Origin of the sequence: Pseudomonas palleroniana (assembly GCF_022836895.1) — a bacterium.
Classification (GTDB): Bacteria; Pseudomonadota; Gammaproteobacteria; order Pseudomonadales; family Pseudomonadaceae; genus Aquipseudomonas; species Aquipseudomonas palleroniana.
In genome coordinates this window covers 1,858,492-1,970,397 of sequence record NZ_CP092411.1, presented here as the reverse complement: position 1 = coordinate 1,970,397, position 111,906 = coordinate 1,858,492, and the positions used below count along the sequence as shown (strand labels likewise).

General features: G+C 60.3%; 114 protein-coding genes and 2 pseudogenes. 54 read left to right on the top strand and 62 right to left on the bottom strand.

The features are described 5' to 3' along the window. The first annotated feature begins 88 nt into the window (after positions 1–88). From argH to MJP36_RS08960, 9 genes are all read left to right on the top strand, one after another. Positions 89–1,516 (top strand): argininosuccinate lyase, encoded by a 1,428-nt coding sequence (gene argH / locus MJP36_RS09000; RefSeq protein ID WP_244385206.1) that lies wholly within the window; start codon positions 89–91, stop codon positions 1,514–1,516. A 228-nt stretch (positions 1,517–1,744) separates the two neighbouring features. Further along, entirely contained in the window at positions 1,745–2,623 is an 879-nt protein-coding gene (locus MJP36_RS08995) for an amino acid ABC transporter permease (RefSeq protein ID WP_060757244.1), read from the top strand. A 22-nt stretch (positions 2,624–2,645) separates the two neighbouring features. After that, positions 2,646–3,410, top strand: coding sequence for an amino acid ABC transporter ATP-binding protein (locus tag MJP36_RS08990; protein WP_060757243.1), 765 nt, complete (start codon positions 2,646–2,648; stop codon positions 3,408–3,410). Positions 3,411–3,435: 25 nt separating this feature from the next. Continuing rightward, positions 3,436–4,257: an ABC transporter substrate-binding protein gene (locus tag MJP36_RS08985; protein ID WP_090369036.1), complete on the top strand. Its 822-nt coding sequence runs from the start codon at positions 3,436–3,438 to the stop codon at positions 4,255–4,257. A gap of 103 nt (positions 4,258–4,360) precedes the next feature. Further along, positions 4,361–5,530, top strand: coding sequence for an MFS transporter (locus MJP36_RS08980; RefSeq protein ID WP_244385205.1), 1,170 nt, complete (start codon positions 4,361–4,363; stop codon positions 5,528–5,530). Positions 5,531–5,584: 54 nt separating this feature from the next. Further along, positions 5,585–6,532 (top strand): hypothetical protein, encoded by a 948-nt coding sequence (locus tag MJP36_RS08975; RefSeq protein ID WP_104994617.1) that lies wholly within the window; start codon positions 5,585–5,587, stop codon positions 6,530–6,532. Between the two features lie 93 nt (positions 6,533–6,625). Further along, a complete protein-coding gene (locus MJP36_RS08970; RefSeq protein WP_244385204.1) occupies positions 6,626–6,946 on the top strand; it encodes a helix-turn-helix transcriptional regulator in 321 nt (106 codons plus the stop codon). Between the two features lie 104 nt (positions 6,947–7,050). After that, positions 7,051–7,356, top strand: a complete 306-nt coding sequence (locus MJP36_RS08965; protein ID WP_218580571.1) for a type II toxin-antitoxin system RelE/ParE family toxin — start codon at positions 7,051–7,053, stop codon at positions 7,354–7,356. Then, on the top strand, positions 7,331–7,669 hold the full coding sequence (locus MJP36_RS08960; protein WP_161549316.1) for a helix-turn-helix domain-containing protein: 339 nt from the start codon (positions 7,331–7,333) through the stop codon (positions 7,667–7,669). Before MJP36_RS08965 ends, MJP36_RS08960 begins: the two co-directional genes overlap by 26 nt. Here MJP36_RS08960 and MJP36_RS08955 read toward each other — a convergent pair. From MJP36_RS08955 to MJP36_RS08940, 4 genes are all read right to left on the bottom strand, one after another. Then, a complete protein-coding gene (locus MJP36_RS08955; RefSeq protein ID WP_060757236.1) occupies positions 7,639–8,220 on the bottom strand; it encodes an AAA family ATPase in 582 nt (193 codons plus the stop codon). The genes MJP36_RS08960 and MJP36_RS08955 overlap by 31 nt on opposite strands. Before the next feature lie 153 nt (positions 8,221–8,373). Further along, a complete protein-coding gene (locus MJP36_RS08950) occupies positions 8,374–9,891 on the bottom strand; it encodes an amidase family protein (RefSeq protein ID WP_244385203.1) in 1,518 nt (505 codons plus the stop codon). 114 nt (positions 9,892–10,005) lie between these two features. Continuing rightward, positions 10,006–10,596, bottom strand: a complete 591-nt coding sequence (locus MJP36_RS08945) for a hypothetical protein (RefSeq protein WP_244385202.1) — start codon at positions 10,594–10,596, stop codon at positions 10,006–10,008. 287 nt (positions 10,597–10,883) lie between these two features. Then, positions 10,884–11,942: an MBL fold metallo-hydrolase gene (locus MJP36_RS08940; protein ID WP_060757233.1), complete on the bottom strand. Its 1,059-nt coding sequence runs from the start codon at positions 11,940–11,942 to the stop codon at positions 10,884–10,886. 142 nt (positions 11,943–12,084) lie between these two features. On the opposite strand from MJP36_RS08940, the gene MJP36_RS08935 reads away from it, so the two are divergent. The 5 genes and pseudogenes from MJP36_RS08935 (at position 12,085) to MJP36_RS08920 (ending at position 16,145) form a co-directional block, all read left to right on the top strand. After that, positions 12,085–12,717 carry a TetR/AcrR family transcriptional regulator gene (locus MJP36_RS08935; RefSeq protein ID WP_090369025.1) on the top strand — a complete coding sequence of 211 codons (633 nt, stop codon included), beginning with the start codon at positions 12,085–12,087 and terminating at the stop codon, positions 12,715–12,717. A gap of 189 nt (positions 12,718–12,906) precedes the next feature. Next, entirely contained in the window at positions 12,907–13,965 is a 1,059-nt protein-coding gene (locus tag MJP36_RS08930) for a diguanylate cyclase (protein ID WP_060757231.1), read from the top strand. Between the two features lie 224 nt (positions 13,966–14,189). Further along, a pseudogene (locus tag MJP36_RS28085) lies at positions 14,190–14,945 on the top strand (PAS domain-containing protein); the annotation flags it as partial. A 126-nt stretch (positions 14,946–15,071) separates the two neighbouring features. Further along, complete coding sequence (locus tag MJP36_RS28080) at positions 15,072–15,551, top strand: methyl-accepting chemotaxis protein (protein WP_425226340.1); 480 nt, start codon at positions 15,072–15,074, stop codon at positions 15,549–15,551. 75 nt (positions 15,552–15,626) lie between these two features. After that, positions 15,627–16,145 carry a DUF1003 domain-containing protein gene (locus MJP36_RS08920; RefSeq protein WP_060757230.1) on the top strand — a complete coding sequence of 173 codons (519 nt, stop codon included), beginning with the start codon at positions 15,627–15,629 and terminating at the stop codon, positions 16,143–16,145. Here the strand turns inward: MJP36_RS08920 and MJP36_RS08915 are convergent. Further along, positions 16,142–17,026 carry a LysR family transcriptional regulator gene (locus MJP36_RS08915; protein ID WP_104994620.1) on the bottom strand — a complete coding sequence of 295 codons (885 nt, stop codon included), beginning with the start codon at positions 17,024–17,026 and terminating at the stop codon, positions 16,142–16,144. The two genes, MJP36_RS08920 and MJP36_RS08915, sit on opposite strands and share 4 nt — an antisense overlap. Before the next feature lie 80 nt (positions 17,027–17,106). On the opposite strand from MJP36_RS08915, the gene MJP36_RS08910 reads away from it, so the two are divergent. Together MJP36_RS08910 and MJP36_RS08905 are read left to right on the top strand one after the other, a co-directional pair. After that, positions 17,107–17,814, top strand: a complete 708-nt coding sequence (locus tag MJP36_RS08910) for a CTP synthase C-terminal region-related (seleno)protein (RefSeq protein ID WP_244385201.1) — start codon at positions 17,107–17,109, stop codon at positions 17,812–17,814. Continuing rightward, positions 17,811–18,134, top strand: a complete 324-nt coding sequence (locus tag MJP36_RS08905) for an antibiotic biosynthesis monooxygenase family protein (protein ID WP_060757227.1) — start codon at positions 17,811–17,813, stop codon at positions 18,132–18,134. Before MJP36_RS08910 ends, MJP36_RS08905 begins: the two co-directional genes overlap by 4 nt. Here MJP36_RS08905 and MJP36_RS08900 read toward each other — a convergent pair. Beyond that, positions 18,131–18,454, bottom strand: coding sequence for a DUF2025 family protein (locus MJP36_RS08900; protein WP_244385200.1), 324 nt, complete (start codon positions 18,452–18,454; stop codon positions 18,131–18,133). The two genes, MJP36_RS08905 and MJP36_RS08900, sit on opposite strands and share 4 nt — an antisense overlap. Positions 18,455–18,686: 232 nt before the next feature. Here MJP36_RS08900 and MJP36_RS08895 point away from each other — a divergent pair, with 232 nt between their 5' ends. The 3 genes from MJP36_RS08895 (at position 18,687) to MJP36_RS08885 (ending at position 21,621) form a co-directional block, all read left to right on the top strand. Beyond that, positions 18,687–19,838 carry a glycerophosphodiester phosphodiesterase gene (locus MJP36_RS08895; RefSeq protein ID WP_244385199.1) on the top strand — a complete coding sequence of 384 codons (1,152 nt, stop codon included), beginning with the start codon at positions 18,687–18,689 and terminating at the stop codon, positions 19,836–19,838. A 122-nt stretch (positions 19,839–19,960) separates the two neighbouring features. Further along, entirely contained in the window at positions 19,961–20,266 is a 306-nt protein-coding gene (locus MJP36_RS08890; RefSeq protein WP_104994623.1) for a PepSY domain-containing protein, read from the top strand. 182 nt (positions 20,267–20,448) lie between these two features. Next, complete coding sequence (locus MJP36_RS08885) at positions 20,449–21,621, top strand: sensor histidine kinase (protein WP_244385198.1); 1,173 nt, start codon at positions 20,449–20,451, stop codon at positions 21,619–21,621. Here MJP36_RS08885 and MJP36_RS28075 read toward each other — a convergent pair whose 3' ends face one another. Continuing rightward, positions 21,622–22,230 (bottom strand): methyl-accepting chemotaxis protein, encoded by a 609-nt coding sequence (locus MJP36_RS28075; RefSeq protein WP_413037845.1) that lies wholly within the window; start codon positions 22,228–22,230, stop codon positions 21,622–21,624. Between the two features lie 1,283 nt (positions 22,231–23,513). Between MJP36_RS28075 and MJP36_RS08875 the strand changes: the two genes are divergently transcribed. Next, positions 23,514–24,536: a transporter gene (locus tag MJP36_RS08875; protein WP_244385196.1), complete on the top strand. Its 1,023-nt coding sequence runs from the start codon at positions 23,514–23,516 to the stop codon at positions 24,534–24,536. A gap of 328 nt (positions 24,537–24,864) precedes the next feature. Then, on the top strand, positions 24,865–26,481 hold the full coding sequence (locus MJP36_RS08870) for an inorganic phosphate transporter (RefSeq protein ID WP_060757221.1): 1,617 nt from the start codon (positions 24,865–24,867) through the stop codon (positions 26,479–26,481). 139 nt (positions 26,482–26,620) lie between these two features. Here the strand turns inward: MJP36_RS08870 and MJP36_RS08865 are convergent, their stop codons facing one another. Genes MJP36_RS08865 through MJP36_RS08855 form a run of 3 tightly spaced genes read right to left on the bottom strand, consistent with a single transcriptional unit; the run spans position 26,621 to position 29,286 of the window. Beyond that, positions 26,621–27,595 carry a 5-oxoprolinase subunit C family protein gene (locus tag MJP36_RS08865; protein ID WP_060757220.1) on the bottom strand — a complete coding sequence of 325 codons (975 nt, stop codon included), beginning with the start codon at positions 27,593–27,595 and terminating at the stop codon, positions 26,621–26,623. Further along, a complete protein-coding gene (locus MJP36_RS08860; RefSeq protein WP_244385195.1) occupies positions 27,592–28,470 on the bottom strand; it encodes a 5-oxoprolinase subunit B family protein in 879 nt (292 codons plus the stop codon). Before MJP36_RS08860 ends, MJP36_RS08865 begins: the two co-directional genes overlap by 4 nt. Before the next feature lie 57 nt (positions 28,471–28,527). After that, on the bottom strand, positions 28,528–29,286 hold the full coding sequence (locus MJP36_RS08855; RefSeq protein ID WP_198760702.1) for a 5-oxoprolinase subunit PxpA: 759 nt from the start codon (positions 29,284–29,286) through the stop codon (positions 28,528–28,530). 121 nt (positions 29,287–29,407) lie between these two features. On the opposite strand from MJP36_RS08855, the gene MJP36_RS08850 reads away from it, so the two are divergent. Beyond that, positions 29,408–30,325, top strand: a complete 918-nt coding sequence (locus MJP36_RS08850) for a LysR family transcriptional regulator (RefSeq protein WP_060757217.1) — start codon at positions 29,408–29,410, stop codon at positions 30,323–30,325. Here the strand turns inward: MJP36_RS08850 and MJP36_RS08845 are convergent. After that, positions 30,322–31,218: a LysR family transcriptional regulator gene (locus tag MJP36_RS08845; RefSeq protein WP_244385194.1), complete on the bottom strand. Its 897-nt coding sequence runs from the start codon at positions 31,216–31,218 to the stop codon at positions 30,322–30,324. The two genes, MJP36_RS08850 and MJP36_RS08845, sit on opposite strands and share 4 nt — an antisense overlap. 106 nt (positions 31,219–31,324) lie before the next feature. Between MJP36_RS08845 and MJP36_RS08840 the strand changes: the two genes are divergently transcribed. After that, positions 31,325–32,083: an SDR family NAD(P)-dependent oxidoreductase gene (locus MJP36_RS08840; protein ID WP_161549332.1), complete on the top strand. Its 759-nt coding sequence runs from the start codon at positions 31,325–31,327 to the stop codon at positions 32,081–32,083. 3 nt (positions 32,084–32,086) lie between these two features. Here MJP36_RS08840 and MJP36_RS08835 read toward each other — a convergent pair whose 3' ends face one another. After that, entirely contained in the window at positions 32,087–32,938 is an 852-nt protein-coding gene (locus MJP36_RS08835) for an NmrA family NAD(P)-binding protein (protein WP_161549333.1), read from the bottom strand. 112 nt (positions 32,939–33,050) lie between these two features. Between MJP36_RS08835 and MJP36_RS08830 the strand changes: the two genes are divergently transcribed. Next, entirely contained in the window at positions 33,051–33,956 is a 906-nt protein-coding gene (locus MJP36_RS08830; RefSeq protein WP_090369003.1) for a LysR family transcriptional regulator, read from the top strand. A gap of 111 nt (positions 33,957–34,067) precedes the next feature. Here the strand turns inward: MJP36_RS08830 and MJP36_RS08825 are convergent, their stop codons facing one another. Further along, on the bottom strand, positions 34,068–34,511 hold the full coding sequence (locus MJP36_RS08825; RefSeq protein ID WP_060757212.1) for a multidrug/biocide efflux PACE transporter: 444 nt from the start codon (positions 34,509–34,511) through the stop codon (positions 34,068–34,070). An 89-nt stretch (positions 34,512–34,600) separates the two neighbouring features. Here MJP36_RS08825 and MJP36_RS08820 point away from each other — a divergent pair, with 89 nt between their 5' ends. Then, the gene (locus MJP36_RS08820) at positions 34,601–35,455 is read left to right on the top strand and encodes a LysR family transcriptional regulator (protein WP_060757211.1); all 855 of its coding nucleotides are present in this window, start codon (positions 34,601–34,603) and stop codon (positions 35,453–35,455) included. A gap of 119 nt (positions 35,456–35,574) precedes the next feature. Here MJP36_RS08820 and MJP36_RS08815 read toward each other — a convergent pair. The 4 genes and pseudogenes from MJP36_RS08815 to MJP36_RS08800 form a co-directional block, all read right to left on the bottom strand. Continuing rightward, positions 35,575–36,799: pseudogene (locus MJP36_RS08815) on the bottom strand (RNA polymerase sigma factor). Next, positions 36,796–37,269: an SRPBCC family protein gene (locus MJP36_RS08810; RefSeq protein WP_161549336.1), complete on the bottom strand. Its 474-nt coding sequence runs from the start codon at positions 37,267–37,269 to the stop codon at positions 36,796–36,798. The pseudogene MJP36_RS08815 and the gene MJP36_RS08810 overlap by 4 nt, the downstream one beginning before the upstream one ends. 34 nt (positions 37,270–37,303) lie before the next feature. Beyond that, positions 37,304–37,648: a YciI family protein gene (locus MJP36_RS08805; protein ID WP_060754082.1), complete on the bottom strand. Its 345-nt coding sequence runs from the start codon at positions 37,646–37,648 to the stop codon at positions 37,304–37,306. 38 nt (positions 37,649–37,686) lie between these two features. After that, on the bottom strand, positions 37,687–38,106 hold the full coding sequence (locus MJP36_RS08800) for a YybH family protein (RefSeq protein ID WP_244385193.1): 420 nt from the start codon (positions 38,104–38,106) through the stop codon (positions 37,687–37,689). 161 nt (positions 38,107–38,267) lie between these two features. On the opposite strand from MJP36_RS08800, the gene MJP36_RS08795 reads away from it, so the two are divergent. Then, complete coding sequence (locus tag MJP36_RS08795; protein ID WP_244385192.1) at positions 38,268–38,768, top strand: GNAT family N-acetyltransferase; 501 nt, start codon at positions 38,268–38,270, stop codon at positions 38,766–38,768. A gap of 59 nt (positions 38,769–38,827) precedes the next feature. On the opposite strand, the gene MJP36_RS08790 is transcribed toward MJP36_RS08795, so the two are convergent. Continuing rightward, positions 38,828–39,310, bottom strand: a complete 483-nt coding sequence (locus tag MJP36_RS08790; protein ID WP_090368994.1) for a GyrI-like domain-containing protein — start codon at positions 39,308–39,310, stop codon at positions 38,828–38,830. A gap of 195 nt (positions 39,311–39,505) precedes the next feature. On the opposite strand from MJP36_RS08790, the gene alaC reads away from it, so the two are divergent. Continuing rightward, positions 39,506–40,723 (top strand): alanine transaminase, encoded by a 1,218-nt coding sequence (gene alaC / locus MJP36_RS08785; RefSeq protein WP_104994636.1) that lies wholly within the window; start codon positions 39,506–39,508, stop codon positions 40,721–40,723. Between the two features lie 86 nt (positions 40,724–40,809). Here alaC and MJP36_RS08780 read toward each other — a convergent pair whose 3' ends face one another. Both MJP36_RS08780 and MJP36_RS08775 read right to left on the bottom strand, forming a co-directional pair. Next, on the bottom strand, positions 40,810–42,162 hold the full coding sequence (locus MJP36_RS08780) for a GntP family permease (RefSeq protein WP_060754087.1): 1,353 nt from the start codon (positions 42,160–42,162) through the stop codon (positions 40,810–40,812). An 84-nt stretch (positions 42,163–42,246) separates the two neighbouring features. Then, positions 42,247–42,780 (bottom strand): gluconokinase, encoded by a 534-nt coding sequence (locus MJP36_RS08775; protein ID WP_060754088.1) that lies wholly within the window; start codon positions 42,778–42,780, stop codon positions 42,247–42,249. 213 nt (positions 42,781–42,993) lie between these two features. On the opposite strand from MJP36_RS08775, the gene gntR reads away from it, so the two are divergent. The 4 genes from gntR (at position 42,994) to MJP36_RS08755 (ending at position 46,891) form a co-directional block, all read left to right on the top strand. Further along, complete coding sequence (gene gntR, locus MJP36_RS08770) at positions 42,994–44,025, top strand: HTH-type transcriptional regulator GntR (protein ID WP_199777943.1); 1,032 nt, start codon at positions 42,994–42,996, stop codon at positions 44,023–44,025. 314 nt (positions 44,026–44,339) lie between these two features. After that, on the top strand, positions 44,340–44,579 hold the full coding sequence (locus tag MJP36_RS08765) for a DUF6124 family protein (RefSeq protein ID WP_060754090.1): 240 nt from the start codon (positions 44,340–44,342) through the stop codon (positions 44,577–44,579). 237 nt (positions 44,580–44,816) lie between these two features. After that, positions 44,817–45,449: a glutathione S-transferase family protein gene (locus tag MJP36_RS08760; RefSeq protein ID WP_244385191.1), complete on the top strand. Its 633-nt coding sequence runs from the start codon at positions 44,817–44,819 to the stop codon at positions 45,447–45,449. 32 nt (positions 45,450–45,481) lie between these two features. Beyond that, positions 45,482–46,891 (top strand): MFS transporter, encoded by a 1,410-nt coding sequence (locus MJP36_RS08755; RefSeq protein ID WP_060754092.1) that lies wholly within the window; start codon positions 45,482–45,484, stop codon positions 46,889–46,891. Here the strand turns inward: MJP36_RS08755 and MJP36_RS08750 are convergent, their stop codons facing one another. Further along, positions 46,892–47,320, bottom strand: a complete 429-nt coding sequence (locus tag MJP36_RS08750) for a hypothetical protein (protein WP_104994640.1) — start codon at positions 47,318–47,320, stop codon at positions 46,892–46,894. It lies immediately after the preceding gene. A gap of 257 nt (positions 47,321–47,577) precedes the next feature. On the opposite strand from MJP36_RS08750, the gene MJP36_RS08745 reads away from it, so the two are divergent. Further along, positions 47,578–48,090 carry a hypothetical protein gene (locus tag MJP36_RS08745; protein WP_104994641.1) on the top strand — a complete coding sequence of 171 codons (513 nt, stop codon included), beginning with the start codon at positions 47,578–47,580 and terminating at the stop codon, positions 48,088–48,090. 66 nt (positions 48,091–48,156) lie between these two features. Here MJP36_RS08745 and MJP36_RS08740 read toward each other — a convergent pair whose 3' ends face one another. After that, positions 48,157–49,026: a LysR family transcriptional regulator gene (locus MJP36_RS08740; RefSeq protein ID WP_244385190.1), complete on the bottom strand. Its 870-nt coding sequence runs from the start codon at positions 49,024–49,026 to the stop codon at positions 48,157–48,159. A 96-nt stretch (positions 49,027–49,122) separates the two neighbouring features. Between MJP36_RS08740 and gstA the strand changes: the two genes are divergently transcribed. Then, positions 49,123–49,719 carry a glutathione transferase GstA gene (gene gstA, locus MJP36_RS08735; protein ID WP_244385189.1) on the top strand — a complete coding sequence of 199 codons (597 nt, stop codon included), beginning with the start codon at positions 49,123–49,125 and terminating at the stop codon, positions 49,717–49,719. On the opposite strand, the gene MJP36_RS08730 is transcribed toward gstA, so the two are convergent. The 9 genes from MJP36_RS08730 to MJP36_RS08690 all read right to left on the bottom strand — a co-directional run bounded on the left by MJP36_RS08730 (position 49,674) and on the right by MJP36_RS08690 (position 60,263). Beyond that, positions 49,674–51,089, bottom strand: coding sequence for an aromatic amino acid lyase (locus MJP36_RS08730; protein WP_244385188.1), 1,416 nt, complete (start codon positions 51,087–51,089; stop codon positions 49,674–49,676). The genes gstA and MJP36_RS08730 overlap by 46 nt on opposite strands. Then, the gene (locus MJP36_RS08725) at positions 51,086–52,090 is read right to left on the bottom strand and encodes an ornithine cyclodeaminase family protein (RefSeq protein WP_244385187.1); all 1,005 of its coding nucleotides are present in this window, start codon (positions 52,088–52,090) and stop codon (positions 51,086–51,088) included. The genes MJP36_RS08730 and MJP36_RS08725 overlap by 4 nt, the downstream gene beginning before the upstream one ends. A gap of 2 nt (positions 52,091–52,092) precedes the next feature. Then, positions 52,093–53,019: an aliphatic sulfonate ABC transporter substrate-binding protein gene (locus MJP36_RS08720; protein WP_060754097.1), complete on the bottom strand. Its 927-nt coding sequence runs from the start codon at positions 53,017–53,019 to the stop codon at positions 52,093–52,095. Next, positions 53,019–54,032 carry an ABC transporter substrate-binding protein gene (locus MJP36_RS08715; protein ID WP_060754098.1) on the bottom strand — a complete coding sequence of 338 codons (1,014 nt, stop codon included), beginning with the start codon at positions 54,030–54,032 and terminating at the stop codon, positions 53,019–53,021. Before MJP36_RS08715 ends, MJP36_RS08720 begins: the two co-directional genes overlap by 1 nt. A gap of 63 nt (positions 54,033–54,095) precedes the next feature. Further along, positions 54,096–56,732, bottom strand: coding sequence for a TonB-dependent receptor (locus tag MJP36_RS08710; protein ID WP_198760684.1), 2,637 nt, complete (start codon positions 56,730–56,732; stop codon positions 54,096–54,098). A 241-nt stretch (positions 56,733–56,973) separates the two neighbouring features. Then, on the bottom strand, positions 56,974–57,918 hold the full coding sequence (locus MJP36_RS08705) for a FecR domain-containing protein (RefSeq protein ID WP_244385186.1): 945 nt from the start codon (positions 57,916–57,918) through the stop codon (positions 56,974–56,976). Then, positions 57,915–58,424, bottom strand: a complete 510-nt coding sequence (locus MJP36_RS08700) for a sigma-70 family RNA polymerase sigma factor (RefSeq protein ID WP_060754101.1) — start codon at positions 58,422–58,424, stop codon at positions 57,915–57,917. Before MJP36_RS08700 ends, MJP36_RS08705 begins: the two co-directional genes overlap by 4 nt. A gap of 108 nt (positions 58,425–58,532) precedes the next feature. Next, positions 58,533–59,324 (bottom strand): phosphate/phosphite/phosphonate ABC transporter substrate-binding protein, encoded by a 792-nt coding sequence (locus tag MJP36_RS08695; protein ID WP_060754102.1) that lies wholly within the window; start codon positions 59,322–59,324, stop codon positions 58,533–58,535. Between the two features lie 9 nt (positions 59,325–59,333). Continuing rightward, entirely contained in the window at positions 59,334–60,263 is a 930-nt protein-coding gene (locus tag MJP36_RS08690; RefSeq protein WP_244385185.1) for a fatty acid desaturase, read from the bottom strand. Between the two features lie 133 nt (positions 60,264–60,396). On the opposite strand from MJP36_RS08690, the gene MJP36_RS08685 reads away from it, so the two are divergent. Then, positions 60,397–60,801 (top strand): GNAT family N-acetyltransferase, encoded by a 405-nt coding sequence (locus MJP36_RS08685; RefSeq protein ID WP_060754104.1) that lies wholly within the window; start codon positions 60,397–60,399, stop codon positions 60,799–60,801. Positions 60,802–60,838: 37 nt separating this feature from the next. On the opposite strand, the gene def is transcribed toward MJP36_RS08685, so the two are convergent. The 3 genes from def to MJP36_RS08670 form a co-directional block, all read right to left on the bottom strand. Beyond that, positions 60,839–61,378, bottom strand: a complete 540-nt coding sequence (def, locus tag MJP36_RS08680) for a peptide deformylase (protein ID WP_060754105.1) — start codon at positions 61,376–61,378, stop codon at positions 60,839–60,841. Between the two features lie 3 nt (positions 61,379–61,381). Beyond that, on the bottom strand, positions 61,382–62,332 hold the full coding sequence (locus MJP36_RS08675; RefSeq protein ID WP_060754106.1) for a YihY/virulence factor BrkB family protein: 951 nt from the start codon (positions 62,330–62,332) through the stop codon (positions 61,382–61,384). A 180-nt stretch (positions 62,333–62,512) separates the two neighbouring features. Continuing rightward, positions 62,513–62,698 (bottom strand): CsbD family protein, encoded by a 186-nt coding sequence (locus tag MJP36_RS08670; protein WP_060754107.1) that lies wholly within the window; start codon positions 62,696–62,698, stop codon positions 62,513–62,515. A gap of 200 nt (positions 62,699–62,898) precedes the next feature. Between MJP36_RS08670 and MJP36_RS08665 the strand changes: the two genes are divergently transcribed. After that, the gene (locus MJP36_RS08665; protein WP_060754108.1) at positions 62,899–63,276 is read left to right on the top strand and encodes a hypothetical protein; all 378 of its coding nucleotides are present in this window, start codon (positions 62,899–62,901) and stop codon (positions 63,274–63,276) included. 151 nt (positions 63,277–63,427) lie between these two features. Beyond that, on the top strand, positions 63,428–64,144 hold the full coding sequence (locus MJP36_RS08660) for an autoinducer binding domain-containing protein (RefSeq protein ID WP_081086994.1): 717 nt from the start codon (positions 63,428–63,430) through the stop codon (positions 64,142–64,144). Positions 64,145–64,189: 45 nt separating this feature from the next. On the opposite strand, the gene MJP36_RS08655 is transcribed toward MJP36_RS08660, so the two are convergent. From MJP36_RS08655 to fadD2, 10 genes are all read right to left on the bottom strand, one after another. Continuing rightward, entirely contained in the window at positions 64,190–65,458 is a 1,269-nt protein-coding gene (locus MJP36_RS08655; RefSeq protein ID WP_158510686.1) for a cupin-like domain-containing protein, read from the bottom strand. A 12-nt stretch (positions 65,459–65,470) separates the two neighbouring features. Beyond that, positions 65,471–66,790, bottom strand: a complete 1,320-nt coding sequence (locus MJP36_RS08650) for an MFS transporter (protein WP_060754110.1) — start codon at positions 66,788–66,790, stop codon at positions 65,471–65,473. Then, complete coding sequence (locus tag MJP36_RS08645) at positions 66,787–67,950, bottom strand: ThiF family adenylyltransferase (RefSeq protein WP_244385184.1); 1,164 nt, start codon at positions 67,948–67,950, stop codon at positions 66,787–66,789. Before MJP36_RS08645 ends, MJP36_RS08650 begins: the two co-directional genes overlap by 4 nt. Position 67,951: 1 nt before the next feature. After that, positions 67,952–68,227 carry a MoaD/ThiS family protein gene (locus MJP36_RS08640; RefSeq protein ID WP_060754112.1) on the bottom strand — a complete coding sequence of 92 codons (276 nt, stop codon included), beginning with the start codon at positions 68,225–68,227 and terminating at the stop codon, positions 67,952–67,954. Beyond that, positions 68,188–68,994 carry an aKG-HExxH-type peptide beta-hydroxylase gene (locus tag MJP36_RS08635; RefSeq protein ID WP_244385183.1) on the bottom strand — a complete coding sequence of 269 codons (807 nt, stop codon included), beginning with the start codon at positions 68,992–68,994 and terminating at the stop codon, positions 68,188–68,190. Before MJP36_RS08635 ends, MJP36_RS08640 begins: the two co-directional genes overlap by 40 nt. Before the next feature lie 6 nt (positions 68,995–69,000). Next, the gene (locus MJP36_RS08630) at positions 69,001–69,666 is read right to left on the bottom strand and encodes a TfuA-like protein (RefSeq protein WP_158510687.1); all 666 of its coding nucleotides are present in this window, start codon (positions 69,664–69,666) and stop codon (positions 69,001–69,003) included. A 13-nt stretch (positions 69,667–69,679) separates the two neighbouring features. Continuing rightward, the gene (locus MJP36_RS08625; RefSeq protein ID WP_199777928.1) at positions 69,680–70,879 is read right to left on the bottom strand and encodes a YcaO-like family protein; all 1,200 of its coding nucleotides are present in this window, start codon (positions 70,877–70,879) and stop codon (positions 69,680–69,682) included. Between the two features lie 77 nt (positions 70,880–70,956). Beyond that, entirely contained in the window at positions 70,957–71,112 is a 156-nt protein-coding gene (locus MJP36_RS08620; RefSeq protein ID WP_158510688.1) for a hypothetical protein, read from the bottom strand. 387 nt (positions 71,113–71,499) lie between these two features. Further along, entirely contained in the window at positions 71,500–73,191 is a 1,692-nt protein-coding gene (gene fadD1 / locus MJP36_RS08615) for a long-chain-fatty-acid--CoA ligase FadD1 (protein ID WP_090368953.1), read from the bottom strand. A gap of 418 nt (positions 73,192–73,609) precedes the next feature. Then, positions 73,610–75,298, bottom strand: coding sequence for a long-chain-fatty-acid--CoA ligase FadD2 (gene fadD2 / locus MJP36_RS08610; protein WP_244385182.1), 1,689 nt, complete (start codon positions 75,296–75,298; stop codon positions 73,610–73,612). A 234-nt stretch (positions 75,299–75,532) separates the two neighbouring features. On the opposite strand from fadD2, the gene MJP36_RS08605 reads away from it, so the two are divergent. Both MJP36_RS08605 and MJP36_RS08600 read left to right on the top strand, forming a co-directional pair. Continuing rightward, positions 75,533–76,477: an alpha/beta hydrolase gene (locus MJP36_RS08605; protein ID WP_244385181.1), complete on the top strand. Its 945-nt coding sequence runs from the start codon at positions 75,533–75,535 to the stop codon at positions 76,475–76,477. A gap of 65 nt (positions 76,478–76,542) precedes the next feature. After that, a complete protein-coding gene (locus MJP36_RS08600; protein WP_060754119.1) occupies positions 76,543–77,013 on the top strand; it encodes a MaoC family dehydratase in 471 nt (156 codons plus the stop codon). A 102-nt stretch (positions 77,014–77,115) separates the two neighbouring features. Here MJP36_RS08600 and MJP36_RS08595 read toward each other — a convergent pair whose 3' ends face one another. Further along, positions 77,116–77,583: a ferritin-like domain-containing protein gene (locus tag MJP36_RS08595; RefSeq protein WP_060754120.1), complete on the bottom strand. Its 468-nt coding sequence runs from the start codon at positions 77,581–77,583 to the stop codon at positions 77,116–77,118. A gap of 218 nt (positions 77,584–77,801) precedes the next feature. On the opposite strand from MJP36_RS08595, the gene MJP36_RS08590 reads away from it, so the two are divergent. Continuing rightward, positions 77,802–78,038 (top strand): DUF3820 family protein, encoded by a 237-nt coding sequence (locus MJP36_RS08590; protein ID WP_060754121.1) that lies wholly within the window; start codon positions 77,802–77,804, stop codon positions 78,036–78,038. A gap of 9 nt (positions 78,039–78,047) precedes the next feature. After that, entirely contained in the window at positions 78,048–79,223 is a 1,176-nt protein-coding gene (locus MJP36_RS08585; protein WP_244385180.1) for an aminotransferase class V-fold PLP-dependent enzyme, read from the top strand. Positions 79,224–79,331: 108 nt separating this feature from the next. Here the strand turns inward: MJP36_RS08585 and MJP36_RS08580 are convergent, their stop codons facing one another. From MJP36_RS08580 to zwf, 3 genes are read right to left on the bottom strand one after another with little or no spacing between them, the layout of a single operon-like run. After that, positions 79,332–79,997: a bifunctional 4-hydroxy-2-oxoglutarate aldolase/2-dehydro-3-deoxy-phosphogluconate aldolase gene (locus tag MJP36_RS08580; protein WP_060754123.1), complete on the bottom strand. Its 666-nt coding sequence runs from the start codon at positions 79,995–79,997 to the stop codon at positions 79,332–79,334. A gap of 17 nt (positions 79,998–80,014) precedes the next feature. After that, entirely contained in the window at positions 80,015–80,728 is a 714-nt protein-coding gene (pgl, locus tag MJP36_RS08575) for a 6-phosphogluconolactonase (protein WP_060754124.1), read from the bottom strand. Then, positions 80,715–82,181, bottom strand: a complete 1,467-nt coding sequence (gene zwf, locus MJP36_RS08570; RefSeq protein WP_161549357.1) for a glucose-6-phosphate dehydrogenase — start codon at positions 82,179–82,181, stop codon at positions 80,715–80,717. The genes pgl and zwf overlap by 14 nt, the downstream gene beginning before the upstream one ends. A 221-nt stretch (positions 82,182–82,402) precedes the next feature. Here zwf and MJP36_RS08565 point away from each other — a divergent pair, with 221 nt between their 5' ends. Continuing rightward, positions 82,403–83,263 carry a MurR/RpiR family transcriptional regulator gene (locus MJP36_RS08565; RefSeq protein ID WP_174554056.1) on the top strand — a complete coding sequence of 287 codons (861 nt, stop codon included), beginning with the start codon at positions 82,403–82,405 and terminating at the stop codon, positions 83,261–83,263. A 1,063-nt stretch (positions 83,264–84,326) separates the two neighbouring features. On the opposite strand, the gene MJP36_RS08560 is transcribed toward MJP36_RS08565, so the two are convergent. The 10 genes from MJP36_RS08560 to MJP36_RS08515 all read right to left on the bottom strand — a co-directional run bounded on the left by MJP36_RS08560 (position 84,327) and on the right by MJP36_RS08515 (position 95,415). Then, the gene (locus tag MJP36_RS08560; protein WP_060754127.1) at positions 84,327–85,172 is read right to left on the bottom strand and encodes a D-hexose-6-phosphate mutarotase; all 846 of its coding nucleotides are present in this window, start codon (positions 85,170–85,172) and stop codon (positions 84,327–84,329) included. Between the two features lie 102 nt (positions 85,173–85,274). After that, a complete protein-coding gene (locus MJP36_RS08555) occupies positions 85,275–86,621 on the bottom strand; it encodes a carbohydrate porin (protein ID WP_090368943.1) in 1,347 nt (448 codons plus the stop codon). Positions 86,622–86,706: 85 nt separating this feature from the next. Then, a complete protein-coding gene (locus tag MJP36_RS08550; RefSeq protein ID WP_090368940.1) occupies positions 86,707–87,867 on the bottom strand; it encodes an ABC transporter ATP-binding protein in 1,161 nt (386 codons plus the stop codon). A 2-nt stretch (positions 87,868–87,869) separates the two neighbouring features. Beyond that, complete coding sequence (locus tag MJP36_RS08545) at positions 87,870–88,715, bottom strand: carbohydrate ABC transporter permease (protein ID WP_060754130.1); 846 nt, start codon at positions 88,713–88,715, stop codon at positions 87,870–87,872. Beyond that, positions 88,708–89,616: a carbohydrate ABC transporter permease gene (locus MJP36_RS08540; RefSeq protein ID WP_060754131.1), complete on the bottom strand. Its 909-nt coding sequence runs from the start codon at positions 89,614–89,616 to the stop codon at positions 88,708–88,710. The genes MJP36_RS08545 and MJP36_RS08540 overlap by 8 nt, the downstream gene beginning before the upstream one ends. A 92-nt stretch (positions 89,617–89,708) precedes the next feature. Then, positions 89,709–90,995 (bottom strand): ABC transporter substrate-binding protein, encoded by a 1,287-nt coding sequence (locus MJP36_RS08535; protein WP_090368938.1) that lies wholly within the window; start codon positions 90,993–90,995, stop codon positions 89,709–89,711. A 104-nt stretch (positions 90,996–91,099) separates the two neighbouring features. Further along, positions 91,100–92,359, bottom strand: a complete 1,260-nt coding sequence (locus tag MJP36_RS08530) for a D-mannose isomerase (RefSeq protein ID WP_090368936.1) — start codon at positions 92,357–92,359, stop codon at positions 91,100–91,102. 112 nt (positions 92,360–92,471) lie between these two features. Continuing rightward, positions 92,472–93,296 (bottom strand): coiled-coil domain-containing protein, encoded by an 825-nt coding sequence (locus MJP36_RS08525; protein ID WP_161549362.1) that lies wholly within the window; start codon positions 93,294–93,296, stop codon positions 92,472–92,474. Between the two features lie 127 nt (positions 93,297–93,423). After that, entirely contained in the window at positions 93,424–94,422 is a 999-nt protein-coding gene (locus MJP36_RS08520) for an NAD-dependent epimerase/dehydratase family protein (protein ID WP_090368932.1), read from the bottom strand. Between the two features lie 96 nt (positions 94,423–94,518). Continuing rightward, positions 94,519–95,415 (bottom strand): LysR family transcriptional regulator ArgP, encoded by an 897-nt coding sequence (locus MJP36_RS08515; RefSeq protein ID WP_060754136.1) that lies wholly within the window; start codon positions 95,413–95,415, stop codon positions 94,519–94,521. A gap of 116 nt (positions 95,416–95,531) precedes the next feature. Between MJP36_RS08515 and MJP36_RS08510 the strand changes: the two genes are divergently transcribed. The 7 genes from MJP36_RS08510 to MJP36_RS08480 all read left to right on the top strand — a co-directional run bounded on the left by MJP36_RS08510 (position 95,532) and on the right by MJP36_RS08480 (position 103,023). After that, complete coding sequence (locus tag MJP36_RS08510; protein WP_244385179.1) at positions 95,532–95,933, top strand: ACT domain-containing protein; 402 nt, start codon at positions 95,532–95,534, stop codon at positions 95,931–95,933. 5 nt (positions 95,934–95,938) lie between these two features. After that, positions 95,939–96,538: a LysE/ArgO family amino acid transporter gene (locus MJP36_RS08505; RefSeq protein WP_104994665.1), complete on the top strand. Its 600-nt coding sequence runs from the start codon at positions 95,939–95,941 to the stop codon at positions 96,536–96,538. Between the two features lie 178 nt (positions 96,539–96,716). Then, a complete protein-coding gene (locus MJP36_RS08500) occupies positions 96,717–97,313 on the top strand; it encodes a superoxide dismutase (protein ID WP_003212997.1) in 597 nt (198 codons plus the stop codon). Between the two features lie 128 nt (positions 97,314–97,441). After that, positions 97,442–97,645, top strand: a complete 204-nt coding sequence (locus tag MJP36_RS08495) for a hypothetical protein (protein ID WP_104994666.1) — start codon at positions 97,442–97,444, stop codon at positions 97,643–97,645. Positions 97,646–97,804: 159 nt separating this feature from the next. Then, positions 97,805–99,856 (top strand): putative bifunctional diguanylate cyclase/phosphodiesterase, encoded by a 2,052-nt coding sequence (locus MJP36_RS08490; protein ID WP_104994667.1) that lies wholly within the window; start codon positions 97,805–97,807, stop codon positions 99,854–99,856. 126 nt (positions 99,857–99,982) lie between these two features. After that, positions 99,983–101,320 (top strand): imelysin family protein, encoded by a 1,338-nt coding sequence (locus MJP36_RS08485; RefSeq protein ID WP_060754141.1) that lies wholly within the window; start codon positions 99,983–99,985, stop codon positions 101,318–101,320. Between the two features lie 248 nt (positions 101,321–101,568). Further along, positions 101,569–103,023, top strand: coding sequence for a TrkH family potassium uptake protein (locus tag MJP36_RS08480; RefSeq protein WP_060754142.1), 1,455 nt, complete (start codon positions 101,569–101,571; stop codon positions 103,021–103,023). Here MJP36_RS08480 and MJP36_RS08475 read toward each other — a convergent pair. Then, positions 102,980–104,038: an AraC family transcriptional regulator gene (locus MJP36_RS08475; protein ID WP_161549363.1), complete on the bottom strand. Its 1,059-nt coding sequence runs from the start codon at positions 104,036–104,038 to the stop codon at positions 102,980–102,982. The two genes, MJP36_RS08480 and MJP36_RS08475, sit on opposite strands and share 44 nt — an antisense overlap. Before the next feature lie 161 nt (positions 104,039–104,199). Between MJP36_RS08475 and MJP36_RS08470 the strand changes: the two genes are divergently transcribed. The 3 genes from MJP36_RS08470 to MJP36_RS08460 all read left to right on the top strand — a co-directional run bounded on the left by MJP36_RS08470 (position 104,200) and on the right by MJP36_RS08460 (position 106,344). After that, complete coding sequence (locus MJP36_RS08470) at positions 104,200–104,511, top strand: Mpo1-like protein (RefSeq protein WP_060754144.1); 312 nt, start codon at positions 104,200–104,202, stop codon at positions 104,509–104,511. 349 nt (positions 104,512–104,860) lie between these two features. Continuing rightward, complete coding sequence (locus MJP36_RS08465) at positions 104,861–105,043, top strand: hypothetical protein (protein ID WP_090368921.1); 183 nt, start codon at positions 104,861–104,863, stop codon at positions 105,041–105,043. Positions 105,044–105,147: 104 nt separating this feature from the next. Beyond that, positions 105,148–106,344: an MFS transporter gene (locus tag MJP36_RS08460; RefSeq protein ID WP_060754146.1), complete on the top strand. Its 1,197-nt coding sequence runs from the start codon at positions 105,148–105,150 to the stop codon at positions 106,342–106,344. Here the strand turns inward: MJP36_RS08460 and arfB are convergent. Continuing rightward, positions 106,341–106,754 (bottom strand): alternative ribosome rescue aminoacyl-tRNA hydrolase ArfB, encoded by a 414-nt coding sequence (gene arfB / locus MJP36_RS08455; RefSeq protein WP_244385178.1) that lies wholly within the window; start codon positions 106,752–106,754, stop codon positions 106,341–106,343. The genes MJP36_RS08460 and arfB overlap by 4 nt on opposite strands. A gap of 266 nt (positions 106,755–107,020) precedes the next feature. On the opposite strand from arfB, the gene MJP36_RS08450 reads away from it, so the two are divergent. Continuing rightward, a complete protein-coding gene (locus MJP36_RS08450; protein ID WP_161549365.1) occupies positions 107,021–107,551 on the top strand; it encodes a GNAT family N-acetyltransferase in 531 nt (176 codons plus the stop codon). A gap of 76 nt (positions 107,552–107,627) precedes the next feature. Here the strand turns inward: MJP36_RS08450 and MJP36_RS08445 are convergent, their stop codons facing one another. Next, positions 107,628–108,515: a LysR family transcriptional regulator gene (locus MJP36_RS08445; protein ID WP_244385177.1), complete on the bottom strand. Its 888-nt coding sequence runs from the start codon at positions 108,513–108,515 to the stop codon at positions 107,628–107,630. A gap of 137 nt (positions 108,516–108,652) precedes the next feature. Between MJP36_RS08445 and MJP36_RS08440 the strand changes: the two genes are divergently transcribed. Both MJP36_RS08440 and MJP36_RS08435 read left to right on the top strand, forming a co-directional pair. Continuing rightward, a complete protein-coding gene (locus MJP36_RS08440) occupies positions 108,653–109,639 on the top strand; it encodes a zinc-binding dehydrogenase (protein WP_244385176.1) in 987 nt (328 codons plus the stop codon). A 17-nt stretch (positions 109,640–109,656) separates the two neighbouring features. After that, complete coding sequence (locus MJP36_RS08435) at positions 109,657–110,142, top strand: YybH family protein (protein WP_104994671.1); 486 nt, start codon at positions 109,657–109,659, stop codon at positions 110,140–110,142. 80 nt (positions 110,143–110,222) lie between these two features. Here MJP36_RS08435 and MJP36_RS08430 read toward each other — a convergent pair whose 3' ends face one another. Beyond that, positions 110,223–111,650 carry an amino acid permease gene (locus tag MJP36_RS08430; RefSeq protein WP_060754149.1) on the bottom strand — a complete coding sequence of 476 codons (1,428 nt, stop codon included), beginning with the start codon at positions 111,648–111,650 and terminating at the stop codon, positions 110,223–110,225. Positions 111,651–111,906: the final 256 nt, after the last annotated feature.

Genomic DNA, 111,906 nt, shown 5'->3' with positions numbered 1-111,906 from the left:
ATACGGCGCGTCAGACGCCGGTTCTACGCCGTTATAAATTTATTTTTACTGCCTCCGACTCTTCTAAAAACAAGCGTGAGGAACCTCCATGTCCCAGCCCACCGACCGCCTTTGGGGCGCTCGTTTCAAGACCGGTCCGTCTGCAGCATTGGCCGCGTTGTCGCGTTGCCCTGAGCGCTATTTTCGCCTCACGCCCTATGACCTGGCCGGCTCCCGTGCCCATGCCCGTGAGTTGCAGCGCGCCGGTTTGCTGGATGAGTCGGAAACCTTGCGTACCCTGCAAGCCTTGGACGGCATCGGCGCAGATTTCGCCGCCGGCAACCTGCATCCGACCCTGGATGACGAGGACGTGCACACCTTCATCGAACGCGTACTGACCGAGCGCCTCGGCGCCCTGGGCGGCAAGCTGCGTGCCGGGCGCTCGCGTAACGATCAGACGGCCAATGATCTGCGCCTTTTCCTGCGCGACCATGTGCGCACCATCGCCACTCAAGTGCTGGCTTTGCAGCAGGCGCTGGTGCAACAGGCCGAGCAGCATGTTGAGAGCATCTGCCCGGGCTTCACGCACTTGCAGCAGGCGCAACCGATTGTGTTCGCCCATCACTTGTTGGCCCACGCCCAGTCAATGCTGCGCGATGTGCAACGGTTGATCGATTGGGATGCGCGTACGGCGTTGTCGCCCCTCGGCGCAGCGGCCATGGCCGGTTCGGCGATTGCGCGTCAGCCGGAGCAATCGGCCAAGGAAATGGGCTACACCGGGCCGTGCGAAAACTCTATCGACGCCGTAGCAAGCCGTGACCATGTGGCGGAGTTTCTGTTTGTGGCGGGCATGCTCGGGGTGAATATTTCGCGGCTGTCGGAGGAGTTTTGCCTGTGGTCTTCGCGCCAGTTCCGCTGGGTGGTCTTGGATGATGCCTACGCCACTGGCAGCTCGATCATGCCGCAGAAAAAGAACCCGGACATTGCCGAATTGGCGCGGGGCAAGGCCGGACGATTGATTGGCAACCTGACCGGGTTGATGTCGACGCTCAAATCCTTGCCGCTGTCCTACAACCGCGATTTGAGTGAAGACAAACACAGTGTGCTCGACAGCGTCGACACCCTGCTGCTGGTGCTGCCGGCGCTGGCCGGTATGGTCGCGACCATGCAGGTGCAGGTGCAAGAGCTGCGGCGGCAGGCGCCGATGGGTTTCACCCTGGCGACGGAGGTGGCGGATTGGTTGGCCACGCGGGGTGTGCCGTTCAAGGAGGCGCATGAGATTACCGGCGCGTTGGTACAAGCCTGTGAGAAGCATGAGATTGAGTTATGGGAAGCCTCGCCGGCGCTGCTGGCTGAGGTGGATGCGCGGTTGACGCCGCAGGTGCGCGACTGCCTGACACTGGAAGCGGCGATTGCGGCGCGCAGTGGGTGGGGCGGGACGGCGCCGGAACAGGTTAAAGAGCAGATTGAGCGGTTGAAGGTATCGTTGGCCGCTCAACAAAAATGGGCTGACAGCTACACCGGATTTCGAATTTAACTCACACCTGTGACGATCATTCCCATGCTCTGCGTGGGAATGCCGCCCCGGACGCTCTGCGTCCCGTTCGTGCGCAAGGGTGACGCGGAGCGTCACAGGATGCATTCCCACGCAGAGCGTGGGAACGATCAATCTGCGGTGTGTGGGCTAGCGCCTTCGCAGGCAAGCCAGCTCCCACATTTGGACCGAGTACAGCCGTTAGAGCGTTGTTAGTTTTGGAGTAACACCATGAACCAAACCCCGGCAGAGCGCTTGGAAGCCGAGCGCAAGTTGTCCGAAAACCAGTTCGATATCACGCAGTACGAACACGTGCCGCGTCGCTATTACGGACGGATGTTTTTTGCCACGTTGATCGTGATTGTGCTGGTCGCGTTGTTGCGCGCCTTCGCCAATGGCCAGATCGAATGGTCCTACATCGGCCAGTTCCTCACGTCCGAGGCGATTCTGTGGGGCCTGGTGAATACCATCGTCATGTCGATCCTGGCGATGGCGCTGGGCGTGGTGATCGGGGTCATCACGGCGATCATGCGCATGTCGGCCAACCCGATCCTGCGCTACGTGGCCATCACTTACACCTGGTTGTTCCGGGGTACGCCGCTGATTCTGCAACTGTTGCTGTGGTTCAACCTGGCGTTGATTTTCCCGGTGATCGCGATTCCCGGCCTGTTCAGCATCGACACCGTCGACCTGATGACGCCCTTTGTGGCCGCCCTGCTCGGCCTCAGCATCAACCAGGGGGCCTATACCGCCGAGGTAGTGCGTGCCGGTTTGCTGTCGGTCGACACGGGCCAGTACGAAGCGGCCAAGTCCATCGGCATGCCGAGCTTGCAGGCTCTGCGTAGGGTGATTCTGCCGCAGGCCATGCGCGTGATCATTCCGCCTGTAGGCAACGAGTTCATCAGCATGGTGAAAATGACCAGCCTGGCCAGCGTCATCCAATACTCGGAGCTGCTGCACAACGCGCAAAACATCTATTACGCCAACGCGCGGGTCATGGAGCTGCTGATGGTTGCCGGCATCTGGTACCTGGCGGTGGTGACTGTTCTTTCATTTGGTCAAAGCCGCCTCGAGCGTCGTTTTGCCCGCGGCGCCGGCAAGCGTTCGTAAGCCTGTTGAGGAGATTTGCCCCATGAGAAGCATCGTCAAGGCCGTCAACCTGAACAAGTATTACGACCAGTATCACGCGCTGCGTGACATCAATATCGAGGTCGAGCAAGGCGAGGTCATGTGCATCATCGGCCCATCGGGCTCGGGTAAAAGTACCCTGCTGCGCTGCGTCAACCAGCTGGAAAAAATCGACAAGGGCGGCCTGTGGGTCGACGGCGAGCTGGTCGGTTACCGGGTGGTCGGCAACAAGCTGCATGAGATGAATGAAGCGCAGATCGCCCGCCAACGCCTGGCGACGGGCATGGTGTTCCAGCGCTTCAATTTGTTCCCGCATATGACCGTGCTACAGAACATCATCGAAGGCCCGTGCCAGGTCCTCAAGCGTTCGCCCAAGGAAGCCACCGAAGATGCGCTGGAGTTACTCGCGCGCGTGGGCCTGGCGGACAAACGCAATGCCTACCCGGTGGAGTTATCCGGCGGCCAGCAACAGCGTGTGGCGATTGCTCGTGCGCTGGCGATGCGCCCCAAGCTGATGTTGTTTGATGAACCCACATCAGCTCTCGACCCGGAGTTGGTCGGTGAAGTGCTGTCGGTGATGCGCGACCTGGCGACCACCGGCATGACCATGATCGTGGTCACCCATGAGTTGGGCTTTGCCCGCGAAGTCTCCAACCGCATGGTGTTTATGGACGCCGGCCAGATTGTGGAAGCCGGCAGCCCCGAAGACATTCTAATAAGCCCACAAAACCCGCGTACCCAAAGCTTTATTTCTGCCGTTCGCACTTAACTAGAAAACTAACGAGAACGCCTCCATGAAAAAATTGTTTATCCCCACCTTGCTCGCGGGCCTGATGGCCTCCACTGCAGTTTTCGCGGCATTGCCGGCGGCAATCAAGGAGAAAGGCGAGATCAGCGCGGCCATCGTGCCGAACTACCCGCCAATGGATTTCAAGGACCCGGCCACCAACAAGATCACCGGCCTGGACTTTGACCTGGGCAACGCCCTGGGCGAACGCCTGGGCGTGAAGATCAAATGGCAGGAAACCGCCTTCGAGCAAATGCTCAGCGGCCTGACCACCAAACGCGTGGACATCGTGCTGTCGGGCATGAGCGATACCGCCGAACGCCAGAAGTCAGTGACCTTTATCGACTACTTCACCAGCGGCCCGCAGCTGTACACCCTGGCCAAGCGTGAAGACCTCAAGGAATTGACTGACCTGTGCGGTAAAAAAGTCGGCACTAGCCGCCGTACCACCTGGCCGTCGGAAATTGCCGCGTGGAGCAAGCAAAACTGCGAAGCGGCGGGTAAGCCGGCAATCGTGGTGATCGGCACCGAAGGCTCGGCGGATGCACGGGCGCAGTTGCAGCAGAACCGCCTGGATGCGGCCATGCAGGGCAGCGAGACGATTCCTTATCTGATGTCGTTGGATAAAGGTAAATACAAGCCGGTGGGGCTGGCGATTTCCAAGCAGTTCACCGGGCTGGGCATCGAGAAGAGCAATACCGAGCTGGTCAGCGCGATCAGTGCAGCGCTGCAGGGCATGATCGATGACGGGACCTACGGCAAGATCCTGAAGAAGTGGGACCTGGAGCAAGGTGCGGTAGAAAAAATCAGCATCAACGCCGGGCAGTAACCCGGCCTGACTGTGGGAGCGGGCTTGCTCGCTCCCACAGGCGGTCTGTTTTCCCATTCGACCGGTGTTGTCTCAAAGCAATAACAAGGACGCTCGCCCCACCGTGCCCACCTACTCTTTGGTAATCCGTCGCCTGATGATTTGCTCGGTGACCATCGTGGTCAGCCGTGCCATGACCAGCCCGTTGCTGGCGCTGCTGTTGAGCACCCGGCTGGGCCTCAACCAGCAAGACATCGGCCTGCTGATGGGCATTGCCGTGTTTACCGCCACGTTGCTCGGCCTGTACGGCGGCTACATCATCGACCGCCTGGAAAAGCGCAAGCTGTTGATCCTGGCCATGCTGTCCAGCTCCATCGGTTTTCTGTTGCTGACCTTTGCCAGCAATCTCTACCTCACCACCTTGACACTTGTGATCACCGAGGCGGCGTCGGCGCTGTTCCTGATCGGCTCCAAAGCCATCATCAGCGAGAACCTGCCGGTGGCGGAGCGCGCCAAGGTATTTTCGCTGCGCTACACCCTGACCAACGTTGGCTACGCCACGGGCCCGATGCTTGGTGTGGTGATTGCCGGTCACATGCAACTGGCGCCCTTTCTGATCGCCGGTGCCATTGCGTTTGGCAGCCTGTTCCTGATGATCGGCATCCCGCCGACGCAACAGGATGACAGCAACAAGCCCTTGAGTTTTCTCACGACCCTGCGCACGTTGCGCAGCGACCGCACGCTGATCCTGTTCACCGGCGGTAGCTTGTTGAGCACCATTGTCCACGGGCGCTATACGTTGTATCTGTCGCAATTTCTGCTGGTGGCCTACAAGCCTGCCGACGCGTTGAAGATTCTGTCTGCGGTGCTGGCCTGCAACGCTATCACCGTGATTCTGATGCAGTACCAGATCGGCCGCTTTCTCAAACGCGAACAACTGCGCTACTGGATTGTACTGGGCACCTTGCTGTTCATCCTCGGGCTGGTCGGTTTCAGCCTGGCAGACAGCCTGCTCACCTGGTGCCTGGCGATGTTTGTGTTCACCTTGGGCGAGATGATCATCTACCCGTCGGAATTTCTGTTTATCGATACCATCGCCCCGGATGCGCTGCGCGGCAGTTACTACGGCGCGCAAAACCTGGCCGCGTTCGGCGGGGCAATGAGCCCGGTCATCTGTGGGTATTTATTGATCAACGCCGCCCCTACCAGCATGTTCTATGCCCTCGGCGCACTGACTGCGATCGGGGGCACCTTGTGCTTCTTGAGTGGGCGACGGGTAGCAGGTTCTTGCTGATATTTGTGCTGGATCCCGCTATTAATAGCGAAACATCTCACGGACCCGAGCCCCATGAAATTCGACACGGCCTACAGCCTGAGTCTCGATGACAAGCTGTCGATCTACGATGTACGAGACCTGAATTTCGACGAAACCGCTGACTTCGACTCCGACAAGGACCGCTTCCTGTGCCCCAACGATGAATGCCGTGGGGCATTCGACACGGGGAATGCGCTGAGTACCTTCAACGCCAAAAACGTCAATTATCAGCGCACACCGCACTTCAAGAACAAGACCAGCACCCGGCATATCGACGGCTGCCGCTATGCCAGCACCCACAAGGCGGCGACGGGTGAACACGACGACGAGCGAGAGGACAACTTCCCATCGGAGTTTGTACTGACGCGGCGTCAGTACGAACGCAAGAAACCGCTGGCGGGCACTGAGGGAAACCTTGCGCAAGACTCAACACAGCCATCGCCAACCCGGCCCGGTGCGCTCGCCGGCACCAGCGATGCCGCACCGGACAAAACCAGCGTCTTTGCCCACCCGGTGGAATGTTATGTGTCGAATATCGACGACAAGGACAAGCTCAAGCGCATGCCGTTGAAGATCGGCGATCACACGGCAACCTACTGGACGTTTTTCAAGAAAATCGAATACCTGCAAGACAACAAGGGCCTGATCTACTGGGGCAGGATCAAGGCGATCAAGGACTACACCAGCAGCTTTCGCATCGACTTCGAAAAGAAAGTGTGGCTCGACAAGAAGCCCTACTCGGTCAACGTTTACCTGAGTAAAAAACTCATCGAGAACTACCGCAAGCGCAAAGCGTTCCTGGAGCAGATCAAGGCAGCAGTGGACAGTGAGCAGGCATTGTATTGCTTCTTCTACGGGGTGACGCCGACGCTCAAACAGGTGCCCAGCAAGAAGAACCCCGAACAGACGTTCGGGGTGTTCAGCGCGAATATTGAAAACCTGGATCACCTGATCATTCGGGAGGCGCCAGGGGTGGAATAGTGGGTTGTCCAGCATCCAGTTGATGAGCGGTCAAAACAACTGTACAAAAACACAGTATAGTTTGCCTTCCCCCGTCGAACCTGGAGAAACCCCATGTCCTCTCTGGCAATGAGCTCTTTCGTAGAACAGCAGATCGTCCTGCACCAATTCACCCCCAAGCACAGCGTGCAGGCTCGCGCCATACTGGGCTGGAGCCAGGAACAACTGGCCCGCCTGGCAGGTGTGACGGTGCAGGCGCTTCAACAGTTTGAAAGCCAGGGCGACGTGGGTGATGACACCCGCCTGGCATTGGCGTTTCGCCTGGAGGCCGAAGGGTTGGTGTTCTTCCCGGGGTTTGCGCCGGGTTGGGGGATGAGTGTGCGGGGCGGTACGCCTCAGCCAACGCTCCAGGTCGTTCATGAGACAGCAGAGTAAATTTTTTACCTGCACTGCCACTTATCCCTATTTAGGTATAACCTCTCATGAGCTCATGGAAGCCACTGCTGTGGGTGGGCGCCAGCAAAAAAGACCTTCAGTTGATGCCGGGTTCAGTTCAAGACATTTTCGGTTTTGCACTGCATCTTGCTCAAGAAGGTGGAAGGCATTCACAAACAAAAGCATTGAAAGGATTTGGAGGTAACGCAGTACTGGAGATCATCGAGGATTTCGACGGCAACACTTATCGAGGGGTGTACACCGTTCGGTTTGGCTCCGCTGTTTATGTCCTCCATTGTTTTCAGAAAAAATCCACAAAAGGCATTGCAACCCCGCAGCACGACATACAACTGATCAAACAGCGACTCAAGGCGGCGCAGGATCATGCACAAGCATCACGAAACCATTGAGATCGAAGAAGGCAGCGGCAATGTCTATGAGGATATTGGTCAGCCCAACGCTGCCGAAATGCAGGTCAAGGCGCAGCTCGCAGCCAAAATCGGCGAGATCCTCAAGGCACGTAATCTCACTCAAACCCAGGCTTCAGTGATTCTCGGGTTGTCACAACCCAAAGTGTCGGAAATGCTTCGTGGAAAATTCCGAGGCATCAGTGAGGCCAAGATGTTGGAATGCTTGTCGCTGCTAGGGCGCGATGTGCAAATTGTCATCAGCACCGCTCCCGCGTCGCGTGTTCAGGGTCGAATTGAAGTGCTATTTGCTTGAGCACTGGTTTCACGCAACCTTTCAAGCAATTGCCCCACCAACGCCTCAACCGAATGGTGCCTGACATCCAACCGGATCACCGGGCAGCTCAGCGCCTTTAACCAGGTCTCATGCCGACGCAGGCTGCGTAGGCTGTGGTTGCCGTCGTCGTAACGGGCGGCCAGGGCGAGGAAGGCGAGACTGTTGGCGTGGCGGTTGCCGCCCTCCAGCACTTCATCGCCGTAGCGTTGCACTTCTCGCAGGCGCAATCGATGCAGGCGGGTTTCGGCGTCCAGACGCAGGAACACCACGTGGGTGAACTGCGGGAGCATCGGGTCGCCCCAACCGCACAGCGAACCTGATAGCACCCAGCTTTGCAGGCCCGCCGTCTGCTCTTGTAGCAGGCGGATGCGTTCATCCCGGGGCCGGGCAACGGTAAAAGGGTCGGGGGTTTGCTGCCAGTAGAAGAAATCCGAATCGAAGTAGGCAACCCCCAGGCGTTCGGCCATGGCCTTGCCCAGGGTCGTGGTGCCGGCACCCGCAGCGCCGAGGATGTGAATTCTGTAGGCCATGGTGTTCTTTCCTCGGCACTGAGTCTGACCGTCGATACGCCAAACCTTAAGTTGCAACTGCCCGGCGCATCATTGAGGCCAAAACCAGCACGCCTGCGAACGTGCGCGCCTGGTCCTGGGCCCTAGGCTGTCACACCACAGCCCGGCAGCACGCTACGAGTTGGCAAGTGCATGCGGGGCCGAAAGCTTCGGCTTGATGGCGGCCTGGGAACCCTGCTCATAGCCATACGCCACGGCCAGCAGTTGAGCTTCGGAACCGGCGGTGCCGAAAAAGTAGGCGCTGCCAGGCAGGCCGTCCTCGGTCGCGCCCGAGGGGACCGTGATTCCCGGGTAGCCAGCAGCTGCAACGCCAAAGTAGCTGTTGCTGTCGAAATCCGACACGATGGCATCCAGATTATCCTCTTTGATGGGCTCATCCACCGTACCGCGAAAATCCCGCAGAAGCTCATCCCAGGCTGCCTGGCTTTGTTCCGGTGTGAGGGTGCATGCGTCGATCTCTTTGAGAACAGGCTGGTGATCGGCCTGTGTCCCCTCACGCGCATCGTTGAATCTGATCAACTCTTTGAGCGACTTGACCGGCAGTCCCTCTCGCTTGGCCAAATAGCCGTTCAATTCTTCCTTCACATCGCCAAGCAGCAGTTCGTCGTAGCGTGAAGCATCGGCCAGGCGCATGTTGATCGGAACCAGAATCGCACCTTGTTTGCGCAGTACTTCCAGTGTCTGGTTGAACTGTTCGCTGTTAACCACCGGCAGGGTTGTAGCGCCGTCCGAAAACGTCGTGGGGTAACCGATACGCTTGCCGAGCAAGGCGCCTGGCACCAGTTGTCGGGTGTAATCGACAGCCTGCGCCCCGGCAGGAGCCTGGGGGTCGTTGGTCATGGCGTTGAGCATCAGCGCGGCATCCAAAACCGAACGGGTCATCGGCCCCGGCGTGTCCTGCCGCCGGCTGGCAGGCATGATCCCCTCGCGATTCAACAAACCGACGCTGGGCTTGAGGCCAACCACACCATTGAGCGCCGCCGGCACGATGATCGAACCGTTGGTCTCGGTCCCCACTGCCAGGGGGGCCAGCCCAGCCGCGACCGCCGCAGCCGAGCCGGAGCTGGAGCCGCCCACGTCCGCGTCCGCACCATGCGGGTTGCGGGTTTGGCCGCCGCGGCTGCTGTAGCCATCGGGGCCGCCACGGAAACCCGCCATTTCAGTCAGGTTGGTGGTCCCCAGAATCACCGCGCCCTGCTCGATCAGGCGCTGAACGATCGGGGCGCTCTTGCTGACGGGAGCTCCGACAAGTCCCCATGCCCCTGCACTGGCTTGCATGCCTTCAACTTCCACGGTGTCCTTGACCAGAATGGGAATGCCATGCAACGGCCCCCGCACCTTGCCGCTGGCGCGTTCGCGGTCCAGCTCGCGGGCCGCTTCCAGGGCCTTGGGGTTTAGCTCAATCACCGAGTTCAACGCAGGGTCCAGCATGCGAATACGCGCTTGCAGGTAACCGACCAAATCTGCCGCAGTGAACGCCCCGAGCCTGCCCATTTGCTCGCCCAGTTGCTGAACCGTGGCGTACTCCGTTCCGGGCGGAACAGGGTTCGACGCCGTCTTGGACTTTTGCGCGGCTACAAACGGCGCAGCGTGACTGACAAACACATTCAGACCATGGCCAATTCCAAACATGAATCACCTCTAGGGAAGGGTAAGAAATAACCACGAATCAACGTTGATCCGTATGCCAGTCTAAAAACATCTCTCCTTCCCAACAGCGAGACCCTGCCCGTTCACAGCGTGGGATTATTCAACGCCAGCGGTAGCTTTGCTTCTGCCCGCCGCAAGGCAAGCGACACTATTTTTGTAGCCCTGCACCAAGGCCATCAGCGAATCCCGTGCCCGGCGCGAGGCGTAGAAGTACAACGTGCCCCCTCCTTCGAGCGGCGCCTCCAGGCGTGGATAGCCGCTCGCGCAAGCACCATGAAAGGCCGCGCTGCTGCCATCGGATACCAGGGCATCAAGACGATATGCCAACGTGAGGTCGTCGATTTCATTACGGGTATGCGCGCAAAACCTGGCCGTGTCATCCATGCGTTGTGCGGCCACCGGCACCAACTGCGCAGCGGTCTGACGCAGGGTGTCCAGTGCACACAGGAAGGCGACACTGTGCTCAATCGGTTCGTGATCACTACTACGGACATAGCGGTCGGCAAAGCCTACACGCCACCCCGCCAGTGATTGCGCGGTGGCGAACGAGCTGTTGTTCCGCACCAGCGGCACCGCCACCATCACCGGCGTCTCGGGCTCGACGCCACTCAAGGCGATCAGCGATAACGAAGGGTCACGCACGGGTTTGATGGAAAACCCCGGCACGCTGTATCCGGGGGTGAGCACACCGATTGGCGCATGGGGGTGGGAGTCGATATCGAAAGCAATACCGCGGGGGCTCGCACTGTCGGCAGGAGCGTTGGACGCTGTAGCGGGCGGTGCACAGGGTTCTGCGAACGCTGGCAACAGTTGCCCAGGCCGGCAAGGCGAAGCCTGCGGCCAGATTTTCCTACACTTGTCTTCCATCAGAATTACCCCCGAAGCATGATGTTTCGGGGATCATCGCACCCTCTTCCTGCCGCTGTCGCAGCGCTGAAACACGCTGAAAAATCCTTTTTCGGTTACCTCGGTGTTCAGCTCACGAGCGGCTCTTGCGTGCCTTGGGTTTCCACGTCCAGCCACCATGCATGCCCACGCTCCGGCTGGTTCAGATTGAACATCTGTCCCATCGCCGGCGTGGTGATCGACACACTGCGCTCCCACGCCAGGGCCATGATGCGATCGAAGGGCTCGTGCCACGCATGGAATGCCAGGTCAAAGGTGCCATTGTGGATGGGCAGCAGCCAACGGCCCTTGAGGTCGATATGCGCTTGCAGGGTTTGCTCCGGCTGCATATGCACGTGGGGCCAGTCGACGTTGTAGGCGCCGGTTTCCATCAGCGTCAGGTCGAACGGACCGTACTGCTCGCCGATACGTTTGAAACCGTCGAAATAGCCGGTATCGCCGCTGAAAAAGATCCGCCGCGGGCCATCGATCATCACCCAGGAACACCACAGCGTCTGGTTGGCATCGAACAGGCCGCGCCCGGAAAAATGTTGCGCAGGGGTGGCGACAAAACGTATGCCCTCCACCTCGGTGCCCTGCCACCAATCCAACTGACGCACTTTGCTGGTGTCGACGCCCCATTTGATCAGGATGTCCCCCACGCCCAATGGCGCGAGAAAGTATCGCGTCTTGTCGGCCAGTTGCACGACCGCCTTGCGGTCAAGGTGGTCGTAGTGATTGTGGGAAAGAATCACCGCCTCCAATGGCGGCAGCTCTTCGAGACTGATAGGTGGCTGGTGGAACCGCTTGGGGCCGGCCCAACTGAACGGTGAGGCGCGCTCGGCAAACACTGGGTCGGTTAGCCAGAACTTACCGCGCATTTTCAGCAGCACGGTGGAATGCCCCAGGCGGAACACGCTGTGGTCCGGGGCGGCCAACAATTGCTCGCGGGTCAGCGGTTGCACCGGGATCGCGCCTACCGGGCGCGTGCTGCGCGGTTTGTTGAACAGCATGTTCCAGAAAATACGCAACGTCTTGCCAAAACCACCGTGCTGTACCGGGGCGTCGTTGCTGAAGTGTCCCTGGTCCTGCTCGGCAGGTTTGAGCGCTGCCGGCGCCGGGTCGAGTCGGGTTGAGAGGGTGGCCATTGCAGAGTGACTCCTGGGGGTCCGCGCATAAATTACACTGCGCGGCAAACTTACACTGCACAGTGTAGTTTCTACATTGCAACAAATCTCGGAGCAAGTAAACTACCCAGTGTAATTTTCCTTTCAGAGCCGAATGCTATCCATGACTGCGACTGCACCTCAACGCCTCACTGACCGCAAACGCGAAGCTATCGTAGTGGCGGCCATCGCCGAGTTCCGGGCAAATGGGTTCGAGGTCACCAGTATGGACAAGATCGCCGCCACCGCCGGTGTTTCCAAGCGCACGGTGTACAACCATTTCCCCAGCAAGGAAGAGTTGTTCGCAGAGATCCTCCACCAGCTCTGGGCCAGCACCGTCGCGCAACTGGATGTGATCTACACCAGCGACCGCCCGCTGCGCGAGCAATTGCGCGGGCTGCTGGAAGCGAAGATGAAGATGATGTCGGACACCAACTTTCTAGACCTGGCCCGCGTTGCCATCGCCGCCACCATCCATTCACCGGAACGTGCGCAAGACATGGTCAACCGTCTGAGCCAGCGCGAAGAAGGCTTTACCCAGTGGGTGCGAGCAGCCCGGGACGATGGCCGCCTGTCTTGCACCGACCCGGCCTTTGCCGCCCACCAGATCCAGAGCCTGCTCAAGGCCTTTGCCTTCTGGCCGCAGATCACCCTGGGCCAACCCACCCTCGACACCGCCGCCCAGGCCCATGTTATCGAGTCGGCAATCGACTTGTTCCTGGCAGGCTACGAAATACCTTCGGCCCACCTGCGCTGATACTTGCCCTGGAACGACACTTAAGGTCGCTTTTAATGTATTCGTACGCTTCTCGGCACAAATGGCCTGGAAGGACACTAATTATTCCCACACGAATCACTGACAATATTCACATCCCTAATCCGATCAGCGGTTTAAACCACTGACACTTGCTGCCGTATCTGCAAAAACAGAGCTGACCCAAGACCTATGGAAAACAAACGAGGCAAAGGGCTTTCATTTGCCAGGCGTATCTACAAGCCAAGGATTATCGGCCTGGGTATCGGCAGCATCAGCGTGATCGGAGCGTTGTCCCCCTTGTCGATGCCCGGCTGGGTGTGGGCCTTGCTGTTGTTCAACGGGTATGCCTGGGCACATGTGGCCTACCTGCTTTCTACCCGCTCGCCTTTCCCCTATCAGGCCGAGCAACGCAACATGCTCTATGACTCACTGTTTGGTGGCTTCTGGGCTGCCGCCATCCAATTCACACCACTGGCAACCGTGACCATTCTGTCGATGATGACCATGAACAACGTCGCGGCGGGCGGCAAGCGTTTGTTCCTGCGTGGGCTGGTGGCACAAGCGGGCGGAATCGGCATCGCGTGGTGGTGCTTTGGGATCACGTTCAATCCCAATGTCAGCCCCGTCCAGGTCTACACCTGCCTGCCGATGCTGACGCTCTACCCGATGGCCATCGGCATGGTCTGCTATCAACTGGCGATCAAACTGTCGGAGCACAAACGCACCCTCAGCGCCCTTAGCCGTATCGACAGCCTGACCGGCCTGCTCAACCACGGCTCGTGGAAAGACCTGCTGAACCTCAAGTTCCATAAGTGCCAGCAGCAACAAGGCCAGGCCACCATCGCATTGATCGATATCGACCACTTCAAGCAGATCAATGACACTCACGGCCATATCGTCGGCGATACCGTGCTGCGCCAACTGAGCCAACTATTGCGCCAGCACCTGCGGGAAAACGACTTCGCAGGGCGTTACGGCGGCGATGAATTCTGTGTGATTCTTCCGAAGATGCCCCTGCAGGAAGCGGTGCTCGTCATGGAGCGCATGCGTGAAACCTTCAGTAACTATCGCAACCCGCAGATCCCCGAGTTGCGCATCAGCCTGAGCATCGGCCTGGCGGACTTCCAACCGGTTTTCAGCGATGCCGTCATGTGGCTCAACGCCGCCGACCGTGCCCTCTATGTGGCCAAGAAAACCGGGCGCAACCGGGTCAAGGTCAGTGAATACGCGGTCGCCTGTTCCGCCTGAGTTGTCCTACAACTTCCCGTCTGAATCCTCTGTCGCAGCGCCAAAGCAATAGCATAATGCCGCCATTGGTCGGCTGCCCAATAATGGTCCTGCTCCAGGGGCGAACTTCTTGGCAAGCTGAACACTCTGAATCCGCTGTTCCACTCCCGCTGTCAGCACAAGGAAGCTGACAATGAGCACGTCAACCGTGAGGCCCCGCGCCCTACGGGGTCAGGCGCATATACATGGATGCCTTCTCCTACGCATGCTTGCCCGAGCCCCCCGACATGCTATTCAACGCCCATAAAAAAACCATCAGTACCCTGCAGCACACCAACGCCCAGCAAGCCAGCCTGCTGGACGCCATCGAGCGGTCCATGGCGGTGATCGAATTCGACCTGCAAGGTCGCGTGCTGCGGGCCAACGACAACTTCCTCAAGACCATGAACTACCGCGCCGAGCAGATCCTGGGCCAGCCCCATCGGATGTTTTGCACCCCGGCGTTCGCCCGCAGCGCCGAGTACAACCAGTTGTGGACGCACCTGCGTAATGGCCAATTCCAGTCCGGCACCTTTGAGCGAGTCGCCGGCGATGGGCAGTCGGTGTGGCTGGAGGCCAGCTATAACCCGGTACGCGATGAGTCCGGCAGCGTGATCAAAGTGGTGAAGTACGCCATGGACGTCACCCCGCGCCTGCAGGCCGAAAGCGAAGCCAATGCCAAGCTGCAGGCCATCGACCGTGCCATGGCGATGATCGAGTTCAACCTCGACGGCACCATCATCACCGCCAATGCGAACTTCCTGCAGCGCATGGGCTACACCCTGGCGCAGATCCAGGGCAAGCATCACCGCCTGTTCTGTAAGCCGGAGCTGGCCAACAGCCCCGAATACAGTGCGTTCTGGAACCGTCTGAACCAGGGCGAACTGTTCAACGGCCAGTTCGAGCGCATCGATAAACACGGCCAGACCCTGTGGCTGGAGGCCAACTACAACCCGGTGTACGACGCCAGCGGACGCCTGTGCAAAGTGGTCAAGTTCGCCTCGGACGTGACCGCCCGGGTGCTGCAACATGCCGCCGATGCGCAAAGCGCTGCACAGGCTTACCACCTGTCCCTGAACACACAGGACATGGCGGAAAAAGGCGCTGAAGTGATTCAGAAAACCGCCACGGGCATGCGTGAAATTGCCGTGGACATTGATGCCTCTTCGCAACTGATCGCCAAGCTCGGCGAGCGTTCGCAGCAGATCACCGCCATCGTCAATACCATTCGCGGCATTGCCGACCAGACCAACCTGCTGGCCCTCAACGCCGCCATCGAGGCCGCACGGGCCGGCGAGCAAGGCCGTGGTTTTGCCGTGGTGGCCGATGAAGTGCGGCAATTGGCGGCACGCACCAGCGGCTCGACGACGGAGATCTCCAACATGATTGCGATGATCCAGGAAGAAACCCGCCAAGCCATCGACAGCATGGGCACCACCCGTGATCGCGCAGCCCAAGGCGTGGAGTTGGCCAACCAGGCCGGCACGGTAATCCTGCAGATTCGCGAAGGCACCGGCGAGGCGGTGCAGGCGGTCAGTGCGTTTGCCAATGAGCGGGGCCACAGCTGACTCGTTCTTCATGTGCCTGGCCGGGGGCTCGGTTTATAGTGCTGACTGTGTTCACGCCAAGGATTCGCCCCCGCCATGACCCCAGACAAACCAGAAGCCGCGCCGGTCGACCACCTGCGCTTTCACCGAGGCCACGCTCACCTCGCGCCGACCTTCGGCAACGATACCTTTGCCCTCAAGGCGGAAGCCTTTGCACGCTTCTTTGGCACGCCGACCTTCCTCGGCGCGCAAACCGCAATCGTGGTGCTGTGGGTCGCGCTGAACATGAGCGGCGTCACGCACTTCGACGTGTACCCGTTTATCCTGCTCAACCTGGCCTTCAGCCTGCAGTCAGCCTACGCCGCACCGCTGATCCTGCTGGCCCAGACACGCCAGGCGGCGCGAGACAAAGCCCAGTCCGACGCCGATGCGCAGCACCGCGAAGCCCTGGCCATCGCCAATACCGAGCGCCAGGCCCAGGCCGCGCAGACCACCAGGCAGCTGCTGGAACTACTGGAGCAAAACACCCGGCTGACGGAAATGACCAAGCAACTGACCGAGCGTATCGAAACCCTGACGTGCGAAATGCATGAGCAGTTTGTGCGAAAAACCTAACGCCGCGGCCAGCGTACATGCCGTCCCAGCTCATCGAACAACGCCACCACCGAGCGCAGCGCCCGACAATCCGGGCGCGTCAGCAGCCATAGCGCGGTGTCACGCCCCTCCAATGCAGGGCTCAGGGGTTGCAGGCCATCGCCCAATAGAAAGTCCGGCAGCGCTGCAACGCCCAATCCCGTGCGCACCAGTTCGGTCACCGACAACATACTGTTGCAGCGGTAGCTGGGGCGTACACCCGGCAAGTGCTCGCGGCGCCAGGTCACCGTGGGGTGATCCGGCAGAAAATCATCCGGTGCGATCCAGGCCAGGTCGGCCAACTCACGCCCCGCGTGCCGGCGCGCATACTCGGCGCTGGCACACACTTGATAGCGGACGGTGCCCAGGCAGCGCCCCACCAGATGCTCCGGCGGCGTCCTGGTCAGGCGTAGGGCGATATCCGCATCACGCCGACTGAGGTTGGCGAAATCATTGGAGGTGCTCAACTCCAGGGTCAGCGCCGGGTATTCGGGCATGAACTGCGCCAGGGCCGGCAACAGCAAGCCTTGCAACACCGAATCGGTACAGGTCAGGCGCACCGTGCCGCTGATCACTTCACCGCCCTGCTCCACACCGATACGCGCCGCCTCCAGGGCCTGCTCGGCACGTTCGGCCTGTTGCGCAAGATGGCTTGCCAGGCTGGTAGGCAAATAACCGCTGCGGCTTTTTTCAAACAATGTCTGGCCCAAGGCGGCTTCCAACCGGCGCACGGCTCGGAACACCGTGGACACATCCACCCGCAGCAATGTCGCCGCCCGCGCCAGAGTGCCACCGCGTACCAGCGCGAGAATCAGTGACAGGTCGGGATAGTCGATTGAATAGTGCGTCGCTGCATTGAGCATGTGGGCAAACGCCAATATTGATTGCGTGAACGCCAATCTATAGTGCGCCCCAGAACACCACAAGCCATAGGCCGTACCCGATGAAACCCAGCGTTTTGCACCTCGCCCTGATCGGCGACTACAACCCCGACGTGATTGCCCACCAGGCCATTCCGATCGCCTTGCAACAAGCGGCCGACGCCTTGAAACTCAAGATTGACGTGCAGTGGCTGGATACCGACACCCTCACACCACACACAGCCCTGCACCGCTTCGATGGCTTCTGGTGCGTGCCCGCCAGCCCCTATCGCGACGCCGACGGCGCACTGCGGGCGATTCGATTTGCCCGCGAGCAAAAGCGCCCTTTCCTCGGCACTTGCGGCGGTTTTCAACACGCCGTGCTGGAATATGCGCGCCATGTGCTGGGCTGGGCGGATGCCGAACATGGCGAACTGGCGCCCGATGCCAAGCGCGCCGTGATCGCCCCCCTGAGCTGTGCCCTGGTAGAGGCGACCGACAGCGTGCGCCTGACGCCTTACACCCGCATTGCCGAGGCCTACGGCGCCCTGGATATCGATGAAGGCTATCGCTGCCGCTATGGCATCAACCCCGAGTTCGCCAACGCGCTGCTTGAAGGCGACCTGATTGCCAGCGGCCATGACTCGGCAGGCGATCTGCGCGCCGTGGAGCTGCTGGACCATCCGTTTTTCGTCGCCACCCTGTTCCAGCCGGAGCGGGCAGCCCTCAAAGGCACCCCACCACCACTGGCGACAGCGTTGCTGCAAGCTTGCCAAGGAGCGTCGCGATGATCGCCACTACCCCGTCCCCGCCCTACTACGCGGTTATTTTCAGCTCCCTGCGCACCGAGGGTGATCAGGGCTACGGCCAGGCCGCTGCACGCATGCTGGAACTGGCACGTGAACAACCCGGGTTCCTCGGCGTGGAATCGGCACGCGAAGACGGCCTGGGCATCACCGTGTCCTACTGGAGCAGCGAGGCGGCCATCCTGGCCTGGAAGCAGCAGGCAGAACATTGTGCGGTGCGCGAACAAGGCCGCGCTACCTGGTACTCGGCGTTTCAAACGCGGGTGTGCAAGGTGGAGCGGGCCTACGGTTTTGCGCGCAATTAACTGACCAGACTGCGCAAGGCACTGATCGGCGGGATTTCCACCCGGCGCATATACACACGCAACGGCTCGGTGATGTTGAAGCGGTCATCGATATTTTGATCCAGCAGCAACTGAATGCGCTCGCGGGACAAGGTCATGGTGTGGTCGACCGCGGGCAGCCAGACAAATTCGGCCGTCGGGATGATGCCGTCATCGGCCACGTCCATGCCAAAGGCATCTTCGCTGAAACGCACGATGTACTGGCCGCTTTTACGGTTAAGGCCGACAAAACCGTGGAGTTGGTCGGCGGCCTGGCAGATAAGCTCGGAGGTGATGCGCATGGTAAACCTCACTGAAAAGTCCCACTGGGACTGGAAAGATGGTTTACACGCGTGGCACAAAAATTCGGCCCTCTGACGGGGCAGCTTGGGGCAAGAGTACTGCAAGACTGCACAAAAAAACCCAAAAATCGGCGCGTGCGCACGTTAATGTCGGTTTGGTGATAGCGCCATTCGCAATCAATTGTTAAAAAGGACGCCTTCTCAAAGTTACCTCCACGAAAGGACTTCGCATATGCCTGTCACGTTTTCCAACGGCCCGGTGCCCACCACTATCGGCAGTGCCTTGATGCTCGCACTGATGCTCGGCCTTGGCCCCGCACAGGCAGCCGAACCGATCAGCCCGGCTGAATTGGCGACAAGCGAAGGCATTCCGTACCCGGCGGTCATCGCCCACCGTGGCGCTTCCTACGACGCTCCTGAGTCCACCGCCGCCGCCTACAAGGTGGCACGCGATTTGGGCGCCGACTACCTGGAAATGGACCTGCAGCGCAGCAAGGATGGTGTCCTGTTCGCCCTGCACGACAACAACCTGCAACGCACCACCGACGTAGCCAGCAAATTCCCGGAACGCAAAGATGCCCCGGCCAACGAATTCACCTGGGCCGAACTGCGTACCCTGGATGCCGGCAGCTGGTTCAACGCCGCCTACCCGGACCGCGCCCGTCCAGGGTTCGTGGGCCTGAAAATCCAGAGCCTGGATGACATCATCAAGATCGCCGAAGGCAACCCGCAGCACAAACCCGGCCTGTACATCGAGACCAAGGAGCCCAAGCAGTTCCCGGGCATCGAAGCCGACCTGAAAAACAAGCTGCTGGATAAAGGCTGGTTGAGCTCCGCCGGCTCCAAGCTGGGCAAGAGCAACACTGGTGTCGGCCAGGGTAAAGGCCGCGTGGTGCTGCAGACGTTTGAAAAAGACAGCTTGAAAGAGCTGCAAAAAGAAATGCCCAACACTCCGAAAATCTTGCTGCTGTGGGTCGGTGCCGGCAGCATCGAGCCAAAATCCACGCAGACATTCGCCGAGTCCGGCGAGCCGACCAAGGCCGCCTACTACGCCAAGCAAGAGCCGAAGGACGCCGCCGAGTTCGAAAAATGGGTCGACGACGCCAAGAGCCTCGGCGCCATCGGCACCGGCCCTTCGGCCGAGCTGACCCATCATGGCGACCAGAGCTACACCGACCTGGTCAAGCCTGAAATGAACAAGCTGACCCACGACAAGGGCCTGCTGGTGCATGTCTATACCGTGGATGAAGCGGTGGACTTCAAGAAAGTCATGGACGCCGGGGTTGATGGCATCTTCACCAACCGCGCCGCTGAACTGTTGAAGTTCTACAATCGCTTCCCGTCGTCGAACGTGAAGCAGTTGCTGGCCGATCACGGTTATTAAAAAACCATGGGCATGGCAGATTGAACGAACGGCGCAATGGCTTGAACTAATTAAGGGTGAATTAAGTTGCACTGGATAACCTGAGCCCACTTAAACAGCTCACCCGCAAAAGGAAATACACGATGAAAAGTCTGACCGCCCTGTTCGCCGCCGCCGCCCTGACCCTGACTGCCGGCCTGGCCCAAGCCGATGTGCGCCCGGACCAGATTCCCAGCCTGCTCAAATCCGGCGACGTGATGGCGTTCGAGAAACTCAACGCCGCCGCCCTGGCCAAACACCCTGGCGCGACCATCACCGATACCGAGCTGGACCACAAAAACGGTGTGCTGGTGTATGAGGTGGACATCACCGATACCACCGGCAAGAAGTTTGAAGTCAAGCTCGATGCCAAGACCGGCACCGTGCTGGAAGACAAGCAAGACACTTGAGTCGAACTTGAAAAAACCGCGTCACCTTCGGGTGACGCGGTTTTTTTATGGGCGTTTGAACGCCTGAAGCAGAGCCTGTTTGCTACCCTCGGATGAAATGACACCTACGGCGCGCAAGGTCGTAGAATCTCACTGTCTGGCCAGGGCATAACGCCCGACGCCCACAAGGTCGAGGCTGCCGCATGGAGCAAAGGATCGCCGACGTCGCCATGATTGGCCGAATCAATGCCGTGCCCGCGATGCTCAAGGTCATCTGCGATATGGCCGGCCTGCGCTTTGCCGCCGTATCCCGGGTGACCGACGATAACTGGACCGCATGCGCCGTGCTCGATCAACTGAACTACGGCATCGGCGTGGGCGGCGAGTTGGACCTGACCACCACGATCTGCTACGACATTCACCGTTCACATGATTGCGTCGTGATCGACAAGGCCAGCGAAGATCCGATCTACCGCAACCACCACACCCCACGTATCTACGTGTTTGAAAGCTATATTGCCGTGCCGGTATTCCGTACCGACGGCAGTTTCTTCGGCACGATCTGCGCACTCGACCCCAAGCCCGCGTCCCTGCGTGACAGCCCCCTCCAATCGATCATGGAGGGGTTTGCCCGGGTGCTCTCGTTGCAAATCGAAGCCGAAGAAAACCGGCCACGAACTGAAACCGACTCGCAGGAAGAACGCGGCACCGCCGAGCTGCGCGAGCAACTCATCGGCGCACTGGGGCACGACCTGCGCAATCCGCTGTTTGCCGTCAACTTCGGTGCCGAGCGGCTGCTGGACAAACACCCCAACCCGACGACCGACTCACTGGTGCGCCATATCCTCGCCAACGCGCAACGTGCGTCACAGCGGGTCGAAGATGTATTGGACTTCACCCGTAGCCGAATGGGCAGCGGCATTGCCCTGCGCCTCACCGACTGCGTGGATTTGCAGGAGGCTCTAGGCCAGGTGGTGGCCGAGGTGCAAAGCGCGCACCCGCAGCGGCTGATTCACGCCGACATCGGCGAACTGCACGGCGTGTATGGCGACCGCGAGCGCCTGGCGCAACTGCTCTGCAACCTGCTCGTCAACGCCCTCCATCACGGCAACCGGAATAGCCCGGTGTATGTCACGGCGAAGATCGAGCATGGTCATTTGATAGTGGCGGTGAAAAACGCCGGTCAGATCAGTGAGCAAGCATTGCCGCGCCTGTTCCAGCCTTTCTCACGCCCGCTTCCCGGTACATCCCAGACCGGCCTGGGCCTGGGGTTGTATATCGTCCAGCAGATTGCCGACGCCCATGGCGGTGAGCTGAACGTGACCACCCATGCACAGCACGGCACCCAATTCAGCTTCCACTTGCCCCTGCCCTGATCACGCGCCCAGGCGCGCCGTCACTTCATTCAACTGCGCAGACAAGCTGCGCAGGTTCTGGCTGGCCGCTTCAGTGCGCTGCACGTTGTCCATGTTTGCCGTGGCAACCGTGGTGATCTGGGTGATGTTGCATGAGATATCTTCGGCCACCGACGTCTGTTCTTCCGCCGCCGTGGCGATCTGACGGTTCATGTCACGGATCGCTTCCACTGCCTGGGTGATATGAGTGAGCATCTCGCCAGCCTGGGTGACTTTCAACACGCTGTCGTCACTGCAGGACTGGCCGCTGACAATCGCCTCGGCCGCATCCACCGCACCGGTTTGCACCGCCTCAATAATCTGGTTGATCTCGATGATCGACGCCGCCGTGCGTTGCGCCAGGCTGCGGACTTCATCGGCCACTACCGCAAAGCCACGCCCGGCTTCACCCGCCCGCGCCGCTTCAATGGCTGCGTTGAGCGCCAGCAGGTTGGTTTGTTCGGCAATGCCGCGGATCACTTCCAGGACCTTGCCGATACGCACACTGTCGGTTTCCAGGCGGCGGATGATGGTGCCGGTATTGAGGATTTCAGTGCGCATCTGGCCGATGGTGGCAATGGTCACTTGCATCACTTCGCCGCCTTCACGGGCCGACTGGTCAGCCTCATCCGCCGCACGCGAAGCGCTGGCGGCGTGGCGGGCAACTTCCTGGGCGGTGGCGGACATTTCAGTCATGGCCGTGGCCACCTGGTCGGTGCGGTTGAATTGTTCATGAGTGCCGGTTGCCATTTGCCCGGCAATCGAATTCAACTCACCGCTGGCGCTGACCAGATCGGTGGCGCTGCGCTGCAGGCGGCTGAAAGTTTCGGCCAGAAAGTCGCGCAGGGTATTGGCTGCCGCAGCCAAATGGCCCAACTCATCCTGACGGCGACTGGCGACGCGTTCGGCAAAGCGCCCATGGCTGAGTTGGGTGACGTAGTCGATCAAGCCACGAATCGGCAGAATCAAATTGCGGTTGATCAAGAACAGGCTGAACACACCGATGAGCACGCCCGACAGCAGCATGATCGCCAGGCCCAGCATCACCGTGCGCTCGGCATGGGCGCTGATGCTCAAGGATTGTTTCTGGCCTTGCTCACGCAGGTCGCTGACCAGCGCGCTCATTTGCTCACTGGCGGCGCGATCCACACCTTTGACAGCGTTGTCGCCGGCGGTCGGGTCGGCGCCCGCGGCCACATAGGCGTCACGCCCTTTTTCGTAAGCCAGACCCAATTGCTGATGTTCCTGACGCAGGGTCTCGATCCGTTTGCTCAAGGCCGGGTCTTCCCGGGTCTGGGCCACCAGCCGCGTGAGGATGCCTTGCACATCACGTTCGCGGTCCTGGAACTGGCCCCAATATTTGTTCATGTCCTGAGGCTGCTTGCCGCGCAACAACACGTTTTTCCATTCCTGCACCTGCACCTTGAATTGCAGGTTGGCTTCATCGATCAACTGTGAGGTGAGCAAGGGCCCCTCGATCAAACTGCGATAACTCTGCACCCCATTGGAGAGGAAATTGAAACAGGCCAGGGCGATCAACAACGTCGCCAACAAGCTGCCACCGAGCAGCGACAGGATTTGTGCTCTCAAGGAGGTTCGCAAAACATTCATCGGGGTAACGCCTCGATACAAGGGAAATGGTGCATGCACGCCGCAACGTCCCTGTCATCAAAGGCACCGCTGCTGCACAGGGTACTCATACGCTGGATCGGCTGTTCCAGACGCATATTGAGCCTAGCTGACCAGTGGTCAAAAAATTGTCTTCACGTACCGCCCGAACCTTGAAACGGTCACAAAATTGTCAAATATCCTTGCAATGATTCGCCCACGCGAACCTGTGAAACGTCCTACAGGCGCTTTCTCTGCGAGCCTCCATGAACCACAGCATCGACCACGGCCATCAGGATTCCGACCTGTTTGGCCTGCTTTACGGTTTTCGTTTTCGACCCGGCGAAAAAGGCGAGCAGATCGATTCGGCCACCGCGCTCAAGGCCTTGCAGGAACCGTCCGATCCAGACGAGTTCCTGTGGTTGCACTTGAACCTTGCCCACGCGGCCTGCCAGCGTTGGATGCAGGCCCATCTGGCATTGCCCGAGGAGTTTTTCGAGGCGCTGCACGAAGGCTCGCGCTCCACGCGTATCGAGCACGTCGACTCGGCGTTGCTGGCGGTAGTCAACGACGTGGTGTTCAACTTCAGCAGCATGGTTTCATCGGATATTTCCACGCTGTGGGTCTGCGCCCACAGCCGTTTGCTGGTGAGCGCGCGCCTGCAACCGTTGCACTCGGTGGACAAACTGCGCTCATCGGTCAAGGCCGGTGAACACTTCCGCTCCCCTCTGGAGTTGCTTGTGCATTTATTGCGCGATCAAGGCGAAGTGCTGACACAGATCGTGCGCAAGACCAGCCTCAGCGTCGACCAGATCGAAGACCAGTTGCTGTCCTCGCGGTTATCCACCAACCGTGCCGAACTGGGGGCCGCGCGCCGCGTGCTGGTGCGCCTGCAACGCCTGCTGGCCTTGGAGCCGGGGTCGCTGCTGCGCCTGCTCAATCGCCCGCCGCAATGGCTGCAAAAGGAAGACGTGAAGGAGTTGCGTAAATCCACCGAGGAGTTCGCGCTGATCATCAACGACCTCACGGCCCTGGGTGAACGCATCAAGCTGTTGCAGGAAGAGATCGCGGCCAACCTCAACGAACAAAGCAACCGCACGCTGTTTACCCTCACTGTGGTGACGGTGCTGGCGCTGCCGATCAACATCATTGCCGGTTTTTTTGGCATGAACGTGGGCGGAGTGCCGCTCTCTACCGACCCGGAGGGGTTCTGGATCCTGGTGGCACTGGTGGCGACGTTTACCCTGATTGCCGGGCGCTGGGCGTTCAGAAAACGCAAAGACTATTGAGTGTGGGAGGAAGCAAGCCCTAATACCAGTCAGTTAAGCGATAGAGCGGAAGACGGATAACATGTGGCGAGGGAGCTTGCTCCCGCTGGACTGCGTAGCAGGCCCATTTTTGGGGCCGCTTCGCGGTCCATCGGGAGCAAGCCCCCTCCCACAATGACCGCGTCAAGCCTTAACTGACTGGCATTAGGGCTTGCTCCCTCCCACAGGATCAGGCGGTGTTTTGGGATCAGCGGTACGCTCAATGGCCGAAACACTGATTTGCGGCAGCATCTCTGTAACATTCAGCAATGATCATGAACGGCATCCTCCTCACACTGGATGCTCCGGCATGGCCACCCCTTCCCTGACTGCCTCCACCACCGCGTCACGCACAGACCCCAAACCCAGGCTGGACAAGAAACCTGGCCTGGTCACGGTGATCATTTTCTTCGCGGTACTGGCCATGGGCCTGTTGTTCACCGCCTACAGCCTGATGCACGACATGCATGAACTGGGCACGGTGGTCACCACCTGGACGCCCTTCCTGCTGCTGGGTGTGGCGTTGTTGATCGCCCTGGGCTTCGAGTTCGTCAACGGCTTTCACGACACCGCCAACGCCGTCGCCACGGTGATCTACACCAACTCACTGCCGCCGCATTTTGCGGTGGTCTGGTCGGGCTTCTTCAACTTCCTCGGCGTGCTGCTCTCCAGCGGTGCGGTGGCGTTCGGCATCATTGCGTTATTGCCGGTCGAGTTGATTTTGCAGGTCGGTTCGTCGGCCGGCTTCGCGATGATCTTCGCCCTGCTGATCGCGGCGATCCTGTGGAACCTCGGCACCTGGTGGCTGGGGTTGCCGGCGTCGTCCTCCCATACCTTGATCGGTTCGATCATCGGCGTCGGCGTGGCCAATGCCCTGATGCACGGGCGTGACGGCACCAGCGGTGTGGATTGGAGCCAGGCGATCAAGATCGGTTACGCATTATTGTTGTCGCCGCTGATCGGCTTCGCTTTTGCCGCGATGCTGCTCCTGGCCCTGCGCGCCTTTGTGAAAAACCGCTCGCTGTACAAGGCACCGAAGGGCGACACCCCACCGCCTTGGTGGATTCGCGGCATGCTGATCGCCACCTGCACCGGGGTGTCCTTCGCCCACGGTTCCAACGACGGCCAGAAGGGCATGGGCTTGATCATGCTGATCCTGGTGGGCACGCTGCCGATGGCCTACGCGCTGAACCGCACCATGCCCGCCGAACAATCGCTGCAGTTCGCGGCGGTGGCCGAGGTGACCCAGGTGGCACTGGTGAAAAGTGCGCCGCAGGTCTTGCCGGGTGATCCACGCCCGATCCTTTCGACCTACGTACGCACCAAGGAAGCCACGCCGGAGCTGGTACCCGCCCTCGCCGCCCTCGCCGGCCAGATCGGCGACGAAGTCAAAGGCTACGGCTCCCTGGCCAAAGTGCCTGCCGAAGCCGTCGGCAACGTGCGTAACGACATGTACCTGACCAGCGAAACCATTCGCTTGATGGACAAAGGCAAGGTCGGCAATTTCGACGCCGATACCCAGAACAAACTGAAGTTGTTCAAAGAGCAGATCGACAACTCCACGCGCTTTATTCCACTGTGGGTGAAGATCGCCGTGGCCATCGCCCTGGGGTTGGGCACCATGGTCGGTTGGAAGCGCATTGTGGTGACGGTGGGCGAGAAGATCGGCAAGACCCACCTGACGTACGCCCAAGGCGCCTCGGCCGAAATGGTCGCGATGCTGACCATCGGCGCGGCGGATATGTACGGTTTGCCGGTGTCGACCACCCATGTGCTGTCCTCCGGTGTGGCCGGGACCATGGTGGCCAATGGCGGTGGGTTGCAGATGCGCACTATCCGTAATCTGGTGATGGCGTGGGTGCTGACGTTGCCGGCGGCAATCCTGCTGTCAGGCAGCCTGTACTGGCTGTTCACCCAACTGTTCTGACACAACACAGGGCAAAAAATGTGGGAGGGGGCTTGCTCCCGATAGCGGTGGTACAGTCAGCAAATCATTGACTGACCCACCGCTATCGGGAGCAAGCCCCCTCCCACCAAGCCCCCTCCCACATAGTCCTCTGTGTTCTTCAGGTATTGAACAACCCACCCATTATTTTCAGGCGCTTTTTATAGACCCGCCGCGCCTCCAACGCCTCCTCCAAAGTCACCGCGATAAACCCCGCGCGCTGGTTCGGCTGCATCTGCCCGATCAGATCCAGGTCGGCGCTGATCACCGTGCCGATCATCGCGTAGCCGCCACCCGATACCGCATCCCGATGCAGCACAATCGGCTCCAGCCCGGCCGGCACCTGGATCGAGCCAATCGGGTAGCAACTGTCGACGATATTGGACGGATCCGACCCGGCACCAAACGGTTGCTCCCTGGGTTGAAAGCTCAACGCACTACCGCCCTTGAATCGGTAGCCGATACGGTCCGCCTCGGACCCGACTGTCCAGGGTTCGGCAAAGAAGCTGCTTTTCGCCGCGTCGGCCAACCGCTCGTAATACAACCCCGGCACCACCCGTAACGTCACATCACCGCCGACCGACCGCCGCAGGGCCATCGGCAGACTATTGCCCGCCCGCCCCCGCCCACTGGCCTCGCCGATCGGCAGTTCATCGCCTTCCTGCAAACGTCGCCCGGCAAACCCACCGAGCCCGCCAAGGGTGTAGGTCGAGCGGCTGCCGAGCACCAGCGGCACATCAATGCCCCCGGCCACGGCCAGATAAGTACGTGCGCCCGCCTTGGGAAACTCAAAGCGCAACACCTGCCCGGCACGGACCTGGAACGCAGTGTCCTGATGCACCACTTCGCCATCCAGGCGCGGCGACATCAGCGCGCCGCTGAGCGCCACCAGCGCGTCCTGTTGAAACTCAAGCTGCGGGCCGATCAACGTGCACTCCAGGCCCGCCGCACCGATCGGGTTGCCCACCAGGTGGTTGGCCGCACTCAACGCATACTGGTCCAGCGCACCCGACGGGGGGATGCCCAAGTGGTAATAACCTTCACGCCCCAGGTCCTGCACTGAGGTAGCCAGGCCGGGTTTGAGCACCTTGATCATGCCAGTGCCTCCTGCAGGGTTTTCGGGTAGCCGATGGGGTCGGCGAGAAATGCGTCGAGGGAAAATTCCACTGGGCGAATGCGCAGGTCGAAACGGCCGGCCTCGACCTCGGCGACGGCCAAGTCGTAGGCCTCGCGGTCCAGGGGCTTGAACTGCACGATGTCACCCGGCCGGAAGAACACCATGCGCTCCTTGAGATAGGCCAACTGCTGCGCCGGGTCATAGATGGGGGCCGGGGTCACGCCGAACATCTGGTAACCGCCGGCGCCGCGCACCGAGTAGATGCAGCCAAAGCATCCGCCATGGCCCAGGGTCAGCTTCGGCGTGTCGGTGCGTGGGCGCAGGTACTTGGGCACCTGCAATTGGCGCTCGCGCTCGACCATCTGGAACATGAACGGCAACCCCGCGACAAACCCCACCATCGACACAAACCACGGTGCGCCACTGTGCGCGGCGATAAACGCGGCCACATCGGCCAGGCCATTGATGCGGGCGGCGTACTCCAGATCGGTGCTGCCGGGGTCTTGATGGCGGTCGCGAAAACGCATCAGGGTTTCATGGGTCCAGGGGTCGTTGTAGAGCACCGGGATTTCGATGATGCGCGTGTGCAAGGTGCGTTCGGCCACCGCCTGGGCTTCGGCGCTCTGCACCGCGTCAAGCAGCACATGGGGCGCGATGCGGTCAGGGTCGAAGCGGATCTGGAACGACGCATTGGCCAGGCACACATCCAGCACGCCTTCCAGGGCCAGGCGTTCAACGGCGCGGGTCACCGCCATGCCTTTGAAAAATGCCTGCAGGGACATGCTGTCGCTGACCTCGGCAAACAGGTGTTCATCACCGCCGAAGCTGTAGCGGATGGGGGACGTTTCAGCCATGTCTGTTCCTCTTGGAATCATTGTAGAAAGGCAGGCAAAAAATAATCGGGCGTTTTTTTAGTGTGGCGTTCTGACGATGATGCCCGCCTCGTCCAAGGCTTCACGGGTGGCTTCCACCAGCTCCAGCGCACCCGGGGTGTCGCTGTGCAGGCAGATCGAATCGAACTCGATAAACAGATCCTCACCTTCTACGGTACGCACCAGGTTGGTCTGACAGGCACGCAGGACGCGTGCCGCGACCGTTGCAGGATCGAGCGCACGCACCTGGCGGGTAAATACGATGGAGCCGCTCAAGTCGTATTCACGATCGGCATAAAACTCGCGCACCACCGGTTGCCCCAACTCCTTGGCCACTCGCCAGATCACCGAATTGGGCATGCAATACAACCGCAACGTCGGCTCGATGATTTGCAGGTTCTGCACCAGCAGCCGCGCCGCGGCTTCGTCGCGGGCCAGGTGCATATAAAGCGCGCCATGGGGCTTGATGTGTTGCAGGGTCAACCCTTGGGCGCGAGCCATTTCGCGCAGGGCGCCGAGTTGGTAGAGCATGTCATCCACCAGCTCCTGGGCCGGTGCGTTGATATGCCGGCGACCGAAACCCACCAGGTCGCGAAAACCCGGATGGGCACCGATGGCAACGCCCAGTTGCTTGGCACGCTCGACCGTACGGCGCATGGTGCCGGGGTCGCCGGCGTGAAAGCCGGTGGCGATATTCGCCGAGCTGATGTAGGCCATCAACTGCGCATCGACACCGTCGCCAATGGTCCAGGGGCCGAAGCTTTCGCCCATGTCCGAGTTTAAATCCACTGCCTGCATCGGGGTCGCTCCGCCAAAAGATGATGGCTGAAAGTAGGCTGTGTCTTGACCCCTTGGGAAGATCTATTATCAGATGGCTCATCTTCTGAAAAACAGATAGCTCACTGCATTGGAGTGGCAGATGTCCCTGACCTTGCGCCAAGTCCGCTACTTCGTGGCCACCGCCGAGATCGGCCAGATTTCCCAGGCGGCGATTCACCTGAACATCTCCCAGTCGGCCGTGACCACCGCAATCAAGGAACTGGAGGCCATGCTTGGCGTGCAACTGTTCGTGCGCTCGGCCCAGGGCATGAACCTGACCGACGCCGGCCGGCACTTTCTCAACCGTGCCTACGTGATCCTGCGCAGTGTCGACGACGCGCTGAACAGCCCCTTGCCCGACTACCGCGCCAGCGGTGTGCTGCGCGTAGCCGCCAGCTACACGGTGCTGGGTTATTTCCTGCCCCACCACCTGCAACGCATGGAACACTGGCACCCGGACGTCAGCATCGAGGTCTTCGAGCAGGAGCGCCAGGCGATCGAACAGGGCCTGCTCGATGGCCAGTTCGATATGGCCGTGGTGCTCACCGCCAACCTCACCCATGCCGATATCGTCTCTGAAACCCTGTTCAACTCGGAACGCCGCCTGTGGCTGCCCAGCCATCACCCGCTGTGCGAACGCAGTGCCGTAAGCCTGGCGGATGTGGCGCAGGAACCCTACATTCTGCTCACCGTCGACGAGGCCGAACACAGCGCCATGCGCTACTGGGAACAGGCCCGGCAAACGCCCAAGGTGCGGCTGCGCACCAGTTCGGTGGAGGCGGTGCGCAGCATGGTCGCCAACGGCAGCGGTGTGGCGATTCTGTCAGACCTGGTCCACCGGCCGTGGTCCCTGGAAGGCAAGCGCATCGAAACCCTGACCGTCACCGACCCGGTCACCCCCATGAGCGTGGGCCTGGCCTGGCACCGCGAGCGTGCCTTCACCCCGCCGATGCAGGCGTTCCGCGATTACTTCCACGACGCCTTCCTGGCGCCGCAGCAATTATCGGCACGTCGTTAATACCGAGCTTGCAGGATGGCCGCCAGCCAATCCATGAACACCCGCACGCGCAACGGCAGATGGCGCTGGCCGGCGTACAGCAAGGACACGTCCAACGGCGGCGCCGGGTAATCCGGCAGCACCGCCACCAGTTCTCCACTGCCCAGTAACTCTTCAATACCGAGGCGCGGCACCTGGATGATGCCGAATCCGCCCAGGCACGCGGCCTGATACGCATCGGTGCTGTTGACGGTGACGCGCCCGGCCATCGCCACGCGCTCCACCTTGTGGCCCTGCTGATATTCGAACCCTGTCGAGCGTGCGCCCAAGGGTCTCACGTAGTGCACCAATTGATGCTCGGCCAGGTCAGCCAGGGTCGTGGGCATGCCATAACGTTGCAGGTAGGCAGGGCTGACGCAGTTGACCATCGGCATGCTGCACACGCGGCGTGCGACCACGGTTTGGTCGGGTTGCGCGCCGACACGCAACACACAATCGAAACCTTCGGCAATCAGGTCGACCTGGCGGTCCGTACTGCTGATTTCCATCTCGATCAGTGGATGGCGCTCCAGGAATGCGGGCAGGTGCGGCAAGAGCATGTCCCGCGCCAGCACGTTGGGCAGGTCCACGCGGATACGCCCGGCCAGTTGCGTTTCATCCTGGCGGAACAAGCCTTCCAGCTCCTCCATATGGGCCAGCAGGTCCTTGCTGCGTTCATACAAGACTCGGCCGTCCTGGGTCGCCTGCACCTTGCGCGTGGTGCGCTGTAACAAACGTGCGCCGAGCAGTTCCTCCAGTGCCTGCACATGTTCGGAGACGGTGGAGCGCGGCAGGCCGAGGCTGTCGCCGGCCTGGGTGAAACTCGACAGTTCGGTCACGCGCACGAAGGTGCGCAGCAGCTCAAGTTTGTTCATGGGATTGTTCGCCTTATCCGGCCAGTGATTCCGGTATAGCGCTGTTTATCACGTTATGAACGGACAAATACACTTCCTCTCACTGATCACCTGAGAGGACATCACCATGACCCGTAAAATCGCACTGATTACCGGCGCCAGCCGCGGCCTGGGCAAAAGCGCCGCGCTGCACCTGGCCGCACAAGGCATCGACATCATCGGCACCTACCATAGCGCCGCCGCCGAAGCCCAAGCGGTGGTCGAGCAGGTTCAAGCCTTGGGCGGCCGTGCCGCCATGCTGCAACTGGATGTCAGCCGCAGCGACAGGTTCGAGGGCTTCGTCGGCGAAATCACCACTGTGCTCAAAGATGTTTTCGCACAGGATCACTTCGATTTTCTGATCAACAACGCCGGCATCGGCGCCCACGCCAGTTTTGCCGAGACCACCGAGGCACAGTTCGATCAGTTGGTGGCAATCCAATTCAAGGGGCCGTTTTTCCTGACCCAGAAACTGCTGCCGCTGATCCGCGATGGTGGCCGCATCATCAATATCTCCAGCGGCCTGGCGCGGTTCAGCCTGCCGGGGTATGCGGCGTATGCTGCCATGAAAGGCGCGATGGAAGTCCTCACCCGCTATCAAGCCAAGGAATTGGGCGGGCGTGGCATCAGCGTGAATGTCCTGGCGCCCGGCGCCATCGAAACCGATTTCGGCGGTGGCGCCGTGCGCGACAATCAGGCGCTGAATGCGATGGTCGCCCAAAACACCGCCCTGGGCCGCGCCGGCCTGCCGGACGATATCGGCGGGGCCATTGCCAGCTTGCTGGCCGATGGCAGCCACTGGATCACCGGCCAACGTATCGAAGCCTCGGGCGGCATGTTTCTGTAAGGTTCAAACGCCGCTGCGTTGCACCCACTCGCCAAGCACCGTGCCCAGTTCGACCGTGCCTTGGCGAGGGGTGCCTTCGAATTCGATCCAGCCTTCGTTAAAGCCGTTGATCATCTGAATCCGCGGTAGCGGGTTGCGCATGCCTTGGCCGCTGAACAGTGCATGCCAGGTCGCCTGGGGAACCGCTTCTACGTCGACCGGTTTGCCGAGCACGCGGGCGAATTCGGCGGCCAGCTGGTACGGGGTGATGCGCTGCGGGCCTTCCAGTTCCACGATACGCGGGCTGGGTTCCAGCAGCAGTTCAGCCGCCACGCGTCCGACATCCGCCGTGGCAACCATCGGCACCGGTTTGTCCAAGGGTTGCAGGAAACTTGAGATCCGCCCTGCCACCGCCGCCTCGACATCCCACGATGCATTTTCCATGAACCAGCCGGGGCGCAAAAACGTCACCGGCAACTCCAGGCTGCCCACCGCTTCCTCCAGCAGGTGCAGTTGGTTGAGCAGGTTCGGTTGCGTGGCCTGGGCGCCGATGGTGGACAGGCATACCACCTTGCCAGGGCGTGCGCACGCCAGGGCCTGACGGATGTTTTCCACCACCCGGCGGGTTTCCGGAAAGCCCGGCGATGGGTCGAAATTCGACGGCAGCATGATGAACACGCCCGTCACCCCGGCGAAGGCTTCCGCCATGGCTTGCGGGTCATCCACCTCCGCCACGGCCACCTCACAGCCGCGCGCGGCCCAACTGACGCCCTTGTCGGCGCTGCGCACTACGGCGCGTACCGGCTGCCCAGCGGCGAGCAGTGTGCGGGCAACGGCTCCGCCGACTTTTCCAGTGATACCTGTGACTGCATACATCAGTGTTCTCCCCTGCAAAGGCGACTCGTGTCGCGATGGGGAAATTATCCTGCGCAACCGTAGGATTCTTCGATAGCATCAGTGTCATTGCATACCTGACGGAAAATCATCAATGAGCTTTGATCCGAGCCTGGCCGGTGGCATGGGCGTGTTGGCGGCGGTGGTCGACAGCGGCAGCTTCGCACGCGCTGCCGACAGCCTGGACATGACGGCCTCCGGTGTCAGCCGGGCGATTTCGCGCTTGGAGAAACGCCTGGGTATTCGCCTGTTCGACCGCACGACACGGTCGGTGCAATTGACCGATGAAGGGCGACGTTTCTATCAACACATCGCGCCTCTGCTGGCGGGCCTGGAAGAGGCGGCCAGTTCGGCGGCCGACAGCGCCCTGACAGTGCGCGGGCGCCTGCGGGTCAATATCGACCCGTATTTTTCGCGGCTGGTGCTGGGCCCAGTGCTGGGTGACTTCATGCGCCGCTACCCGCAATTGCAGTTGGACCTGCACACCCGCGACCAACTCGGCGACCTGGTGGCCGACGGTTTCGACCTGGCGGTTCGCTTCGGCATCCCGCAATCCTCCTCGCTGATCGCCCGTCAGTTGATGGAGGTGCGGGTGCTCACCGTCGCCGCCCCCGCTTACCTTGAACAGTACGGCCGACCTGCCGTGCCCCAGGATCTGGAACACGGCCATATGTGCCTGGATTTTCGCGACTCACAAACCGGTCGCCCATTTGCCTGGGAATTCCACCGCCCCGGCGAGCGACTGACCGTGCGTACCGATGGTCGCCTGGTGGTCAACGATGCCAGCACGTTATACAGCGTGTGCGAGCACGGCCACGCGGTGGCCCAGATGCTCGACCTGGGCCTGGCCCCGGCGCTCAAGGCCGGCAGTCTGGTGGAGTTGTTTCCCGACTGGCCTGACGAGCGTTTTCCACTGTATGCCTACTATCCTTCGCGGCATTTGCCCGCCGCCAAGGTGCGGGCATTCCTGGACTTTGTCGGCTCGCTTACCTGTCTGTAGGCGCTCGCTTGTTGTGGCGAGTAAGCTTGCTTGCGCTGGGGTGCGAAGCGCCCCTGAAAGCGGGCGCCAGCTGCGCTGTCGTACGGGAGCAAGCTCCCTCGCCACAGCATGCTAGCTCCTACATGGGATAGCGTTTTTGTTGCGGATTTTTTCCCGAATGACGTCATACCCCCAGTGATACACATAGGTGTACGGCAGGAAGAACAGCAGTACGCCGATGTCGAGCATGAACGCCTGCATCAGGCTGATATTCAGCCACGCCGCGATCAAAGGCACCGCGACGATAATCAACCCGCCCTCAAACAACAGCGCGTGCAACACCCGCGTCCATGCGCCGCCGGCCAATTGCAGGCGAACCTTCAGGCGGTCGAACAGGCTGTTGAAAATGATGTTCCAGGTCAGCGCCAACAGGCTCAGCCCGAGGGTCACCGCGCCCATTTCCAGGGCCGGCCGGCCGGTGATCCACACCAGCAGCGGTGTGCAGATCAACAAGGCCAGGCCCTCAAAACCCAGGGCTTGACCGATACGTTCAGTAATCGACTTGGTAGGGTGCATAACCTGCGCTCCGTGAATGGCGATGGTTGCGATAATCCCGCATCGAACCGATACTTCATAACCAGTAACCATCGATAAAGGCGATAGTCATGGCCTCCAATGAAGTGCTGCAGGCGTTTGTGCAAGCGGCCACCCAAGGCTCGTTCTCCGCTGCGGCGCGCAAGCTGGGCAAGAGCCAGTCCACCGTCAGCGCGGCGGTCGCCAGTCTTGAGATTGATCTGGATGTGGTGCTGTTCGATCGCAGTAGCCGCAAGCCGACGCTCACGCCTGCCGGCCATGTGCTGCTGCAACGGGCCGAGCAGGTGCTGGAGGCCAGCAGTCGCCTGGAAATGGCCGCCAATCAACTGGCCCAGGGGTTGGAGCCCAAGCTGAGTATCGCCATGTCCGATACCTACCAGTCCGACCGTTTCGAGGTCGCCCTCAGCGCGTTTGAACAGCGCTACCCGGACCTTGAGCTGGAATGCCTGATCGCCGAATGCGAAGACCTGATCGCCTTGGTGCAAAGCGGTCGGGCCCAGATAGCGTTTATCGAGCACCAGGAGGTGTATCCGCCGGACCTGACCCGTGCGCCCGTGGAAGAGAGCACGGAAATTGCCCTTTTCGTGTCACCGAAACATCCACTGGCCGGGCTCGACACGCTGACCGCGCACGCCCTGCAACAACACCGCGAATTGCGCCTGGCAAGCATCATCAACCCGAATGAAACCCGTGCCAACGGCCGCGTCTGGTCGGCTCCCAGTTACCTGATGCTATTGGAGATGGCTCAATTGGGCTTCGGCTGGGCACCGATTCCGCGCTGGCTGGTGGAACGCTTTGGCGGCGGGCAATTGGTCGAGCTCAAGGCCCGCGGCTGGCCGCGTTCGGTGGCGGTGGATGCGCTATGGTCACGCCACCACCCGCCGGGCCCTGCCGGGAGTTGGTTGTTGGCCAAGATGTTGGAATGATATTTCCCACCCAATAAAAATGTGGGAGGGGGCTTGCTCCCGATAGCGGTGGGTCAGTCACCCAATACTGTGACTGACACCCTGCTATCGGGAGCAAGCCCCCCTCCCACATTTGATCTTTATCGCGCAAGGGATTCGAGGTTGGCCAGGCGGTTTTCGAGGAAGCGTTTCTCGGGGATTTGCTGGGTCAGTGACAGGGCTGTTTCATAAGCCGAACGTGCTTCTTCCACCCGCCCCAACTGTCGGTAAAACTCCCCCCCGCGCCGAATGCGCCAAGTGGTAATCCAGCAGCTCTCCACGCGCCAGAATCGTCTCGACCTGCTGTAGCCCCGCCCCCGGCCCCTCGCACATCGCCACCGCTACGGCGCGGTTCAACTCGATCACCGGCGACGGCACTTGCCGAAGCAATACATCGTAAAGCCCGACAATCTGCAACCAGTCGGTGTCCTCGGCGCTGGCCGCCTCGGCGTGCACCGCAGCAATCGCCGCTTGCAGGCAGTATGGCCCGAAACGCCCGGTGGTCAGTGCCTGTTCCACCAGCGCGCAGCCTTCAGCGATCAAGGAGGCGTCCCACAAATCGCGGTCCTGCTCCTGCAACAACACCAACTCACCCGCGGCCGAGGTGCGCGCCGCTCGGCGGGATTCATGCAACAGCATCAACGCCAGCAAGCCCATGACTTCTGGCTCCGGCAGCAACTGCGCGAGCAGGCGCGTCAGGCGGATGGCTTCGCGGGTCAGCTCTTCGCGGGTGAGATCGGCGCCCATGGACGCCGAATAGCCCTCGTTGAACACCAGGTAAATCACCTGCAATACGCTGTCCAGACGTTCGGGCAACTCCGCCAAAGACGGCACCTGATAGGGGATTTTCGCTTCACGAATCTTGCCCTTGGCGCGCACGATGCGCTGGGCGATGGCGGTGGGCGAAGCCAGAAAAGCGCGGGCAATTTCCTCGGTGGTGAGGTCGCAGATCTCACGCAACGTCAGCGCCGCCTGGGCATCGGCCGCCAACGCCGGGTGACAGCAGGTGAAGATCAGGCGCAGGCGATCGTCTTCCACGTCTTCCTCATTCCAGTCAACCGCTTCCAGCGCGTCAGCCTGCTCCCGCAGTAAGGGGGTAAACCGGGCCTGGCGGCGCAGGCGGTCGATGGCTTTGAAGCGGCCGGTGGAGACCAGCCAGGCACGCGGATTGTCCGGCACACCGTCCTGTGGCCAGCGCTGCACCGCGACAAAAAACGCTTCGTGCAGGGCCTCTTCGGCGAGGTCGAAATCACCGAGCAAGCGAATCAGCGTCGCGAGTACGCGCCGTGATTCGCTGCGGTATATCGCCTCGATCGGCAGCGTCAATCGGTCATGCCCTGGGTCACCAGCGTCACCAGGCGGTCCAGGCTCTGGCCCCAGCCATCATGAAACCCCATGGCCTCGTGGGCCTGTTTGTCTTCAGCATTCCAGTGCATGGCGCGAGCGGTGTAGCGGGTTTTACCGTCGAGCTCTTCGAACGTGACCTCGGCGGTCATGAACGGCTTGCCTGAGGGAATCCAGCCAGGCATGAAGGCATCGGTAAACACCAGCCGGTTGGGCGCATCGATTTCCAGGAAAACGCCCTGGGTTGGATACTCACTGCCATCCGGGGCACGCATGAGGGTGCGAAACAGGCCACCGACCCACAGGTTCATTTCGCACTCGGGGGTGGTCATGCCATGCGGTCCCCACCATTGTTTCAACAATTCAGGCGTGGTCCAGGCGCGGAAGACACGACTGCGCGGGGCGTCGATCACGCGGCTGATGGACAGTTCGAAGGGAGCTTGGGTACTCATCGCCAATCCTCTTGGGTTTTTATGATTATGCTGGTCAGAGTTTCAATTCACGCACGGGACGCACTTCCACACTGCCGACCCGCGCCGCCGGAATACCGCCGGCCACCTGGATCGCGTCGTTCAGGTCCCTGGCGTCGATCAGGTAGAACCCGGCCAATTGCTCCTTGGTTTCAGCAAACGGCCCATCGGTGATCGACAACTTGCCATTGCGCATGCGCACGGTAGTGGCGGTGGTCACCGACTCCAGCGGCTCGGCGGCAAGCATGCGGCCGCTGGCCTGCACGGACTGCGCGTAGGCGAAACACTCCGGGTCCTGGGGGCTGTCCGGCGAGCTGTGCAACACCTGTTCGTTGCTGTAGATCAGGCAGAGGTATTTCATGTGCGTCTCCATTTGCGGACTCATGACTATAGTTCGGCTCAAGGTTTCAGCTCGAACAAGGCGACGCCGCTTTGCATATCGAAGGGCGCCGACCAATGCTCATGCACCACCTTCCATTGGCCATCGAGGCGCTGGTAACCGGCCGTCACCCGCATCCAGCACGCCTTCACCACGCCATCCGGCCCGGCACCGCCGCAATGCGCCAACCAATGGGCAAAGGCGCTATCCGCGGCTTCTACAATGCGCAGTTCATGAAACTCGAAAATACCCGGGCCGGGACAGTGCTCCATGCACGCTTCCCAGTGGGCGCGATAGGCGGCCTTGCCCTTGAATTGCAACGCGGCAACGGCGTCGAACGAGACGATATCGTCGGCGTAAAAGCTGACAATTTTATCGATATCCCGGGCAAGCACAGCTTGCTTCCATTGATCGATCAGAGAGTGGATGGCAGTGCTCATAGTGATACTCCTTTTTTTTGTGGGGAGAGAGGTAAACATCACGAAGTGCACCCTTAGTCGAATCAGCCCTGGCTCAATCGACAGCCCGCTGAAAAATAATTTAGCCGCCTGCAAAACCGTTAGAATTCGCGCCTCTCTGTAGTCTTTGGGATGCACCGCCAATGGAAACCCGCCTCGTCCCCTATGAGACGTTGAGCCTTGTGCAAAAACAGCAGCTCAATACCCTGCAAGTGCATCCCGAGCAGTTGGCATTTTCCGGCGACATCGGCTGTGCGCTGAACAGCCTGCTGGTCAATCCCAACCCCGCCGCGATCAAAGGCTTCGCCCTGCTTGCCGACGACCGGCCTGTGGCCTTCATGCTGCTCAAACGCCCACCGTGCCTGCCTCATTGGGCTGATGAACACAGCGCCACGCTGCACGCCTTGCAAGTGGAACGCACCCAGCAAGGACGCGGCTTCGGCAAGGCATGCCTGCACGCGCTGCCGGCAGCGGCGATACGGGCCTGGCCGCAGATCAAGGGCTTGGAGTTGTCGGTGGACGCGAACAATGTGGCGGCGATGGGGTTGTATCGGGCGGCTGGATGGGTGGATAGCGGGGAGGCCTACAAGGGCCGGGCTGACTATGAGCGCAGGTTGAGATGGACGTTCAGCCCGTCGATGTAACGTAAACATGACTGTTTGACGGCCAGGTCATGTTTACGTGACATCGACCCACAGCCGTTTCAGGACTTGGTTTCAACCGGCAACCAGATCTCCACCGTCCCCGTGCCCTTGCGCACATCGAAATCCGCGCTATAGCGCTCGAAATCCGCCCCGGCCACCTTGAAGCCCGAGTGCGGCAACCACTCGAACATGATGCGCTCGTAGGTCTGCTCAAGCGCTTGCACAGGGCCGTGGTGCGAGAATACGGCGTAGTGATGCGGGGGAATTTCCAGGGTTTCGAAGTTGCCCGGTGCATCGCCCTTGCTCGGGACTTCCACCCCGGCCATGTAATCGAACTCGCCGTGGTGAGGGTTATGACACACCCCATAGGTCACACCGCCAACGCGCTTCTTGATGTCCTTGATGCAGCTATCAAACAGCTCCCACAACTTGGGGATATCCCCCACGGTAGCTTTTGAATAGCGCCCCTGCACACCCGCAATCACCAGCGCTTTACCGTCCTCCATGCGTGGCTCGAGCGGTTGTTTTATCTGCTGATCCATACGAACAGTCTCCTTCTTGTGAGGGAACAAGCCCGCATCGAGTATAGGGGTATATCCGCGCTGCACACCATGCAGAAAATTTTCCTACGCATCTGGACAACCGGCCATCATCGACCGTATTGTCTGCCCCGCAGGCCACCGCAGTGGCCGACGTCGCTCGGACGGTTCCGGGCGCTTACGTACCTCGAGGCAACAATGGCAGACCAAGGTTCGCCGCGCCGCTTTGCGCGCATAGATCGACTCCCCCCCTATGTTTTCAATATCACTGCCGAGCTGAAGATGGCTGCGCGTCGGCGCGGCGAAGACATCATCGACTTGAGCATGGGTAACCCCGACGGCCCTACTCCACCGCACATCGTGGAAAAACTGGTCACCGTCGCCCAGCGTGAAGACACCCACGGCTACTCCACCTCCAAAGGCATTCCGCGCCTGCGCCGCGCCATTTCGCGCTGGTACAAGGACCGTTATGAAGTGGACATCGACCCCGAATCGGAAGCCATTGTCACCATCGGTTCCAAAGAGGGCCTGGCGCACTTGATGCTGGCCACCCTGGACCAGGGCGATACCGTGCTGGTGCCCAACCCAAGCTACCCGATCCACATCTACGGTGCCGTGATTGCCGGCGCCCAGGTGCGCTCGGTGCCGCTGGTGCCCGGCGTGGATTTCTTCGCCGAACTGGAACGCGCGATTCGCGGCTCGATCCCCAAGCCGAAAATGATGATCCTGGGCTTTCCGTCCAACCCCACCGCGCAGTGCGTGGAGCTGGACTTCTTCGAACGCGTGATCGCCCTGGCCAAGCAGTACGACGTGCTGGTCATCCATGACCTGGCGTATGCCGACATCGTCTACGACGGCTGGAAAGCCCCGTCGATCATGCAGGTGCCGGGCGCCAAGGACATTGCGGTGGAGTTCTTCACCCTGTCCAAGAGCTACAACATGGCCGGCTGGCGCATTGGTTTCATGGTGGGTAACCCGGAACTGGTCAGCGCCCTGGCGCGTATCAAGAGCTACCACGACTACGGCACCTTCACCCCGCTGCAAGTGGCGGCGATTGCCGCGCTCGAAGGGGACCAGCAGTGCGTGAAGGATATTGCCGAGCAGTACCGCCAACGCCGCAATGTGCTGGTCAAGGGCCTGCATGAGCTGGGTTGGATGGTGGAAAACCCGAAGGCATCGATGTACGTGTGGGCCAAGATTCCCGAGGCGTATGCCGCCATGGGCTCGCTGGAATTTGCCAAGAAACTGCTGCTGGAGGCGAAGGTATGCGTGTCGCCGGGGATCGGCTTTGGTGAGTATGGGGATGATCACGTGCGCTTTGCACTGATCGAGAACCAAGACCGGATTCGCCAGGCCGTGCGCGGGATTCGCGGGATGTTCAGGGCGGATGGGCTAGCCCCGAAAACCGGCGCCTGACTCGGTCAAAATGTGGGAGGGGGCAAGTCGAATCGTCCCACCGCCCCTCCCACATGTGCATTCGGTTTAACCCCAAGTTCTGGGGTTTAGACCACCAGCGACAACAGCATGATGAAGATCAACGCCACCACCGACAGGATGGTTTCCATCGCCGTCCAGGTCTTGAACGTTTCAGCCACGGTCATATTGAAGTACTGCTTCACCAGCCAGAACCCCGCATCGTTGACGTGAGACAAGATCAACGAACCCGCCCCCGTCGCCAACACCAGCAGCTCACGGTTGACCCCTGGGATCATCCCGACCACCGGCACCACGATCCCGGCGCCAGTAATCGTCGCCACGGTTGCCGAACCGGTTGCCACGCGAATCACCGCCGCCACCAGCCACGCCAGCAGAATCGGATTGATCTGCGCAGTCACCGCCATATGGCCGATCACGTCACCCACGCCGCTGGTGACCAGCATCTGCTTGAAACCACCACCGGCACCGATGATCAGGATGATCGCGGCGGTCGGAGCCAGGCTGGCGTCGAGCAGCTTGAGGATCTGCTTGGAACCGATGCCCTGGCGATGGCCGAAGGTGTACAGCGACAGCAGCAACGCCAGCAACAACGCCGTGATCGGGTGGCCGATCATGTCCATCCAGTTGCGAATGGCATGGCCATCCGGCAGGGCGATGTCAGCGAAGGTTTTGAGCAGCATCAGGAACACCGGCAGCAGCACGGTGATCAGCGTGACGCTGAAGCTGGGCAGCGACTTGTTGTCCGTCTCGCGGGCCAGTTGGTCGACCAACTCCTGGGACGGGTTGCCGGGGATGTACTTGGCGATGAACGTACCGAAGATCGGGCCGGCAATAATGGCCGTCGGCAATGCGACGATCAGGCCGTAGAGGATGGTCTTGCCGATGTCCGCGCCAAACACGCCGATGGCCAGCAACGGACCCGGGTGCGGTGGTACCAGGCCGTGCACCGCCGAGAGGCCGGCGAGCAACGGGATGCCGATCTTGATCAGTGAGACGCCGGTACGCCGGGCGACGATAAACACCAGCGGGATCAGCAACACAAAACCGATCTCGAAGAACAGCGGGATGCCCACCAGGAACGCGGCGAACATCATGGCCCACTGCACCTTCGCCTTGCCGAAGGCACGGATCAGGGTCTGGGCGATCTGATCGGCGCCACCGGATTCGGCCATCATCTTGCCGAGCATGGTGCCCAGCGCGAGGATGATGCCGACAAAGCCGAGCACCCCGCCGAAGCCGTCCTGGAACGCCTTGATGATCTTGTCCACGGGCATGCCCGAGGTCAGGCCGAGGAAACCTGCGGCGATGATCAACGCGATAAAGGGGTGAACTTTGAACCGGGTGATCAAGACGATCAGTCCGATAATGGTGACCACTGCATCTAGCAGCAGGTAGGACTCGTGGGACATGCCAAACATGGGGGGTCTCTCCTGTTTGTTGTTGTTATTAAAGCGGGTGTTGAATTTCCTGCCGGGGATAGCGCTATCTTTTCCGGCAAAAAATTAATGAGTAGGTTCAAAGCCGTGTTGCAGCCACCAGGCATGGGTCTGCCGGGCCAGGGCCTCGACGCTGTCTTCACTGGCGTTGAGCGCCAGGGTCAGCGGTTCGCCCTTCGGCGACTCAAGGGTGGCGAACTGGCTGTCGATCAGGCTGGCCGGCATGAAATGCCCGGGGCGATGGGACACACGGTCGGCGGCCACGGCCCGGGTCAGTTCCAGGAACACAAAACCCAGGCCCGGCGCGGCTTCACGCAGGTGGTCGCGGTATTTCTTTTTAAGCGCCGAACAGGTGAGCACGGGATGCTCGCCGGCCTTGAGTGCGCGGCGCAGTTCATCGCAGAGGATGTCGAGCCAACCGGCACGGTCGTCGTCGTTGAGAGGGTGGCCGGCGCTCATCTTTTCGATGTTGGCGGCAGGGTGAAAGCTGTCGCCTTCAATGGCGGTGGCGCCGTTCAGGCGGCACAGGGCCTCGCTGACGCTGGACTTGCCACAGCCGGAAACACCCATGATGACCAGGGCGGTAACAGGTTGACTCATGAAACACCTCAGGACGCAGATAGCGCTACCTTTGCACGCTGTAAGGCTAGTGCAAAAACAGGCTTTTCCCGCGCCGTCTTGTCTTTTTTTATGGAGTGACGCGTGCATCCTCTCCAGCGATTTGAACGGGATCAGGCAACCCTTCGTTCAAGCATTTGCAGCCTTTTGGAGACAGCGCTACCTTAGTGCCTCGATTTTTGTTTGGCAAGCCGCCTGATGACCTCCAAGAACGATAAAAAAATGCGTACCACGGGTCGCCCGACCCTCAATGAAGTCGCCCGCCTGGCCGGCGTCAGCCCGATTACCGCCTCGCGCGCGCTGCGCGGCATCAGCACCGTGGCCACTGAACTGGTGGAAAAAGTGCAACACGCCGCCAGTGAACTCAATTACGTCGTCAACCCCGCCGCCCGCGCCCTGGCCTCGGCGCAAAGCCATTCGGTGGTGGTGCTGGTGCCGTCGCTGTCCAACCTGTTGTTTATCGAAACCCTCGAAGCCATCCACCAGGTACTGCGGCCCAAGGGCTTTGAAGTACTGATCGGCAACTCCCATTACTCGCGCGATGAAGAAGAAAACCTGCTGCGCAACTACATGGCCTACCAGCCACGGGGTTTGCTGCTGACCGGCTTTGATCGGACTGAAAGCGCGCGACGAATGGTCGAGTCCAGCCAGGTGCCTTGCGTCTACATGATGGACCTGGACCCGCACGCCGGCGTGAACTGCGTGGGGTTTTCACAGTTGGCGGCCGGTGAAACGGCGGCCGCGCATTTGCTCTCCCGCGGGCGCAAGCGCCTGGCCTACATCGGCGCGCAGCTGGACCAACGCACGTTACTGCGCGGCGAAGGCTTCCGCCGCGCACTGCAACAGGCAGGCCTGTACGACCCGGCGCTGGAGCTGCTGACACCACGCCCCTCCTCCGTGGGCCTGGGCGGCGAGCTGTTCTTGCAGATGCTGGCAAGCCATCCCGATGTGGACGCGATCTTCTTCGGCAACGACGACCTGGCCCAGGGCGCACTGCTGGAGGCCCTGCGCCACAACATCAAGGTACCGGAGCGCGTGGCGGTGCTGGGCTTCAACGACTTGCCGGCATCGTCCTTCATGGTGCCGCGCCTGAGCAGCATCAGCACCCCGCGTGAGGCGATCGGGCGACGTGCAGCGGAGCATTTGTTGAGCATCATGGCGGGTAACAAGATCGCCAAGCCGGTGGTGGATATGGGGTTTGAATTGCAGGTGCGGGAAAGCACGTAGGACGCCTGTAGGACACGGCCGACATTGCGCCAGGCGCCTTGCCCGGCTGCCTACGCTTAGGTCAGAATCCGCCGGCTTGTGCGCCTGGAAGGGGGTCTCTAAGGTTTGCCGGTCGCTGAATTTCTCGGTGACCGGGTTTAGTAGCCCATGTTCGGACTTCTCAGTGCACAAGCCTCAGCGAAATGTTTGATGGCGGCTGTGCGTAGGGCACCCTTGGGTGCGCCGGCTTTGGAGTCCACCGGTCTACTAACCTGCGTACAGCTGCCACCCTCGTTTAGTAGCGAAGAGGCGGTGGCCAATTCCTGGACTATCCAATGATCAAAGAAATCGATACGCCGCCAACCACCCTCTTCACCCTCATCCCCGATGTCCCCACCGAAACCCTGCTGATCAACAGCTACGAAACCGTGTGCTCCGTCAGCACCTTGCTGCTTGACCTGTCCGATGACCTTGAAGGCAAACACCGCGATGTCGCCCTGGCCATCCACCAGCTCAGCGAACTGAGTGTGTTGCTGGTGGGCAAAGCCATGGACCAGCACACGCCCCGCTACTGACACGCCCTCTGCAGGAACGAGCTTGTGTGGCGAGGGAGCTTGCTCCCGCTGGAGTGCGAAGCACTCCCAGACCGGTTGACGAAGTGTATCTGACACATATCGATCGCACGGTTTGGGGCCGCTTCGCAGCCCAGCGGGAGCAAGCTCCCTCGCCACGACAAGCTCGCTCTACAGGGTATTGCTTACAAATTGTTTCGTCGTGCTAGATTGGCCTCTCTCCACTGCAAGGGAAGCACCATGGGACACTCACTGAAAATCCTCGGCCGCACGTCCTCCATCAACGTACGCAAAGTACTGTGGACCTGCCAGGAACTGGGCATCGACTATGTGCGCGAGGACTGGGGCATTGGCTTCAAGCCCACTCAAGCCGCCGAGTTCCTCGCCCTCAACCCCAATGCCCAGGTGCCGGTGCTGATCGATGACCACGGCGTGCTGTGGGAATCCAACACCATCTGCCGCTACCTCGTCGGCCTGTACCAACGCCATGACTTGCTGCCCGCCGAACCCGCCCCCCGCGCCAGGGTGGAGCAATGGATGGATTGGCAAGCCACCGAACTCAACCCCTCCTGGGGTTATGCGTTCCATGCCCTGGTGCGCAAGAACCCGGATTACCAAGACCCGCAACGCCTCAGCGCCGGCGTGCAGGCCTGGAATGAAAAAATGGGGCTGCTGGAACAGCAACTGGCCAAAACCGGTGCCTACGTCGCCGGTGATGAATTCACCCTGGCCGATATCCTCGTCGGCCTCTCGGTGCATCGCTGGTGGAATGCGCCGCTGGAGCATCCGCCCTACCCTGCGGTCGCGGCCTACTACCAGCGGCTCAGCCAGCGCCCAGGCTTCCAGGCCTATGCGCTCGACGGTCACAACTGATCAATCACGCCATGACGTTCGGAACCACGCCCATGCATTCACCTTCCGCCACCGACGGTATCGACCCGATCCGCGCCGCCCACATCAGCGCGCGCATCGACCGCCTGCCTGCCGTGGCCAGCGTCTGGCGCCTGGTGGCGTTGCTGTCGATCGGTGGTTTTTTCGAGCTGTATGATTTGTTCCAGACCGCCTACATCAGCCCCGGCCTGATCAAGGACGGCCTGTTTGCCACCGGCAGCGGCGGCGTGTTCGGGTTCTCCGACCAGGCCGCGTTCGCCTCGGCGACCTTCCTCGGCCTGTTCCTCGGCGCCAGCCTGCTCAGCCCCATCGCAGACCGCTTCGGGCGACGGGCGATCTTCACCTTTGCATTGATCTGGTACACCGTCGCCACCGTGTTGATGGGCATCCAGACCTCGGCGCTGGGCATCATCTGCATGCGCTTTCTGGTGGGCATTGGCCTGGGCATCGAGCTGGTGACCATCGACGCCTACCTCTCGGAACTGGTGCCCAAACGCATGCGCAGTTCGGCGTTTGCCTTCGCGTTTTTTATCCAGTTTCTGTCGGTGCCGGCGGTGGCATTGATGTCGTGGTGGCTGGTGCCCCAGGCGCCGTTCGGGGTGGCCGGTTGGCGCTGGGTGGTGCTGTCGAGCGCGGTGTTTGCACTGTTTATCTGGTGGTTGCGTAAACGCTTGCCGGAATCACCCCGCTGGCTCGCCCAGAAAGGTCGATTCGAACAAGCCGATGCAATCATGGACAGCCTGGAGGCACGCTGCCGGAAAGACCACGGCAAACCGCTGGACCCACCCGAGCCCGAGGCGGTCAGCGTGCAAGGCAGCGGCCGTTTTGCCGATATCTGGCAACCGCCCTACCGCCGCCGCGCCTTGATGCTGATCGTGTTCCATGTGTTCCAGGCCATCGGCTTTTTCGGTTTCGGCAACTGGTTGCCGGCGCTGCTTTCGGGCCAGGGCGTCAGCGTGACCCACAGCCTGATGTACGCCTTCATCATCACCCTCGCCTACCCGCTGGGGCCTTTGCTGTTCGTGAAGTTTGCCAACCGGTTTGAAAACAAATGGCAGATCGTCGGCTCGGCCCTGGGCGCGATGCTCTTCGGCAGCCTGTTCGCCCTGCAGACCACGGCGGTGGGGCTGGTGCTCTGCGGGGTGATGATCACCTTCTGCAATGCGTGGCTGAGCTTCAGCTATCACTCGTATCAAAGCGAGCTGTTCCCCACCAACATCCGTGCGCGCGCCGTGGGGTTCTGCTACTCCTTCAGCCGCTTGTCCACGGTGTTCAGCAGCCTGCTGATCGGGTTTATCCTCGAACACCTGGGCACACCAGGGGTGCTTGCGTTCATTGCCGGCAGCATGCTGATCGTGATGCTCACCATCGGTGGGTTCGGGCCGCGTACGCGTAACCTGGCGTTGGAGAATATTGCTCACTGATCAGCGGGTTGAACGCTGCGAGCGATAGCGCACACGATACGAACCTTTGATCGTCTGAGCGGGTTGACTGCCCGACTGAACGATTGAAGAACCCTCAAAATCGGCATGCAGAGCATCCGCTTCGGCGACTAAACGCATCTGCCCTTCGTAATGGGTAGTTTTTATTCCACCAGGAATCTCGTGAGAGAACATTAACCCGGCCTGTCCCTCTTTTTCGGGATTCTCGACCAGCGTGTAAAATTTTGTCGGCTCGAACTCAAATGTGCTGAATACAGTCAGAGTCGGCAGCCCCTCCTTTGTAGTCCCCATGATTTGGTAGTAGCGGCCCGAATAGAAGTGTATCGCCTCCTCAGTGTGAAAGGCTTTGGGTTCGCCCGAAAATTGAGCCTTCACATAGACGCTACCAATAGGGCCTCGTTTATCAGTCATTTCATTTCTCCTGGTTCCGGATTAACCACACAGCTGATTCAACGGCAAGTCGAAGCGGTTGAATACTGTGAAATCCCACAGAGAAACGTTTCAGCCAGACAGTCCCCGGCCATTGCCAGTCTGCGGCAACGAATGACCGCTGAACGGACGAAGATTGCCTCTTGGATAAGGCTACGCCCCCATAAAACCGGGCCCATCGCCCCCGGCACACTATTTGCTCCAGCTGTGCCACCGAACATTTGCACAGGTGAGCGATCATGCTGGTTAACAACAACGCCCAAGCCGTATCGACGATCCAACACATCAAGCGCCCCGACATGGACCCCGCCAACGCGGCCGCCAGCACGCTGTACAGCGGCGCCCTGCAGGCGGCGCAGCAAAGCGTGACGGTGCCGGCCGCGCAGAAGGACCTGGACAAGGCCAATGACCGTATCGATGAAGCCTTCGCCAAGACCCGCGTACAACTGCAGGCCAGCACGGCAGCGACGAGCGCGACCTCTGACGTGCCGGCCACCGGGTCGACCGGCAAGACCGCCCGCGAAGATTTCACCGACTACATGAGCAAATCGCCGGCCGAACGCATTCGCGAACAGCTCCTCAAGGAGCAGGGTTTGACCGAAGAGGATGTGCAGAAGCTGCCACAGGAAAAGCAGGACGCGATTTCCAAGGAAGTGGCTGAGCGCATCAAGCAACAGCAGGATCAGCAGGTAGCGGCGAAAACCGCCGACCCACAGGTGCAGGCGGTGAAAGAAACCCTGGCGGCGATCTAAGCCGCAAATCGTTGCTCGCGAAAAACCTCAACGATAACGCGGGCTTGCTGGATTTCAGGACGCGGTTCAGTTAACCAGCATGTTCAACAAAGCCTGCGCAGCAGCACCCGGCTCCCGGTTCGGCGGCCCCACCAGGCAGAACTCACGCTGTACCGGGGCCTTGAGCGGCATCACGCGCAACCCCTGGCGTTGAGCCGGCAGGGTCATTTCCGGGACCAGCGTGACACCAATCCCTTCGCGGACCAGGCTGAAGGCGCTGCTCCATTCGCGCACTTCCACGCGGGCATCGCGTAACGCCAACCCGGCCTCGGCGCTCAGGCTGCCGGCGTTGACGGTGCAGCCGCCGGTGGCGAGTACAAAGGGTTGTTCCAGCAATTCCTCCAATGTCACCACCGCTCCGGCCGGGCGCTGGGCCAGTGCATGCTGCGCGGGCACCACCGCTGTCCAATGGTCGCGCCCCAACACCGTGGCCTTGCGCTCGGGCTTGGGGTTGAGCACCACGCCCAAGTCGATCAGCCCGGCGTCAAGCAAGGTATTGACCTCGTCATCCGTGACTTCCAGGGTGGTGACCTCGATGCCGGGATACAGCTGCTTGAAACGCTGCAACAACGGGCTGAGAAAGGTCTGCAGCACGATGGGGAAACTGGCAATGCGCAGTGTCCCACGCAACATGGGCCGGGCTTCATCGACGGTGCTGCGAATCGCCTGCAGCGCGCCCATCATGACTCTCGCCTGTTCGATCACACTCAGCCCCAGTGCGGTGGGCAGCGTCTTGCGTGGCTCACGGGTAAACAGTTGCGCGCCCAGCGTCGCCTCCATCCCGGCCATGGCCTGGCTGGCGGCGGACTGAGTCATGCCCACGCATTCGGCAGCGGCAGTGATGCTGCCATGGTCGGCGACAGCGACCAGCAAGCGCCAGTGCATCAGGTTCATCATGACAGTAGCTGTCCTTATGGCAGGGCTCTGAAGGTTTAATTTTACGCACGGTGCCATGCCCGTGAAACTGGCGCAAATCCCACGGAGCTGTCCCCGATGAAACTGTATTACGCCCCCAACGCCTGCTCACTCGCCCCGCATATCATATTGCGCGAATTGGCCCTGCCGTTCGAGTTGGTGCAGGTCGACAACAGGGCCAAGATCACTGCCGACGGCGAGGACTTCCTGCAGATCAACCCCAAGGGCTACGTGGCTGCGCTGCAACTGGAGAACGGCCAGGTACTGACCGAAGCCAGCGCGATCCTGCAATACCTGGCCGACCTGAAACCCACGGCCGGCCTGGCTCCCGCCAATGGCAGCTGGGAACGCGTGCGTTTGCAGGAATGGCTGAACTTTACCGCCAGCGAAATTCATGGCGGGCTGGGCGTGTTCTTCAACAGCGCCATCCCGGATGACGTGAAGGCGCTGTTCAAGGCCACGCTGCTCAAGCGCCTTGCGATTCTGGTGCACACCCTGGCGCGTCAGGATTACCTGCTGGGCACCCGATTCTCGGTCGCCGATGCCTACCTGTTCGTGGTGCTGCGTTGGGCGGCCTTTCACACTATCGAGCTGGACCCGGTATTGCAGGCGTTCATGCAGCGCGTGGGTCAGCGCCCGGCGGTCGTTGCCGCACTGGCAATCGAAAATCCATAAGTCGAAATGAAGGCACTCAACACCCGCACATCTGCCGAGCCTGGGCGATCCTGGTCCAGATGGGCCACCTGGCTGCGCACGGTGTCATGGATCTGCCGAGTGCCCTGCCCCAGCCGCAATTCGCCGCGCAGATCCACCGCCTGCGCGGCAACGATCAGTTCGATACTGGCCAGCCACAACACCCGCTCCGTCAACTGGCGGGTCTTGTCCACGACGGCCAGGGCCTGCCCTGCGTAGTCCTCGACGCGATCCGCCACCGGCACAGTCACTGCCGGCAGCGGGTTGGCCAAATGCCCGATCTGCGCCACCAATGCCGAACTGGTGCGCTGCAACGCCGCCATACCGACATGCCCCGGTCGAGCGATCAAGAATCGCGGCAGATCGCTGGAGGCAGGCGACAGCAATTTGGCAATGCGCTCAGCGCTGCACGCCGCCGCTCGATTCAGGGCCAGGCCCAGGCTTTCGGCGGCCAACGCCAGGTGGGTGCTGTCGAAGTTCGCGGTGGCCAATACCAGCGCCTCTTCGCTGATCAACGCCGGATTGTCGGCACCGCTGCGCAGTTCCAGTTCAATCAGTTCATGCAAGGGGTGCAACGCCTGCTGCGCCGCCCCTTGTACCACCGTGGCACAGCGAAAGCTCAAGGGGTCTTGCAGGCGGCGCGGACTGTCCGCCAACTCACCGCCCGCCAGCAGTTGCAACAAGGCCGCCGACTGCTCGGTTTGCCCCGGTGCCGGCCGCAGGCGCGAGGCCCACGGCTGGAAGGGGCTGAGGTTGGCCCGGTAGCCTTCGCAGGACAACGCCAACGCGGCCAGCAAAGCCTCTAACGCCCGCTGCGCCTGCGCCACCAGTAACGCGCCCAAGCCGACACTGGCGGCATTGGCGGAGACCAGCGCCAAACCATCTTTACCGGTCAGGGGCACCGACAGCGCCAGGCTCAGGTGCGCCAGCGGCGCCAGGTCGCTCTCGCCCAGCGAGCCGATCAACGGCACATCCGGCTCGACACCGCTATTGAGCAACGCCAGTAAAGCCTGCGCCGCGCCCGGCGAAATGCCTGAACGCCCCTGGGCCAACCCGGCCAGACGCGCCGCCATCATTGCACGCAATTCCTGGCGATTGGCAAGGCGCCCTAACCCCACCGCCCGTCCCAACGGAATGTTCGCCTGCACGGGGGCGACCAACGTATCCACCGCTGCGCCAAGGCCGGTGTTCACCCCATAAATCGGCGTGCCTTCAGCCGCCAGTTTCACCAGCAGGCGGTGGCCTTCATCGATACGTTGACGGGCCTGCGCGGTGAAATCCGCCGCTGCATCCTCGCGGGCAATCGCCAGCAAATCCGCGAGTGCCAGACCTTGAGGGCCGAGATGAATCATGCCCAACGCAACCGCTGGCCAATCCCCAACTGCCTGGCTTTTTCCAACAGCGCATGGCCCAGCGCGATATCACTGAGGCTCAGGCCACGGTGCCAGAACAGGATGGTTTCCTCGGGCGTTTCCCGGCCGTTTTTCAAGCCGGCCACGATCTGCCCCAGTTCGGCATAGAGGGTCTGGGCGCTGAGTTTGCCGGCATCCACATGGGCACGCAGCGAACCAAACAGGCCGCCCTTACACTGGCCCCAATCGTCCACCACCAGCTTGCTCATGATGTCGGTGAGCGACAGTTCCACCGCGCTCATGGTGCCGTAGGGCACCACAAACGCGCCGGGCCTGATCCAGTCGGTGCGCAGCAACGGTTCGGGCTGATCCAGGCGTGACGCCTCGACCACAATATCGGCGCCACGCACGGTGGTTTCCCAATCCTCGGTGACGATCACCGATTTACCCAGGTCCTGGCGCAGGCGTTCGGCAAAGGCTTCGCGGCTTTCACTGCGCCGCGAATGCACGCGGATTTCGTCGAAGTCGAACAGGTGGTCGAGCAGGCGCACATTCCAATATGCGGTGCCACGCGCACCGATGTGCGCCAACACTTTGCTGTCGGGTCGGGCCAGGTACTTGGCGCCGATGGCAGTGATGGCGCCGGTACGCATGTCGGTGATCGCCGAGGCATCGAGGATCGCCTTGGGAATCCCGGTAGCCGGGTCCAGCAGGTTGAGGATCGCCAGTTCAGAGGGCAGCCCCTTGCGATAGTTGTCGACAAAGTCCCCCACCACTTTGACGCCCGCGTAGCCGATATCGCCGCCCAGTACACCGCGCAATACGTTGAAGTGGCCGTTGATCTCGCCGCCGGGAATCAGGTGGGTACGTGGCTCAATCACCGCTTCGCCGCGGCCCTGGATCGCCAGGCTGGCTTCAATGGCGGTAAGGATTTCATCGTTGGTCAGGCCCAGTTCGTCGATATCGAGGCCGTTGAGAAAATCAATGTAGATCGGTTGCATGATCAGGGCGCCTTGAACACGGCTTGCTGCACATCGACCTTCTTCGGGATCAGGCCGTTGGCAAGGAACAGGTCGGCAGTGCGTTGCTGGTTGCCGATGTCGACGGCTTGCAGCGGACGAATCGGCGCGGACGAGCGGTGTTCGAAGTAGCTTTTGACCACCGCCGGTTGCAGGCCCAAGGTCTTGGCCATCAACGCGATACTCTGCTCGGGCTGGTCGAGGGACAGGCGCTGCGCCTTGGCCAGCGTCTTGATGATCGCCCCGATGGACTGCGGGTACTGCCTGGCAAACGGGCTACTGACCACGAAGAAACTGCCCGCAGGATTGAGGCCCTGACCGTCACCCAGCACGCGGGCGCTGCCGTCGATTACCGCAGCGGAATAGTACGGGTCCCACACCACCCACGCGTCGACCTTGCCCTGCTCGAACGCAGCACGCCCGTCCGATGGCGACAGGTACACCACATTCACATCCTTCCACTGCAAACCCGCACGCAACAGGCTTTTGAGGAACAGGTTGTGAGCGCTGGAGCCCTTGAGCAGCGCCACACGCTTGCCCTTGAGCTGCGCCACGCTCTGCACGCTGCTGGCTTTGGGCACCAGCACCGCTTCGGTCTTGCCCTCGTTGGGCTCTACCGCAAAGTACTGCAAGTCGATGCCGGCCGCCTGGGCGAAGATCGGCGGGATGTCGCCAATGTTTCCGATGTCCAGGCTGCCGCCGTTCAGCGCTTCGATCAAGGGAGGGCCGCCGAGGAATTCAATCCACTGCACCTGGGTGCCGGGCAACGCTTCTTCGAAGAGTTTGTGTTCGCGGGCCAGCACCATGCTCACCGAGCTTTTCTGGTAACCGATGCGCAAGGTGGCGGGATCGGCCGCCGACACCTGGCCGGCCAGCAGGGAAAGAACCACCGCCGTGAAGACTTTAAGCATTAGAGTGCCTCCTTGATTTTGGTCGCCACAGCCGCCGGAACCCATGGCTGCCAGACCTGCGGATGGTCTTTGAGGAACGCCTCAGCCACCTGGCGTGGCGGTGTGCGTTTCTCGCTCATTTCGCCGAGCACACTGTTGAGCAGGTCAATCGGCAGGTCGACCTTTTCAAACACGCTGACCAATTGCGGGTACTGCGCCTTGAACGGTGCCGAAACGCCGATTGCCAGGCGAGCCGGCATCGAGCGGGTGCCGATGGGGTTGGGGTTTTTCGCGTCGGACAGGGTTTTCCAGGCCTCGGCGTTGAAGGGCGGCTCTTCCAGCTTGACCAGCTTGAAACGGCCCAGCAGCGGCGTGGGCGACCAGTAATAGAACAACACCGGCTTGCCACGACGGATCGATGACGCGACTTCGGCATCCAGCGCCGCACCGGAGCCGGTGCGGAAGTTGACGAAGCTGTCGGTGAGCTTGTAGGCCTTGAGCTTCTGGCTGTTGACGATCTCCGAGGTCCAGCCGGTGGGGCTGTTGAGGAATCGCCCACGGCTTGGGTCTTCGGGGTCGCGGAACACGTCCTTGTAACGCGGCAGGTCGGCCACCGATTTCAGGTCCGGCGCCAGGGGTTTGATGCCCCGCTCGGCATCGCCCTTGATCACGAACTCCGGTACCCACCAGCCTTCGGTGGCGCCTTTTACGGTGTCGCCGAGGCCGAATACTTTGCCTTCGCTTTCTGCCTTGACCCACGCCGGGCTGCGCCCGGCCCACTCTTCGCCGATCACCTGGATATCATCCTTGGCCAGGGCGGCTTCCAGGCTGACGGTGCTGCCCGGCAAGGTGTCGGTGGGCAAGCCGTAGCCTTTCTCGACGATCAGGCGCAGCACCTCGGTGATCAGGCTGCCGCTTTCCCAGGTGATGTCACCGAAGTGAATGGGTTTGACAGCCTCGGCGGCCATGGCCGGCTGCGATAAAACGGCCAGTGCCAGCAGCGAACCACCGAGCAGCGTTTTAAGTCTTTTCATGCACAACCTCGTGATGAATCATTTTTCAGAACACAGAGAACCCAATGTGGGATTGGGGATCGGTTAAAAGTCATAACTGAGCCGCGTGTAGTAGAACGCCCCTTCCGGCGCCGATGGCGACAGGTAGCTGTATTGCTGGCCAGGGGTCTGGCGCAGGCGGGTGTTGAAGTCATCGGGTTTGCTGTCGAACAGGTTGTTGGCGCCGACAGACACACGCAGTTGCTTGGTGAAGGCGTAGTTCACGTCCAGGTCTGTGTTCCATTGCGCAGCGAAGGTCTGGTCGTATTGAGCGTTGGCTTCGCTGGCGGCGTATTTGCGGTACTCGCCGTAGCGGGTTTCGCTGAGGGCGATGGTCCACGCGCCGATGCGGTGAGTCGCGCCCAGCACCCACTTGTCTTGCGGGTAGCCGTGCTCCAGGAAACCACGGGCTTCACGGGTGAGAACGTCGAAACCGTTGGGGTTCTCGTGGACCTTCTCGATCGTGGTGCGTGACTGGGTGTAACCGGCCGACAGGCTCAGCGCGCCGTATTGCGCCAGGTCCAGGTTGTACTTGCCGACGATGTCCACACCGCGCGTGCGCGTGTTGGCCGCGTTGGTCATGAACTGCGCCCAGGTGTATTGGCCAAAGCCGGCCTGTTGCAGAATCTGCTCGGCCCGTGGGCCGGAAATCCCCCCGCTGTAGAGCAGACGGTCACGAATCGAGATCTGATAGGCGTCGATGGTCAGCGAGGCTTGTTCGATCGGACGCAGCACCAGGCCCAAGGAGTAGTTGGTGGACTTTTCGGGCTTGAGCGGCTCGGCGCCCAGGGCACGGGCGGCCGGGTTGTCGGCGGGCAGCATGCGCGTGAGGACCGGGTTGCCGTTGATGTCGACGTTGGTGGTGGTGGTCCACGAGGTGCCGATCTGGCCCAGGGTCGGTGCGCGGAACGAGTTGTTCACCGTGGCGCGCAAGCCCACTTGCGGGGTGAAGTCATAACGCGCCGAAAGTTTGCCGGTGGTGGCCGAGCCGAAGTCCGAGTAGTGCTCGGTACGCCCGGCGATGCCTACCTGGAATTTGTCGGTGAGCTGATGCTCAAGACCGAAATACACGCCGCCCACATCACGCTTGTAGGTGCCGGCGTCGTCCGGTGTCAGGCCAGAGGCTTGTACCGCCCCCACCTGCACGCCGTTGATGCCACCAAACGAGTAGGACTCATAGTCGCCCTCCTCCAGACGATATTGCTCATGACGGTAGGCAATACCTGCCGAGACTGTCAGAGGATGGCTCGACCAATTGACGTCCAGATCCTTGGCGTAATCCAGGCCGATATTGGTCTGGTCATTGACCAGCGTGGCCACGTCGAATTTGGTCGGGCTGTTCAGACCATAGCTGGGGTTGACGGTGTTGAAGGCCAATTCATCGTGTTTGTCGCGACCGTAGGTGGCACTGAGATCGAAGCGACCCAGGGTCTCGTCCTCAAAGCGGGTACCGACGGTGACTGCGCCGTCTTCGTAGCGATAGCGGTACTTGGGAATGGTGCCGTTGGGGTAGATGCCCGGCACGTTGTTCGGGTTATTGGCCAGCAATGGCGGCGTGTTGTTCACCGACTTGTCCTGGCCGAAAGTGGCGAAGCTGTAGAGGCGCCACTGGTCGTTCAGGCCAATCTCGGCGTTGGCCGCCAGGTTGAATTTATCGCGCCCGGCGCCGCCCCAGCGGGGGTCTTGCACCTGGCCGTTGGCGACATACTGATCGCCAATGTCGGTGGGTTTGTTGTTAAGGGTGTTGAAACTCAAGGTCAGGAAACCATCCCCCGGCAAGCCCAGGCCGTACCAGCCGTCCGTGCTTTTGCTGAAACCGTCGCCCTGCGCATATTTGCCCAGCTGGGTGTTCACCTGGCCGCCGCTGTCACGTTCCTTGAGCACGATGTTGATCACGCCGGCCACCGCATCCGAACCATATTGAGCCGAGGCGCCATCACGCAGCACTTCGACATGGTCGATGCTGCTGATAGGGATCATGTCCAAGTCCACCGGCTGCGCGCCAATGAATGGCACGCCACCGGAGATGTTCACCACCGCCGAGGCATGCCGGCGCTTGCCGTTGATCAGCACCAACGTCTGGTCCGGCGCCAGGCCACGCAAGGACGCACCCTTGGGGTTCTGCCCACGGGTGGCGCTCTGGTTCTGCGGGAAGTTGAACGACGGCAGCAGTTGAAAGAGTGCCTGGTTGAGGCTGATGGCGCCGGTCTGCTTGAGTTCTTCGGCGTTGATCACGTCCACCGGGGCCGCGCTGGTGAGTGCGGTGGCGTCACTGCGGCGGGTGCCGATGGCGACCACGCGGTCCAGGGTCGGCGCTTGCGCTGCAGTGGTTTGCGCCTTGGCATTGCTGGTGGCGTTTTTGCTCGCGCCTTCCTTGATGATGAACGCACCATCCGGGCTGACCTGGACTTGCAGGCCGGTGCCCTTGAGCGCGGCGTCCACCGCCTGTTGCGCCGACAGCGAACCGTCCACGCGGGCCGAAGAATAGTTGCCCAGTTGCGGCGTGAACGAGATCACCTGGCCGCTTTGGCGGCTGATGTTGAGCAGCACTTCATCCAGCGGGCCAGGTGCGATGTGGTAGACCTGACGCGCCTCTTCGGCGCTGGCGGTAAACGAGAGAAACAGACTGGCCAATGGCACCAGGGCAAAGGTTCTAAGCGGCACACGGTTGAACTGACTCACTTTGGCTCCCCCCAAGGAAACGCGAGAACGCTGCTCCCCGCAGCGCTTACGCCAGTGATGTGCAACGGCGTGGGGAAACCTTGCAGATCGTTTGGTTATGTCTTTAGAACCCACACTGGATCCTGAAGCGCAGACACAACCCCTGTGGGAGGGGGCTTGCTCCCGATTGCGGAGTGTCAGCCAATGCACTTGGCACTGATACACCGTTATCGGGAGCAAGCCCCCTCCCACATCAGCGCCATCACGCAGCACTGACGGTCACCCACAAACCGGTGCGGCGGGTGATATGGATCGGCAAGGTCTGCGCCAGGGTGTCGAGTATTTGCTGGGGGTTGTCCAGACGGTACAGGCCACTGACACGTAGACCCGCCACGGCGGGATCCAGGCGCAGCACGCCGTTGTGATAGGGGCGCAGTGCGTCGATGACGTCGGCCAGCGGGCGGTCACGCACTTGCAGGAAGCCATCGACCCAGGCGGTGGCTCCGGTGGAACTGGCCTGCACCGGTCCGAAGCCTGCGCGGTCGTAGCGCACCTCATGGCCGGCAGCGAGTTGCAGGCGCTCACCGTTCTGGCCGTCGATTTGCACCACACCGTTCAGGGCGACGACTTGGCCCTGCCCTTCGCGCTCGCGCACCAGAAAGCGGTTGCCGTGGGCGCGCAGACGCGCCTGGTCGGTGTAGATCAGAAAGGGCCGAATGCGGTCGCTGGCGACCTTGGCCAGTAACTCGCCTTCGCGCAGGCGCACAAGCCGCCGTTGCGGGTCGAACTGGATATCCGCCGTACTTTGCGCGTTGAGCAATAACTCGCTGCCATCCTCCAGCGTCACCGCGCGGCGCTCGCCGGTGCCGGTGCGGATATCCGCCGTGAGTTCCATCAACGGCAAGCCCAGCGGCTTGGCCAACCACGCAGCGCCGAGCGCGACACCGCCGCCTGCCAGCGCAACCTGCAACACCTGGCGACGGCTGGACGGTGCCTCCAACGCCTGCTGCAACACCTGGCCACTCACCCCCTGCGCCAGGGGCACCTGGAATACGCCAAGGCGTGCTTCCAACTGTTTACACAGTGCGTCGTGGCGCGGGTCGGCGGCACGCCATTGTGCGTAGCGCTGCCAGTCGCCCGCCGTAGCCTGGCCGGAACGCAGCAGCACGTGCCAGCGTGCGGCGCTGTCGATCAGTTCGTCGTTCATTCCAGGCACAGCCGCAGGCAACGGTTGAAGGCACGGGTCATGTAGTCGCTGACCGAGCGCTGGGAAATCCCCAGCTCGGCGGCGATTTCCGGGTAGGTCAGGCCATTGAGCTGGGACAGCAGGAAGGTCGCCTTGACCTTGGCCGGCAAGCCGTCGAGCAACTGGTCAATGGCTTGCAGCGCCTCAAGCATTTGCGCGAGCTCTTGTGCAGACGGTGCAGTTGAAGCTTCGTCGTTATCAAGTGCACTGAGGTAGGCACGCTCCAGATCACGGCGGCGCCACAATTGGTACACCAGGCGCTGGGCAATGGTGGTGAGCAAGGCGCGAGGCTGGCGGATGGGTACCACACCCGGTGCACTCAGGAGCTGGACAAAAGTATCCGCGGCGATGTCTTCGGCATGTGCGCGGGAATCGAGGTGACGGTGCAAGCGGCCGCACAGCCAGGCGTAATGACTGCGGAATAACCCGCCCACGTAATCGCTGTGAGAAGTGTCGGCGCCGGACATAGTGGCTCCATCTGAGTAGGTTGCACGTTATGTCCGGTGTTCCGGTGAAACGATCCTAGCAAGGCTGCTTATTCTTTAATAATACTTAAAAAGTATTTTTATATAACCTTATCTTAGATTCGCATAGCCACTGGCAATGGCCTGTCGCTGGTAGTCCAGCAGCACCCTGTAGTCGTCCTCGCTGGCCGCAAGTACTTCCTGCACGCCCAGGATTTCAGCGACCTGCGGCAAATCTTCCAGCGCTTGATTCATCGCCAGGCGTATTGCCGTGACCTGTGCATCCTGCAAGCCCCGCGCGCCGATATAGGGCAGGGTCGGGCTCGGCGCGCTGTGCGCGACGATACGTAGCCCTGCCACTTCCTGCGGGGAGAATCGAGCCAGGTAGTCGTAGGTGACACTGTCGATGGCGGCAAGGTCGGCGCGGTCTTCCCGCAGCCAGCGCAGGCTCTCGCGGTGGGCACCACTCATGTCGACAGTGGCGAAGAAACGCCCATCGCGTTGCAACGGTGCCAGGCGCTCACGCAGCAGGTTCATGCCGCTGTTGGAGTCATGGCCGTTGATCACGCCACGGCTGTTGTAGAAATCCGCCAGGGTGTGGCGAGGGTTATCATCGCGGGTCAGCAGCAGGCTGCAATGTTCGCCGCCACTGCTGTGGGGCAGCTCATAGCGGGGGCGGCCGATCACTCGGACCTGGCCACGCAGTTGGGTCATCAACGGATAGCCGCAGGTTTGCGCCATCAGCAACTGGGGTGCGAGCCATACGCCAGGCAAGTCAAGGTGGTCGGCGTTGAGACGACGCAGCGCCAGGTGCTCGAAAATCCGCGTCAGCCACTGGTCATTGGCCTGCTGGATCGCCTCGGGCGCGACATACATCCGCAGCTCGGCATAGTGCTCACTCATCGTCATCTCTCACGCAAAAGGGTGCCGGGGGCTATCGATGGCCCTGAGGCCATGGCGGCTGATCAACTCGCCGTAGCCTTGCACCAGGAAACCACCGCTGCGGGCCACCCATTGATCACGCCGCGCACGGTAGACCGTGGGCAGCAAGTACCAGGGCAGTTTCGGCAAGTCGTGATGCACCAGGTGCAGGTTGTTGTTGAGGAACAGCCAGGTCCACGGCCAGGACGCTTCGTTGAGGACGGTGCGCTGCTCCGGTTGCGGATGCGGGCGGTGTTCATAGTAGGAACGGATCGAGGCCAGGGACAAGGCCGGCACACTGACCAGCAGCAGGTAGTGCCACACCGACAGCGCGCTGTAGTGGGCGATAAAACTCAGCATCAGCACGGTAACGCCGCCGTGGGCCAGCCACATGGGCCAGACCTGGGGCAGGCGTTGGAACTCGTGACGGGCCAGCCGGCCAATCGCCAAGGGCGCCGCCAGCAGAAAGCGGCCGAGCACGGTCTTGGTCAGCCAATGCACGCCACGTTCCAATAGCACACTGTTTTCCCATTGCCGCTGGGTGAGGTAGCGGCTTTCCGGGTCGATGCCGGGCAAGGTCAGGTCTTCATCGTTGTGGTGCAGCAGATGGCTGTCGCGATACAGCGTATAGGGATACCACACGGCAAACGGCGCGTAGCCGAGAATCTTATTGAACAGCGGCGATCGGGTGGGGTGGCCATGAAGCAGTTCATGTTGCACCGATAGCCACAGCGTCACGAGCGGAATCAGCAACAGCGTACTCAACCACCGGCCCAGCCAGTGGCTGCCGAACATCACAGCGAACCATCCAGCGTACACGCCGATCAACAACAGCCAGGTCGGCCATTCGGTTCTGACGGTGAAGGTGTTGGCCAGGGCTTCGATTTCCCGGCGTTGGGTCGGATCAAGGTAATGGGCCATAGGCAGCTCGGAGCAGGTGTTTCCTGCTCTGTGCAATGAGCCGCAAAAATCTTGCAGATCATTGGGTGCTGAGCTTAGAAGCAAACGCATCAAGCGCTACAATCGCCGCCCTCGCCCTCTCACTGGTTTGAACATGCTTATCCAATTGCTCGCAGAACCCCTGTGGCCGCTGCTGAACAAGTTTTATCGCAGCCACAATTCGTCGATGAAGGCGCTCAAGGGCGGGCGTCTATGGGTGGCGCGGGACAGCGAAATCGTTGCCGGTTTATGCCTGACGCCGGTGGTCGGCGGGCAGTGGTTGACCGGCGTGTTCGTAGACCCGGCGTATCGTGGCCAGGGGTTGGCCGCGAAACTGATTCTCGAAGCGGTGGCAGCGTGCGAAGGCAGCGTGTGGTTGCTGTGTCATCCGGACCTGGAAGGCCTGTACCAACGCATGGGTTTCACCCAGGACACACTGCTGCCGCAGTCCCTCAGCGAACGGCTGGTGCGCTACAAGCGCAACAAGCCGATGATCGCGATGGGCTTGGATCGTGGGTGATGCGTGATCCGTGCGTCCCCGGTCTTGTATCAGGCCGTCAGTCGTCGGCGGCTGGGTCCATATCGGGAAACATCACCTCGATAAAGCCGAATTTGCTGAAGTCGGTAATCCGCGACGGGTACAACCGGCCGATCAGGTGGTCGCATTCGTGCTGCACCACCCGCGCGTGGAACCCATCGGCAAACCGCACAATCGGCTCGCCCTTGGGGTCGAAACCTTCGTAGCGAATCTGTTGGTAACGGTTCACCGCGCCACGCAAGCCTGGCACCGACAGGCAGCCCTCGTAACCCTCTTCCAGCACCGGGCTGAGCGGCGTGATCAACGGGTTGATCAGGATGGTCTGCGGTACCGGCGGCGCGTCCGGGTAGCGTTCACTGGCCTCGAAACCAAAGATCACCAGTTGCAGGTCGACGCCAATCTGCGGCGCGGCCAGGCCGACACCGCCGACGTGTTCCATGGTCTGGAACATGTCGTCGATCAGTTGCCACAGCTCGGGGCTGTCGAACATTTCCGGTGGCACCGGTGGCGCGATACGCAGCAGGCGCTCGTCGCCCATTTTCAGGATTTCACGGATCATCGATCAGACTTCGTCGGTAGTGGGTTTGGAATGGTCCCGGCCCAGGCCTGAGACGTGGCGTTTTTCATCCGTGCCGGCGGGTTCGTCGAACTGCTTTTCGCCGGGGTCCTTGCCCTCGGCCGACATGTGCTCGATCACCGCATTCATCTCCGCCCCCAGCAACAGCACGGCGGCAGAAATGTAGAAGTACAGGAGCAGCACGATAATCGCACCGATACTGCCGTACATGGCGTTGTAGTCGGCGAAGGTTTTCACGTAATAGCCGAAGCCCAGGGAAGCGACGATCCACACCACCACGGCCAGCACCGAGCCCGGAGTGATGAAGCGGAATTTCTGCTGCACATCGGGCATCACGTAGTACATGAGGGCCACGGCGAACATCAGCAGGATCACGATCACCGGCCAACGCAGGATGGTCCACAGGGTGACCACGAACTCTTCCATGCCGATCTGCCCGGCGAGCCATTCCATCACTTGCGGGCCCAGTACCATCAACGCGGCAGCGGCGAGGAGCATGCCGGCGATACCGATGGTGTAGAAAACCGACAGGGGAAAACGCTTCCAGATCGGCCGGCCTTCAACAACATCGTAGGCGGCGTTCATCGCGCTCATCATCAGGCGCACACCGGCGGAGGCGGTCCACAAGGCGATCACGATACCCACCGAGAGCAAGCCACCCTTGGACTGCTGCAACTGGTCGATCACCGGGTTGACCTGCTCCAGCGCCTGCGGCGGCAACACCAGTTCCGACTGCAGGCGCAGCCAACTGAAAAAGTCCGGCAGGTGCAGGAAACCGATCAGGGCGATCAGGAACAGCAGGAAGGGGAACAACGAAAACAGCATCTGGTAGGCCAGTGCCGAGGCGTAGGTGGGCATTTCGTCATCGACGAATTCCGTGACGGTGCGCACCAGCACTTTGTGGAGCTTTAGACCGTTCAGTACCGGAAAAATCATAGCGTCTCCTTTCGCCGCAAAAGGTTGAGTTCGTGGGCGACTCAGGGGCCGTTTTCTACATCAAGGTAGCCCATTTGGCGACCTTGAAACAATTTCGAAACTTTAACCGCAGCACATGACACAAAAACGGCCATCCGTAGATGGCCGTCGAGCTGCGCAAAACCAGCCTGCGACTCAAGACTACTTGGTCGCTTTTTTCACCGCATCCTTGGTATCACCGACTGCCTTTTCGACCTGGCCTTTCTTTTCCTGCACGACGCCTTCGGCGCGCAGTTTGTCGTTGCCAGTGACCTTGCCGACGCCTTGCTTGATGTTGCCGACGAGCTCGTCTTTCAAACCTTTTGCCTTGTCCGATGTACTGCTCATGGTATCTCTCCGAAGAACAATCAGGTGTTTTGGGCATTGCAAGAAGATGGACCCGAAGCGGTACGGCAGAGTTTCAATTATTTTTTCGGTGCGCATTTCATCGAAAGCGGCAGGTTTGGCTTTATGTTTTGCGGCCAACCCCTGAGAATGCCCGGCACATTCAGGCTATAACGCTGAATAACAGATCCCGTAGGAAGGTTATGAAACTCAATAAAGCACAGGCCATCGCCCGCCGAAACACCGAACTGGGCGGTGCCGTACTCGGCGTCAACAACTGCCACTTCACCGACCTGGACCGCAAGCGCAACATCTGGTGGTTCGACCTGCCGGTAGGCCGCATTGCCGTGGGCCAGTACGAGTGGATTCACCTGCTGATGCACAACGCCGAGAGCGACCAGTTGCTGCACCTGAAGGTGCCGACGGTATTCCTGCGCGAAAATCTCGAAGGGCTAGTGGTGCGCAACGCCGGCAAGCGCAAGCCGGAGATCACCCTTGAGCTGAGCGCCGACAAAGATTCGTTCCTCAAGGACGTACGCCCGGCGGGTGCGGGTATCAGCTTTGCCGAGTTCGCCCAGTAATGGCTTCGCGCCATTAATCGTACGCAACTAATGAATATCTGAAGTGATCTCGCGACTGTATTAACGCAGTCGCAAGTTCTTCTTGCCTATATATATTTCAAAATGTAAATATAGAGCCCTGCATTTTTTTTGAAAATGGAGATACACGTATATGGAGCGGTATTTGTCATGGATAAGACAACTCAGTCAGCACAGCCAAACACCTCCAACCCTTACCCGTTTTATTGAATCAGCCACCTTATTCAGCCACACCATCGGGTTTGACTTTTTCTCCTACGCAGTGTGTGAAACCACACCTTTCACGCGCCCCAAGATTCATATATTCGGCAATTACCCCCGCGCCTGGCTGGATCGATATAAAGAACAGAACTATGCAGTCATTGATCCGACAATACGCCATTGCAAAGTCTCTTCCGAACCTGTGCTCTGGAGCACAGATTTTTTTGAAGAGTGCCCCCAACTGTGGAAAGATGCCCGGGCCTTTGAGCTAAACATCGGACTTGCCCAACCCTCTTTCAATGCCCGCGGGTATATCGCACTACTTTCCCTGGCCAGAAAAGATAATGCTATCGAAGAGGCAGAGTGGGAAACGCTCAAGCCGTTGATAAAAGCCTTCTCCGAAACGGCGGGTTACCATATCTTCGAATTGGAAGATGCACTGACCAGTACGCTGGATATCGAGTTCGGACAAAAAGAGAAAGAAGTATTGCGGTGGACCGCTGATGGAAAGACCTCTGAAGAAATTGGTCGCATATTAAACGTGACCGCCGACGCGGTGAACTTCCACCTTCGCAACATCCAAAAGAAGATCGGTGCCTGCAATCGGGTTCAAGCGGTCACCTATGCTGTAGCCCAAGGCCACATCTAAGGTATGGCGGCGCAGCTGCCGTCGGCAGCTACGCCAGCGCACCTCTCACACAAACGTATCGATAGCGGCCTGGTCGTACAGCCAACGCACCACGGCGAGCACCTCATCAGTATCAGCCGGCACCGCCAGCACTTCGCCCAACACCACAGCCCCCCCACGCTGCAAGGCACTGATCAGGGCACGCACGGTGCTTAACTGCTGCACTCGCAGCATCGCCCCCGCCGCAAACAGCAACCCTGCCTGTTCATTCAGGACCAGGAGGTACAACGGGCTATCGGCTCTTGCCTGAATCGCCGCTTGCGAAAAATCCACATCCGCCGAGCGCCCCAAGGCGCGGTCACGAATAATGCCGTTGGCGGACAACTTGAGCAGCATCTGGATTTTGCTGTTGTCCCGGATCGTGTCGATAAACTGTGCTACCGGCGCCGGCAGCTCTACGTCGGCCAACGACCCGAACACGCCCGCCGGCACAGGGGCGATAGCGCCCGTCTGCGTACTGGCGGCGTTGGATGCCATCGCGGCTTTGATCGGGTTTTCACAGAAACCCTGCGCCGTACCGTGACTGAACATACCCACCGACACGGTGAGGGTTGTCTCCAGCGCCTCCAGCTTGTTGTAGTGCCACCAACCGGCCGGGATGAAGAAAATCTCACCAGCCTCTACTTCATAAATAGTCGCATCGGCAGCGTAGGGGCTGACATCGATGTGCCCGAAGCACACCCCATTGAGCGCAGACTTTCTTTCCAGGGCCATCTCGTCGAAATACGCCGGCGGCCAGATCATCATGCGTTTGCGGCCATACAACGGAAGCAGAAAGGTATCGCACGAATCGTTATGCAGGCCGATCCAGGTGGAGCGGTAGCGCCCGCCGATAAATACCGCATTAGCCCCGGGATAAGGCATACCGTATCGCTCGATGTAACCGTGGGTGAATGCGCGTAACTTCTTGGCCACGGTACTGGAATGCTTCAGGCAGTAGTCGCGGGTGAAGGTAATGCCCTCGGCGTCATTGAGTGCGGCAAAATCCCGGACGAACTGCTCGAACCCGTCAAATGCCTGGGGAAACCCGGGCACAGACGGTTGCTTGAGCATTTGGCCGTCCGCGTTGACGGTCATGTCGCCTGACTCGACAACATTCCGGGCCAGTTCAAAAACGTCTTCAAGGCTCAGGAGCGGCTCGATCAGGGCGCCCTGCTCAATCACCACCGGTTGCGTTTTGTCTTGGGAGAGACTGACGAAGTGCTCCCAGAAAGCAGCCGGTACCGTCGGCGTATTCTTAGCGTCGCAAAAATGTGCGCGAGTCGTGGCAGTCATCATTCGTCACCTTCAATCCGGGAAAGCATCAGGGTAAAAATCCTTGTAGACGTTTTTGATCTGGTCATCGCTCAGGCCCAGCACACGCACCAGCACTGCACTGAACATGCACGGGACAACGGCCAGGATGATGAGCAAACCCAGGGCCGCCATGGCGTAGCTCACACCCAGCACACCCGAGAACGCCCCGCCGACCAGCGCACCAAAGGGAATGACCAGGCCGGAAACAAACGATGTTGCCGAGCCGATCCGGTTGCGGTAGTTATCAGGCGTGGCCAGCATGCGTACCGTTGACGTGTTGACCGTGACCATGACCAGGCCGACTCCGCCCATGAACAGCAAGGGCACGGTAACGCTGGCGAACCAACCGGGCCGGGCGTGAAAGAACTGGCTGAAAAGCCCGCAGCCCAGCATCGCCAGCCCGACCAGCAGGAACCCGGCAAACACCACGTTGGGCCGGCCCCAGCGTCCGTTGGCACGCTTGACCAGAAACAGGCTGCCGATCAGCAACCCCACTGCAAAAGCCCCTTCCGTCACAGCGATAAGCCACAGGTCCTGGGGGAAATACCGGTTGATCAATACCGGAAACAGCACCGCAAAGAGCGGGTACAACGAAAAGTTGACGACGAAAGCCAGCAGGCTCAGGTTCCACTCCGGCTTGACCCGATACAGGGCGGTAAAGCCTTCACGGGTGCGCGAGTACCAGGCAGCCAGATAAGAAAGCTGGTGCGCACCGGGCACTTGGCTGGCAACAGGCGCCCTGACCATGACGATCAACACCAGCGCCACCAGCACCGCCATCGCATTGAGCCAGAGGGTACCCAGCACGCCCAGCGGCCCCAGCAAAATGCCGGCGGCCAGTGGCCCCATCAATGCAGACGATGAGCCGACGATGCTTCTCAGGCGCACTGCATCGCTGACCCTGTGAGTGGCGACCAATGCGGGGGTCAGGCTCATCTGGATCGGATCACGGATACCGATGGCCACGCCGGAGATGGCCAGGCAACCCGCGATCAACCACGGCAGATACAGGTCCAACGTACCGAGAGCCGCCAGTACCAGCGTGGTTGCAGTGCTGATGGCATAACAGCCAACCAGCAGGCGATGGCGATCATATTGATCGCCCAGCCAGCCAAACAAAGCGCGCGACAACACATCCGCGAGCGTGGCAACCGCGACAAAGCCTGCAAAAGTGAGCGGGTTCGCGGTCTTGCCCAGCACCCACCAGGCGATCGCAAACTGCCCACAACGGGTGCCCACCGCGTTGAGGAACGCAGCCCATTGGATCAAATAGAAATCGCGCCCCAAGCCATTGAGGGACGAACCGCTCATTGCACCGCCCCATCACGGCTCAAGCGCTCCCGGCAACCGGCAGCCATGTAGGCATCCAGCCCACCGGTCAAACTGCGGCATTGCCCGTCACCAACGATGGCGTTGAGGGCGTGCAGCGCTTTCATACTGCGCACACCACTCTTGCAATAGATCACCGTTTCGATGGCCGGCTCCGCCTGAGTCAGGCGCTGTGAGAACTGGCTCAAGGGAATGTTGATGCCTCCCAGGGAAAGCGCCAGGTGCTCGTGCTCGTCTCGCACATCGATCAATTGCAAAGGAACGTCACTGCGCAGCCGTTGCTCCAGTGCCAGGGCAGAAATGGCATACCGCTCGCCGACGGCCACCGCGCAGCTGGCTTCGATGGCCTGGGGCTGGTGGATCAGTGGTCGCTCGCCGCTCAAGGGGTTGCTCGCCCGATGACGCACCGAGACTTGGCGCAAATGCAGGCCCAACGCATCGAACAACATCAAGCGGTTGGCTGAAGGCTCGCCCACCTCGACCAGAATCTTGATTGCCTCCAGTGCCTGGATTGAGCCGAGAATGCCCGGCAGAACCCCCAACACACCCGCCTCGCCGCAATTTTGTGCCAGGCCGGCCGGAGGTGGCTCGGGGAAAATATCGCGCAGGTTGGTTGAGCGTCGACCCTCGGCATCCAGCAGGTTGAACACCCCGACCTGCCCCTCGAACTGGCTGATGGAGGCATAAACCAGGGGTTTGCCGGCAAGGTAGCAAGCATCGTTGAGCAGATACTTGGTGGTGAAGTTATCCGTGGCATCGACAATCACGTCGTAGTCTTGCACGTAGGCCAACACGTTGCTTTGGCTGAGCCGCTCGGCGTAGTGGCGGATGTCGATGTGCGGGTTGTTATCGAGAAGCTTCTGTCGAGCGACGGCCCCTTTGGGCGCGCCGATATCGCCGACGCCGAACAACAACTGCCGATGCAAGTTGCTGACGTCTACGGTGTCATCTTCCACGATGCCGAGATGGCCGACACCCGCGGCCGCCAGGTACATCAACGCCGGGCAGCCAAGCCCACCCGCGCCCACCACCAGCACCTTGCCAGCCTTGAGCCGCGCCTGGCCTTCGGGGCCAAAGCCCTTGACCAGGAAATGCCGCGCGTAGTGAGCCTGTTCGTCCTGACTGAAGCGTGCTTGGTTCATATCAGCCTCCAGCCACGGCGCTGATGATCAGTGCTGTGGAATGAGCGTTCAGGGGAATCTCACTCCACTGTTCTTCATCGGCGTAAGGAATGTCATCGATCACCAGGCTGATAAACGGCTTGAGGCGGTAATCGCCCTCAACGATGGCGCTGTACAACAGGGGCTCGTCGACACGCAGCCCCTCCATCAGTTGCAGGGCATTGGCGCAGGGTAACGCCCAGGTTTTGCGACCATTGGTCAGGTCTGCGAACTGGCTGGCAATAATGATTTGGGGCATGGCTGGTTTCCTTGCGGGTACACAATCAGATCGTGATGGCAGTCGGTCAGTGCGTTGAACACTAATCGCCCCATCGGCGTGAAATACGGGCGTTCGGCAGCAGTCTCCAGGCAACCGGCCACATAGCGTTGCAGGTACACCTGGCGTTTGGTGTCCGGCGTCGAAGGGTGCAAACAGCGGTAATACTTCAAGGCGGCGGCGGCAAAATGTGCGGCCGCCATCACCCCCCGCAATGTCTTGCCAGGCGTGCCCGAGGGCAGCACATAGTCCCTGGGCGCTTGCGACGTTTGCAGGTCATAGACCTCCATCACGAAGTTGAGCCAGATATGCGCGTGCTCATGCACGAGGGTCTCTTCCAGCGGAATGGCCGAATCGAAGGCTTGCTCGCCCAGGTAAATGGTTTGGGGAATCAATGCGCTGGTGGAACTGCTCATGCGTTGCAACAGCTTGCGGTAACGAATGGGGATGTTGAAAAAACCACGCCAGGTAGGGCTCACTTCGCAGATTCGGGCCGTGGCCGTATAGATTTCCTGTTGCTCCAAAGCCGAACATTCCGTCGAGTCGAACTCCTCGACCTGGCTAGTGGCCAAACGCTTGAACAGCGCACGCGCATTGCCCGGCTCCAGATAATCGGTCAAAGCGCCATGGGCCTGCGGAGCTGCGTTACGCCGGCTGCAGGCGACGGCAGTCAACAGCGTCGCCGGTCGCACAGCCTCATCAATAAAAGGCAGGCCGCCAATCGTCTGGAAAAAAGTGCTTGGGGTCATCAGCCGTCAACCCGCCGATTCGGCGTGCCAGCACCGAGACGTGAGAAAGCCTTGCAGATCCTGGCTCTTGACCCGGAATTCGTTGAAACCAGCCAACGCCTCATCCACTGCCTGGCGCGTCATTTGATCGGTGGCCAGTAACAGCTTTTTCAGTCGGGACAAGGTTCGCTCGGCGTACCAGCGTTCCTTCAGATCCTGGATGATGGCCTGCGCGTGATGCGCAGAAATTTTCTGCTGGTTTTGCAACGCACTGACAAACCCACGCAGATGGATCAGCGGTTCGGACATCGCGCGATACGGCGCATCAATTTCATGCACCAGCGTGACTTCATCGTCGTCGAACTCCGGATCATCGCGATAGTGTCCATAGACAACCCCGTAGCCTTGCATGCCAAGAAGGCGCATTTCGCCCGCCCTGATCGCCCCCATGGATGCCAAGCCCCATACTTTCCAGCCCCGCTGGATGGCATGGCGGATCTCGATATGCCCCACGGAAGGGAAGCTGTGGAACGTACCATCCACAATGGCGATACAGCCCGGCTGCGGGTACTGCGCAACCAGTGTCTGTATGTCGCCGCGCCTGGCGGGCGCATGCACTACCACCTCACTCTGCCCGGCCAGGGCCTGCTCCATTCCGGATGCCGTTGGCCCTACGAATAAATGCAGCTTCATGCTTGCTCCTACCCTAGCGTGCGATATAGCGCGACAGGCGAGGACCTGCACGCTTGAGTGCCGGCTGGAACGACTCCATGCCTGGGATAACGATCTTGACCACCGCCAACGGTGAATCATTTTTACTCAGCACCACCCGCAGAACCTGACTAAACCCCGCGTCGCGCAGACGCTGGAGCAAACATTCCAGCGCTGAATCAATGCTGTGGATCTGCGCGTTGGCGTCCTCGATGTCGGAGTAGGCAATGGCCTGGCGCGTGTCGTTGACGTGGCCGCGCAAGCGCGCAACGGCGTCGAGCTCGGCCTGGCGATCACTGGCGCTGAAGTACTTGAAACGCTCGATCAGGTCATCCCGGCCACCGTGGATATAGGAAAGCCGCGACTGCGCGGCTTCGGCGAGCCCCCGGACGGCCGCAATATCACGGCACAAATGCAGGCCCGAACCACAGGAGATCGCAATGGGCGCATCGTCGGACGGCTCCATGATGAACCCCTGCACATACGGCAGCCCGATCACGCTGGGGGTATAGCGCACAACGGCGCTCAGCCCGGCGGCCTCAACCCTGGCGAACAACGGGTCAAGGGTTTCGACCGGACAATCGCGCAAGACGTGCCGCGAGGTGTCTTTCATGAAATTGAAGGCTTGCACGTCGCGCTCGACGATTTCAGCGATGCCATGCACGCTGGCCTCATCCACGGTGTTGCCGGAACTGAGGCCGTTGGTGCTGGTGCCAAAAATACGCTGGTACTGATTTTCGCTGAATGGCGAAAAGATCAGCTCGGCCGGTACTGCGAATGTTTGCCCGGTGGCAATATCCTGCGCATGGACACAGGCCAATGGCCCGTCAGGGTCGATCGGCGCCCCGAGGATCGGGCAAAAATCAACGAAATCGTAGGCAAAGCCGGCTTGAGCCGCGACCTTGCGGGGTGTTGAGACAAAAACCTCGATGTTTCGATTACGGTATTCGGCGATCGCAAACTCGATGGCTTCCATGTAGGCACCGACTCGCGCCTCTTCCATGCGCATGCCCTTACCGGCACTGACACAGAGCGAGCCCTCAACGGCATCGGGACGAATACTGGCAAACACCGGAATACCAATCTTATCCAGCCAAGTGGTATTGGTGACCCGCGTAATACCAAACTCCAGGGCAAGTTTCCTGGCATGGCCCAACGTGTCGGACAATGATGCCTTGCGCAAACTTGAAGTCATGCGATACATAAAGTGGCCCGTTGAATTCCTGATCGCTAGTTGCGTGCTATTCGATCAGCCGAATAGCACGCAGTGTATTACTTAGCGGTATCTTCAATATCAGCGGAGATATTGTTGTTTGATTCGTGAATAACGAAGCCAGCGCGCATTTGGCCTTCATCGTTCAGGATGTCGGCAAAGGCATCTACAGCAGAAGCGTCGAGTGCGAAAGTTTCGTTAGTTGCGTTATTCATGGTTATTTCCTCGAATAATAGAATGCCGTTATCGGCTATCACTTTTCGGGGGCTGACGCATTCGAAAAACCAATGCGACATTGTGTCGCCCCTAAAACAGCCCTGAGAGTTTTAGAGCACTCGACGACGACGCTCAACTACAAGATTTGGTAGGTCCATCGGTGTAAATTTCTTCAAGGAGGGACGCAAGTCCAGCAGGGCTGGCGGCTAATCGGAAAACATGAAACTTTTGTCACTTGGGTTGGGAGGGCTAAAAAACCCTTTATTTATGTTTTTTCCACAGTGGTGGCTATATGCAACTAACGAAAACAAGCAGCACATTAAACAGCACCCAATAAAAAACCCGTACTTCATCGAAGTACGGGTCTGTTGAAGCCGCTGGAGAGCTTACTTTTTGAGGCCGAGTTTCTTCAGCTCTTCATCGCGCAATTCACGGCGCAGGATCTTGCCCACGTTGGTGGTCGGCAACGCATCGCGGAACTCGACGGCCTTGGGCACCTTGTAGCCGGTGACGTTGGCGCGCATATGCTCCATCACCTGGTCCTTGGTCAGGGTGGCCCCTGGCTTGACCACGATGAAGATCTTGATGTGTTCCCCGGACTTCTCGTCCGGCACGCCGATGGCCGCGCATTGCAGCACGCCCGGCAGGGCTGCCAGCACGTCTTCCAGCTCATTGGGGTAGACGTTGAAACCGGAGACCAGAATCATGTCCTTCTTGCGGTCCACAATGCGCATGTAGCCGTCCGGCTGGATGATCGCGATGTCACCGGTCTTCAGCCAGCCTTCGCTGTCGAGGATCTCGGCGGTGGCGTCTTCGCGCTGCCAATACCCCTTCATCACCTGCGGGCCTTTGATGCACAGCTCGCCGGTTTCGCCCAGCGGCAACTCGGCGCCGTCGTCGGCGATGACTTTGCATACCGTCGACGGTACCGGAATACCGATGGTCCCGATCTGAATGCTCTGGCTCGGGTTGACCGTGGCCACCGGGCTGGTTTCGGTCATGCCATAGCCTTCGCAGATGTTGCAGCCGGTGACGGCCTTCCAACGTTCGGCGGCGGCGAGCTGCAAGGCCATGCCGCCCGACAGGGTGACTTTGAGTGCAGAGAAGTCCAGCTTGCGGAAGCCTTCGTTATTGCACAGCGCCACGAACAAGGTATTCAGCCCGACAAAACCGCTGAACTTCCACTTCGACAGTTCCTTGACCATCGCCGGCAGGTCGCGTGGGTTGCTGATCAGGATGTTGTGGTTGCCGATCAACATCATCGCCATGCAATGAAAGGTGAACGCGTAGATGTGGTACAGCGGCAGCGGCGTGATCAGGATCTCGCAACCCTCGTTGAGGTTGGAGCCCATCAGCGCCTTGCACTGCAGCATGTTGGCGACCAGGTTACGATGGGTCAGCATCGCGCCCTTGGCCACGCCGGTGGTGCCGCCGGTGTACTGCAGAACGGCCACATCGCCACTGGCCGGGCTGACGTCGTTGACCGGTTGCCCCTGCCCCTTGGCCAGCACGTCGTTGAACTTGATCGCCTTGGGCAAGTGATAGGCCGGGACCATTTTCTTCACGTACTTGATGACGCTGTTGATCAGCAGGCGCTTGAACGGCGACAACAGGTCAGCGACTTCAGTGACGATCACGTGCTTGACGGAGGTCTTGGGTACGACCTTTTCCGCCAGGTGCGCCATGTTGGCCAGGCAGACCAGGGCCTTGGCCCCGGAATCATTGAATTGGTGTTCCATTTCCCGCGCGGTGTACAGCGGGTTGGTGTTGACCACGATCAGGCCGGCGCGGATGGCGCCGAATACCGCGACCGGGTATTGCAGGACGTTGGGCAGTTGCACGGCGATTCGGTCGCCAGGCTTCAAGTCGGTGTGCTGTTGCAGGTAGGCGGCAAAGGCGCCGGACAATTCGTACAGTTCACCGTACGTGATCGTCTTGCCCAGGTTGCTGAAAGCCGGTTTGTTGGCGAAGCGCTGGCAGGACTGTTTCAGTACCGCCTGAATATTCTGATACTCGTCTGGATTGATTTGTGCAGCAATCCCGGCGGGGTACTTATCCTTCCAAAAGTCTTCGTTCATGGAAGCCCACTCCTCAGCGACGCGAATTCATCATCGCATTTGATGCGATTATTATTGGTGTATGTTTTTTTAGGTGAGTCTGGCGCTTTCAAGCAGGCCGAGAAGTCACAAAGCGCGCCGAGAGTAGCAGCTTTGCCAAGGGCCGCCTAGAGCCAAAAGAGAGCCCTACAGTCATAAACACGACTGTCCTACAATATTTGGTCACACTTGAAATAGTCACCGAATAACCGGGAGAAAGGCTCTGGAATAAGCTTTTCAGGGAAAATTAAAACAATGTGGGAGGGGGCTTGCTGTGGCGAGGGAGCTTGCTCCCGTTGACTGCGCAGCAGTCTCCGGCTGTATGGAGCCGCTTCGCCCCCCAGCGCAAGCAAGCTTGCTCGCCACAGCAAGCCCCCTCCCACATAGAGCTCATTTCAAATCAGGCGATATCGCGAAGCTCGCGCCGCAAGATCTTGCCCACCGGCGTCATCGGCAACGAGTCGCGCAGCACGATATGCTTGGGCACCTTGTACCCCGTGAAGTTGTTCTTGCAGTACGCCTTCAGCTCTTCAAGGCTAACCCCCTGGGCACGTGCCACCACGAACAGTTTCACGGCCTCCCCAGTACGCTCATCCGGCACGCCGATCACCGCACAGTTGGCCACCGCAGGGTGCGCCATCACCACGTCTTCGATCTCGTTGGGGTAGACGTTGAAACCCGAGACGATAATCAGGTCTTTCTTGCGGTCGACAATGCTGACGAAACCATCGGTGTCGATCACCGCAATGTCGCCGGTCTTGAGCCAGCCCTCGGCGTCCAGGGTCTCGGCAGTGGCTACCGGCTGTTGCCAGTAGCCTTTCATGACCTGCGGGCCCTTGATGCACAACTCGCCCCGCTCGCCCAATGGCAACTCATGGCCGTCATCGTCTATGACCTTCATGGCGGTGCCCGGCACCGGGATCCCCACGGTGCCCAGCCGCGAAAGGCTGCCGTAAGGGTTGGTGCTCGCCACGGGTGAGGTTTCGGTCAGGCCGTAACCTTCGCCGATGGAGCACCCGGTGAGCGCCTTCCAGCGCTCGGCCGTGGCCTTGACCAGGGCGGTGCCGCCGGAGTTGGTGATCTTCAGGTGGGAGAAGTCCAAGGTCTTGAAATCCGGGTGGTCCATCAGTGCGACAAACAGCGTGTTGAGCCCCAGCAGGCAGGAGAATCGCCACTTCTTCAATTCCTTGATGAAGCCGCCGATATCCCGCGGGTTGGTGATCAACACGTTGTGGTTGCCGGTCACCATCATGCACATGCAGTTCGCCGTGAAGGCGTAGATATGGTAGAGCGGCAGCGGCGCGATCATCACTTCCTGCCCTTCCTTCACCAGCGGCTGCCCGTCATCGGTGACCTGGGACATGCAGGCCCGCACCTGTTGCATGTTCGCCACCAGGTTGCCGTGGGTAAGCATCGCGCCCTTGGCCAGGCCGGTGGTGCCGCCGGTGTATTGCAGCACCGCGATGTCATCCAGGCTCACCGGGTGACGCGTCACGCCCAGGCCCGCGCCCATGCGCAAAGCGCGCTTGAAGGACACGGCCCGAGGCAGGTTGTAGGCCGGGACCATCTTCTTGACCTTATCGACCACGGTATTGACCAGCCAGCCTTTGGCGGCGGGCATGAAGTCGCCCATTTTGGCTTCAATCAGGTAATCGATCTCGGTGTCGCTGCACACCTCCTGCACGCGCGAGCCGAACAGGTTGAGGTAGACCAGCGCACGCACGCCGGCATCCTTGAACTGGTGGCGCATCTCGCGTGGGGTGTACAACGGGTTGGTGTTGACCACGATCAGCCCGGCGCGCAATGCACCGAACACAGCGATGGGGTAATGCAGCACGTTGGGCATCTGCACCGCGATGCGCTCGCCCGGCTTGAGGTCGGTATGCTGCTGCAGGTAACCGGCGAACGCCGCGCTCTGGCGCTCAAGCTCGGCGTAGGTCAGGGTAATGCCCATGTTGCTGAATGCCGGACGGTCGGCAAAGGCCTTGCAGGAACGCTCGAAGACTTCGATCACCGACTTGTAGCTGGTGAGGTCGATATCATTGGAAACGCCCGCCGCGCGTTTGTCATTCCAGAAATCAGGTTGCATTATTCTTGTCCCCTTACCTGAGTATGTCCGGCCGCTGTAGCGATCACTGCAGTGATGAAAAAGCAGGCTGCTATAAAAAGCGGAGCTTTGGGGACGTTAGCAGCTATGGCCAACCAGGCAAATACGCCAAACCGTTTCATTGATTGTATGAATCTTGTCTCTGAGGCGTAGGCAGATGTCCGGCCCTCGGCGAATGAGCTATACATTGCATCGACCCCGAGCAAAGGAAGCGCCATGAACCACTGCACCTTCTGGCTGACCGCGAATGACCACAGCCGCCTGTACGTCAATCAATGGCTGCCGGACCGCCCTGCCCGGGCCATCATCATGCTGTCCCATGGCATGGCCGAGCACAGTGGTCGCTACGCACGCCTGGCCCAGGCCCTGTGCGCAGCCGGTTACGGGCTGTATGCGCCGGACCAGCGTGGCCATGGCCGTACGGCGGATGAAGGCACCCTGGGGTTGTACGCCGAGCATGACGGTTGGAACAAAGTCGTCGGCGATCTGGCCAGTCTCAACCAGCACATCGCCCTTCAACAGCCGGGGCTGCCGATCATTCTGCTGGGTCACAGTATGGGCAGCTATATCGCCCAGGCCTACCTGTTGCACCACAGCGCCAGCCTGGATGGGGCGATTCTCAGCGGGTCGAATTTCCAGCCCGTGGCGTTGTACCGTGCCGCCAGGGTGATCGCACGCATCGAGCGCGCGCGCCAGGGTTTGCGCGGGCGCAGCGCACTGATCGACTTTTTATCGTTCGGCTCATTCAACAAGGCATTCAAGCCCAACCGTACGGTGTTTGACTGGCTCAGCCGTGATCCGGATGAAGTGGACAAGTACGTCAACGACCCGCTGTGCGGTTTCCGTTGCACCAACCAATTGTGGATCGACCTGCTGGGCGGCTTGCAGCAAATCAGCAAAGCGTCCAATCTCGCCCAGATCGATCCGGGCCTGCCGATTCTGGTAATAGGTGGCGAATGTGATCCGGTGAGCGAGGGCAAGCGTCTCAAAAGCCTGGCCCGTGCCCTGCGTGAGGCCGGCTGCCAGCACCTGCAATTGAATATCTACCCGCAGGCGCGTCACGAAGTATTCAATGAAACCAACCGCGATGAAGTCACCGCGGATGTGCTGACGTGGCTCGAACAGGCGCTGACTTTACGCCGGCCGACCCGCTGCGAGTAACTTCTTGATAAGTCGTTTAAAATCAGCCAATTAATTTACCGATTAGCCACAGGATGCACCCCTAGATGACCCAGGTTACCAACACCCCGTACGAAGCCCTCGAAGTCGGCCAGACCGCCAGCTACAGCAAGACCGTCGAAGAGCGGGATATCCAGTTGTTCGCCGCGATGTCCGGCGATCACAACCCGGTGCACCTGGATGCCGAGTACGCCAAGGCCACCATGTTCAAGGAGCGCATTGCCCACGGCATGTTCAGCGGCGCCCTGATCAGCGCGGCGGTAGCCTGTGAGTTGCCTGGGCCGGGCACCATCTATATCGGCCAGCAGATGAGCTTCCAGAAACCGGTGAAAATCGGCGACACCCTGACCGTGCGCCTGGAAATCCTCGAGAAACTGCCGAAATTTCGTGTACGTATCGCCACCCGCGTGTTCAACCAGAACGATGAGTTGGTAGTGGACGGCGAGGCGGAAATTCTTGCACCGCGCAAGCAACAGGTCGTGACCCTGACAGCGCTGCCGCCGATCAGCATCGGCTGACAAGCCCGCCCTTACACAGGCTTGCTCCCAATAAAAAAGGGTCAGTCACCCGATAAAGTGACTGACCCTCTTTTTATTGGGGGAGCAAGCCCCCAGCAGCACTTACGACTGGGCGCGAGCCTGGTTACGCAGGGCTTTTACCTGGTCGTGGTTGCGCTGTACGCCGTGGTACTGACGCTCAACCAGGTCACGAATACCCAGCAGGTTGTGCTTGTTGATCTTCTCGATCGCTTCCCGGTAAGCCTTGAGGGCATGGTCTTCACCGCGCTCGGCTTCGTTCAGCACAGCTTCCTCATCTTTACCGGTCACCATCGACTTCACGTCGACCCAACCACGGTGCAGTGCACCGGCTACGCTACCGGAGTTTTCCGGATCGCCGCCCAGCGCACGCACGGCGGTTTTCAGTTCTTCAGCGGCTGTACCGCAATCGACAGAACGCTTGGCGAACAATGCCTTGAGTTCTGGGTGCTTGATGTCTTCAGCGCACTCCTTGAAACCTTTTTGACCGTCGATGCTGGTTTCGATCAGGTCATTGAGTACGGAGATCGATTCTTTATTGATGTCAGTCATTTTTCAATTCCTTGGGCAGGTTTAAAGAAGCTTGTTTAAAGCTTGCATGAGGTATTGCAGCGCCCGTGCCAAGTTTTTCAATAAAAAATTCTGTTTAATTTTCAATTAGTTACGAAATATTGAACCATCTGTATGGACGTTATTTGCATGATCTGTCATTTGGCCTTCATGCAAAATACCTGTATTTTTCAGGCTCTCCCCTCAATCGCTTGATGCTCATGAACCCGGAAAAACTCGAACTGCTGATCACCCGCGAAATGCCTTTTGGCAAATACAAGGGACGGATCATTGCCGACCTGCCGGGGCCCTACCTCAACTGGTTCGCCCGCGAAGGTTTCCCCCATGGCGAGCTGGGTGGCTTACTGGCATTGATGCAGGAAATCGACCACAACGGTCTGTCCGACCTACTCGAACCGCTACGCGTGAAACACGGTAAACCCGCCCCTCGCCATTAGAGCCTCGCCATGCCACGGAATGCACACAACGAACACCACTGGCACACCATCGCCCAGCGCTATGAGCTGGAACCCGGTCCGATCAATCTGGAAAACGGTTACTTCGGGCGCATGAGCCGTGCGGTGCGTACGCAATACCTGGAGCACGTCGCCTTTATCAATCGCAGTAACTCGGTGCATGTTCGCCAGCAGTTCGAACAAGGCGAAAACGTCGAGATACGCCGCCAACTGGCCGGGCTGATCGATGCCGAACCTGGATCCATCGCCTTCACGCGCAACGCCACCGAGGCCTTGCAGTCGCTGATCCGCAACTACAATCGCCTGCAGCCGGGCGATCAGGTGCTGATCAGCGACCTGGAGTACGACACGGTCAAGGGCGCCATGCGGTGGTTGGCGGGTTATCGCGGCGTGGACGTGATCGAGGTGTCCCACACCCACCCGGCCAGTTTCGACAGCCTGCTACAGACCTATCGCGAGACCTTCAGCCGGTACCCGCGTTTAAAGCTGATGGCGCTGACCCACGTTACCCACCGCACCGGCCTGGTCATGCCCGTTGCGGCGATCGCCAAGGCTGCACGCGAGCAAGGCATCGACGTGATCCTCGACGGGGCCCACGCGCTGGGCCAGATCGAGTTCAACCTGGCCGAGCTGGGCATCCAGTTCGCCGGCTTCAACCTGCACAAATGGATCGGCGCACCGCTGACGTTGGGGTTTCTCTACATCGCTCCCGAGCGCCTGGCGGATATCGATCCGGACATGGGCGAATTCCACTACCCCAGCACGGATGTACGCGCACGCACGCCCTACAGCACGCCGAACTTTCCGGCACTGATGACGCTGCCGCTGGTGCTTGAAGAACATCGCGACCTGGGTGGCGCCGCCGCCAAGGGTGCGCGCGTTAATTACCTGCGGGATCTGTGGGTGAGCCGGGTGCGGCCATTGCCGGGGATTGAAGTGCTGACGCCGGATGATCCGCGGCTGTATTGCGGGATCACGGCATTCAAGTTCATAGGGCGGGACCAGCAGGTGATGGCGGACCGCTTGCTCAAGGATTACGGCCTGTTCACCACGACTCGCGTCGGCGCTGCGTTTGGCACCTGCATACGCGTGACGCCCGGCCTGGCGACCTCGGCGGCGGACATCGATGCCCTGGTCGACGCCATTACCGAACTGAGCACAGATTAAAAATGTGGGGTTGGCAGCAGGTTTTTCAGGCAAAAAAAAGCGGCGCACCGACCAAGTGCACCGCAAAAATGCCGTTAAGCACAGCAACAACGATTCAGTAAAAGCGGATCAATCCAGCAGCGCCAGCGCTTGCGCGGTAACTTCCTGGATGCGGGCCCAGTCGCCGTTCTTGACCCACTCAGGGTCCAGCATCCAGCTACCGCCCACGCACATCACGTTTTTCAACGCCATATAGTTTTTGATGTTGGCCGGGCCAACACCGCCGGTCGGGCAGAATTTCACTTCGCCGAACGGGCCACCGAGGGCCTTGATCGCGGCAACGCCACCGCTGACTTCGGCGGGGAACAGCTTGAAGCGGCGATAGCCCAGGCCATAGCCTTCCATGATGCCGGAGGCGTTGCTGATGCCTGGCAGCAGCGGGATCGGGCTGTGCACCGAGGCTTCCAGCAGGTCACGGGTAATGCCGGGGGTGACGATAAATTGCGAACCGGCCACCTCGGCCGCTTCGAGCATATGACGGTCGAGCACGGTGCCGGCACCGGTGCACAGTTCCGGGCGTTGCTCGCGCAAGACCTGAATGGCCTTGAGGCCGAACTCGGAGCGCAAGGTCACTTCCAATGCGGTCAAACCACCGGCTGCCAGGGCATCGGCCAGCGGCAGGATGTCCTGTTCGCGGGCGATGGTGATCACCGGCAGAATCCGCGCCTTGGCGCAGAGGCTGTCGATCAGGGCAACTTTATCCGCCATGGATACGGTCGGTTGAGGGCTGTTCATAGCGGCTGATCCTTGGCTCATGGGCACCAGTAAATCTCTAGAGTGGGTTGCAAAAACGCGCGAATCGGCATGGCAGCAATGTCATCACTGGCCAGCGCGGCGCTCAAGGTGGTCAATTTCGAACTGCCGGCAATCGACAGTACGGTGTAGTTCGCCGTGGACAGCAAGGCGCGACTCATGGTCAGGCGCTGGTGCGGCACGGTCGGCGCCAACATCGGCCAGCAACGGCGGGTACCGTTGGGTTGCAGGGCGTCGCTCAGGTTCGGGCTGTTGGGAAACAGCGACGCGGTGTGGCCGTCATCGCCCATGCCCAGCACCAGCACATCAATGGCTGGCAACTCGCCCAGCAAGCGATCGGCCTGCAAGGCTGCCTCTTCAAGATTGGCCGCGGCGCTGTACAGGCTCAGGAACCTGGCCTTGGCCGCCGGGCCTTGCAGCAAGTGCTGCTTCAACAGGCCGGCGTTGCTGTCGGCATGCTCCACCGGCACCCAGCGCTCATCGGCCAGGGTGACGGTGACCTTCGACCAGTCCAGGCCCTGCTTGGCCAGGCTCTGGAAGAACGCCACGGGGCTGCGGCCGCCGGACACGACCAGGGTCGCATCACCACGGGCACTGATGGCCGCACGCAGTTGTTCGGCCACGTCGTTGGCCAGGCCATCCGCCAGCAAGGCGGCTGTACGGTACTCATGGGCCGTCACGCCCTGAGGCAGTTTCAGTTCAGATATCGCCATACCACGACCTCCCATCCCGCGTGATCAGTGCAATCGAGCTCATCGGCCCCCAGGACCCCGCCGCATACGGCTTGGGCGCATCACCGGACTTCTTCCACCCGGCGATCAACTGGTCACACCATTTCCACGCGGCTTCGATTTCATCTTTGCGGACAAACAGGTTCTGATTGCCGCGCATCACTTCCAGCAACAACCGCTCGTAGGCATCGGGAATGCGTGCGCTGCGGTAGGTATCGGAAAAATTCAATTGCAGCGGGCCACTGCGCAGTTGCATGCCCTTGTCCAGGCCCTGCTCCTTGGTCATCACACGCAAGGAAATACCTTCGTCCGGCTGCAGGCGGATGATCAGTTTGTTGCTGATCTGAAGGCGCTGCTCGGGAGCGAAGATGTAGTGCGACGGTTCCTTGAAGTGGATGACGATCTGCGACAGCTTTTGCGGCATGCGCTTGCCGGTACGCAGGTAGAACGGCACGCCGGCCCAACGCCAGTTACGGATATCGGCCCGCAGGGCGACGAAGGTCTCGGTGTCGCTCTGGGTGTTGGAATTCTCTTCTTCCAGGTAACCCGGCACCGGCTTGCCGGCGCTGTAGCCGGCGATGTACTGGCCGCGCACCACTTGGGTGGTCAAGCCATCCGGGCTGATCGGTGCCAGCGCCTTGAGCACCTTGACCTTCTCGTCTCGAATACTGTCGGCGGACAGGTCGGCCGGTGGGTCCATGGCGATCAGGCAAAGCAGCTGCAGCAAGTGATTCTGGATCATGTCCCGCAGTTGGCCGGCCTTGTCGAAGTAACCCCAGCGGCCTTCAATACCGACCTGCTCGGCCACGGTGATTTCCACGTGGGAAATGTAGTTCTGGTTCCACTGGGTTTCGAACAGGCTGTTGGCAAACCGCAGTGCGATCAGGTTCTGGACGGTTTCCTTGCCCAGGTAGTGGTCGATGCGATACGTGCGGTTTTCCGGGAAAAACTGCGCCACGGCGTCGTTGACCTTGCGCGAGGACTCCAGGTCGGAGCCGATGGGCTTTTCCAGGACCACACGGGTATTTTCAGCCAGGCCGACCTTGGCCAGGTTTTCGCAGATCGCGCCATATACCGCCGCCGGTGTGGCGAAGTAGGCGATCAGTCGTTGCTCGCCTCCGACTTTTTCAGCGAGGGCGACGTAGTCGTCAGCCTGCATGAAATCGACATGCACATAGACCAGGCGCGCCAGGAAGCGCTGGGCCACGGTCTCGTCCATTTCCTTGCCGACGTAGTTGCGCAGTTCTTTTTCGATGTGGGCCAGGTGCTGTTGCTCGGACCCGGCTTCACGGGCCAGGGCCAGGATGCGCGTGTCGTCGTGCAAGAGCCCGGCGCCATCGAGTTGATAGAGGGCAGGAAATAACTTGCGCAGCGCCAGATCACCCAAGGCGCCAAACAGGGCAAAGGTGCAGGGTTCTACGGTTATCGAAGGCATGATGTTTGTTCTTTTATCAAGTTAAGCTACAAATACCTTTTTTCAAGGCATCACTCAAGGAAAAATGTAGTAATAACCACAACATTTTCCCAAAATACGCATTCCGAGTGGTGGTGTTCAGCTACCCTCAGTAGGATAGGCCACCTCAAAGGGCCGCTCGTCGATTGGTTGCTGCCCTTAATATTTGCATCGTCGCCCGAAGGAAAGACTGAATGGACCGCGTGCGAAATCTTCTGGAACAGATCCAGAACCGCCTCGAAGAATTAAACAAGGCCGAGCGCAAAGTCGCTGAAGTCATCCTGCTTAACCCGCAGCAGGCCACCCGCTTCTCGATCGCCGCCCTCGCCCAGGCCGCCTCGGTCAGTGAGCCGACGGTCAACCGTTTCTGCCGTTCGTTCGGTGTCAGCGGTTACCCTGAACTGAAATTGCAGTTGGCGCAAAGCCTGGCCAGTGGCGCGGCCTATGTCAGCCGCGCAGTGGAGGCCGATGATAACCCTGAGGCGTATACCCAGAAGATCTTCGGCAGCGCCATTGCCTCCCTGGACAGCGCCTGCCAGGCCCTGGACCCGGCCCTGATCAGCAAGGCCGTGGATTTGCTGATCCAGGCGCGGCAGATCCACTTCTTCGGCCTGGGCGCCTCGGCTCCGGTGGCCATGGACGCGCTGCACAAGTTTTTCCGCTTCAACCTGGCGGTGACCGCGCATGCCGACGTGCTGATGCAGCGCATGATCGCTTCGGTGGCCCATACGGGCGAGCTGTTCGTAATCATTTCCTACACCGGGCGTACCCGCGAGCTGGTGGAAGTGGCGCGTATCGCACGCAGCAATGGTGCTTCGGTGCTGGGCGTGACTGCCGAAAACTCACCGCTGGCCAAGGCCAGCACCGTGAGTCTTAACATTCCGCTGCCGGAAGACACCGACATCTACATGCCGATGACGTCGCGGATCATCCAACTGACGGTACTGGATGTGCTGGCGACCGGCATGACCTTGCGTCGCGGGGTGGATTTCCAGCCGCATCTGCGCAAGATCAAAGAGAGCTTGAATGACAGCCGGTATCCGGTGGGCGACGAATTCAACTAGCCACTGATCGTTCCCACGCTCCGCGTGGGAACGCCGCCCTGGACGCTCCGCGTCCGCTGCTGAAAGTCGTGACGCGGAGCATCACTGGATGCATTCCCATGCGGAGCGTGGGAACGATCTAAAGCCCACACATGACATCTGATCGTTCCCACGCTCCGCGTGGGAACGCCGCCCTGGACGCTCTGCGTCCGCTGCTGGAAGTCGTGACGCGGAGCATCACTGGATGCATTCCCATGCGGAGCGTGGGAACGATCTAAAGCCCACACATGACATCTGATCGTTCCCACGCTCTGCGTGGGTACGCCGCCCTGGACGCTCTGCGTCCGCTGCTGGAAGTCGTGACGCGGAGCGTCACTGGATGCATTCCCACGCGGAGCGTGGGAACGATCTAAAGCCCACACATGACATCTGATCGTTCCCACGCTCTGCGTGGGTACGCCGCCCTGGACGCTCTGCGTCCGCTGCTGAAAGTCGTGACGCGGAGCGTCACTGGATGCATTCCCACGCGGAGCGTGGGAACGATCTAAAGCCCACACATGACATCTGATCGTTCCCACGCTCTGCGTGGGAACGCCGCCCTGGACGCTCCGCGTCCGCTGCTGAAAGTCGTGACGCGGAGCGTCACTGGATGCATTCCCACGCGGAGCGTGGGAACGATCTAAAGCCCACACATGACATCTGATCGTTCCCACGCTCCGCGTGGGAACGCCGCCCTGGACGCTCTGCGTCCGCTGCTGGAAGTCGTGACGCGGAGCATCACTGGATGCATTCCCATGCGGAGCGTGGGAACGATCTAAAGCCCACACATGACATCTGATCGTTCCCACGCTCCGCGTGGGAACGCCGCCCTGGACGCTCTGCGTCCGCTGCTGAAAGTCGTGACGCGGAGCATCACTGGATGCATTCCCACGCGGAGCGTGGGAACGATCTAAAGCCCACACATGACACCTGATCGTTCCCACGCTCTGCGTGGGAACGCCGCCCTGGACGCTCTGCGTCCGCTGCTGGAAGTCGTGACGCGGAGCATCACTGGATGCATTCCCACGCGGAGCGTGGGAACGATCTAAGCTCCGGCTCTGGCCTGCAAGCTCAGATGCGCCCTCTCCCCCGGCGCCAGGCTGGCTCCGGCCATTGCCGACTCCACGCACACAAAGCCCGACGCCTCATTGAAACTCACGCCCAGCAACGGCCGGCTCCCCGGATGCCACACCACGGTGTCCGCGCTGTCGCCGGTGTCGATACACAGTTCGCGCTGCCAGGCATGGTCTTTGAGATGCAATTCGCCCTCATGCTGGAACACCCGCTGGCAGCCACCGTCCACTCGCAACTCACCTTCCTGCTGGCAGACCTGACGGTTGAGCTGGTCATAACCTTGCGCCCCATCGAGCCCAGACAGCGCTACCTCATCAACGTGACCAATACGCCAGTAAGCGTGCAAAGCATGGCTCAACTGGCAAGGGAGTTCGTCCTGATGTTCAGTGCTCAGGCGCAATTCCAGGGTTTCGCCCAGGTGCGCATGCAAGTCGACCTGCCAGTCGCACAGGCGTAATTGCCAGTGCAGACGCACACCATCGTCGTCGCTGCTGCTGTCGAGCAGCTTCCAGTCGATCAGCCGCGCCCAGCCATGGGACGGCCATGCGTTTTCACTTGGATGGCGGCCATACCAGGGCCAGCACACCGGCACACCACCACGAATGGCACCCACCTGTGGCCACTTGGCTGCACACCACAACCAGGGTTTCTGGCCGTGCGGCTGGAAATGCAACAGTTGCGCCCCCTGGCGACTGAACACCGCCTGGCACAGCGGATGGTCGATCACCAATACGTCGCGCATCTGAAAGCGCTCCCAGGCGAACACCGGACGCTCGCGCAGGGATTTGAAAAAGCGTTGCAGCGGATGCTCATGCATGTGCCACGGTCCTGAAGATCATCACAGTGCGCCCCAAAAAAAGCGGGTAGCCATGGCTACCCGCAAAATGCGCACAGAGAGAAGGAGCTTATCGCAACAGCGTTAGAACGTAGACTGAATTTTCAGGCCCGCTACCAACGCGTTGTCGACTTGGTCGACGCCACCTGGGTTCTTGATGTATTGCAGGTTAGGACGCACGGTCAGCCAGTTGGTGACGTGGATGCCATAGTTGAGCTCGACGTTGTACTCGGTGTTACGCAGAGGCGCGTAACCCGCCTGGCTGTAGTCGGTGAAACCACCCGCCTCATTGAGCAACTCGGAGTTTTTCTTCACATCACTGTTGGCGTGGATACGGGAAATACCAATACCGACGTCATCTTTGGCACGGGCATCAAATGGCCCTTTGTACACCAGCATCAGCGACTGGTAGTTATCGACCAGGTTGGTGTCTTTATCGTGGAAGGTCGCGTTGGCGGCAATGTTCAAGCCGCGCGAAGCATCACCGTTATGGGTGGTGAGTTGCTGTTGCGCAACGAACCAGTAACCGGTTTTGCTGCTGCGCAGACGGTAGGCTGCGCCGGTGGTGGCCGCATCGTTACCATTGACGTCTTCACGTACATCGCTGGCGTCGGCCGCGCTCTTGTAGTAACCCACACGGTATTCGCCCGGCAGGTTGTTCACCTTCGGCGACCAGACCAATTCCACCGGAATCACAGTACCCTTGGTACCGCTGCCGCTGAGCTTGAAGCCGTTACCGTGCTCCAACTGCGACGGGTTCTGGTTGTACGCACCGATTTGCGCATACAGCTCTGGCGTGATGTTGTACTTCAAGCGGATAGCGGCCTGGGCCACCGGCCAGTTGTACCAGGTGTTGACGTAGTTACCCACTTGCGAGCCGCAGAACGACAGGTTCTGGAAGTCGCATGGGAAGGTGTTGAAGTCTTCGCCTTCGCCGAAGTAGCCGAGTTTCACGTCCAGCTTGTTGTCGAACATCTGGTGCTGGATCCAGAACTGGGTCAAACGCACCATGTGGCCACGGCCGTAGACTTCCATGGACGAGCTCAGCGTGCCGGCACGCGGGTCGCCAATACGGTCGTTGGAGATGTTCTGGCCATTACGGTTGGTCAACTGGATCTTGGCCTGGGTGTTGTCCCAGCCCCACAGCTTCTGCAGGTCCAGCGCCACGCCCAGACCGAACTGGTCGGAGTAACGGCCAGTCTTGTCGTCGTTGTAGCCGCCATGCAGGTTGGCGCCCATTTCACCCACGTAGTCAGCCTTGATGTCGATACCTTGCTCGATCAGCTTGGTCCGCTCGCCGCCCCAATCACCGGTCATCCACTTGGAGTCGGCACTGAATGCATCGGCCGCCATCGCATTGGCGGACAGTACAAGGGCTGCTGCTGCTGACAGTTGGCAGATCAGCCGGGTGTTGTTGTGTTGCTTTTTCATCCCTACATCCTCGTCTTTATTGTTATTAAACTGTTTTTATCTAACGCGGGTTACATTTTTTTATCTAAAACAACAAGTTATAGACTCAACGACCTTTGAATTGGGCCACGTTGCCGGTGTGCCCGAGCGCAGGCGATGCGGCAGCAGTGCCCAGACGCTCGCCAGTGTTGGCGTCGAACAACAGGACCTTGGCCGGATCGAATTGCAGGGTCAGGGTCTCACCGACCTGGGGCGCCACATCGGGTGCCAGGCGGCAGCAGACCTTGGTGTCGTTGAGTTGCACGAACACCAAGGTGTCCGGGCCGGTCGGTTCGGTGACCTGGACTTCGGCACGAATGCTCGACGCGCTGTCGCCCTCGCCGTTGGCCAACATGATTTGCTCCGGGCGCAGGCCCAGGATCACGTCGCGGTCTTCCAGGCCGGCATCCGACACATTGAGCGCCAACTCGCAGCGGGCCTGGCCGCTATCGAGCAGCGCCACCAGGCGACCGTCCTTGCGCTGCAAGCGCAGCGGTACGAAGTTCATCGGCGGCGAACCGATAAAGCTCGCGACGAACTGGTTGGCCGGGTCGTTATAAATCTCTTTCGGCGTACCGAACTGCTGGATGATGCCGTCCTTCATCACCGCCACTTTGTCGCCCAGGGTCATCGCTTCGATCTGGTCGTGGGTCACGTAGACCGTGGTGGTTTTCAGGCGCTGGTGCATCAGTTTCATTTCGGTGCGCATCTCGACCCGCAGCTTGGCGTCGAGGTTGGACAGCGGTTCGTCGAACAGGTAGATCTTCGGCCGACGCGCCAGGGCACGGCCCATGGCCACGCGCTGTTGCTGGCCACCGGACAACTGGCCCGGCTTGCGATTGAGCAGGTGTTCGATCTGCAGCAGCTTGGCCACGCGCGCCACTTCGGCATCGATATCGGCCTGGGGCATCTTGCGGATTTTCAAGCCGAACTCGATGTTCTCGCGCACGCTCATGGTTGGATACAGCGCGTAGGACTGGAACACCATGGCGATGTCACGGTCCTTGGGGCTCATGCCGCTGACGTCCTGATCGCCGATCATGATCGCACCGCCGGTGATGGTCTCAAGCCCGGCGATGCAGTTCATCAGCGTGGATTTACCGCAACCCGAAGGGCCGACCAGGATCAGGAACTCACCTTCCTTGATCGACAGTTCGATGTTCTTCAAGGTGTCGGGCAAGCCGGCGCCATAGGTCTTGTTTACATTGCGAAGTTCAAGCGTAGCCATGATTACCCCTTGACCGCGCCAGCCGTGAGGCCGCGCACGAAATACTTGCCTGCGATCACATAGACCAGCAGGGTCGGCAGCCCGGCGATCATCGCCGCCGCCATATCCACGTTATATTCCTTGGCCCCGGTGCTGGTGTTGACCAGGTTGTTCAGCGCCACCGTGATGGGCTGGGAGTCGCCGCTGGAGAACACCACACCGAACAGGAAGTCGTTCCAGATCTGGGTGAACTGCCAGATCAGGCAGACCATGATGATCGGCGTCGACATCGGCAGAATGATCTGACGGAAGATGGTGAAGAAACCTGCACCGTCCAGCCGTGCGGCCTTGATCAGCGCGTCAGGAATGCTCACGTAGTAGTTACGGAAAAACAGTGTAGTAAACGCCAGTCCGTAGACCACGTGTACAAACACCAGGCCGGTGGTGGTGCTGGCCAGGCCCATCTTGCCGAGGGTGAACGACGCGGGCAGCAGTACGGTCTGGAACGGCAGGAAGCAGCCAAACAGCAGCAAGCCGAAGAACAGCTGCGAGCCTTTGAAGCGCCAGAACGACAGCACATAGCCGTTCAGTGCGCCAATGGCGGTGGAAATCAGTACGGCCGGAACGGTGATCTTGATCGAGTTCCAGAAGTAGCCGTCCACGGTGGCCCAGGCCTTGACCCAGCCGATACCGCTGACCACGGTCGGCCAGCTCAGCAGGTTGCCGGTGCTGATATCTTCCGGGGTCTTGAAGCTGGTCAGCAGCATCACTACCAGCGGCACCAGGTACAGCAGCACCGCGAGGATCAGCACCGCATAGATCGCGATGCGGCTCAGGCTGATGGCAGGTTTGGAAGCGAGACTAGTCATGACGCTTGGTCCTCAGCTCGGAATACAGGTAAGGCACGATGATCGCGAGGATCGCGCCGAGCATCAGGATTGCACTGGCCGAGCCCATGCCCATCTGGCCACGACTGAAGGTGAACGAGTACATGAACATGGCGGGCAGGTCGGACGAGTAGCCCGGACCACCGGCCGTCATGGCGGCGACCAGGTCGAAGCTCTTGATCGCAATGTGCGCCAGGATCATCACTGCACTGAAGAACACCGGGCGCAGGCTGGGCAGCACCACGCTCCAGTAGATGCGCGGCAGGCTGGCGCCGTCGATCTGCGCGGCACGGATGATCGATTGATCAACACCACGCAGGCCCGCCAGGAACATCGCCATGATAAAGCCGGAGGCTTGCCACACGGCGGCAATCACCAGGCAGTAAACGACGCGATCAGGGTCGATCAGCCAGTCGAGACGGAAGCCTTCCCAGCCCCAGTCCCGCAGGAGTTTGTCCAGGCCCATGCCCGGGTTGAGCAGCCATTTCCAGGCCGTACCGGTGACGATCATCGAAAGCGCCATCGGGTACAGGTAAATGGTGCGGATAAAGCCTTCACGACGGATCTTCTGGTCGAGGAAAATCGCCAGTGTCACGCCGATCACCAAGGTGATACCGATAAACATCCCGCCGAAAACCGCCAGGTTTTTGCTCGCCACCCACCAGCGGTCGTTGTCGAACAAGCGCGCGTATTGCGCAAGGCCGGCCCAGGTGTAGTTAGGCAGGAACGTGGAGGTGGTGAACGACAGCACGAACGTCCACAGGATGTAGCCGTAGAAGCCCACCAGAACGATGAACATGCTGGGCGCCAGCACCAGTTTGGGGAGCCAGCGCTGCAGTGCATCGAACGGCGAGGCCTTGCTGAACACAGCAACAGAACTCATGGGAAAATCCAGTACAGGGAAAAAGGACTACAAGAGCATGCCTCGTGAGGGGTCAGGGGGTTTCCCCTCACAAGGACCAGCCGTGCTAACCGTTACTTCGCAGACTTGATCGCAGCGCCAAGTTTCTTGGCGGTGTCGGCCGGGTCGGCTTTCGGGTCGTTGATGTAGTTGGTTACGACATCAAAGAACGCACCTTGCACGGCCAGGGTGGTGGCCATGTTGTGCGCCATGCTTGGTTGCAAGCCGCCGGTCTGGGCGTCAGCCAGGAAGTCCTTGGCCGCAGTCTGGGCGCAGGAGTCGAAGCCAAGCTTGTCCATTTCATGGAGCATGTCGTTGCGCACAGGGATCGAGCCCTTGTTGATGCTGAACACTTTCTGGAAGTTTTCACCCAGCACCACTTTGGCGATGTCCTGCTGACCGGCCTGAGTGCCCTTGTCTTTGACCTTGAACACCGCCAGGGAGTCGATGTTGTAAGTAAAGGCTTTGTCGGTGCCCGGGAAGGCTACGCACTCGTAGTCTTTGCCGGCGACTTTCTTGGCGGCAGTCCATTCGGACTTGGCCCAGTCACCCATGATCTGCATGCCGGCCTTGCCGTTGATGACCTTGCCCGCTTCGAGGTTCCAGTCCTGGCCTTTACCGTCGACGTCCATGTAGGTCGCGACTTTCTTCAGCTCAGTCAGGGCCTTGACCATTTCCGGGCCGGTCAGCGCGGCGTTGTCCAGGTCAACCAGGGCTTTCTTGTAGCCATCAGCCCCCATCACAGACAACACCACCGCTTCGAATACGGTGCTGTCCTGCCAAGGCTGGCCACCGTGGGCGAGCGGAATGAAGCCCGCGGCCTTGAGCTTGTCACCGGCAGCGTAGAATTCTTCGAGGGTGGTCGGGTTCTTGGTGATACCGGCTTTCTTGAAGACTTCCGGGTTGATCCACAGCCAGTTCACGCGGTGGATGTTGACCGGCACGGCAACGTAGTTGCCCTCGTACTTCACGGTATCGGAGACTTTCTTGTCGAGCAGGGAGTCCCACTTTTCTTCTTTGGCGACGTCTTTGAGCACGTCAGTGTCGAGCAGGCCGGTGGATGCCCATTCCTGGATGTCCGGACCTTTGATCTGAGCAACGCCTGGTGGGTTGCCGGCGACTGCACGGCTTTTCAGCACGGTCATGGCAGTGGCGCCACCGCCACCTGCAACAGCACCGTCCTTCCAGGTGAAGCCGTCTTTCTCAACTTGGGCCTTCAGGACATCTACGGCCGCTTTTTCACCGCCGGAGGTCCACCAATGCACAACTTCAACCGTGCCTTTCGAGTCGGCGGCAAATGCACTGAGGGGAAACAACGAGGCAATGGAAATAGCGACGGCGAGGCGATTAATCGCGTTCATCTGAGTACCTTTTCTTGTTGTTATGCATGCAAGTCTAGAGCTTGCGCTGCACGGAGTTTAAACAGGGATGTTCAGGGCGCAGGTAACAAAGGGACGCACAAATGTCACCACCTTGTGACATACAGGCCCCGACCTAAAGCACTGGTCATACTGGGTGACAGAGGGAGTGCGGGCAGCACCACCGCTTGCCAGGCATGGTACAGGTCCGGCTTGCCACCCCAAATGTTGCTGCTGGGTTGGTTGTGCGGGTCGAGTTCGTGGTGCCAGCTGCCGTGGGTCCTGTCGATAAAGTGGGTCTCGCAGAACTCCCAGAAGCGTCGGTACCACATCTCGTAATGCGCATCAGCGGTACGCTTGAGCAGTGCCTGGGCAGCGGCACTGGCTTCGGCGTGGGTCCAATGCAAGCGTTCGCGTACCACCGGGCGCTGGTTCCAATCCAGGGTGTAGACGATGCCGGGGGCGCCATCCACGGCCCAGGCGTGCTCGCAGGCGCTGGCGAACAGGCCTTGAGCATCGCTCACCAGCCAGTCCGGCGTGACCAGCCCGGCTTGCAGACGCGCAGCCTCCAGGTGCAGCACCAGCCGCGCCCACTCAAAACCGTGACCGGGGGTGATGCCGTAAGGGCGAAAGCCGTCAGCAGGGTTGTCTTCGTTGTAACCGGGCAGCGGTTGCCAACGAGTGTCGAAATGCTCGATCACCATGAACCGATTAGCCGCCGCGTGGGTGTGGATAACCCGCTCGACGATACGCAGCGCCCGGTCCAACCAGCGTCGATCACCGGTGACATCGGCCAGGGCCAGGAATGCTTCGGTGGCGTGCATGTTGCTGTTGGCACCGCGATAGGCTTCGACACCGGTCCAGTCCCGGGCAAAGGATTCGAGCATCACGCCCTCCTCCTCGCTCCAGAAGAATTGGTCGATGACATGGATGGCATCGTTCAACAGGTCCTGTGCACCTGGCGCGCCGGCCACCACCGCCGAGCTGGCGGCCAGGGCGACGAAGGCATGCAAATAAGCCGCTTTACCGTGGTTGCCATCGCGGGCATTGGGGGTGGCGAACCAGCCGGCGTGCTCACTGTCGCGCAGTGGCCCTCTGAGCGCCGCGACGCCGTGGGCGACCAGGTCGGCGTAACCCGGCAGCCCCATGACCTGGGCCATGGCGAAACTATGGGTCATGCGCGCGGTGTTCATGGTTTCGGCGTAGGCATCGGCCGGCAGTTGGCCTTTGTCATCGAGATTGCCGAAGCCGTCAGGCAGTCGAGAGGCTTTGGCAAATGCCAACAGGCGCTGTCCTTCGCCGGCAAGCCAGGCGTGATGGGCAGGTGCATTCAGCCAACTGCTGGCAGGCAGTGGTTGGGTGGTCATGGGTGGCCCTTGTTTTTTTTATGGGATGACCGAGTCTAAACAAGGGCGAAAGAGGGGCAAGTAACGAAACTGATGGTAAATGTCACCAAGCGGTGACATTTACCAACAAGCTTTACTGACCGAGCGGCGTAGCGGCCGCTGGCGCATTGAGACGTTGATTCAAGTTCTGCACCTGGCTCTGCAAGGTGGTGATGTTGCGCGTGGTCTGGATGCGGAACACGTCGAACTCTTTATTGGTGGGTGCGTCGCTGTTGGCGGGCTGGTTTTCCTGTGCGCTCTTGAGTACCAGCAGGTCCTGCTCGAGGCGGGCGATGGCCGCGCTCGGATTGCCCTGTTTCTTCAAGGCCGCCACGTCGTTCGCCAGCTCCTTGGTCTCACCCTGCGCCGCCTTGAGGCTGGCGACGGCCTCGGTCAACGCCTGGACCTGGCCCTGCAACTTGGCATTGGCATTCGCAAGCTCCGTGGCATTGGTGGTCATTTGCGCCAGGCGCTGGTCCAGTTCGCTCGCCTGACCGGCCACGCCCACTTGTTGCTTGCCCTGCTCCAGCAATTGGGTTTCCAGCTGCTTGATCTGCAACTTCAGCGCTTCGCTGCCGTTGTTGACGTTGGCCTCACTGGCCACGACCTTGCCGGAAATATCCTGCAGGCGCCCCGCCGCTTCCTCGCTGATGCGCGCGAAACTCTCCTGGGTGGCGACCAACTGCTGGCCCATCAGGGAAATCTGCTGGAAGCTCCACCAGGCCAGGCCGGCAAAGGCGATCAGCAGCGCGCCGACCAAGGCCCACAATGGGCCGGTGCTGGCTCTTTTGACATTGACCACCTTGGTGTTGCGCGAGCGCACGGAGGTGGCGGGAGTCGGCACGAAATCATCGTCATCCCCTTGATCGGCCCGCAGGGTGGGAACGTTGTCGAATTCGTCGTTGGCATCGTTACGCATGAATCTACCTTGAATCAATGAGATGGCTAGCTGGAAGGCCGAGCGCCGGGATTATAAACCGCGTTCCCCGCGCACTGGTCGACCCGGAACCACGAATTCGGTTCCCGATGTGTCGCTGCTGGTGAAACTACTTCAGGCCGGGGTCCTGGGCCTTCCACCAAGCGCAGAACTCGTCGAGCGCGGTCCACAGGCTGACCTTGGGCTCGTAGTCCAGATAATGCCTCGCCTGACTGATGTCGAGGGTGAAATCTTTGTTCATCACCTGCATGCCCAGGCGTGACAGCGCCGGCTCCGGACGACCCGGCCACATCGCGCAAAACGCTTCGTTCAACGCCGCCACGCTGTAGGACAAGCCGTAAGATCGATAACGGGTGACCTGCGGCAGGTCCATCTGGCGCATCACGTAGTTCACCACATCCCACACCGGCACCGGCGTGCCGTTGCTGATGTTGTAGGCCCGGCCCAACGCCGAACCTGGGGCCAGCAAGCTACTGAGGAGAGCTTCGTTCAGGTTGTGCACGCTGGTGAAGTCGACCTTGTTCAGCCCGTCGCCGACAATGGCCAGGCGATTCTTGCGCTGCATCTTCAGCAAACGCGGGAAGATGCTCATATCGCCGGCGCCGGTCACAAATCGAGGGCGCAAAGCCAGCACTTCCAGGCCGAACTCCTGGGCCCCGAAGACTTTCTGTTCCGCCAGGTATTTGGTGGCGGCATAGGGGTGCTTGAAACGCTTGGGCACCTGTTCTTCGGTCAACCCCAGATGATCGCGCCCGTCAAAGTAGATCGACGGTGACGACAAGTGCACCAGGCGCCCGACCCGTTGCTTGAGGCAGGCTTCAACGACATTTTCGGTGACCAGCACATTACCCTGATGAAAATCCTGGTACTTGCCCCACAGCCCGACAGCGCCGGCGCAGTGCACCACGGCTTCGACGTCACGGCACAGCTCGCGCACCAGGTCGGCATCATTCAAATCACCCTGGATAAACTCGGCACCGCGCCTGACAAGGTGCTCGACCCCCTCGGCACGTCGCCCGTTGACCCGCACGTCCAGGCCCTGCTCCAGGGCGAAACGCGCAAAACGCCCGCCGATGAAGCCGCTTGCGCCGGTGACCAGAATTTTCATGAAGCCTCCTACGGATGCAGCTGCCAGCGTCAAGCCTCAAGCTACAAGTTAAAAACGATCCGCAAGCTTTTCTTGCAGCTTGCAGCTTGACGCTTGTTACTGCTGATAGGGCACCAACCATTGGCCACAGGCCTGGGCCAGATGGTCGGTCAACAGCCCCAACAACTGCCCGCCACTGCGCCAATGATGCCAGTACAGCGGCACATCGATGGGCTTATCTGGCAACAACTCGACCAATACGCCTTTCTCCAATTGATCACGCACCTGCAATTCGGGCACCAGGCCCCAGCCCAGGCCGGCCTCTGTCAGGCGAATAAAACCTTCGGACGAGGGGCACAAATGGTGCTCAAAACCACCGTCCACACCGAGGGATGCCAGGTATCGGTGTTGCAGGAAATCATCCGGACCGAACACCAAAGCCGGCGTACGCGCCAGTTGTTCGGCCCGCACGCCCTCGGGAAAGTGCCTGGCAATAAAGGCCGGGCTGGCCAGCGCGCGATAACGCATGGCGCCGAGCAACAGGCTGCGCGCTCCCGCCACAGGGCGTTCGCTGGCGCAGATACAGGCCGCCACTTCGCCGGCCCGCATGCGCTTGAGGCCCACGGTCTGGTCCTCCACCACCAAGTCCAGCAACAAATGCTGCTCGGCGCAAAAATCGCTGACCGCCTGCGCCCACCATGTGGCGAGGCTGTCGGCATTCAGGGCGATGCGCAGCCGCTCAGGCATACCTTCCTCGTCCAGTGCGGGCACCTGGCTTTGCAGGTCACGCTCCAGCAACCGCACTTGTTGGACGTGGTTGAGCAGCCGCCGGCCGATATCCGTAGGCGTCGGCGGCGTAGCCCGCACCAGCACCGGTTGGCCGATGCGCGCCTCGAGCAACTTGATACGCTGGGAAATCGCCGACTGCGACAACCCCAACACCTGCGCACCGCGCTCAAAGCCCGCCTGTTCCACCACCGCCGCCAGGGCGGAGAGCAATTTATAGTCGAACATCAGTTTCTCTAATGAGCGATCAGCAATATTGGTTTTTCTTATACAGCCTACCCGATGAAAATGACCAGCATTGCTTCGTCGTATTTCACCTCTTCACGTTCGAAAGGAACCTTCACATGGCTGGCGAAACCGCCCTGGCAACCCTGCTGCGCAGCATGAGCCCGCAGTTGCATGAGGGTGACTACGTGTTCTGCACCCTGCCCGACCGACGTATTCCCGAAGGCTGCGAGATCATCGGCAGCTTTCGCGAGCAGGAAGGCCTGACCCTGATCCTCGAGCGCCAACAAGCGCAACAAGCCGGCTTGGCTTTCGAGTATGTCGCGGCCTGGATCACCTTGAACGTGCATTCGGCCCTGGAAGCCGTGGGCCTGACCGCCGCTTTCGCCGGCGCGCTGGGCAAGGCCGGCATCAGTTGCAACGTGATCGCCGGCTACTACCACGACCACCTGTTTGTCGGCCGCGCCGACGCCGAGCGCGCGCTGCGGGTTTTACGGCAATTGGCATCGGACGCGGAGTAAACCTTATGTGGCAAAGTTATGTGAACGGACTGCTGGTGGCGCTTGGCCTGATCATGGCGATCGGCACGCAGAACGCCTTTGTATTGGCGCAAAGCCTGCGCCGTGAGCATCACCTGCCGGTGGCGGCCCTGTGCATTGTGTGCGATGCCATCTTGGTGGCCGCCGGGGTGTTCGGCCTGGCCACGGTGCTGGCCCAGAACCCGCTGCTGCTGGCGATTGCCCGCTGGGGCGGCGCGGCGTTCCTGTTGTGGTATGGCACCTCGGCGCTACGTCGGGCGTTTTCAAAGCAAAGCCTGGAACACGGCGACGCCTTCAAGGCGCGTTCACTGCGCGCTGTCTTGCTCAGTGCCTTGGCGGTGACGCTGCTCAACCCCCATGTGTATCTGGACACCGTGCTGTTGATAGGCTCCCTGGGCGCTCAGCAAACCGAACCGGGCGCCTATGTGGCCGGTGCGGCCAGCGCCTCGTTCCTGTGGTTCGCCACCCTGGCGCTGGGCGCGGCGTGGCTGGCGCCCTGGTTGGCACGCCCGGCAACCTGGCGCCTGCTGGATCTTTTGGTCGCGGTGATGATGTTCAGCGTGGCCTATCAATTGATCAGCGCCTGACGAATATTCCAAAACGCTCTGGAACCTCTATCCCACACAGTTGTTGCGTGGTTTTGCCACACCCCCGGTGCTATGATCCGGACCCTGCGCCGCAAAGAGTTCAAACTCCCCGGCGCTTGTTTGGCCGCCCGTGATCGGCCTTGCGCTCACCGCAACTGACCTGATTAGGAGAATCATCATGGCTTTCGAATTGCCGCCGCTGCCGTACGCACACGATGCCCTGCAGCCGCACATTTCCAAGGAAACCTTGGAATACCACCACGACAAGCACCACAACACCTATGTCGTGAACCTGAACAACCTGGTGCCTGGCACCGAGTTCGAAGGCAAGACCCTGGAAGAGATCGTCAAATCCTCTTCGGGCGGCATCTTCAACAACGCCGCTCAGGTCTGGAACCACACCTTCTACTGGAACTGCCTGGCGCCAAACGCCGGCGGCCAACCGACCGGCGCCCTGGCTGAAGCCATCAACGCTGCGTTCGGTTCGTTCGACAAGTTCAAGGAAGAGTTCACCAAGACTTCCGTCGGCACCTTCGGTTCCGGTTGGGGCTGGCTGGTGAAAAAGGCTGACGGTTCCCTGGCCCTGGCCAGCACCATCGGCGCCGGCAACCCGCTGACCAGCGGCGACACCCCGCTGCTGACCTGCGACGTGTGGGAACACGCTTACTACATCGACTACCGCAACGTGCGTCCAAAGTATGTGGAAGCGTTCTGGAACCTGGTCAACTGGAAGTTCGTGGCTGAGCAGTTCGAAGGCAAGACCTTCACTGCCTAAGCAACACTTGCAGTAGAAAAAGCCCGGCGAATGCCGGGCTTTTTCATGGGCGACGGAACTGAGCGAACCGGCAACGCCACCCAGGCATGCAGAGGAATTCGCCTCTCATACCTGTCGGAGAATTAACTATGTCCATTGGAGCACTCGCCGCGCTGCCCCTCATCGGCGACGTCGCCAAAGCCGCTGGAGATATCACCAGCGCCGTCACCCCGCTTGTCCAACCCTTCGCCGATGTACTGGCCAAGGCGCTGGGCAACGCTCTGGAGCCTCAAAACAAAAACCTGGATTTTTCGAGTCTTCAAGAAACGACAAAGCGTACGTTGACCTTCTGATACCGACTGCGCCCCTTGCAGGCGGATGCAAATCCGCCCTGCACCACCTGATGACCGACTTCAAACCTGCTTTGCCCCAATGTTCCTTTGACTGACACCCCGAGATTGCCAATACTCATGGCATATTGAGGCTACCCGCATGGAACAAGGAATGACCCTTTGAAGCTGGAACTCAAAAACAGCTTGTCGGTGAAGTTGCTACGGGTTGTGCTGTTGTCGGCATTGATCGTGGGCGTGGCGTTGAGCGTGGCGCAGATCGTTTTCGATGCCTACAAGACACACCAGGCCGTGGCGGGCGATGCCCAACGCATTCTCGACATGTTTCGCGACCCCTCGACCCAGGCCGTCTACAGCCTGGATCGCGAGATGGGTATGCAGGTCATCGAGGGTCTGTTTCAGGACGACGCCGTGCGCATGGCCTCCATTGGCCATCCCAACGAAACCATGCTCGCGGAAAAAAGCCGCGCCTTGCAGCAATCGCCCACCCGCTGGCTGACCGACCTGATTCTGGGCCAGGAACGCACCTTCACCACCGCATTGGTCGGCAAAGGCCCCTACAGCGAATATTACGGCGACCTGAGCATCACCCTGGACACGGCCACCTACGGCAAAGGTTTTATTGTCAGCTCGGTGATCATCTTTGTGTCCGGCGTACTGCGCGCCTTGGCCATGGGCCTGGTGCTGTACCTGGTGTATCACTGGCTGCTGACCAAACCGCTGTCGCGGATTATCGAACATCTGACATCAATCAACCCGGACCGGCCCAGCGAACACAAAATCCCCCAACTCAAGGGCCATGAACGCAATGAGCTGGGGTTGTGGATCAACACGGCCAACCAGTTGCTCGAATCCATCGAGCGCAATACCCACCTGCGCCATGAGGCCGAATCCAGCCTGCTGCGCATGGCCCAGTACGACTTTCTCACTGGCCTGCCGAATCGGCAGAAGCTGCAGGAGCAGTTGGACAAGATCCTGATCGACGCCGGCCGCCGACAACGCCGTGTGGCAGTGCTGTGCGTCGGGCTGGACGACTTCAAGAGCGTCAACGAACAGTTTACCTACCAGGCCGGCGACAAATTGCTGCTGGCACTGGCCGACCGTCTGCGTGCCCACAGCGGCCGCCTCGGCGCCCTGGCCCGCCTGGGGGGCGACCAGTTCGCGCTGGTTCAGGCCGATATCGAGCAGCCTTACGAGGCCGCCGAGCTGGCACAAAGCATCCTGGATGACCTGGAGGAGGCATTCGCCCTCGACCAGGATCAGATCCGCCTGCGCGCTACCATCGGCATCACGCTGTTCCCGGAAGACGGCGACAGCACTGAGAAGCTGCTGCAAAAAGCCGAACAAACGATGACCCTGGCCAAGAGCCGCTCGCGTAACCGCTATCAGTTCTACATCGCCAGCGTCGACAGCGAAATGCGCCGCCGCCGCGAACTGGAAAAAGACCTGCGCGATGCCCTGAGCCGGGACCAATTCCACTTGGTGTACCAACCCCAGATCAGTTACCGCGACCACCGCGTGGTCGGCGTGGAAGCGCTGATCCGCTGGCAGCATCCGGAACACGGCCTGGTACCACCCGACCTGTTTATCCCCCTGGCGGAACAGAACGGTACGATTATTCCGATTGGCGAGTGGGTACTCGACCAGGCATGCCGACAGTTGCGCGAATGGCACGACCTGGGTTTCACCGAGCTGCGCATGGCGGTCAACCTGTCCACCGTGCAGTTGCACCACACCGAGTTGCCGCGGGTGGTCAATAACCTGATGCAGATCTACCGCTTGCCACCCCGTAGCCTGGAGCTGGAAGTCACCGAGACCGGCCTGATGGAAGACATCAGCACCGCCGCCCAGCACTTATTGAGCCTGCGACGCTCCGGCGCGCTGATCGCCATCGATGACTTCGGTACCGGCTATTCGTCGCTGAGCTACCTGAAAAGCCTGCCTCTGGACAAAATGAAGATCGACAAGAGCTTCGTCCAGGACCTGCTCGATGATGACGACGATGCCACCATCGTGCGCGCCATCATCCAGTTGGGCAAAAGCCTGGGCATGCAGGTGATTGCCGAGGGCGTTGAAACTGCCGAGCAAGAGGCCTACATCATCGCCGAGGGCTGCCATGAGGGGCAGGGTTACTACTACAGCAAACCCCTGCCGGCCCGTGAGTTGGCGGTGTACTTGAAACAATCCGAGCGCAATAACGCGGCGATTCTTTGACCGTGCAAAGCAATACCAAATATTTCCCGCGTATAACGCTTTACACAAAATGCAAATCTTTCGCATTATGTCGCAGTTTTGCGCGCCCTCGCGTGCCCCAACCCCAACCGAAGCAGGATGTTCGCCATGATTCGTATGCCCCTGGCCACCGCCAGTCTGCTGGCCCTTGCCATTTCTCTCGCCGGTTGCGGCGAAGGTAAAGACAAGGCGGCCGCGCCTCAAGCACCCGCAGCCGCCAGCAGCACCGCACCTGCGGCGGCTCCGGCTGGCCAGGTCGACGAGGCAGCCGCCAAGGCCGTGGTCGCGCATTACGCCGACATGGTGTTCGCGGTGTACAGCGACGCCGAATCCACCGCGAAAACCCTGCAGACCGCAATCGACACCTTCCTCGCCAACCCGAACGACGAAACCCTGAAAGCCGCCCGCGCCGCTTGGGTTGCCGCCCGTGTGCCGTACCTGCAGAGCGAAGTGTTCCGTTTCGGCAACACCATCATCGACGACTGGGAAGGCCAAGTGAACGCCTGGCCTCTCGATGAAGGACTGATCGACTACGTCGACAAATCCTACGAGCACGCCCTGGGCAACCCGGGCGCCAACGCCAACATCATCGCCAACACCCAGATCCAGGTGGGCGAAGACAAGGTCGACGTGAAGGACATCACCCCGGAAAAACTCGCCAGCCTCAATGAACTGGGGGGTTCCGAAGCCAACGTCGCCACCGGCTATCACGCGATCGAGTTCCTGCTCTGGGGCCAGGACCTCAACGGCACCGGCCCAGGCGCGGGCAACCGCCCGGCGTCGGACTACATGACCGGCGACGGCGCCACCGGCGGCCACAACGAGCGTCGTCGCACCTACCTGCGCGCCGTGACCCAATTGCTGGTCAGCGACCTGGAAGAAATGGTCGGCAACTGGAAGCCCAACGTCGAAGACAATTACCGCGCCACCCTGGAGTCGGAACCTGCCACCGACGGCCTGCGTAAAATGTTGTTCGGCATGGGCAGCCTGTCCCTGGGTGAGCTGGCCGGTGAGCGCATGAAAGTCTCCCTGGAAGCCAACTCGCCGGAAGACGAGCAGGATTGCTTCAGCGACAACACCCACAACTCGCACTTCTACGATGCCAAAGGCATCCGCAACGTCTACCTGGGCGAGTACACCCGCACCGACGGCACCCAAATGACCGGCGCCAGCCTGTCGTCGCTGGTGGCCAAGGTTGACCCGGCGGCCGACGCTGCGCTGAAGGCTGACCTGGCTGCCACTGAAGCGAAGATCCAAGTCATGGTCGATCACGCCAACAACGGTGAGCACTACGACCAACTGATCGCCGCCGGCAATGACAAAGGCAACCAGATCGTGCGTGACGCGATTGCCGCGCTGGTCAAGCAGACCGGCGCGATCGAAACCGCCGCCGGCAAGCTGGGCATCAGCGACCTGAACCCGGATAACGCGGATCACGAGTTCTGATCCGTGCCGCATTGAACAAGGCGACCTTCGGGTCGCCTTTTTCATACGCCCTATCTACCACCACAAATCCCTTGTGGGAGGGGGCTTGCTCCCGATGACGGTGGCTCAGTGAAAGATCTATCTGCTGACCCGCCGTCATCGGGAGCAAGCCCCCTCCCACATTTTGACCCGGGTCGCCCTGCCCCCCTCGGTTTACAAGACTCGCACCACGGGTAGAATGGCGCCACTCCCACATCCGAGCTTTCTTCATGGCGTTGCCGACCCTACGCATCATCGGTTTCATCATCGGCATCTTCCTGATCACCCTTGCGATCGCCATGGTCGTCCCGATGGCGACCCTGGTGATCTTCGAACGCACCAGCGACCTGCCCTCGTTCCTGTGGGCCAGCCTGATCACATTTCTCGCGGGCCTGGCCCTGGTCATCCCTGGCCGCCCCGAACACGTCCACCTGCGTCCTCGGGACATGTACCTGCTGACGGTCAGCAGCTGGCTGGTGGTGTGCATCTTCGCCGCGTTGCCGTTTCTGCTGACCCAGCACATCAGCTACACCGACTCGTTTTTTGAAAGCATGTCCGGCATCACCGCCACCGGTTCCACCGTGCTGAGCGGCCTGGACAGCATGTCCCCAGGCATATTGATGTGGCGCTCGCTGCTGCACTGGCTGGGCGGCATCGGCTTTATCGGCATGGCGGTGGCGATTCTGCCGCTGCTGCGCATTGGTGGCATGCGCCTGTTTCAGACCGAATCCTCTGACCGCTCGGAGAAGGTCATGCCACGCTCGCACATGGTGGCGCGGCTCATTGTGGCCACTTATGTCGGTATCACCATCCTCGGCAGCCTGGCGTTCTGGTGGGCGGGAATGGGCTTGTTCGACGCGATCAACCATGCGATGTCGGCGATTTCGACCGGTGGGTTCTCCACCTCCGACGAATCCCTGGCGCACTGGAAACAACCGGCGGTGCACTGGGTTGCCGTGGCGGTAATGATCCTCGGCAGCTTGCCGTTCACCCTGTACGTGGCCACCTTGCGTGGCAACCGGCGAGCGCTGATCAAGGACCAGCAGGTGCAGGGCTTGCTGGCGTTGCTGGTCGTGACATGGCTGGTGCTGGGTACCTGGTATTGGTGGACCACCGATTTGCATTGGCTGGATGCACTGCGCCATGTGGCGGTGAACGTCACCTCGGTGGTCACCACCACCGGCTTTGCGTTGGGGGACTACAGCATCTGGGGCAACTTCTCACTGATGTTGTTCTTCTACCTGGGTTTTATCGGCGGCTGCTCGGGCTCCACGGCCGGCGGGATCAAGATCTTCCGCTTCCAGGTCGCCTACATCCTGCTCAAGGCCAACTTGAACCAACTGATTCACCCGCGAGCGGTGATCAAGCAGAAGTACAACGGCCATCGCCTCGACGAAGAAATCGTGCGTTCGATTCTGACGTTCTCGTTTTTCTTCGCCATCACCATCTGTGCCATCGCCCTGGCCCTGTCGCTGCTGGGCCTGGACTGGATGACCGCATTGACCGGCGCGGCGAGCACGGTCTCGGGCGTCGGCCCGGGCCTGGGTGAAACCATCGGCCCGGCCGGCAACTTCGCCAGCTTGCCCGATGCGGCCAAGTGGATCCTGTCGTTCGGCATGCTGCTGGGACGGCTGGAGATTATTACGGTGTTTGTATTGTGTATCCCGGCGTTCTGGCGTCACTGACCTGCGATGTCTGCAGCAGCCGCGTACGGTATTCGCCGGGCGTGGCGTCGAACCAGCGCCGGAATGCGCGAAAGAAATTGCTCGGGTCGGCAAACCCCAGCAAGTAGGCAATTTCCAACAGGGTCATGCTGGGCTGCGCCAGGTATTGCTCGGCCAGTTCACGACGGGTGTCGTCGAGCAACGTCTGGAAACTGGTGCCCTCCTCCTGCAGACGGCGCTGCAAGGTGCGTTGCGAGAGGTGCAGGGTCTGGGCCACCGCTTCACGCTTGGGCTCGCCCTGGGGCAACAGGCGGCACAGCACCTGGCGGGCATTATGGGTCACGCGGCTCTCGGAAAAGCGCGCCAGGTACTCACCGGCAAACCGATCGTGCAGCAGCGCCATCGCCTCGTTGGCCGTGGGCAACGGTGCATCCATATCGGCACGCTCGAAAATCAGCGCGTCGTAGGGCGCATTGAACTCCAAGGGCGCATGAAATGCTTGCTTGTAGGGCGCCAGGTCCAGTGGCTGGTCGCCTTGCAACATGACTTTACGCGGTTGCAGGGTGCGGCCGCTCAGCCAGCCGCATAGCGCCAACGCACAGGCCAACGAGGCTTCGGCGCTCTGCCGGGTGGGCGGCAGATGATCACCGTGCACGGTCAGAATCAGTGCATAACCTTCGGACAACAGCCGAAAGCTCAGGTCGGCGCTTTCGGCGATGATGCGCTGGTAACGCACCAGGCGCATGAAGCCTTCAGCCAGCGTGTTGCTGGACATCAGCGCATAACCGGCCACATGAAACGACGCCGGGCGCACCACCTTGCCCATATTCAGGCCGATGGCCGGGTTGCCCGACAACTCCACGGCCCGCTGCCAGAGGCGGGTCATGGAGTCTTGCGTAAAGCGTGCATCAGGGTCACTGAGAGCGCTGTAATCCAGGCCCAACTGCTTGAATAACGCACGGCAATCCAGGCCGTCCATTTCCAATGCCTTGACTATACCCATCGCCCAGCTTGCAGAAGTGGTTCGTTCACTCATGGCGTCGTCTTCTAGAAAGCAGGCTTATCCGGCAACCAGCAAGCCAAGGATACTAAAGTGGCATCTATTGTCACTGGCTGTTACCACTGATCACTCTAGACTCAAATAAGCTACCCACCGAACATCTGCCGAGCGGCATCACCGTCAAAGGCCCGACCAGCATGGAAAACGTCAAGCAATTCAACAGCTTTGCCGAGTTTTACCCTTACTACCTGCGCGAGCACGGCAACAGCACCTGCCGTCGCCTGCATTTTATCGGCACCACCCTGGTGATCGGCATTCTGGCCTATGCCATCGGGCGCGGCTCGCTGGGCCTGCTGCTGGCCTTGCCCGTCGCCGGCTACAGCTTTGCGTGGATCGGCCACTTCTTCTTCGAAAAGAACCGCCCGGCAACCTTCCAACACCCGTTTTACAGCCTGTTGGGCGACTTCGTCATGTACCGCGACATGATTCTGGGCAAGGTGCCGTTCTGACCACGCGACCGTCTGGACGATGAAAGTTCATGCATCCAACGACATTAAAATCTTTTTGTCATTTTCAGTGCTGTATCCTGCCAAGGCTTTTTGAGAGCGCGCAATTACCTGCGATTGAAAACAGACCTTGCGAGGAGCGACCCACATGCACGAGATCCCTAATCTCCCCTTCCCAAGCCTGCACCCGACTGAGCAGCCAACACCGCAGCAGGCCGGCAACAAACAGCCTGAGACCCAACAAGCAAAACCAGCCGACAGCAAACGCCAAGGCTGAAGCCGTACCAGACCGTATGGAAAGCGCAACGTTGAAGCGCTTTCCACACGGCCTGCATCACCCGAGATACCCGCTATGACCGATACCCTCCCTGCTTCCCCCGACGCCGCCGTACTCGACGCTGCCTTGCAGATGGTCGAAGTCTGGAACCGCCTCAGCCCCGAAAAACAAGCCGTGCTGCTCAAGCGTTTCGGCACCCAGGAAAACGCCTTGGCGGCCTTGGTGACCACGCAGTTACTGGCGCCCGCTAAATCCTGATGGGGGCTTGATCCAGCCTTTTTGAGATTAGCCGCCCTGCCCGCGCCCAGCGACAGGTATCATTAGCAGCCTATCTTTACCTGCTGCGACAGTGGATCCCTCTCATGCCAGATACCCAGCGCCCCATGGCGGTCACGCTGCAAGTCGTTTCCATCGTGCTGTTCACCTTTATCGGTTACCTGAATATCGGCATCCCCCTGGCCGTGTTGCCGGGCTATGTGCATAGTCAGTTGGGCTATGGCGCGGTCATCGCTGGTTTGGTGATCAGCGTGCAATACCTGGCCACCCTGTTGAGCCGCCCGTACGCCGGCAAGATCATCGACAACCTGGGCAGCAAGCGCGCCGTGCTGATCGGCCTGGTCGGCTGCGGGCTGAGCGGCGTGTTCATGTTGCTGGCCGCCTGGTTCTCCAGCCTGCCGGCCGTGAGCCTGGGCAGCCTGCTGATCGGTCGACTGGTGCTGGGCAGCGCGGAAAGCCTGGTCGGGTCGGGCGCGATCGGCTGGGGCATCGGCCGGGTCGGCGCCGCGAATACGGCCAAGGTCATTTCATGGAATGGCATCGCCAGTTACGGCGCGCTGGCCGTCGGCGCGCCGCTGGGGGTGTTGCTGGTCAGCCAGTTCGGGCTGTGGAGCATGGGTGTCAGCATCGTGTTGCTGGCGGTGCTGGGCGTGCTGCTGGCCTGGAACAAGGAAGCCGCACCGATCGTGGCCGGTGTGCGCCTGCCGTTCATGAATGTGCTGGGCCGCGTGCTGCCCCACGGCTGCGCATTGGCGCTGGGCTCGATCGGCTTTGGCACCATCGCCACCTTTATCACCCTGTATTACACCACCCAGCACTGGGATAACGCGGTGTGGGCCTTGAGCCTGTTCGGCGCCAGCTTTATCGGCGCGCGCCTGCTGTTCGGTAACCTGATCAACCGTATCGGTGGTTTTCGCGTGGCGATTGCCTGCCTGTCGGTGGAGGTCCTCGGCCTGCTGTTGCTGTGGCTCGCACCGAATGCCCACCTGGCCCTGGCGGGAGCGGCGTTGAGCGGCTTCGGCTTTTCCCTGGTGTTTCCGGCGTTGGGTGTGGAGGCTGTCAACCTGGTGCCCGCGTCCAGCCGCGGTGCGGCGGTGGGGGCTTATTCGCTGTTTATCGACTTGTCGCTGGGCATCACCGGCCCGCTCGCCGGGGCGGTGGCATCAGGCTTCGGCTTTGCGTCGATCTTCCTGTTCGCCGCCCTCGCAGCCGCAGGTGGCTTGCTGCTGAGTGTGTACCTGTACCGCCAGGCGCCCAAGGCTCGCGAGACACGGGACGCCTAGAAGTCGACCTTGCCGCGCCCGGCCTTGATACTGCCGCGCTTGGTCTTGGATTCCAGCCTGCGCTTCTTGGAGCCCAGCGTAGGCTTGGTCGGACGGCGCTTCTTCTCGACCTTGGTGGCGCTGAGAATCAGCTCCACCAGACGCTCCAGCGCATCCGCGCGGTTCTGTTCCTGAGTCCGGTATTGCTGGGCCTTGAGCACCAGTACACCTTCGTTGGTGATGCGGCTGTCACGCAGCGCCAGCAAGCGCTCCTTGTAAAACTCCGGCAAGGACGAGGCCGGAATATCAAAGCGCAGGTGCACCGCGCTCGACACCTTGTTGACGTTCTGCCCGCCGGCGCCTTGGGCGCGAATGGCAGTCAGCTCGATCTCGGCGTCGGGCAGGTGGACGGTGTTGGAAACCTTCAGCATTGCATTCTCATGATTGCGAAAACTCTCGATCGCCATAAACCCTGTTTGATCATTTGGGTTCAGGCGTTCTTTGATTGTCTCAGTATTTCACTCCACAACGTGGTTTTTCAGGCAAAACGGGAAAGCCGCCCGAACAATTGGCCTGGCGCTTAAACTCTGTTTTGATGTCGACAGCGCCAGACACAGGCGGGCCGTTGGCATCCAAGGAAAACTGGGACGCAAGGAGCATCAATGTGACGCTCCGTGCGAATCAATCAGGGAGACGTATGATCAACATTCGTGAAGCAACTAAAGCCGACCTCGACGCGCTACGGGAAGTCGGCTGTGCGACCTACCGAGAGCATTTTTCAAGCATCTGGTCGCCTGCCGGCATGCAGGACTTTCTCAATCAAGACTTCTCACCGAGCGCACTCGGCCAATCACTCGAATCCGGCGCGAGTCATTTGTGGCTTATTGCCTCAGACGACAGCGGTAAGGTCGTAGGCTTTTCCAAAGTCAACTGGTCAACACCTGCGCCGTTGACTGGCGAGGTGGGCGCAGAACTGCAAAAAATCTACTTCCTCCAATCCGAAGCAGGACGAGGGTATGGGAAACAGCTGCTGAGCTTCATTTGCAACCGAGCGATAGAACGCGGCGCACGTTTGCTCTGGCTCGACGTACTCAAGACCAACTCGAATGCGCGCCGCTTCTATGAAGGTTCCGGTTTCCAGGAAATCGGTGAAATCCCTTTCAAAACCGATCTGGCTGAAATCGGCATGGTTGTCATGGGCCGTCGCCTGACAAGTCCCACGGGCTAGCACCTTGGCGGCACTGCCTTTGGAATTGCGCGAAAAATAACACCGATAACCGGCAGAAACCGGCCAGGAGTCGCCCTTAGTCGGAGGTAGACGATACCTGGGCGAGATACCCCAAGTACCCCTGCGCAAAATCCAGGTACGCCCGCACAATGGCAGACGGGTGCCGATGCGACGGGTAGAGCAAGTTGATGTGCTGCTCGGGTAGCGGATGCTCGGGAAGTAGCGCAAGTAACGTCCCTTCTCGAATGGCGCTCGCCGCCAGAAATGGCGGAAGCTCCGTTACCACATCACCGACCAACGCCCGCCTGCGCAGGTGCGCATAGTCGTTGGTGGACAGAATCGCTTCAGGTTTGAATACCACGGTGCCCAACTGCCATGTCGCATGGGCACCCTGGGTCCAGACCGCACATGGATAACCATGTAACGCTTCGACACCACTGGGCGCACCCAGCCGCTCAATCAATGTCGGGCTGGCGACGAGAATGTGACGATAGGTCAGCATGCGGCGAGCGACCATGGTCTCGTGCGCAATCATGCCTACGCGCAGCGCCACATCGACACCATCCTCGATCAGATCGATGCGACGCTCAGTGGTATAGACGCTGACCTGGATCTGCGGATAGCGATCCTGGAAAGCCGACAGTACGTCCCACCACGGCTCAAACGACGGCGGCAGAGACAGCCGCAAGCGCCCCTTCAATTGTGCCTGATCACTGATCACGGCCTGTTCGCTTTCAATCAACGCCTCAATGCCACGACTGGCGTGTTCGTACAAGCGCGTCCCCGAGTCCGTAAGTTTGGTGCCACGTACAGAACGTTCGAGCAATTGCACCTTCAACTGCTGCTCAAGCTCGCGAATGCGTCGGCTCAAGGTCGGTAGCGGAATGTCCAGACGCTCGGCTGCGGCCGAAAGGCTACCGGTCTGGGCCACGCTGACAAACATCCGGACGGCGTTTAAGTCCATGACATTGCTCCTCTCATTTTTGAAAGCAAGCCTATCCATTCCGAGGATTATCTTCCACATTCGAGTAGTGGATAGTGCACTCACTGGCTTGTAAAGCAACGTTTCAATCAACCAGCCAGGTACCTGAGGAAACGACCATGAAAGCTTATGTGATTGAACAACCGGGCGGCCCGCAAGTCCTCCAACTGCGAGATATCCCATCACCCGAGCCAACCTCGGACGAAGTACAAATCCGTGTCCGTGCATTTGGACTCAACCGCGCAGAAACGTATCTGCGCGCTGGAAAAATGGGCGAAATCAATGCACCTCGCGTACCCGGTATCGAAGCTGTGGGCGAAGTTATCCATGACCCCGCCGGTATCTTGCGTACTGGCCAGCGCGTAGCCACGGCCATGGGCGGCATGCAGTTCAGCCGCAATGGCAGCTATGCCGAGCAGGTGACGGTGCTGCGTAGCAACGTGATCTCACTGGATGACACCTCGCTCTCGTGGGAAGAGCTCGCCACGCTGCCGCAAGCGTATCTGACGGTCTGGGGGGCGCTTGACAAGAGTTTAGCCATTCAAAAAGGCCAGACTTTGCTGGTACGGGGCGGCACTTCATCGGTTGGCCTGGCTGCCATCACCTATGCCAAGTCCCGTGGGTTAACCGTGATTGCGACTACACGTACCGCGACGAACATCCAACGTCTTTATGATATGGGAACTGATGAGGTGGTCATCGACAACGGTGACATCGCCCAGCGAATTCGCGAAATCGCTCCTCTAGGGGTGGATGCCGCGCTCGAAGTTGTCGGCGCCACAACACTGCGCGACACGATCAAGACACTGCGACCGTTTGGTGCAGTGAGTGTCATCGGCCTGCTCGGCGGCCCGCCGATCATGGAGAATTTCCATCTGATGCAAGACCTCCCTGCCGGGGTGCGACTGAATTTCTTCCCGAGCGCCTTGCTGGGGACTCCCGCCCTGCCATTGTTGGCTACGCCGTTGCCGTGGCTCGCAAAGGAAATTGCTGCCAAGCGAATGCCTTCCATCCATACCCGAACCTTCGCCTTCGACGAGGTCCGCCACGCGCACCGCTTGATGGAAAGTGATCGTGCACTCGGCAAGCTTGTCGTCTTGCTCTGACATTCTGGAGTACTGCCATGCGTACCACATTGATTGCACTGGTTCTCAGCGCTTTTTTACTACCCATAACCGCCCAGGCCGCCCAATCCGCCCCCGAGGATGCGGTGAAAACTGCCATAACCCAGCAACTCAACCGCTATGAAGCCGCATTGAACTCCTCTGATATCGACCGAGTCATGACCTTGTATACAGACGATGCCGTGTTCATGCCGCAGTACAGCCTGCCGGCAGTAGGCCGTGACGCAGTGCGCGCGGCGTATCGTCAGGTCTTCAACACAATCAAGCTCGACATACGCTTTACCATCGATGAAATCCGACCGCTGTCACGTGATTGGGCGTTTGCGCGTACGCGCTCTAACGGTACGGTCAAGCGGCTGTCCAGCGACCAGCAAAGCAGTGCCGAAGGCAACCAGGAAATCTTCCTGCTACATCGAGAAACCGGTGGTCAATGGCGCTTTGCGCGCTACATCTTCACGACCACCCAGCCGCCCAAATTGCCGTGAGGTACACGAGCGCATCCTCGCTCAAGCCCTTAAACAACAAACCCGGCACATGGCCGGGTTTGCTTGATCACACCTTGCGCTTACTTCGCCACGGACACCGATACTGTCGCGTCCAGCGCCTGCTGCGCACTGCGTTTGTGCTTGATGGCGTAGCACGCCGCCATGAACGCCACCCATACCGGGATCGCATACACCGACACCTGGATGCCGGGAGTCATCAACATGATCACCAGGATAAACGCCACGAACGCCAGGCAGAGGTAGTTGCCGTACGGGTACCACAGCGCCTTGAACAATGGCACCTGGCCGGTGCGGTTCATGTGTTGGCGGAACTTGAAGTGGGAGTAACTGATCATCGCCCAGTTGATCACCAAGGTGGCCACCACCAGAGACATCAGCAGTTCCAGCGCATGTTGCGGGATCAGGTAGTTCATCAGTACCGCCACCAGGGTGATCGCCGCTGAAGCGAGGATCGAACGCACCGGCACGCCGCGCTTGTCGATCTTCGCCAAAGCCCGTGGCGCATCGCCCTGCTCGGCCATGCCCAGCAGCATGCGGCTGTTGCAGTAGGTGCCGCTGTTGTACACCGACAGCGCCGCGGTCAACACCACGAAGTTGAGGATGTGCGCGGCGGTATTGCTGCCCAGCATCGAGAACACTTGCACGAATGGGCTGCCGCTGTAGGCATCACCGGAGGCATTGAGGGTCGCCAGCAGGCTGTCCCAGGGCGTCAGCGACAACAGCACCACCAAGGCACCGATGTAGAAAATCAGGATGCGATAGATCACCTGGTTGATCGCCTTGGGGATCACCGTGCGTGGTTTGTCGGCTTCGGCGGCGGTAAAGCCGAGCATTTCCAGGCCGCCGAACGAGAACATGATGATCGCCATGGCCATCACCAGGCCGCTCACGCCGCTGGGGAAAAAGCCACCGTGATCCCACAGGTTGCTGACCGAGGCTTGCGGGCCGCCGTTGCCGCTGACCAGTAGGTAGCTGCCCAGGGCGATCATGCCGACAATGGCCACGACCTTGATGATGGCGAACCAGAACTCCGCTTCACCAAAGACTTTGACGTTCGCCAGGTTGATCAGGTTGATCAGCACGAAAAACACCGCCGCCGAGACCCAGGTCGGGATCTCCGGCCACCAGTAGTGCACATATTTGCCGACAGCGGTCAGCTCCGACATGCCCACCAGAATGTACAGAATCCAGCAGTTCCAGCCCGACAGGAAGCCGGCGAAACCGCCCCAGTACTTGTGGGCAAAGTGGCTGAAGGAGCCGGCAACCGGCTCTTCGACGATCATTTCGCCGAGCTGGCGCATGATCATGAAGGCGATGAAGCCACAGATGGCATAACCCAGGATCATCGACGGGCCGGCGGACTTGAGCACCCCGGCCGAGCCCAGGAACAGGCCGGTGCCGATGGCGCCCCCGAGGGCGATCAACTGGATATGCCGATTTTTCAGGCCGCGTTTCAGCTCGCCTGAAGAGGAATGGGGTCCACTCATGAAAAGGGTCTCACGCAAGGTTTGATGATGTTGAATGCACGTTGCTGTCTTGAATCTCGACTCAAGCAGCGCCGCTCAAACCCCAGCGTAGGCACCAGGAGTACAGCGTCTTTCTAACGGTCATGCGTCACCTGTTTGTTTTTATCTGTGACGAAATCGAACCCGACCGGCTCGTGGCCGGGCGGAGTGATCAGGGGTGATAACCCTGAGGTCTTGGCCTTTGGCGTGGGTACGCAAGGGAGTCACAGTAAAACGC

Coding starts and splice junctions, on each gene's coding strand:
- MJP36_RS08580 (WP_060754123.1), bottom strand. CDS start 79,997: ATGAACAGCCCTCAACCGACCGTATCCATGGCGGATAAAGTTGCCCTG.
- MJP36_RS08495 (WP_104994666.1), top strand. CDS start 97,442: ATGTCCATTGGAGCACTCGCCGCGCTGCCCCTCATCGGCGACGTCGCC.
- MJP36_RS08525 (WP_161549362.1), bottom strand. CDS start 93,296: ATGCGTAACGATGCCAACGACGAATTCGACAACGTTCCCACCCTGCGG.
- MJP36_RS08705 (WP_244385186.1), bottom strand. CDS start 57,918: ATGAACGACGAACTGATCGACAGCGCCGCACGCTGGCACGTGCTGCTG.
- MJP36_RS08685 (WP_060754104.1), top strand. CDS start 60,397: ATGCTTATCCAATTGCTCGCAGAACCCCTGTGGCCGCTGCTGAACAAG.
- MJP36_RS08630 (WP_158510687.1), bottom strand. CDS start 69,666: ATGAAGCTGCATTTATTCGTAGGGCCAACGGCATCCGGAATGGAGCAG.
- MJP36_RS08600 (WP_060754119.1), top strand. CDS start 76,543: ATGACCCAGGTTACCAACACCCCGTACGAAGCCCTCGAAGTCGGCCAG.
- MJP36_RS08430 (WP_060754149.1), bottom strand. CDS start 111,650: ATGAGTGGACCCCATTCCTCTTCAGGCGAGCTGAAACGCGGCCTGAAA.
- MJP36_RS08655 (WP_158510686.1), bottom strand. CDS start 65,458: ATGACTGCCACGACTCGCGCACATTTTTGCGACGCTAAGAATACGCCG.
- MJP36_RS08635 (WP_244385183.1), bottom strand. CDS start 68,994: ATGACCCCAAGCACTTTTTTCCAGACGATTGGCGGCCTGCCTTTTATT.
- MJP36_RS08920 (WP_060757230.1), top strand. CDS start 15,627: ATGACCCCAGACAAACCAGAAGCCGCGCCGGTCGACCACCTGCGCTTT.
- MJP36_RS08820 (WP_060757211.1), top strand. CDS start 34,601: ATGGCCTCCAATGAAGTGCTGCAGGCGTTTGTGCAAGCGGCCACCCAA.
- MJP36_RS08845 (WP_244385194.1), bottom strand. CDS start 31,218: ATGAACAAACTTGAGCTGCTGCGCACCTTCGTGCGCGTGACCGAACTG.
- MJP36_RS08590 (WP_060754121.1), top strand. CDS start 77,802: ATGAACCCGGAAAAACTCGAACTGCTGATCACCCGCGAAATGCCTTTT.
- MJP36_RS08475 (WP_161549363.1), bottom strand. CDS start 104,038: ATGAGTGAACGAACCACTTCTGCAAGCTGGGCGATGGGTATAGTCAAG.
- MJP36_RS08715 (WP_060754098.1), bottom strand. CDS start 54,032: ATGAAAAGACTTAAAACGCTGCTCGGTGGTTCGCTGCTGGCACTGGCC.
- MJP36_RS08645 (WP_244385184.1), bottom strand. CDS start 67,950: ATGAACCAAGCACGCTTCAGTCAGGACGAACAGGCTCACTACGCGCGG.
- fadD1 (WP_090368953.1), bottom strand. CDS start 73,191: ATGAACGAAGACTTTTGGAAGGATAAGTACCCCGCCGGGATTGCTGCA.
- MJP36_RS08775 (WP_060754088.1), bottom strand. CDS start 42,780: ATGAGTCAACCTGTTACCGCCCTGGTCATCATGGGTGTTTCCGGCTGT.
- MJP36_RS08465 (WP_090368921.1), top strand. CDS start 104,861: ATGACCGATACCCTCCCTGCTTCCCCCGACGCCGCCGTACTCGACGCT.
- MJP36_RS08595 (WP_060754120.1), bottom strand. CDS start 77,583: ATGACTGACATCAATAAAGAATCGATCTCCGTACTCAATGACCTGATC.
- MJP36_RS08915 (WP_104994620.1), bottom strand. CDS start 17,026: ATGCTCAATGCAGCGACGCACTATTCAATCGACTATCCCGACCTGTCA.
- MJP36_RS08720 (WP_060754097.1), bottom strand. CDS start 53,019: ATGCTTAAAGTCTTCACGGCGGTGGTTCTTTCCCTGCTGGCCGGCCAG.
- MJP36_RS08790 (WP_090368994.1), bottom strand. CDS start 39,310: ATGGATCAGCAGATAAAACAACCGCTCGAGCCACGCATGGAGGACGGT.
- MJP36_RS08535 (WP_090368938.1), bottom strand. CDS start 90,995: ATGAACGCGATTAATCGCCTCGCCGTCGCTATTTCCATTGCCTCGTTG.
- def (WP_060754105.1), bottom strand. CDS start 61,378: ATGATCCGTGAAATCCTGAAAATGGGCGACGAGCGCCTGCTGCGTATC.
- MJP36_RS08550 (WP_090368940.1), bottom strand. CDS start 87,867: ATGGCTACGCTTGAACTTCGCAATGTAAACAAGACCTATGGCGCCGGC.
- fadD2 (WP_244385182.1), bottom strand. CDS start 75,298: ATGCAACCTGATTTCTGGAATGACAAACGCGCGGCGGGCGTTTCCAAT.
- MJP36_RS08995 (WP_060757244.1), top strand. CDS start 1,745: ATGAACCAAACCCCGGCAGAGCGCTTGGAAGCCGAGCGCAAGTTGTCC.
- MJP36_RS08700 (WP_060754101.1), bottom strand. CDS start 58,424: ATGTCCGGCGCCGACACTTCTCACAGCGATTACGTGGGCGGGTTATTC.
- gstA (WP_244385189.1), top strand. CDS start 49,123: ATGAAACTGTATTACGCCCCCAACGCCTGCTCACTCGCCCCGCATATC.
- MJP36_RS08905 (WP_060757227.1), top strand. CDS start 17,811: ATGATCGCCACTACCCCGTCCCCGCCCTACTACGCGGTTATTTTCAGC.
- MJP36_RS08765 (WP_060754090.1), top strand. CDS start 44,340: ATGATCAAAGAAATCGATACGCCGCCAACCACCCTCTTCACCCTCATC.
- MJP36_RS08760 (WP_244385191.1), top strand. CDS start 44,817: ATGGGACACTCACTGAAAATCCTCGGCCGCACGTCCTCCATCAACGTA.
- MJP36_RS08620 (WP_158510688.1), bottom strand. CDS start 71,112: ATGAATAACGCAACTAACGAAACTTTCGCACTCGACGCTTCTGCTGTA.
- MJP36_RS08470 (WP_060754144.1), top strand. CDS start 104,200: ATGGAAAACGTCAAGCAATTCAACAGCTTTGCCGAGTTTTACCCTTAC.
- MJP36_RS08480 (WP_060754142.1), top strand. CDS start 101,569: ATGGCGTTGCCGACCCTACGCATCATCGGTTTCATCATCGGCATCTTC.
- MJP36_RS08725 (WP_244385187.1), bottom strand. CDS start 52,090: ATGCAACCGATCTACATTGATTTTCTCAACGGCCTCGATATCGACGAA.
- MJP36_RS08835 (WP_161549333.1), bottom strand. CDS start 32,938: ATGTATGCAGTCACAGGTATCACTGGAAAAGTCGGCGGAGCCGTTGCC.
- MJP36_RS08985 (WP_090369036.1), top strand. CDS start 3,436: ATGAAAAAATTGTTTATCCCCACCTTGCTCGCGGGCCTGATGGCCTCC.
- MJP36_RS08805 (WP_060754082.1), bottom strand. CDS start 37,648: ATGAAATACCTCTGCCTGATCTACAGCAACGAACAGGTGTTGCACAGC.
- MJP36_RS08445 (WP_244385177.1), bottom strand. CDS start 108,515: ATGGACTTAAACGCCGTCCGGATGTTTGTCAGCGTGGCCCAGACCGGT.
- MJP36_RS08935 (WP_090369025.1), top strand. CDS start 12,085: ATGACTGCGACTGCACCTCAACGCCTCACTGACCGCAAACGCGAAGCT.
- MJP36_RS08965 (WP_218580571.1), top strand. CDS start 7,051: ATGCCGGGTTCAGTTCAAGACATTTTCGGTTTTGCACTGCATCTTGCT.
- MJP36_RS08730 (WP_244385188.1), bottom strand. CDS start 51,089: ATGATTCATCTCGGCCCTCAAGGTCTGGCACTCGCGGATTTGCTGGCG.
- MJP36_RS08515 (WP_060754136.1), bottom strand. CDS start 95,415: ATGTTCGACTATAAATTGCTCTCCGCCCTGGCGGCGGTGGTGGAACAG.
- MJP36_RS08440 (WP_244385176.1), top strand. CDS start 108,653: ATGAAAGCTTATGTGATTGAACAACCGGGCGGCCCGCAAGTCCTCCAA.
- MJP36_RS08795 (WP_244385192.1), top strand. CDS start 38,268: ATGGAAACCCGCCTCGTCCCCTATGAGACGTTGAGCCTTGTGCAAAAA.
- MJP36_RS08670 (WP_060754107.1), bottom strand. CDS start 62,698: ATGAGCAGTACATCGGACAAGGCAAAAGGTTTGAAAGACGAGCTCGTC.
- MJP36_RS08825 (WP_060757212.1), bottom strand. CDS start 34,511: ATGCACCCTACCAAGTCGATTACTGAACGTATCGGTCAAGCCCTGGGT.
- MJP36_RS08890 (WP_104994623.1), top strand. CDS start 19,961: ATGAAAAGTCTGACCGCCCTGTTCGCCGCCGCCGCCCTGACCCTGACT.
- MJP36_RS08665 (WP_060754108.1), top strand. CDS start 62,899: ATGAAACTCAATAAAGCACAGGCCATCGCCCGCCGAAACACCGAACTG.
- MJP36_RS08810 (WP_161549336.1), bottom strand. CDS start 37,269: ATGAGTACCCAAGCTCCCTTCGAACTGTCCATCAGCCGCGTGATCGAC.
- MJP36_RS08560 (WP_060754127.1), bottom strand. CDS start 85,172: ATGCATGAGCATCCGCTGCAACGCTTTTTCAAATCCCTGCGCGAGCGT.
- MJP36_RS08930 (WP_060757231.1), top strand. CDS start 12,907: ATGGAAAACAAACGAGGCAAAGGGCTTTCATTTGCCAGGCGTATCTAC.
- arfB (WP_244385178.1), bottom strand. CDS start 106,754: ATGCTGAAGGTTTCCAACACCGTCCACCTGCCCGACGCCGAGATCGAG.
- MJP36_RS08545 (WP_060754130.1), bottom strand. CDS start 88,715: ATGACTAGTCTCGCTTCCAAACCTGCCATCAGCCTGAGCCGCATCGCG.
- MJP36_RS08450 (WP_161549365.1), top strand. CDS start 107,021: ATGATCAACATTCGTGAAGCAACTAAAGCCGACCTCGACGCGCTACGG.
- MJP36_RS08675 (WP_060754106.1), bottom strand. CDS start 62,332: ATGATTTTTCCGGTACTGAACGGTCTAAAGCTCCACAAAGTGCTGGTG.
- MJP36_RS08865 (WP_060757220.1), bottom strand. CDS start 27,595: ATGATCAAGGTGCTCAAACCCGGCCTGGCTACCTCAGTGCAGGACCTG.
- MJP36_RS08755 (WP_060754092.1), top strand. CDS start 45,482: ATGCATTCACCTTCCGCCACCGACGGTATCGACCCGATCCGCGCCGCC.
- MJP36_RS08970 (WP_244385204.1), top strand. CDS start 6,626: ATGTCCTCTCTGGCAATGAGCTCTTTCGTAGAACAGCAGATCGTCCTG.
- MJP36_RS28080 (WP_425226340.1), top strand. CDS start 15,072: ATGGCGGAAAAAGGCGCTGAAGTGATTCAGAAAACCGCCACGGGCATG.
- MJP36_RS08855 (WP_198760702.1), bottom strand. CDS start 29,286: ATGCAGGCAGTGGATTTAAACTCGGACATGGGCGAAAGCTTCGGCCCC.
- MJP36_RS28075 (WP_413037845.1), bottom strand. CDS start 22,230: ATGCAAGTGACCATTGCCACCATCGGCCAGATGCGCACTGAAATCCTC.
- MJP36_RS08740 (WP_244385190.1), bottom strand. CDS start 49,026: ATGATGAACCTGATGCACTGGCGCTTGCTGGTCGCTGTCGCCGACCAT.
- MJP36_RS08605 (WP_244385181.1), top strand. CDS start 75,533: ATGAACCACTGCACCTTCTGGCTGACCGCGAATGACCACAGCCGCCTG.
- MJP36_RS08830 (WP_090369003.1), top strand. CDS start 33,051: ATGAGCTTTGATCCGAGCCTGGCCGGTGGCATGGGCGTGTTGGCGGCG.
- MJP36_RS08940 (WP_060757233.1), bottom strand. CDS start 11,942: ATGGCCACCCTCTCAACCCGACTCGACCCGGCGCCGGCAGCGCTCAAA.
- MJP36_RS08640 (WP_060754112.1), bottom strand. CDS start 68,227: ATGCCCCAAATCATTATTGCCAGCCAGTTCGCAGACCTGACCAATGGT.
- MJP36_RS08530 (WP_090368936.1), bottom strand. CDS start 92,359: ATGACCACCCAACCACTGCCTGCCAGCAGTTGGCTGAATGCACCTGCC.
- MJP36_RS08885 (WP_244385198.1), top strand. CDS start 20,449: ATGGAGCAAAGGATCGCCGACGTCGCCATGATTGGCCGAATCAATGCC.
- MJP36_RS08460 (WP_060754146.1), top strand. CDS start 105,148: ATGCCAGATACCCAGCGCCCCATGGCGGTCACGCTGCAAGTCGTTTCC.
- MJP36_RS08510 (WP_244385179.1), top strand. CDS start 95,532: ATGGCTGGCGAAACCGCCCTGGCAACCCTGCTGCGCAGCATGAGCCCG.
- zwf (WP_161549357.1), bottom strand. CDS start 82,181: ATGCCTTCGATAACCGTAGAACCCTGCACCTTTGCCCTGTTTGGCGCC.
- MJP36_RS08585 (WP_244385180.1), top strand. CDS start 78,048: ATGCCACGGAATGCACACAACGAACACCACTGGCACACCATCGCCCAG.
- MJP36_RS08910 (WP_244385201.1), top strand. CDS start 17,107: ATGAAACCCAGCGTTTTGCACCTCGCCCTGATCGGCGACTACAACCCC.
- MJP36_RS08505 (WP_104994665.1), top strand. CDS start 95,939: ATGTGGCAAAGTTATGTGAACGGACTGCTGGTGGCGCTTGGCCTGATC.
- MJP36_RS08500 (WP_003212997.1), top strand. CDS start 96,717: ATGGCTTTCGAATTGCCGCCGCTGCCGTACGCACACGATGCCCTGCAG.
- MJP36_RS08895 (WP_244385199.1), top strand. CDS start 18,687: ATGCCTGTCACGTTTTCCAACGGCCCGGTGCCCACCACTATCGGCAGT.
- argH (WP_244385206.1), top strand. CDS start 89: ATGTCCCAGCCCACCGACCGCCTTTGGGGCGCTCGTTTCAAGACCGGT.
- MJP36_RS08850 (WP_060757217.1), top strand. CDS start 29,408: ATGTCCCTGACCTTGCGCCAAGTCCGCTACTTCGTGGCCACCGCCGAG.
- MJP36_RS08540 (WP_060754131.1), bottom strand. CDS start 89,616: ATGAGTTCTGTTGCTGTGTTCAGCAAGGCCTCGCCGTTCGATGCACTG.
- MJP36_RS08695 (WP_060754102.1), bottom strand. CDS start 59,324: ATGAGTGAGCACTATGCCGAGCTGCGGATGTATGTCGCGCCCGAGGCG.
- MJP36_RS08750 (WP_104994640.1), bottom strand. CDS start 47,320: ATGACTGATAAACGAGGCCCTATTGGTAGCGTCTATGTGAAGGCTCAA.
- MJP36_RS08975 (WP_104994617.1), top strand. CDS start 5,585: ATGAAATTCGACACGGCCTACAGCCTGAGTCTCGATGACAAGCTGTCG.
- MJP36_RS08900 (WP_244385200.1), bottom strand. CDS start 18,454: ATGCGCATCACCTCCGAGCTTATCTGCCAGGCCGCCGACCAACTCCAC.
- MJP36_RS08660 (WP_081086994.1), top strand. CDS start 63,428: ATGGAGCGGTATTTGTCATGGATAAGACAACTCAGTCAGCACAGCCAA.
- pgl (WP_060754124.1), bottom strand. CDS start 80,728: ATGGCGATATCTGAACTGAAACTGCCTCAGGGCGTGACGGCCCATGAG.
- MJP36_RS08955 (WP_060757236.1), bottom strand. CDS start 8,220: ATGGCCTACAGAATTCACATCCTCGGCGCTGCGGGTGCCGGCACCACG.
- MJP36_RS08435 (WP_104994671.1), top strand. CDS start 109,657: ATGCGTACCACATTGATTGCACTGGTTCTCAGCGCTTTTTTACTACCC.
- MJP36_RS08650 (WP_060754110.1), bottom strand. CDS start 66,790: ATGAGCGGTTCGTCCCTCAATGGCTTGGGGCGCGATTTCTATTTGATC.
- MJP36_RS08745 (WP_104994641.1), top strand. CDS start 47,578: ATGCTGGTTAACAACAACGCCCAAGCCGTATCGACGATCCAACACATC.
- MJP36_RS08875 (WP_244385196.1), top strand. CDS start 23,514: ATGAACCACAGCATCGACCACGGCCATCAGGATTCCGACCTGTTTGGC.
- MJP36_RS08520 (WP_090368932.1), bottom strand. CDS start 94,422: ATGAAAATTCTGGTCACCGGCGCAAGCGGCTTCATCGGCGGGCGTTTT.
- MJP36_RS08780 (WP_060754087.1), bottom strand. CDS start 42,162: ATGTTTGGCATGTCCCACGAGTCCTACCTGCTGCTAGATGCAGTGGTC.
- MJP36_RS08950 (WP_244385203.1), bottom strand. CDS start 9,891: ATGTTTGGAATTGGCCATGGTCTGAATGTGTTTGTCAGTCACGCTGCG.
- MJP36_RS08625 (WP_199777928.1), bottom strand. CDS start 70,879: ATGACTTCAAGTTTGCGCAAGGCATCATTGTCCGACACGTTGGGCCAT.
- MJP36_RS08485 (WP_060754141.1), top strand. CDS start 99,983: ATGATTCGTATGCCCCTGGCCACCGCCAGTCTGCTGGCCCTTGCCATT.
- alaC (WP_104994636.1), top strand. CDS start 39,506: ATGGCAGACCAAGGTTCGCCGCGCCGCTTTGCGCGCATAGATCGACTC.
- MJP36_RS08870 (WP_060757221.1), top strand. CDS start 24,865: ATGGCCACCCCTTCCCTGACTGCCTCCACCACCGCGTCACGCACAGAC.
- MJP36_RS08860 (WP_244385195.1), bottom strand. CDS start 28,470: ATGGCTGAAACGTCCCCCATCCGCTACAGCTTCGGCGGTGATGAACAC.
- MJP36_RS08840 (WP_161549332.1), top strand. CDS start 31,325: ATGACCCGTAAAATCGCACTGATTACCGGCGCCAGCCGCGGCCTGGGC.
- MJP36_RS08555 (WP_090368943.1), bottom strand. CDS start 86,621: ATGAAAAAGCAACACAACAACACCCGGCTGATCTGCCAACTGTCAGCA.
- MJP36_RS08690 (WP_244385185.1), bottom strand. CDS start 60,263: ATGGCCCATTACCTTGATCCGACCCAACGCCGGGAAATCGAAGCCCTG.
- MJP36_RS08800 (WP_244385193.1), bottom strand. CDS start 38,106: ATGAGCACTGCCATCCACTCTCTGATCGATCAATGGAAGCAAGCTGTG.
- MJP36_RS08990 (WP_060757243.1), top strand. CDS start 2,646: ATGAGAAGCATCGTCAAGGCCGTCAACCTGAACAAGTATTACGACCAG.
- MJP36_RS08960 (WP_161549316.1), top strand. CDS start 7,331: ATGCACAAGCATCACGAAACCATTGAGATCGAAGAAGGCAGCGGCAAT.